Origin of the sequence: Acidovorax sp. CCYZU-2555 (assembly GCF_018413525.1) — a bacterium.
Classification (GTDB): domain Bacteria; phylum Pseudomonadota; class Gammaproteobacteria; order Burkholderiales; family Burkholderiaceae_C; genus Comamonas.
Map to the genome: position 1 here is coordinate 54,820 of NZ_JAHCDD010000002.1, position 89,008 is coordinate 143,827.

General features: G+C 66.6%; 85 protein-coding genes (1 of these 85 cut by a window edge). 60 read left to right on the forward strand and 25 right to left on the reverse strand.

Going from position 1 to position 89,008, the window contains the following annotated elements; all coding sequences use genetic code 11:
* The 6 genes from KHY18_RS00975 to KHY18_RS01000 form a co-directional block, all read right to left on the reverse strand.
* Positions 1-1,765 carry the 5' portion of a B12-binding domain-containing radical SAM protein gene (locus KHY18_RS00975; RefSeq protein ID WP_213293337.1) on the reverse strand. Its footprint begins 167 nt before the window's first position, so only the first 1,765 of its 1,932 coding nucleotides appear in the window; it begins with the start codon at positions 1,763-1,765; the stop codon falls past the left edge of the window.
* A gap of 193 nt (positions 1,766-1,958) precedes the next feature.
* Positions 1,959-2,735, reverse strand: a complete 777-nt coding sequence (locus tag KHY18_RS00980; protein WP_213293338.1) for a GntR family transcriptional regulator — start codon at positions 2,733-2,735, stop codon at positions 1,959-1,961.
* 74 nt (positions 2,736-2,809) lie between these two features.
* Positions 2,810-3,664: an isocitrate lyase/PEP mutase family protein gene (locus KHY18_RS00985; protein ID WP_213293339.1), complete on the reverse strand. Its 855-nt coding sequence runs from the start codon at positions 3,662-3,664 to the stop codon at positions 2,810-2,812.
* Positions 3,661-4,209 carry a LeuD/DmdB family oxidoreductase small subunit gene (locus KHY18_RS00990; RefSeq protein ID WP_213293340.1) on the reverse strand — a complete coding sequence of 183 codons (549 nt, stop codon included), beginning with the start codon at positions 4,207-4,209 and terminating at the stop codon, positions 3,661-3,663. Before KHY18_RS00990 ends, KHY18_RS00985 begins: the two co-directional genes overlap by 4 nt.
* A complete protein-coding gene (locus KHY18_RS00995) occupies positions 4,206-5,483 on the reverse strand; it encodes a 3-isopropylmalate dehydratase large subunit (RefSeq protein WP_213293341.1) in 1,278 nt (425 codons plus the stop codon). The genes KHY18_RS00990 and KHY18_RS00995 overlap by 4 nt, the downstream gene beginning before the upstream one ends.
* On the reverse strand, positions 5,480-6,442 hold the full coding sequence (locus KHY18_RS01000; RefSeq protein WP_213293342.1) for a Bug family tripartite tricarboxylate transporter substrate binding protein: 963 nt from the start codon (positions 6,440-6,442) through the stop codon (positions 5,480-5,482). Before KHY18_RS01000 ends, KHY18_RS00995 begins: the two co-directional genes overlap by 4 nt.
* Positions 6,443-6,639: 197 nt before the next feature.
* On the opposite strand from KHY18_RS01000, the gene KHY18_RS01005 reads away from it, so the two are divergent.
* The 11 genes from KHY18_RS01005 (at position 6,640) to serA (ending at position 17,722) form a co-directional block, all read left to right on the forward strand.
* A complete protein-coding gene (locus KHY18_RS01005) occupies positions 6,640-8,286 on the forward strand; it encodes an acyl-CoA synthetase (RefSeq protein WP_213293343.1) in 1,647 nt (548 codons plus the stop codon).
* A gap of 173 nt (positions 8,287-8,459) precedes the next feature.
* Positions 8,460-9,308: a 3-methyl-2-oxobutanoate hydroxymethyltransferase gene (panB, locus tag KHY18_RS01010; RefSeq protein WP_213293344.1), complete on the forward strand. Its 849-nt coding sequence runs from the start codon at positions 8,460-8,462 to the stop codon at positions 9,306-9,308.
* Between the two features lie 26 nt (positions 9,309-9,334).
* Complete coding sequence (gene panC / locus KHY18_RS01015) at positions 9,335-10,177, forward strand: pantoate--beta-alanine ligase (protein ID WP_213293345.1); 843 nt, start codon at positions 9,335-9,337, stop codon at positions 10,175-10,177.
* Between the two features lie 4 nt (positions 10,178-10,181).
* Positions 10,182-10,565 (forward strand): aspartate 1-decarboxylase, encoded by a 384-nt coding sequence (gene panD, locus KHY18_RS01020; protein ID WP_213293346.1) that lies wholly within the window; start codon positions 10,182-10,184, stop codon positions 10,563-10,565.
* A gap of 407 nt (positions 10,566-10,972) precedes the next feature.
* Positions 10,973-11,746 carry an energy-coupling factor ABC transporter ATP-binding protein gene (locus tag KHY18_RS01025; protein WP_213293347.1) on the forward strand — a complete coding sequence of 258 codons (774 nt, stop codon included), beginning with the start codon at positions 10,973-10,975 and terminating at the stop codon, positions 11,744-11,746.
* 4 nt (positions 11,747-11,750) lie between these two features.
* Positions 11,751-12,344: an energy-coupling factor transporter transmembrane component T family protein gene (locus tag KHY18_RS01030; protein ID WP_213293348.1), complete on the forward strand. Its 594-nt coding sequence runs from the start codon at positions 11,751-11,753 to the stop codon at positions 12,342-12,344.
* 46 nt (positions 12,345-12,390) lie between these two features.
* On the forward strand, positions 12,391-12,975 hold the full coding sequence (locus KHY18_RS01035; protein WP_213293349.1) for a biotin transporter BioY: 585 nt from the start codon (positions 12,391-12,393) through the stop codon (positions 12,973-12,975).
* 11 nt (positions 12,976-12,986) lie between these two features.
* On the forward strand, positions 12,987-14,483 hold the full coding sequence (locus tag KHY18_RS01040; protein WP_213293350.1) for an AMP-binding protein: 1,497 nt from the start codon (positions 12,987-12,989) through the stop codon (positions 14,481-14,483).
* Complete coding sequence (locus KHY18_RS01045) at positions 14,480-15,637, forward strand: thiolase family protein (RefSeq protein WP_213293351.1); 1,158 nt, start codon at positions 14,480-14,482, stop codon at positions 15,635-15,637. Before KHY18_RS01040 ends, KHY18_RS01045 begins: the two co-directional genes overlap by 4 nt.
* 16 nt (positions 15,638-15,653) lie before the next feature.
* Entirely contained in the window at positions 15,654-16,361 is a 708-nt protein-coding gene (locus KHY18_RS01050) for a nitroreductase (RefSeq protein WP_213293352.1), read from the forward strand.
* A 128-nt stretch (positions 16,362-16,489) separates the two neighbouring features.
* Positions 16,490-17,722 carry a phosphoglycerate dehydrogenase gene (gene serA, locus KHY18_RS01055; RefSeq protein WP_213293353.1) on the forward strand — a complete coding sequence of 411 codons (1,233 nt, stop codon included), beginning with the start codon at positions 16,490-16,492 and terminating at the stop codon, positions 17,720-17,722.
* Here serA and KHY18_RS01060 read toward each other — a convergent pair.
* Both KHY18_RS01060 and KHY18_RS01065 read right to left on the reverse strand, forming a co-directional pair.
* Positions 17,719-19,110 (reverse strand): heavy metal sensor histidine kinase, encoded by a 1,392-nt coding sequence (locus KHY18_RS01060; RefSeq protein WP_213293354.1) that lies wholly within the window; start codon positions 19,108-19,110, stop codon positions 17,719-17,721. The two genes, serA and KHY18_RS01060, sit on opposite strands and share 4 nt — an antisense overlap.
* Positions 19,107-19,781, reverse strand: coding sequence for a heavy metal response regulator transcription factor (locus tag KHY18_RS01065; protein WP_213293355.1), 675 nt, complete (start codon positions 19,779-19,781; stop codon positions 19,107-19,109). The genes KHY18_RS01060 and KHY18_RS01065 overlap by 4 nt, the downstream gene beginning before the upstream one ends.
* 189 nt (positions 19,782-19,970) lie before the next feature.
* Here KHY18_RS01065 and KHY18_RS01070 point away from each other — a divergent pair, with 189 nt between their 5' ends.
* Positions 19,971-20,408: a DUF4148 domain-containing protein gene (locus tag KHY18_RS01070; RefSeq protein ID WP_249728825.1), complete on the forward strand. Its 438-nt coding sequence runs from the start codon at positions 19,971-19,973 to the stop codon at positions 20,406-20,408.
* A gap of 64 nt (positions 20,409-20,472) precedes the next feature.
* Here KHY18_RS01070 and KHY18_RS01075 read toward each other — a convergent pair whose 3' ends face one another.
* From KHY18_RS01075 to KHY18_RS01090, 4 genes are all read right to left on the reverse strand, one after another.
* Positions 20,473-21,438, reverse strand: coding sequence for a tripartite tricarboxylate transporter substrate binding protein BugE (locus tag KHY18_RS01075; protein ID WP_213293356.1), 966 nt, complete (start codon positions 21,436-21,438; stop codon positions 20,473-20,475).
* Positions 21,439-21,697: 259 nt separating this feature from the next.
* A complete protein-coding gene (locus tag KHY18_RS01080) occupies positions 21,698-22,939 on the reverse strand; it encodes a CaiB/BaiF CoA transferase family protein (protein WP_213293357.1) in 1,242 nt (413 codons plus the stop codon).
* A gap of 172 nt (positions 22,940-23,111) precedes the next feature.
* Positions 23,112-24,305 carry an acyl-CoA dehydrogenase gene (locus KHY18_RS01085; protein ID WP_213293358.1) on the reverse strand — a complete coding sequence of 398 codons (1,194 nt, stop codon included), beginning with the start codon at positions 24,303-24,305 and terminating at the stop codon, positions 23,112-23,114.
* Between the two features lie 139 nt (positions 24,306-24,444).
* Positions 24,445-25,365: a LysR substrate-binding domain-containing protein gene (locus KHY18_RS01090; RefSeq protein ID WP_213293359.1), complete on the reverse strand. Its 921-nt coding sequence runs from the start codon at positions 25,363-25,365 to the stop codon at positions 24,445-24,447.
* Between the two features lie 139 nt (positions 25,366-25,504).
* On the opposite strand from KHY18_RS01090, the gene KHY18_RS01095 reads away from it, so the two are divergent.
* The 4 genes from KHY18_RS01095 (at position 25,505) to KHY18_RS01110 (ending at position 29,011) form a co-directional block, all read left to right on the forward strand.
* Positions 25,505-26,680, forward strand: a complete 1,176-nt coding sequence (locus KHY18_RS01095) for a muconate cycloisomerase family protein (RefSeq protein ID WP_213293360.1) — start codon at positions 25,505-25,507, stop codon at positions 26,678-26,680.
* Between the two features lie 54 nt (positions 26,681-26,734).
* Positions 26,735-27,013 (forward strand): muconolactone Delta-isomerase, encoded by a 279-nt coding sequence (gene catC, locus KHY18_RS01100; RefSeq protein WP_213293361.1) that lies wholly within the window; start codon positions 26,735-26,737, stop codon positions 27,011-27,013.
* Between the two features lie 184 nt (positions 27,014-27,197).
* The gene (locus KHY18_RS01105; protein WP_213293362.1) at positions 27,198-28,184 is read left to right on the forward strand and encodes a Bug family tripartite tricarboxylate transporter substrate binding protein; all 987 of its coding nucleotides are present in this window, start codon (positions 27,198-27,200) and stop codon (positions 28,182-28,184) included.
* A 65-nt stretch (positions 28,185-28,249) separates the two neighbouring features.
* Positions 28,250-29,011, forward strand: a complete 762-nt coding sequence (locus tag KHY18_RS01110) for an alpha/beta fold hydrolase (protein ID WP_213293363.1) — start codon at positions 28,250-28,252, stop codon at positions 29,009-29,011.
* Positions 29,012-29,019: 8 nt separating this feature from the next.
* Here the strand turns inward: KHY18_RS01110 and KHY18_RS01115 are convergent, their stop codons facing one another.
* Entirely contained in the window at positions 29,020-29,916 is an 897-nt protein-coding gene (locus KHY18_RS01115) for a LysR substrate-binding domain-containing protein (protein WP_213293364.1), read from the reverse strand.
* Positions 29,917-30,017: 101 nt separating this feature from the next.
* Here KHY18_RS01115 and KHY18_RS01120 point away from each other — a divergent pair, with 101 nt between their 5' ends.
* The 5 genes from KHY18_RS01120 to KHY18_RS01140 all read left to right on the forward strand — a co-directional run bounded on the left by KHY18_RS01120 (position 30,018) and on the right by KHY18_RS01140 (position 35,148).
* On the forward strand, positions 30,018-30,929 hold the full coding sequence (locus KHY18_RS01120; RefSeq protein ID WP_213293365.1) for a dihydrodipicolinate synthase family protein: 912 nt from the start codon (positions 30,018-30,020) through the stop codon (positions 30,927-30,929).
* Positions 30,930-31,009: 80 nt separating this feature from the next.
* Positions 31,010-31,963: a Bug family tripartite tricarboxylate transporter substrate binding protein gene (locus KHY18_RS01125; RefSeq protein WP_213293366.1), complete on the forward strand. Its 954-nt coding sequence runs from the start codon at positions 31,010-31,012 to the stop codon at positions 31,961-31,963.
* Positions 31,964-32,024: 61 nt separating this feature from the next.
* The gene (locus KHY18_RS01130; protein WP_213293367.1) at positions 32,025-33,506 is read left to right on the forward strand and encodes an aldehyde dehydrogenase family protein; all 1,482 of its coding nucleotides are present in this window, start codon (positions 32,025-32,027) and stop codon (positions 33,504-33,506) included.
* A 140-nt stretch (positions 33,507-33,646) separates the two neighbouring features.
* Positions 33,647-34,150, forward strand: a complete 504-nt coding sequence (locus KHY18_RS01135) for a sigma-70 family RNA polymerase sigma factor (RefSeq protein ID WP_213293368.1) — start codon at positions 33,647-33,649, stop codon at positions 34,148-34,150.
* Positions 34,151-34,155: 5 nt separating this feature from the next.
* Positions 34,156-35,148 carry a FecR domain-containing protein gene (locus tag KHY18_RS01140; protein ID WP_213293369.1) on the forward strand — a complete coding sequence of 331 codons (993 nt, stop codon included), beginning with the start codon at positions 34,156-34,158 and terminating at the stop codon, positions 35,146-35,148.
* Here the strand turns inward: KHY18_RS01140 and KHY18_RS01145 are convergent.
* Complete coding sequence (locus KHY18_RS01145) at positions 35,145-36,059, reverse strand: LysR family transcriptional regulator (protein WP_213293370.1); 915 nt, start codon at positions 36,057-36,059, stop codon at positions 35,145-35,147. The two genes, KHY18_RS01140 and KHY18_RS01145, sit on opposite strands and share 4 nt — an antisense overlap.
* Positions 36,060-36,171: 112 nt before the next feature.
* On the opposite strand from KHY18_RS01145, the gene KHY18_RS01150 reads away from it, so the two are divergent.
* From KHY18_RS01150 to KHY18_RS01175, 6 genes are all read left to right on the forward strand, one after another.
* Positions 36,172-36,567 carry a DoxX family protein gene (locus KHY18_RS01150; RefSeq protein ID WP_213293371.1) on the forward strand — a complete coding sequence of 132 codons (396 nt, stop codon included), beginning with the start codon at positions 36,172-36,174 and terminating at the stop codon, positions 36,565-36,567.
* A gap of 66 nt (positions 36,568-36,633) precedes the next feature.
* Positions 36,634-37,461 (forward strand): dioxygenase family protein, encoded by an 828-nt coding sequence (locus tag KHY18_RS01155; protein WP_213293372.1) that lies wholly within the window; start codon positions 36,634-36,636, stop codon positions 37,459-37,461.
* A 93-nt stretch (positions 37,462-37,554) separates the two neighbouring features.
* The gene (locus KHY18_RS01160; protein ID WP_213293374.1) at positions 37,555-40,086 is read left to right on the forward strand and encodes a TonB-dependent siderophore receptor; all 2,532 of its coding nucleotides are present in this window, start codon (positions 37,555-37,557) and stop codon (positions 40,084-40,086) included.
* A 220-nt stretch (positions 40,087-40,306) separates the two neighbouring features.
* Positions 40,307-40,597 carry a hypothetical protein gene (locus KHY18_RS01165; RefSeq protein WP_213293375.1) on the forward strand — a complete coding sequence of 97 codons (291 nt, stop codon included), beginning with the start codon at positions 40,307-40,309 and terminating at the stop codon, positions 40,595-40,597.
* A gap of 1 nt (position 40,598) precedes the next feature.
* Positions 40,599-42,266, forward strand: a complete 1,668-nt coding sequence (locus KHY18_RS01170) for a PepSY-associated TM helix domain-containing protein (protein WP_213293376.1) — start codon at positions 40,599-40,601, stop codon at positions 42,264-42,266.
* Positions 42,263-42,610 carry a DUF3325 domain-containing protein gene (locus KHY18_RS01175; RefSeq protein WP_213293377.1) on the forward strand — a complete coding sequence of 116 codons (348 nt, stop codon included), beginning with the start codon at positions 42,263-42,265 and terminating at the stop codon, positions 42,608-42,610. Before KHY18_RS01170 ends, KHY18_RS01175 begins: the two co-directional genes overlap by 4 nt.
* A gap of 9 nt (positions 42,611-42,619) precedes the next feature.
* On the opposite strand, the gene KHY18_RS01180 is transcribed toward KHY18_RS01175, so the two are convergent.
* On the reverse strand, positions 42,620-44,899 hold the full coding sequence (locus KHY18_RS01180) for an ATP-dependent DNA helicase (RefSeq protein ID WP_213293378.1): 2,280 nt from the start codon (positions 44,897-44,899) through the stop codon (positions 42,620-42,622).
* Positions 44,896-46,557: a VRR-NUC domain-containing protein gene (locus KHY18_RS01185; RefSeq protein WP_213293451.1), complete on the reverse strand. Its 1,662-nt coding sequence runs from the start codon at positions 46,555-46,557 to the stop codon at positions 44,896-44,898. The genes KHY18_RS01180 and KHY18_RS01185 overlap by 4 nt, the downstream gene beginning before the upstream one ends.
* 362 nt (positions 46,558-46,919) lie before the next feature.
* Between KHY18_RS01185 and KHY18_RS01190 the strand changes: the two genes are divergently transcribed.
* From KHY18_RS01190 to KHY18_RS01245, 12 genes are all read left to right on the forward strand, one after another.
* Complete coding sequence (locus tag KHY18_RS01190; RefSeq protein WP_213293379.1) at positions 46,920-48,119, forward strand: ABC transporter substrate-binding protein; 1,200 nt, start codon at positions 46,920-46,922, stop codon at positions 48,117-48,119.
* Between the two features lie 97 nt (positions 48,120-48,216).
* Positions 48,217-49,134 carry a branched-chain amino acid ABC transporter permease gene (locus KHY18_RS01195; protein WP_213293380.1) on the forward strand — a complete coding sequence of 306 codons (918 nt, stop codon included), beginning with the start codon at positions 48,217-48,219 and terminating at the stop codon, positions 49,132-49,134.
* A gap of 11 nt (positions 49,135-49,145) precedes the next feature.
* Entirely contained in the window at positions 49,146-50,105 is a 960-nt protein-coding gene (locus tag KHY18_RS01200) for a branched-chain amino acid ABC transporter permease (protein ID WP_213293382.1), read from the forward strand.
* Positions 50,102-50,857: an ABC transporter ATP-binding protein gene (locus tag KHY18_RS01205; RefSeq protein ID WP_213293384.1), complete on the forward strand. Its 756-nt coding sequence runs from the start codon at positions 50,102-50,104 to the stop codon at positions 50,855-50,857. The genes KHY18_RS01200 and KHY18_RS01205 overlap by 4 nt, the downstream gene beginning before the upstream one ends.
* On the forward strand, positions 50,854-51,570 hold the full coding sequence (locus tag KHY18_RS01210) for an ABC transporter ATP-binding protein (protein ID WP_213293386.1): 717 nt from the start codon (positions 50,854-50,856) through the stop codon (positions 51,568-51,570). The genes KHY18_RS01205 and KHY18_RS01210 overlap by 4 nt, the downstream gene beginning before the upstream one ends.
* A 115-nt stretch (positions 51,571-51,685) precedes the next feature.
* Positions 51,686-52,264, forward strand: coding sequence for a GspH/FimT family pseudopilin (locus KHY18_RS01215; protein WP_249728828.1), 579 nt, complete (start codon positions 51,686-51,688; stop codon positions 52,262-52,264).
* Positions 52,261-52,878: a type IV pilus modification protein PilV gene (gene pilV / locus KHY18_RS01220; protein ID WP_249728829.1), complete on the forward strand. Its 618-nt coding sequence runs from the start codon at positions 52,261-52,263 to the stop codon at positions 52,876-52,878. Before KHY18_RS01215 ends, pilV begins: the two co-directional genes overlap by 4 nt.
* Before the next feature lie 7 nt (positions 52,879-52,885).
* Positions 52,886-53,758 (forward strand): PilW family protein, encoded by an 873-nt coding sequence (locus tag KHY18_RS01225; protein WP_213293388.1) that lies wholly within the window; start codon positions 52,886-52,888, stop codon positions 53,756-53,758.
* A gap of 19 nt (positions 53,759-53,777) precedes the next feature.
* On the forward strand, positions 53,778-54,530 hold the full coding sequence (locus tag KHY18_RS01230) for a pilus assembly PilX family protein (protein ID WP_213293390.1): 753 nt from the start codon (positions 53,778-53,780) through the stop codon (positions 54,528-54,530).
* Positions 54,531-54,594: 64 nt separating this feature from the next.
* Positions 54,595-58,119, forward strand: a complete 3,525-nt coding sequence (locus KHY18_RS01235) for a pilus assembly protein (protein ID WP_213293392.1) — start codon at positions 54,595-54,597, stop codon at positions 58,117-58,119.
* 14 nt (positions 58,120-58,133) lie between these two features.
* A complete protein-coding gene (locus KHY18_RS01240; RefSeq protein WP_213293394.1) occupies positions 58,134-58,583 on the forward strand; it encodes a type IV pilin protein in 450 nt (149 codons plus the stop codon).
* Positions 58,584-58,623: 40 nt separating this feature from the next.
* A complete protein-coding gene (locus KHY18_RS01245) occupies positions 58,624-60,687 on the forward strand; it encodes a BCCT family transporter (protein WP_213293396.1) in 2,064 nt (687 codons plus the stop codon).
* Positions 60,688-60,902: 215 nt separating this feature from the next.
* Here KHY18_RS01245 and KHY18_RS01250 read toward each other — a convergent pair whose 3' ends face one another.
* From KHY18_RS01250 to KHY18_RS01260, 3 genes are read right to left on the reverse strand one after another with little or no spacing between them, the layout of a single operon-like run.
* Positions 60,903-61,574: a DUF799 domain-containing protein gene (locus KHY18_RS01250; protein ID WP_213293398.1), complete on the reverse strand. Its 672-nt coding sequence runs from the start codon at positions 61,572-61,574 to the stop codon at positions 60,903-60,905.
* Position 61,575: 1 nt separating this feature from the next.
* Positions 61,576-61,941 (reverse strand): DUF4810 domain-containing protein, encoded by a 366-nt coding sequence (locus tag KHY18_RS01255; RefSeq protein ID WP_213293399.1) that lies wholly within the window; start codon positions 61,939-61,941, stop codon positions 61,576-61,578.
* An 11-nt stretch (positions 61,942-61,952) separates the two neighbouring features.
* Positions 61,953-62,642: a CsgG/HfaB family protein gene (locus KHY18_RS01260; RefSeq protein WP_213293401.1), complete on the reverse strand. Its 690-nt coding sequence runs from the start codon at positions 62,640-62,642 to the stop codon at positions 61,953-61,955.
* A 150-nt stretch (positions 62,643-62,792) separates the two neighbouring features.
* On the opposite strand from KHY18_RS01260, the gene KHY18_RS01265 reads away from it, so the two are divergent.
* Both KHY18_RS01265 and KHY18_RS01270 read left to right on the forward strand, forming a co-directional pair.
* On the forward strand, positions 62,793-64,322 hold the full coding sequence (locus tag KHY18_RS01265) for an FAD-dependent monooxygenase (protein ID WP_213293403.1): 1,530 nt from the start codon (positions 62,793-62,795) through the stop codon (positions 64,320-64,322).
* A 65-nt stretch (positions 64,323-64,387) separates the two neighbouring features.
* A complete protein-coding gene (locus KHY18_RS01270) occupies positions 64,388-65,524 on the forward strand; it encodes an aminotransferase class V-fold PLP-dependent enzyme (RefSeq protein WP_213293405.1) in 1,137 nt (378 codons plus the stop codon).
* 6 nt (positions 65,525-65,530) lie between these two features.
* On the opposite strand, the gene KHY18_RS01275 is transcribed toward KHY18_RS01270, so the two are convergent.
* The gene (locus KHY18_RS01275; protein ID WP_213293407.1) at positions 65,531-66,190 is read right to left on the reverse strand and encodes a TetR/AcrR family transcriptional regulator; all 660 of its coding nucleotides are present in this window, start codon (positions 66,188-66,190) and stop codon (positions 65,531-65,533) included.
* 175 nt (positions 66,191-66,365) lie between these two features.
* Between KHY18_RS01275 and KHY18_RS01280 the strand changes: the two genes are divergently transcribed.
* The 4 genes from KHY18_RS01280 to gcvA all read left to right on the forward strand — a co-directional run bounded on the left by KHY18_RS01280 (position 66,366) and on the right by gcvA (position 70,941).
* Positions 66,366-67,871: an AMP-binding protein gene (locus tag KHY18_RS01280; RefSeq protein ID WP_213293409.1), complete on the forward strand. Its 1,506-nt coding sequence runs from the start codon at positions 66,366-66,368 to the stop codon at positions 67,869-67,871.
* A 24-nt stretch (positions 67,872-67,895) separates the two neighbouring features.
* Positions 67,896-68,867 carry an NAD(P)H-dependent flavin oxidoreductase gene (locus tag KHY18_RS01285; RefSeq protein ID WP_213293410.1) on the forward strand — a complete coding sequence of 324 codons (972 nt, stop codon included), beginning with the start codon at positions 67,896-67,898 and terminating at the stop codon, positions 68,865-68,867.
* 45 nt (positions 68,868-68,912) lie between these two features.
* Entirely contained in the window at positions 68,913-69,884 is a 972-nt protein-coding gene (locus KHY18_RS01290; protein WP_213293411.1) for a Bug family tripartite tricarboxylate transporter substrate binding protein, read from the forward strand.
* A 127-nt stretch (positions 69,885-70,011) separates the two neighbouring features.
* The gene (gene gcvA / locus KHY18_RS01295; protein WP_213293412.1) at positions 70,012-70,941 is read left to right on the forward strand and encodes a transcriptional regulator GcvA; all 930 of its coding nucleotides are present in this window, start codon (positions 70,012-70,014) and stop codon (positions 70,939-70,941) included.
* 12 nt (positions 70,942-70,953) lie between these two features.
* On the opposite strand, the gene KHY18_RS01300 is transcribed toward gcvA, so the two are convergent.
* The 4 genes from KHY18_RS01300 to KHY18_RS01315 are packed head-to-tail and all read right to left on the reverse strand — an operon-like array spanning position 70,954 to position 75,913.
* On the reverse strand, positions 70,954-71,730 hold the full coding sequence (locus KHY18_RS01300) for an enoyl-CoA hydratase/isomerase family protein (protein WP_213293413.1): 777 nt from the start codon (positions 71,728-71,730) through the stop codon (positions 70,954-70,956).
* Positions 71,731-71,744: 14 nt separating this feature from the next.
* The gene (locus tag KHY18_RS01305) at positions 71,745-73,874 is read right to left on the reverse strand and encodes an acetate--CoA ligase family protein (protein ID WP_213293414.1); all 2,130 of its coding nucleotides are present in this window, start codon (positions 73,872-73,874) and stop codon (positions 71,745-71,747) included.
* Positions 73,871-74,857, reverse strand: a complete 987-nt coding sequence (locus tag KHY18_RS01310) for an NAD(P)H-dependent flavin oxidoreductase (protein WP_213293416.1) — start codon at positions 74,855-74,857, stop codon at positions 73,871-73,873. Before KHY18_RS01310 ends, KHY18_RS01305 begins: the two co-directional genes overlap by 4 nt.
* A gap of 57 nt (positions 74,858-74,914) precedes the next feature.
* Positions 74,915-75,913 carry a Bug family tripartite tricarboxylate transporter substrate binding protein gene (locus KHY18_RS01315; protein ID WP_213293418.1) on the reverse strand — a complete coding sequence of 333 codons (999 nt, stop codon included), beginning with the start codon at positions 75,911-75,913 and terminating at the stop codon, positions 74,915-74,917.
* Between the two features lie 285 nt (positions 75,914-76,198).
* On the opposite strand from KHY18_RS01315, the gene KHY18_RS01320 reads away from it, so the two are divergent.
* The 15 genes from KHY18_RS01320 to ccmI all read left to right on the forward strand — a co-directional run bounded on the left by KHY18_RS01320 (position 76,199) and on the right by ccmI (position 88,274).
* Positions 76,199-76,693 carry a hypothetical protein gene (locus KHY18_RS01320; protein ID WP_213293420.1) on the forward strand — a complete coding sequence of 165 codons (495 nt, stop codon included), beginning with the start codon at positions 76,199-76,201 and terminating at the stop codon, positions 76,691-76,693.
* Between the two features lie 412 nt (positions 76,694-77,105).
* On the forward strand, positions 77,106-77,249 hold the full coding sequence (gene napE, locus KHY18_RS01325; protein ID WP_213293422.1) for a periplasmic nitrate reductase, NapE protein: 144 nt from the start codon (positions 77,106-77,108) through the stop codon (positions 77,247-77,249).
* Between the two features lie 197 nt (positions 77,250-77,446).
* Positions 77,447-77,734, forward strand: a complete 288-nt coding sequence (locus tag KHY18_RS01330; RefSeq protein ID WP_213293423.1) for a chaperone NapD — start codon at positions 77,447-77,449, stop codon at positions 77,732-77,734.
* A complete protein-coding gene (gene napA, locus KHY18_RS01335) occupies positions 77,715-80,207 on the forward strand; it encodes a periplasmic nitrate reductase subunit alpha (RefSeq protein WP_213293424.1) in 2,493 nt (830 codons plus the stop codon). Before KHY18_RS01330 ends, napA begins: the two co-directional genes overlap by 20 nt.
* A gap of 17 nt (positions 80,208-80,224) precedes the next feature.
* Entirely contained in the window at positions 80,225-80,719 is a 495-nt protein-coding gene (locus KHY18_RS01340; RefSeq protein WP_213293425.1) for a nitrate reductase cytochrome c-type subunit, read from the forward strand.
* A gap of 30 nt (positions 80,720-80,749) precedes the next feature.
* A complete protein-coding gene (locus KHY18_RS01345) occupies positions 80,750-81,394 on the forward strand; it encodes a cytochrome c3 family protein (RefSeq protein WP_213293426.1) in 645 nt (214 codons plus the stop codon).
* A gap of 4 nt (positions 81,395-81,398) precedes the next feature.
* Positions 81,399-82,079, forward strand: a complete 681-nt coding sequence (gene ccmA / locus KHY18_RS01350) for a cytochrome c biogenesis heme-transporting ATPase CcmA (protein WP_213293427.1) — start codon at positions 81,399-81,401, stop codon at positions 82,077-82,079.
* Positions 82,073-82,729: a heme exporter protein CcmB gene (gene ccmB / locus KHY18_RS01355; RefSeq protein WP_213293429.1), complete on the forward strand. Its 657-nt coding sequence runs from the start codon at positions 82,073-82,075 to the stop codon at positions 82,727-82,729. The genes ccmA and ccmB overlap by 7 nt, the downstream gene beginning before the upstream one ends.
* 1 nt (position 82,730) lies before the next feature.
* Entirely contained in the window at positions 82,731-83,486 is a 756-nt protein-coding gene (ccmC, locus tag KHY18_RS01360; RefSeq protein WP_213293431.1) for a heme ABC transporter permease CcmC, read from the forward strand.
* Positions 83,486-83,617: a heme exporter protein CcmD gene (gene ccmD / locus KHY18_RS01365; protein WP_213293433.1), complete on the forward strand. Its 132-nt coding sequence runs from the start codon at positions 83,486-83,488 to the stop codon at positions 83,615-83,617. Before ccmC ends, ccmD begins: the two co-directional genes overlap by 1 nt.
* Entirely contained in the window at positions 83,617-84,069 is a 453-nt protein-coding gene (gene ccmE / locus KHY18_RS01370) for a cytochrome c maturation protein CcmE (protein WP_213293435.1), read from the forward strand. The genes ccmD and ccmE overlap by 1 nt, the downstream gene beginning before the upstream one ends.
* Positions 84,066-86,069: a heme lyase CcmF/NrfE family subunit gene (locus KHY18_RS01375; RefSeq protein WP_213293437.1), complete on the forward strand. Its 2,004-nt coding sequence runs from the start codon at positions 84,066-84,068 to the stop codon at positions 86,067-86,069. Before ccmE ends, KHY18_RS01375 begins: the two co-directional genes overlap by 4 nt.
* Positions 86,069-86,587, forward strand: coding sequence for a DsbE family thiol:disulfide interchange protein (locus tag KHY18_RS01380; RefSeq protein WP_213293439.1), 519 nt, complete (start codon positions 86,069-86,071; stop codon positions 86,585-86,587). The genes KHY18_RS01375 and KHY18_RS01380 overlap by 1 nt, the downstream gene beginning before the upstream one ends.
* Positions 86,584-87,033: a cytochrome c-type biogenesis protein gene (locus tag KHY18_RS01385; protein WP_213293441.1), complete on the forward strand. Its 450-nt coding sequence runs from the start codon at positions 86,584-86,586 to the stop codon at positions 87,031-87,033. Before KHY18_RS01380 ends, KHY18_RS01385 begins: the two co-directional genes overlap by 4 nt.
* Positions 87,030-88,274, forward strand: coding sequence for a c-type cytochrome biogenesis protein CcmI (gene ccmI, locus KHY18_RS01390; RefSeq protein WP_213293443.1), 1,245 nt, complete (start codon positions 87,030-87,032; stop codon positions 88,272-88,274). The genes KHY18_RS01385 and ccmI overlap by 4 nt, the downstream gene beginning before the upstream one ends.
* A gap of 9 nt (positions 88,275-88,283) precedes the next feature.
* On the opposite strand, the gene KHY18_RS01395 is transcribed toward ccmI, so the two are convergent.
* On the reverse strand, positions 88,284-88,961 hold the full coding sequence (locus KHY18_RS01395; protein WP_249728830.1) for a LysR substrate-binding domain-containing protein: 678 nt from the start codon (positions 88,959-88,961) through the stop codon (positions 88,284-88,286).
* Between the last annotated feature and the right edge of the window lie 47 nt (positions 88,962-89,008).

Below are 89,008 nucleotides of genomic sequence, written 5' to 3' on the forward strand. Positions count from 1 at the left end.
TGGGGTCGTGAAAGCCTATGTCGTTCTTGGCGAACTGCACGTCGGGCATGGGCGTGAGCGTGATGCCGTATTCCTCGGGGTTCAGGCCCACGGGCGAGTGCACGGTGCAGCTGAAGCGGTGAAAGAAGCCGCTCTGTATGCAGCCATGCTCGAACAGCTGGCGCACATATTCGAGCGCGTCTACGGTGTCCTGCACGGTCTGCGTCGGAAAGCCGTACATCAGATAGGCGTGGACCAGGATGCCGGCGTCGGAGAACGCCTTGGTGACGCGCGCCACCTGGTCGACCGACACGCCTTTCTTCATCAGCGCCAGCAGCCGGTCGGACGCGACTTCGAGCCCGCCTGAAACAGCAATGCAGCCGCTGTCGGCCAGCAGATTGCACAGCTCGGGGCTGAACGTCTTCTCGAAGCGGATGTTGCCCCACCAGCTGATGTCGCTGCCGCGATCGAGCAGTTCCTGGGCCAGGGTCTTGAGCGCCTTGGGCGGCGCGGCTTCGTCGACGAAGTGAAAGCCGGTCTGGCCGGTTTCGGCGACGATGGCTTCGATGCGGTCGGCGAGCACGGCGGCGCTCGCGCCTTCATAGCGGCCTATGTAGTCGAGGCTCACGTCACAGAAGCTGCACTTCTTCCAGTAGCAGCCATGGGCCACCGTGAGCTTGTTCCAGCGGCCGTCGCTCCACAGCCGGTGCATGGGGTTGAGCATGTCGAGCAGCGACAGGTAGTGGTGCAGCGGCAGGCCGTCCCAGGTGGGCGTGCCGACTTCGGCAAACGCCACGTCGGCTTCCATCATGTTGGTGTAGCGCACCACGCCTTCGGCATCGCGCTGGTAGGTGCGCACCAGGCGCGAGGCGCCGCGCTGGCCCTGCACATGCTCGAGCAGCGCCAGCAGCGGGCGCTCGCCGGCGTCGAGCGTGACGAAGTCGAAGTAGTCGAACACGCGCGGCTCGGTGAGTTCGCGCAGCTCGGTGTTGACGAAGCCGCCGCCGAGCACCAGCTTGGTTTGCGGCGCGCGCGCCTTGATGGTCTGGGCGATGCGGAAGGCCGCGTAGACCGAACCCGGAAACGGCACCGACAGCAGCACCACGCTGGGCTGGTGGCGTTCGAGCATATCCAGCGTCAGCTGGTGCAGGGCTTCGTCGACCAGCGTCTGCGGCGCGGCCAGTGCCTGGGCCAGCGGCTCGAAGCTCGCCTGGCTGCCGGCCAGCGATTCGGCGTAGCGCACGAATTCGAAGCGCGCGTCGGCGGCGTCGCGCAGCACGTCGGCGACATCGTTGAGGTACAGCGTCGCGATGTGCTTGGCGCGGTCCTGCTGGCCCAGCGCACCGAACGCCCAGCCCAGGGGGTCGCCGCTGCCGTCGTCGATATAGCCTTCGAGCGCGTCGAAGCGCGGGCCTTCGGGCAGGTATTGGCGGCTCACGATGCGGTGCGACAAGGTGCTGTCGCGGCCCTGCAGGAAAGTGATCACGCGCGCTATCGTCGCGAGATAGCGGTCGCGCTGGCCCATGAACGACTGCACGGCCGGGCTGAACTTCCGATTGGGATTTTCCGCGTGCTGGGCTTCGATCAGATCGATGACCTGCTGCAGGCCGGCCGGCGACAGCAGGCGCAGCACCAGCGCCAGCGCCAGGTCTTCCTGCACCGCCGTCATGCCGCGCGAGCGCAGAAAGCCCGTGAGGTAGGCCGTCGACGGGTAAGGCGTGTTGAGCTGCGTCATCGGCGGGATGACGGAGAGGATGCGCAGCGGTGCGGGCGTTTCAGTGGGCATGTGAGGCGGTCGGGCGGGGCGAGGGCGCGGAAGCGGGGGGCGCGAAAGGGGAAGCAAAGGGACGCAAGGTGCGCGGTCCCCGAGCCTGATCGTCCGGCGTCCACGCAACAGGGCCAGTCTCAGGCAAAGCCCCCAAGTATAAAAAGATTGCTTAAGACAGCGCAGGGTGAAGGTCGCTGCGCGCCTGGCGGCTTCAGCCGGCCTGGACGTTTGCGCCTTCGGAAATCCAGACCTTGCTCGCGCTGCCGCTGCGCGAAACATGCATGCGGTACTGGTAGCGCTCGGGCGCGTAATAGCCCAGCAGGTACTGGATGGGGCGCTTGTGCGCGTCGTAGACCACGCGCCTGACCTGCAGCAGCGGCGAGCCCGCGGGGATTTTGAGCGCCAGCGCCACATGCGCGGGCGCTATGGTCGCGCTCAGCTCCTGCTCGCCATGGTCGAACGGGAAGCCAGCCTTTTCCATCAGCGTCAGCAGCGGCACTTCTTCGAGCAGGTGCTGCTCGATCGCCGCGCCGACGAAATCGGGCAGCACCACTTCGGAATACATCACGGGCGCGCCGCCCGACTTGCGCACGCGCCTCAGGCACAGCACGTCGGCCGCGGGCGGCAGCTGCAGCAGCCGCGCGATCTCGGCGTCGCAGGGCTGGCGCTTGCACGACAGCACCTGGATGCGCGAGCGCAGGCCCAGGCTCACGATGTTGTCGAGCAGGCCGTTGTGCAGCTTGGGGTGTTGCGTGGCCATGGCCTCGCCTATGGGCAGCGTGCCCTGGCCGCGCAGCCGCGTGACCAGGCCTTCTTCCTGCAGCCGCGCGAGCGCCGAGCGCACGGTGACGCGCGCCACCCCGAAGGACTCGGCCAGCGCGCGCTCACCGGGCAGCGGAATGCCCACGGGATAAGTGCCGTCCTGCAGCCTTTCCCGGATGGCGTCCGCGACCTGGCGAAAAAGAGGGGGCGTGGGAGTGCGGGGCATGGGCAATCAGTCGTATCGCCAGAAGACTGGCAAGTGACAAATTATGCGCATGCCGCGCGCGGGCGTGGCGCGCCTCAGGCGTATGTCTCGCCCAGGGCCAGCAGTTCGGGCGTGCCGATGACGGCGTTGAGGCCGTCGAAGCCCAGCATCCGGTCTTGCCAGGGCGCGGTCGTGCCGTTGCTGTGCAGGCTCGCGAAGTAGCCCTGCAGCGTGTGCGCCAGCGCGCGCACCGTGCCGCCGGGAAAGATCACCAGGCTGAAGCCCAGGGCTTCGAGTTCGTCGGCGGGCGTGATCGGCGTCATGCCGCCTTCGACCATGTTGGCCATCAGCGGGCACAGGTGGCCCAGCGCGCCGTTGAGCACCGTCATCTGCTCCTTGGTGCGCACGGCTTCGACGAACAGCAGATCGGCGCCGGCCTCGGCGTAGCGCGCGGCGCGCTCCATCGCCGCGTCCAGGCCTTCGCTGGCGATGGCGTCGGTGCGCGCGATGATCACGGTCTCCTCATTGCGCCGCGCGTCGACGGCCGCGCGGATCTTGCCGCACATCTCCTGCGTGCTGATCACCGACTTGCCCTGCAGATGGCCGCAGCGCTTGGGGCTGGCCTGGTCTTCGAGCTGAATCGCCGACGCGCCCGCGCGCTCCAGGTGCTGTACCGTGCGGCGCACATTGAGCGCATTGCCGAACCCGGTGTCGGCGTCGACGATCAGCGGCAGGTTCACGCGTTCGCGGATCTGCGTGGTCACGCTGACCACGTCGTCAAGGCTCAGAAACCCGATGTCGGGGCGGCCGAAGCGCGTATAGGCGATGCTCGCGCCCGACAGATAGCAGGCTTCCATGCCGGCCTGCTCCACGAGCAAGGCGGTGAACGGGTCATAGACGCCCGGGGCGACGACGATCTTGGGTTGTTGCAGGCGTTGCTTGAAATTCATGCGGCGGTCTCCGGGGATGTGGGGGCGGGGCGCTGGGCCAGGCGTTTGCGCAGGTGGGGCACGAGGCCGCCGTCGTTGACCAGCGTCAGCAGATGTTCGGGAATGGGGCTGCAGCGCAGCTCCAGGCCTTGCTGCGGCACATGCAGCGTGGCCTGGGCCAGATCGAGCCGCGCCTGGGCCTGGTCGGCTATGTCCCAGGCGGGGGCGGCGGGCGATTTCGGGCCCAGCAGCAGCGGCAGGCCCAGGTTGAAGCCGTTGCGATAGAACAACCCGGCGAACGACTGCGCAATCACGCAGCGCACGCCCAGATGGCGCAGCACTTCGACGGCCTGCTCGCGCGACGAGCCCGTGCCGAAGTTCTTGCCGCCGATCACGAAGTCGCCGGGCCGCACGCGGCGCGCGAAATCGGGGGCGACATCTTCCAGGCAATGCTCGGCAATGGTTTCAATGCCGAACTTCATGTATTTGCCGGGCGCGAGAAAGTCGGTGTTGATGTCGTCGCCGAAGACCCAGCAGGTGCCCAAGGCGTTGTTCGTAGCGTTCATGCGAGCATCTCCCGTGGGTCGGTGATGCGGCCGGCGACAGCGGAGGCCGCGACCGTGTAGGGGGAGCCGAGGTAGACGCGCGACGAGGCCGCGCCCATGCGGCCCTTGAAGTTGCGCGCCGTGGTGCTGATGGCCGTGGTGTCTTCGGCGAAGGTGTTGGCGCCATAGCCCGCGCAGGCGCCGCAGCTGCTGGGCAGCAGGCGCGCGCCCGCGTCCAGAAGAATCTGCAGCGTGCCTTCGGTCTGCGCGGTCTGCCGGTCCTGGTTGCTCGCGGGCGCGACCATCAGGTCTACGCCTGGCGCGATGCGCCGGCCCTTGAGCACCTGCGCGGCCATGCGCAGGTCTCCGAGCTTGGCGCCCGTGCAGGCGCCTATGTAGGCGATGTCGACTTTCTCGTCGCCGCAGTCCTGCGCGGCTTCGGCCAGCGCGGGCGAGCCCGGTGCCGACACCTGGGGCGCGAGGCTGTCGGCCGACATGCGGTGGTGGGCCAGCAGCGGCGCCTGGGCATCGGTCTGCCAGTGCGTGAAATCTTCCAGCTCCCGGGCGGGCACGCCGCAGGCCAGCAGCCAGTCGCGCGTGGTCGCGTCGGGCGCGATCAGCCCGGCCTGGCCGCCGAGTTCGGCGGTCATGTTGCTGAGCGTCATGCGCTCGTTCATCGACAGCGCGCGCACCGCCTCGCCGCAGTATTCGACGGCCTCGTACTGGCCGCCGTCCATGCCGAAGCGCGTGCACATGTGCAGCATCATGTCCTTGGCGCAGACGCCTGGGCCCAGCCGGCCGCTCCACTCCATGGCGATGGTGTGGGGCACGCGCAGCCAGATTTCGCCCGTGACCACCACGCCCAGCATTTCGGTCGCGCCTATGCCGAACATATAGGCGCCGAACGCACCGCCGGTGGACGAATGGCTGTCGCCGCCGACGGCGAACATGCCGGGGCGGATATGACCGTGCTGGGGCGTGACCACATGGCAGATGCCTTGCTCGTCGTAGAAGTTCTTGATGCCCTGCTCGCGCACCCAGTCGCGCGCGATGCGCACGATCTGCGCGCTGTCGGCGTCGGCCGCGGGCACGTAATGGTCGGTGACGACCACGATCTTCGCCGGGTCCCAGACCTTGACGCCCAGCGCGTCGAGGTGGGGCTTGAGGCGGCGCGGGCCGCCCGAGTCATGCATCATCGCCAGGTCTACGCCGCAGGTCACGAGTTCCTCGGGCGCGACATGCTGCCGGCCGCAGGCGCGGGCCACGAGTTTCTGGGCAAGGGTTTGCGGCGTCATTCGACCGTCGCTCCCGACTTCCTGACGATGTCGCCCCAGAAATCCACGTCCTTCTTGATGAATGCCGCGAACTGCGCGGGCGTCATGGTGGGCACGGTCGCGGCTTCGCTTTCCATGCGCTTGCGGAAATCGGGCGAGGCGATCGCCACCTTCACCGCGCCATAGAGCTTGTCGACCACGTCCTTGGGCATGTGCGCCGGGCCGAACAGGCCGAACCAGGCCTGCGACTGGTAGCCGGGCACGGCCTGGGCGATCGCCGGCAGGCCTTCGAACTGCGCCAGCGGCTTGGGGCTGCTGACGCCCAGGAACTTGAGCGTTGCGCTCTTGTAGTGCGGCAGCACGTTGATGGTGCTGGCGAACATCAGGTCGACGGTGCTGGCCGACAGCAGATCGGTGAGCGCCGGGCCCGTGCCCTTGTAGGGAATGTTGACGATGTCGGTCTGGGTCGCGAGCTTGAACTGTTCGGCCGCGAGGTGCAGCGACGAGCCCTGGCCGCCGATGGCAAACGTCAGCTTGCCCGGGTTCTTCTTGGCGTAGTCGATCAGGCCCGCGATGTCGTTGAACGGCGCGTTCTTGCGCGCCACGAGCACGCTGGGCACCTGGGCGACCATGGTGATGGGCGTGAAGTCGGCGACGGGATCGAACGGCAGCTTCTTGAACAGCGTGGCGTTGATGGTGTGGCTGGTGAAACTCATCAACAGCGTGTTGCCGCTGGGGTCGCTCTTGGCGACCTGCTGGGCGGCGATGTTGCCGCCCGCGCCGGGTTTGTTCTCGACGATCACCGTGCGGCCCAGCGTCGTGCCCATCGACTGGGCGATCACGCGCGCCAGCGTGTCGGTGGAGCCGCCGGGCGTGGCGCCGACGACGATGGTCAGCGGGCGGGTGTTCTGCGCGGCCACGGTCTGCACCAGGGCCAGGGCCGCAAGCGCACCTATCGTCCAGCGTCGGTTGAGTTTCATCTTGTCTCCTGTTGTTATGGGGCTTGCGGCTATGGTCGGCGGCCTGCGCCGCGGTCTCAACAGAACCTGGTGGTCCCATCGGGTTAACACGTGTCCACCCCCTGGTTTCCTATATTTCGCCGCAGTCCCCGGCCGGGTAGAGTGCCAATCAAAGCAGCGCGGGGGTCGCGCTGCGCCGTGACGCAAGGAATTCTGTGGTGACTTCCATTTTCGATAGCGATCTTCCCCGCAATGCCGCGAACACCGCGCCGCTGACGCCGCTGGCCTTCATCGCGCGCACGGCCGAGGTCTATCCCGAACGCCTGGCCATCGTGCATGGCGCGCTGCGCCAGACCTGGGGCCAGACCTATGCGCGCTGCCGCCAGCTGGCCAGCGCCTTGCAGCGCAACGGCATAGGCAAGAACGACACCGTGGCCGTGCTGCTGCCCAATACGCCGCCCATGGTCGAGGCGCATTTCGGCGTGCCCATGTCGGGCGCGGTGCTCAACGCGCTCAATACCCGGCTCGACCCCGAAGCGATCGCTTTCATGCTCGACCATGGCGAAGCGCGCGCGGTGATCGTCGACCCCGAGTTCGCGGGCCTGCTGGCCAAGGCGCTGACGCTGCGCCAATCGACCAAAGACCTGCTGGTCGTCGAAGTGCAGGACGCGCTGTACGGCGCGAGCAGCCAGCCGCTGGGCGGCCTCGACTATGAAGACTTTCTTGCCGGCGGCGACGCGCATTTCGCCTGGGCGCTGCCGGCCGACGAGTGGGACGCGATCGCGCTGAACTACACCAGCGGCACCACGGGCAATCCCAAGGGCGTGGTCTACCACCACCGCGGCGCGGCGACGAACGCGATCAGCAACGTGCTCGAGTGGGACATGCCCAAGCATGCGGTCTATCTCTGGACGCTGCCCATGTTCCATTGCAACGGCTGGTGCTTTCCCTGGACGCTGGCGCTGCGCGCGGCCGTCAACGTGTGCCTGCGGCGCGTCGACGCGCAGGCCATCTTCGATGCGATTCGCGACCATGGCGTGACCCACTACTGCGGCGCGCCCATCGTGCACGGCATGCTGGTCAATGCGCCGGCGGCCATGAAGGAAGGCCTGCCCACGGGCGTCAAGGCCATGGTCGCGGGCGCCGCGCCGCCGGCGTCGATGATCGAAGGCATGGAGCGCATGGGCTTCGATCTGACCCATGTCTACGGCCTGACCGAGACCTATGGCCCGGCTGCGGTCTGCGCCCAGCATGGCGACTGGGGCCAGCTCGACATAGGCGAGCGCGCGCGGCTCAATGCGCGCCAGGGCGTGCGCTTTCACCTGCAGGGCGACGTGCGCGTGCTCGATCCCGAAACCATGCAGCCCGTGGCCCAGGACGGCGAGACCATGGGCGAGATCATGTTCAAGGGCAACATCGCGATGAAGGGCTACCTCAAGAACGCCAAGGCAACGCAGGAGGCGTTCGCGGGCGGCTGGTTCCACAGCGGCGATCTGGCCGTGCAGTACGCCGACGGCTACATCAAGATCAAGGACCGCAGCAAGGACATCATCATTTCGGGCGGCGAGAACATCTCGTCGATCGAAGTCGAGGATGTGCTCTACCGCCACCCCGACGTGCTCGCCGCGGCCGTGGTCGCCAAGCCCGATGCGAAGTGGGGCGAAACGCCTTGCGCCTTCATCGAGCTCAAGGCCGGCGCCACGACCACGCCCGAAGACATCGTCGCGCATTGCCGCAAATACCTCGCAGGCTTCAAGCTGCCGCGCGCCGTGGTGTTCGGCGAACTGCCCAAGACCAGCACGGGCAAGATACAGAAGTTCGAGCTGCGCAAGGTCGCGGGCTCGGCGACATCGATCGACGTCTAGCCTTTCGGCAGGCTCGGGGTGAACGGTGTTTGCGCCGTTCAGCTTGGTTTTGTGAAGGATGTGGTTGCATGCGCTGCGACGTTTTTCAAGCGGCTGTGGTATGGTCGGCGCGCGAAAAACGACAAGAATCCCGGGGACTTGCGCGACAGGCTCCGGAATACCGAGACAGCGCCATGAAATCCACTACCGAGTTCCAGCAGTTCAAGCGCGAGGAGCGCAAGATCGTGATGGTCACCGCCTATGACTATCCGGGCGCCCGCTATGCCGAGGCCGCGGGCGTCGACACCATTCTGGTCGGCGATTCGCTGGGCATGGTGGTGCTGGGCTATGACTCGACGGTGCCGGTCACGGTCGACGACATGGTGCACCACGCCAAGGCCGTGCGCCGCGGCGCGCCCGCCACCTGCATCGTGGTCGACATGCCGTTCGGCAGCTACCACGCGGGGCTCGAAAGCACCACGCGCTGCGCGGTCGACATGATGCAGCGCAGCGGCGCCGACGCACTCAAGGTCGAAGGCGCGGGCGAAGTGATCGAAGTGATACGCCGACTGACCCATGTGGGCATTCCCGTGGTCGGCCATCTGGGCCTGACGCCGCAGTCGGCCGCCGTGATGGGCGGCTACAAGGTGCAGGGCCGCGACACCGCGGCCGCGCAGCAGATCATGAACGATGCGCTGGCCTGCGAGGCCGCGGGCGCCTGCGCGCTGGTGCTCGAATGCGTGCCCCAGCAGCTGGCCAAGCGCATCAGCGCCCAGCTGGCGATTCCCACGATAGGCATTGGCGCGGGACCGGACACCGACGGCCAGGTGCTGGTGTTCCATGACCTGCTGGGCTATGGCAGCCACCGCGTTCCCAAGTTCGTGCAGCAGTTTGCCGACGTGGGCACGCCGCTGCAGGCCGGCCTGGCCGACTATGCGCGCGCGGTGCGCGGCGGCGCGTTTCCCGCCGAAGCCCACACGTACAACATCGACGACTCCGTGCTCGAACGCATCTACGGCGGCATCGTGCCCGCGACCTCCTAAAATTCGTCCCTGGAAGATTGGCTGCCATGCAACGCCTGACCCGAATCGCCGACCTGCGCCAATGGCTTGCCCACGCGCGCAGCCAAGGCAAGACCATCGCCCTGGTGCCCACCATGGGCGCGCTGCACACGGGCCACATGGCCCTGGTCGAGAACGCGCGCCGGCATTGCGACCTGGTGGTGATGAGCGTTTTCGTCAACCCGCGCCAGTTCGGCCCGAACGAGGATTTCGACGCCTATCCGCGCGACCTCGACGCCGACTGCGCGCTGGCCCAGGCGCATGGGGTCGATGCGGTGTTCGCGCCCTCGACCGAAGAGATGTACCCGCATGCCGCGGGCCCGCTGATCATCGCCGGCCGCCAGGCGAACATGTTGTGCGGCGCCTCGCGCCCCGGGCATTTCGACGGCGTGCTGCAGGTGGTCTGCAAGCTGTTCAACCTGGTCCAGCCCGACCGCGCGTTCTTCGGCCAGAAGGATGCGCAACAGGTGGCGATCATCCAGACCTTTGTGCGCGACTACAACCTGCCGCTGGAAATCTGCGTGATTCCCGTGGTGCGCGAAGACGACGGCCTGGCGAAATCGTCGCGCAACGTGTATTTGAATGCCGAGGAGCGCGCGCATGCGCCGGCCATACACGCGGCGCTGCAGCTGTGCCGCGAACGCCTGCAGGCCGGCTTCGGCCCCGACGCCGCGCTGCATGCGGCGCGTGCGCATATCGCCGGCATTCCCGACAGCCGCATCGACTACCTTGAATTGCTCGCCTGGCCCGATCTGCTGGCGCTGGGCGACGACGAGTCCAGCTGCATCGCGCTGGCCGCGGTCTACGTGGGCCGCACCCGACTGATCGACAACATCACTTTCCAGAGGTAAGCCCATGTTCCGCATGCTGATGAACAGCAAGATCCATCGCGCCCAGGTCACCCAGGCCGATCTCAACTATGTAGGCTCGATCACCATCGACCAGGACCTGATGGACGCCGTGGGCATAGTCGCCAACGAGAAGGTGCACGTGGTCAACAACAACAACGGCGCGCGCTTCGAGACCTATGTGATCGCCGGCGAGCGCGCCAGCGGCGTGATCTGCGTCAACGGCGCGGCCGCGCGCCTGGTGCAAAAGGGCGACATCGTGATCATCATCGCCTACGCCTATGTCGACGCCAAGGAACTCGCGGCCCATGTGCCGCGCGTGGCGATCATGGGCGCCGAGAACCGCATCAGCCAGCTGATCTTCGAAGAGCCGGCGCTGACTGTTCTCTGAGTCGCACGCCAGGTTCTGCGTTTTGCGCCCCGGCAGCCTCTGTGCTGCCGGGGCGTTGTCGTTTCTACGGCCTTTGGTTCTGCGGCGCTGCGACGCAGGCGGCGGTTGCTTCGTAACGCCATCCCTTCGTCGCGCATCTCCCGAGCGTTGGCGGCGCAGGGGGTCGTGTTTTACCCGCAGATGCGTGTTCAATGGCGTGCAAAGCGGGAACACACCGCGAACAGCCCGCAACTGACCGCTATGTTCGGTCTTTTTTGCCAGAACATGCGGGGCCTCAAAAGGCCCAGGATATTTGCGAGAAGTTGGTGCAAGAACGCATGTCTTTAGTGGCAAGATGAGCGAAATTTGGTTTTCAGGGCCGGCATGTATGCGGTCACTGACCATGAACTATTTCAATTGATTGCCCTATGTCTGTTTCCTGCGCTGAGACCTCTTGCGGTCTGAGCAAGCTTTCTCCGCCGCGTATCGAACTCGCCAGCGTTCGGCTGGTGCGCGGCCATACCCAGGTGATCGAGAACCTGAGCCTGGTCTGGGACCAGCCGCGCATAGGCCTGATCGGCAACAACGGCGCGGGCAAGACCAGTCTGTTCCGGCTGCTGTGCGGGCTCGAGGCGCCGGCTGCGGGCGAAGTGCTGTTCGACGGCCAGAACCTGCATGCGGCCGGGCGTGAACGCACGCGCTGGGTGGGCATGATGTTCCAGAACCCCGACGACCAGATCATTTTCCCCACGGTGGAAGAGGAGCTGGCGCTGGGACTGCAGTCGCAGGGCTTGTCCAAGCGCGACGCCAAGGCCCAGGCGCGCGAGTTTCTCGCCCGGCGCGGCCTCGGCGCCTGGGCCGAGCGCGCGATCAGCAGCCTGAGCCAGGGGCAGCGCCAGATGGTCTGCTGGCTCGCGCTGCTGATCGCCGCGCCGCGCACCGTGCTGCTCGACGAACCCTATGCGAGCCTGGACCTGCCGGGCCAGGCCCAGCTCGCCGACGACATTGCGGCGGCTTCGCAGCAGGTGATCGTCTCCACCCATGTGCTGGCCCATGTGCGCGACTATGCGCGCGTGGTCTGGCTGGACCAGGGCCGGGTGCGCGGCGACGGCCCGGGCGAAGAGGTCTGTGCGGCCTATGAAGCCGCGGTGGCCGCCGACGTCGCGGCCCGGCGCGCGGCAGCTCCCGCACATACCCTCTGACGCCATGGGCAGCCTTTACAGCGATCTCCCCACCTGGCTGCACCGCCATGGCGCCGGCTTCAAGCTGGCGTGCATGGCGCTGTTCGGCACGCTGCTGTTCCTGATAACCAATCCCTGGGTGCTGGGCGTCTGCGCGGCGGGCGCGGCGCTGCTGTGGTTCAGCCTGGGCGAAGCCACGCGCATCGCGCGCCGGCTGGTTTTCTCGGTGCTGCTGGGCGCGCTGCTGGTCGCGCTGTTCCATCTGTGGATGGGCCGGCCCACGCTGGCCGCCGTGAGCGCCTTGCGGCTGGCGACGGCTTGCGTGCTGGGCGTGGCGCTCGCGGTGACCACGCGCCCCATGGACCTGCTTGAAGTGCTGGACCGCTGGCTTGCGCCGCTGGCGCGCATAGGGCTGCAGCCCGAACGCATTTCCCTGCAGCTGGGATTGATGCTGCGCTTCACCGAGCATTTTTTCGTGCAATGGAAAAAACTCGACGATGCCTACCGCCTGCGCACCGGCCAGGCCGGAGGGCTGCGATTGATCGCGCCGCTCACCGTGCAGATGCTGCAGGCCGCGCGCCGCGTGGCCGATGCCCTGTTCGCCCGCCTCGGCGGCTGAATGACCGATTTCCTGAATTCCGATTGATACAACCCGAGTGCCACCCATGAAAACCGCCATTTCCCGCCGCCAGTCCGAATCCATGGCCCTGGTGGGCCTGTTTGCCGCGTTGATCGCGGTCATGGGCCTGATTCCCAAGATCGACCTGCCCATAGGCGTGCCGATCACGCTGCAGACGCTGGGCGTGATGATGGCCGGCTGCCTGCTGGGCCCATGGCGCGGGCTGCAGGCCATCCTGCTGTTTCTGGTCGCGGTCGCCGCGGGCCTGCCATTGCTGGCCGGCGGACGCGGCGGGCTGGGCGTGTTCGTGTCGCCGACCGCGGGCTATCTCGTGGGCTTTGCGGCCGCGGCATTCGCCACCGGCCTGGTGATGGCCATGCTGCCCAAGACCACGCCGCTGCGCGCGGCCTGGAGCGCGCTGATCGCTTCCGTGGTCGGCGGCGTGCTGGTGCTGCACAGCTTCGGTATCGCGGGCCTGGTGCTGGTCGCCAAGATTCCGCTGGCCCAGGCTTTCTGGGGTGACCTGCTGTTCGTTCCCGGCGATCTGATCAAGTGCGTGCTGTGCGCGCTGATCGTGCACACCGTCGCCAAGGCGCTGCCCGATTGGCGTTTTGGCGGTCGCGCCGCCTGAGCCGGGTGTCGATGCAGATTCCGTCCCCTTTGTCGCTGGCCTTGCCCGACCTGGGCGCGGCCTTGCCTGCGGCGTTCGAACTGGTGCATGGGCCGCTCGCGCATTGGAGCCGGGTGCAGCCCGACGCCGTCGCGCTGTCGAACGGGCTGGAGCAGCTGGGCTTTGCGCAACTGCAGGCGCGCGTCGCGTCGCAGGCCGCGGCGCTGCGTGCGCGCCGGGCGCCGGCCACGGTGCTGCTCGACGGCAGCGGCTCGGGCCTGGAGCGCATCGTCGATTTTCTCGCCGTGGTCGCCAGCGGCCGCTGCGCGGCCGTTGCCGACCCCGAATGGCCTGCGGCCGTGCAGCAGCAAATCGCCGCGCAGTTCGCCGAGCTGGCGTCGGTCGACATGCCCGAACCCGGGCCCGAGACGCCGTTCTATATCGGCTTCACATCGGGCAGCAGCGGCCTGCCCAAGGGCTTTCGCCGCCACCACCGTTCCTGGACCGAAAGCTTTCGCGTGTCGGCCCAGGACCTGGGTGAGGCCGCGACGCAGCGCGTCTACGCGCCCGGGCGGCTGTCGCATTCGCTGTTTCTGTTTGCCGCGCTGTGGGGGCTGTGGAGCGGCGCGGGCGTCGAGATCCAGGAGCGGTTTTCGGCGGGTCGCGCGCTCGCGCGCCTGCAGTCGGGCGCGTTCCCGGTGCTGGTCGCCGTGCCCAGCCAGCTGCAGTTGATGCTCGAATGGGCGCAGCGCCGCCAGGCGCCGCCGGTCGACGGCGTGGCGCTGCTGCTGATCAGCGGCGCGCGCTGGATGCGCGAGCGCACGCCGGCGCTGCAGGCGCTGTTTCCCAAGGCGCGCATCGTCGAGTTCTATGGCGCGTCCGAAGCCAGCTATATCGCCTGGATGGACGCCGATCCCCAGGCCCCAGCCCAGGCCGTGGGCCGGCCGTTCAGCAATGTGAGGCTGCACATCGGCGCCGACCCGCTGACCGACACGGGCGACAACGCGGGCGAGCCGGGGCTCATCTGGGTGCGCAGCCCCATGCTGTTCATCGACTATGTGGGGCATTCCGACGGCTCGGCCGCGCTGCGCCGCGGCGACTGGCTGTCGGTGCGCGACATGGGCCATATCGACGCCCAGGGCTGGCTGCATCTGCGTGGGCGCGAAAGCCGCATGATCGTGACCCAGGGCAAGAACCTGTTTCCTGAAGAAGTCGAAGCGCGGCTGCAAGCCCATCCGCAGCTGGGCCAGGTGTCGCTGCATGGCGTGGCCGACGGTCTGCGCGGCCATGCGGTGCACGCGGTATTGCAGTCGCCGGTCGATGACGTGTGCCCCATGCCCGACGCGCTGGCGCTGGCCCAGTGGTGCCGCGTGACGCTGGAAGCCTTCAAGGCGCCGCGCCACTGGTGGCTGTGGCAGGGCGCATGGCCGCTCACGGCCAGCGGCAAGACCGACCATGCAACGCTTGCGCGCGCGCTGCAGGCCCTGGACACCGACAGCAAGCCGCAATATCTGCGGCCCTGGCCATGAGCGCTGCTGCCATTCCCGTCATCGCCTGGGCGCGCAGCCCGGTCGCCCCCGTGGGCGGTGCATTGGCGCAACTGCAGTCCCATGAACTCGCGGCGCCGCTGGTGCAGGCGCTGCTGGCGCGCGCCGGCCTGCGTGCCGATGCGGTGGACGCCGTGGTGCTGGGCAATGCGCTGGGCGCGGGCGGCAACCCCGCGCGCATGCTCGCGCTGGCTGCCGGACTGCGCGAGACCAGCGCTGCCTATACGGTGGACACCCAGTGCTGCGCGGGCCTGGACGCAATCACGCTGGCCTGCGGCCTGCTCGCATCGGGTCAGGCGCGCATCGTGATCGCGGGCGGCGCCGAGGCCTGGAGCCGCGCGCCGATTCGCCAGCACCGGCCGCTGCAGCCGCAGGACCCCGCGGTCGCCTATGAACGACCCGCGTTCGCGCCCTGGCCCGAGCGCGATCCCGACATGCTGCAGGCCGCGGCAGATTACGCCCAGCGCAGCGCCTGTGCGCGCAGCGCGCAGGACGCGTATGCGATCGCCAGCCATGACCAAGCCGTCGCCGCACGCGCCGATCAGCGCGCGGAAATCATTGCGCTGCAGGGCCTGGACCATGACGCCTATCCGCGCCTGCTGCGCGCCGAGCGCGTGGCGCGCATGCCGGTGGCGGCAATGGCGCCGGGCGGCGCCGCTTGCGCCGTGAGCACCGTGGCGATTTCGCCCAAGGCCGACGGCGCGGCGCTGCTGCTGCTGGCCACGCCCAACGCCTGCCGCGAATGGGGGCTGCAACCCGCGGCGCTGTGGCGCGGCGCGGTGAGCGTGGGCGGCGCGCCCGAAACGCCCATGCTGTGCGCCGCGACCGCGGCGCGCCAGCTGCTGGATCGCCTGGCGCTGGGCGTGCAGGACATCGCGCGCTGGGAACTGCACGACGCGTTCGCGGTGCAAGGCCTGGACTTCCGTTCCGAACTGGGGATGGACCCCGAACGCCTCAACGCCCAGGGCGGCGGGCTGGCGCGCGGCCACCCAATTGGCGCTTCGGGCGCGATCGCGGCGGTGCGCGTGCTGGCGCAACTGCAAAGCCTGGGCGAGGGCGCGCAAAATGGCCTGGCCTGCATCGCCGGTGCGGGCGGCCTGGGCGCGGCGACGATCTTTCAAAGCCTGCGCGCCTGAGCGCGCGGGAATTTCCATGCATTCCTCCTCTTCCGACTCCATGACATTCAACGCGCCCGCGGATTACGCCGAATTGGCGCGCAGCCGCCGTTCGGTGCGCGGCTTCCTGCCCGATCCCGTGCCGCAGGACCTGCTCGAAAGCCTGCTCGAAACCGCGCGCCAGGCGCCCAGCGGTGCCAATCTGCAGCCCGGGCGTTTCTGGGCATTGCAAGGCCAAGCGCGCGCGCGCGTGAGCGCCGCGCTGTGCGAGGCGGTGCGCACGCAGCAGCCCGCGCGCGAGGAGTACGACTACTTTCCCCAGCCCATGCCCATGCAGCTGCGCAAGCGCCAGGTGGCGTCGGCCCAGGCGCTGTACCGCAGCCTGGGCATTGCGCGCGGCGACGCGGCCGCGCGCCAGCAGCAGTTCGAACGCAACTACCGTTTCTTCGACGCGCCCGTGGCCTTGCTGGTGACGCTGGACCGCGACTTCGGCAGCGGCGGCTTCATGGACCTGGGAATGTGCCTGCATGGCCTGCTGATGGCCGCGCATGCCAAGGGGCTGGGTGCCTGCGCCATCGGCGCGCTGGCCTCCTATCCCGAGATCGTGCGCCGCGAGCTGGGCCTGCCCGACAGCGAAGTCGTGGTCTGCGGCGTGGCCCTGGGCTGGGCCGATCCGCTTGCGCCCGACAACCAGACGCAGACCGAGCGCGAGCCTCTGGGACAGTACTTTCAGGTGCTTTCCTAGGATCTTGCGCCGCCGCGTGCGGGCCGAATTGCGCGCAGCGGCAATGCGAGGAGTTCTCAGGAGGACCTATCCGGCGTAGCGGTATCCAGAATCCGCTGTAATGGAGGATTGCGCAATCGGAGCTTTGAATGACCAACAAGACGTCGCTGGACAAGTCGAAAATCAAGTTTTTGCTGCTGGAGGGTATCCATCCCGGCGCTCTGCAGCTTCTGCAGAACGCGGGCTACACCAATGTGGAAGCGATCTCCGGCGCGTTGCCGGCCGAGGAGCTCGAGCGCAAGATCGCCGACGTGCACTTCGTCGGCATCCGTTCGCGCACGCAGCTGACCGAAGCGGTCTTCCAGGCCGCGCACAAGCTCGTCGCCGTGGGCTGCTTCTGCATAGGCACCAACCAGGTCGATCTCAATGCCGCACGCCAGCGCGGCGTGGCGGTGTTCAACGCGCCTTATTCCAATACCCGCTCGGTCGCCGAACTGGTGCTGGGCGAAGCCATCCTGCTGCTGCGGGGCATTCCCGCGAAGAACGCGGCCTCGCACCGCGGCGGCTGGCTCAAGACGGCCGACAACTCGTACGAGATCCGCGGCAAGACGCTGGGCATCGTCGGCTACGGCTCTATCGGCACGCAGCTGTCGGTGCTGGCCGAAGCGCTGGGCATGCAGGTCGTTTTCCACGACATCACCACCAAGCTGCCGCTGGGCAATGCGCGCCAGGCCGCCTCGCTGCAGGAACTGCTGGCCGTCAGCGACATCGTGAGCCTGCATGTGCCCGAGCTGCCTTCGACGCAATGGATGATTGGCGCGGCCGAAATCGCCGCCATGAAGCCCAGCGCCATCCTGATCAATGCCTCGCGCGGCACCGTGGTCGAGATCGATGCGCTGGCCGCCGCCATGCGCTCGGGTCGCCTGCTGGGCGCCGCGCTCGACGTGTTCCCGGTCGAGCCGCGCACCAACAAGGATGAGTTCGAGTCGCCGCTGCGCGGCCTCGACAACGTGATCCTGACGCCGCACATCGGCGGCTCCACCGCTGAAGCGCAGGCCAACATCGGTCTTGAAGTGGCGGAAAAGCTGATCAAGTACAGCGACAACGGCACGACCACCTCGGCAGTGAACTTCCCCGAAGTGGCGCTGCCTTCCCACCCCGGCCACAAGCGCATCCTGCATGTGCACCACAACGTGCCGGGCATCCTGTCGGCCGTGAACCAGGTGTTCGCGCAGCATGGCATCAACATCGCGGGCCAGTATCTGCGCACCGATGAAACGCTGGGCTACATGGTGATGGACATCGTCGCCGACACGGTCGATCTGCCCATGGCGCAGCTCACCGACATCCCCGGCACCATCCGCTGCCGCGTGCTGTACTAAGCAGCAGGAACCTGTGTCACCGACTCCGGCCCGAAACGCAGAATGAAGCGCGTTTCCTTGGGCTGGCTGTCGACCAGCACCTGGCCTTTGTGCATGTGCATGATCGACTGCGCAATCGCCAGCCCCAGACCGCCCGAGTCGCCGGGCTGGGCGCGCGCCGGATCGCAGCGGTAGAACCGGTCGAACAGCCGCGGCAGGTGTTCGGCGGCGATGGGCTCGCCATGGTTGGAGACTTCGATGTCCAGGCCCAGCGCATGCACCTGGCTGCTGACCGTGACCACGCTGCCGGCCGCGCCGTAGCGCAAGGCGTTCGAGACCAGGTTGGCCATGGCGCGCGCCAGCAGCGCCGAATCGGCGATCAGCCCCCCCTGCGCCAGATTGCGCATCTGCATGTCGCGTTCGTCGGCCATGCCTTCGAAATAGTCGCATACGCGGCCTGTCAGATGAGCGAGGTCCAGCGACTTCAGCTGCAGCATGGCCTCGGGCTTTTCGGCGCGCGCGAGAAACAGCATGTTGTCGATCATGCGCGCCAGACGCTCGTATTCCTCCTGCTTGGACACCAGCAGGTTTTCATAGTCTTCCACGCTGCGTGGCTGGTTGAGCGCCTGCTGGTTCTGGCCCATGAGGTTGTTGAGCGGCGTGCGCATCTCGTGCGCCAGGTCTTCGGAAAAGCGCGACAGCCGCGAATAGCCTTCTTCGAGCCGCGCGAGCATCAGGTTGAGCGCGCAGGTCAGGCCTTGCAGCTCCTGGGGCTGGCGCTGGGCGTCCAGCCGCAGGCCCAGCTGCTGCGGGTGGATGGCCGCGGCCTGCAGGCTCAGGCGGCGCAGCGGCAGCAGGCCGCGGCGCACCACTTCCCAGCCCATCGCAAACGCCAGCAGCACGCCCACCAGCCAGGCGAGGGCGAGATTGGTGCGGTAGGCGGCGAGCATCTGGATGCGCGAGTTCAGCAGCGTGCCGGTGATCACGTGCAGGATGCCGGGCGGGCAGACCACATGGGCCCAGGCCAGCCGCGCGGCTTCGGGGCCGGTGTTGTTGAACAGCATGGGCGAGCCGTCGGCGGGAAAGGCCGGCCGCTGCATGTCGGTGGGATTGATTTCGACCAGCAGCTCGCCGCGGTCGTTGATGATCCAGAGAATGTTTTCCTTGTTGCCCAGCGTATGCGCATAGAGGTGCGGGTGCTGGCGCAAGGTTTCGACATATTCGGGATCGCCCGAAAGAATGCGCATGCGTTCGATGCGCGCGATCAGGGCTTCGTCGTCGCGCTGCTTGAGTTCGGTCTTGAGCGCGTCGTAGACATAAAACCCCATCGCGCCAAACAAAATCGCGCTCACGGCGGCAAACATCAGTGCCAGCCGCAGGCGCAGGCTGATCTGCTCGAATTTCTTCATTCTGTCTCGGCCTCGATGCGGTAGCCCATGCCGCGCACGGTCTGTATCAGTTTGGTGTCGTAGCCGTCGTCGATCTTGGCGCGCAGGCGGCGTATGGCGACATCGACGACATTCGTATCGCTGTCGAAGTTCATGTCCCAGACCTGGGACGCAATGCGCGTGCGCGACATCACTTCGCCCTGGTGCTGCAGCAGCAATTGCAGCAGCGCGAACTCCTTGTTGGTCAGTTCTATGCGCTGGCCCTGGCGCGTGACGCGTCGGCGCAGCAAGTCCATTTCGAGGTCGGCGAGGCGAAAGACGTCGGGCTCGCGCAGCGGCGTGCGGCGCAGCAAGGTGCGCACGCGCGCCAGCAGTTCGGCATAGGAAAACGGTTTGACCAGGTAATCGTCGGCGCCGAGTTCCAGCCCTTTTACGCGGTCTTCGATGGCATCGCGTGCGGTCAGAAACAATACCGGCGTCTGGTGGGTTTCACGAAATTTCCGAATGAAACTCCAGCCGTCCATTCCCGGCAACATGACGTCAAGAATCAGCAGATCAAAATCGGAATTGCGGGACAGATGAAAACCGTCCACGCCGTTGTATGCGACTTCGATCTGATAGCCGGACTCGGTCAAACCCTTTTGCAGATAATCCGCGGATTTGACTTCGTCTTCAATGATCAATATGCGCATGGAGTGCTTGTGCCGGTCCGGGGGAAGGCAGTAATGGTAGTGGCTAACGCGATTTCGCACATGACAAAAACGTAATGTCCACGCAATCTTCGCGTCAGTGCTCTGGTCACAGAATTGTCTTCATTCGCTAGGCAGCAGACCCCGGATCACCGAACCGCCGCCTTCCTTGAACCTCTTCTGAAAGATCTCATGAGCTCCATCCGTCACACCGCTTCGATCCTGATTCTGTCCCTCACCGCTGCAGTCGCCGGCCACGCCATGGCCGCCGAACCCACCTCCGGCCTGACCCGCGCCCAGGTGCTCGCCGATCTGGCCGAAGCCCAGCGCACCGGCAGCATCGCCGAAGGCGAAATGGGCCTGGCACCCAAGGTGCTCAACCCGCAGCAATACCCTGCGCAACAGCAGGCCGCGGGCAATACCCGTGCCCAGGTGATCGCCGAGTTCCAGCGTGCGCGTGCCAACGGCGAGCTGCTGGAAACGGTCTCCGGTGCCCGCATGAGCGAGGTGCGTCCCGACCTCTACCCCGCCAAGACCGCGCAAGGCCAGGCCGTGAGCCGCGACCAGGTGGTTGCCGACCTGCAACGTGCACGTGACGCCGGTCAGCTGACCTTCGGCGAAGGCAGCTGATCCAGCCGCCGCTCGGCCCCAAAAAAAACCCCGCGATGCGGGGTTTTTTTTCGTTGCGCGCAGCTCAATCCATCGTGAGCTTCTGCTTGACGACCACGTCCTTGTAGACCGTGAGTTCTTCCTTCATCTGCTGGGCAAACTTCTCGGGCGTGCCGGCCTGGATGATGGAGCCGGTTTCCTCGATGCGCTTGCGGATCGCGGGGTCCTGCAGCACCTTGCGCGTGGCGGCATTGACCTTGTCGACGATGTCCTTGGGCAGGTTCTTGGGGCCGACGATGCCGTAATAGGCCATGCGGTTCACGGGCTCGAGGCCGATTTCCTTGAATGTGGGTACATCGGGCATCGCGGGCACGCGCTCGGGCGCAGCGACCACCAGGGCCACGAGGCGCTTTTCCTTGATGAAGGGCAGGGCCGAAGGCAAGTTGTCGAAAATCAGCGGCACCTGGCCGGCGACGGCGTCATTGAGCGCCGGGCCCGAACCGCGGTAAGGCACGTGCATCATGTCGGTGCCGGTAGACAGCTTGAACATTTCCATCATCAGATGGGTGATCGAGCCCGTGCCCGGCGAGGCGTAGGAGTACTTGGCGGGGTTCTTCTTGATTTCCTCGAGGAACTGCTTGTAGTTCTTGCCCGCGAACTGGGGGTTGGCCGCGATCACATTGGGCGTGGCCGCAATGTTGATGACGGGCGTGAAGTCGGTGGCGACGTTGTAAGGAATCTTGGGGTTGATCGCCGGGTTGGTCGCCGTGGTCGACACCGTGGCAATGCCCAGGTGGTAGCCGTCGGGCGTGGCGCGTGCGGTTTCGGCGGCGCCGATGCTGCCCCCACCGCCGCCGCGGTTTTCCACGATCACGGGCTGGCCGAGTTCACGGCCCAGCGGATCGGCGATCACGCGGGCAATCAGGTCGGTGGTACCGCCCGCGGCGAAAGGCACGAGCAGCTTGATGGGCTTGTTCGGATAGGCCGACTGCGCGAAGGCGCTGCCGAAAAGGGAAAGAATGCCCAAGGCCAAAATGCTTTTGCGAACCATTGAATTGTCTCCAGGGAATATTTTGTTCAACGTGACAATATGCTAATGGCATTGTTGGCAGCGCAATTTCCCGGCGACAGTTAAATGCTTCAGTAGTTTCCCAGGGGGCATTTGAGTTTGCAGGCGTGTCTTGTCCTGCATCAAATCGCCAGGGATTTTCCGCATATTCGATCAGAGGCCCGGGCAGGGATATTGCCCAGAGGCCCCCAGGGCTTGCGCAGATCGCCGCCCTGTCGACCGACTCAGGGGTAACGGGCTGTCAGATCGCGCCGTTGCCGCGCAGCGCCGCGATCTTCTCGGCGTCCAGTCCCAACTGCTGCAGCACCTCATCGGTGTGCTGGCCCAGCGCGGGCGGCGCGCGGTGGTAGACCACGGGCGTGCCCGACAGCCGCATCGGGTTGGCGACGCCGGCCACGGCCGGCATGCCGTCATTTGTGTCGCGCGGCAGTTCTATGCGCAGGCCCCTGGCCTTGACCTGGGGATCGTCGAAAGCCTGGGCCACGGTGTTGATCGGGCCGCAGGGCACGGCCTTGTCTTCGAACAGCGCGATCCAGGCGGCCGTGGTGCGCTGGCGCAGCACGGGCTCCATCAGCGCCAGCAGCGCCGCGCGGTGCTGCACGCGCGCGGTATTGGTCGCGAAGCGCGCGTCCTGGGCCCATTCGGGCGCGGCGATGGCGGCGCAAAAGCGCGCGAACTGGCCGTCGTTGCCGATTGCCAGCATCACGTTGCCGTCCGAAGTCACGAAGTCCTGGTAGGGCGCGAGGCTGGGGTGCACATTGCCCGCGCGGCCCGGCGCCTCGCCCGTGGCGAGATAGCCCGCGGCCTGGTTGGCGAGCACCGCCATGCCCACGTCGAGCAGCGCCATGTCGATGTACTGGCCCTGGCCGCTCGCGTGGCGCGCGTTGATCGCCGCGAGAATCGCATTGCTCGCGTACAGCCCGGTGAACACGTCGATCACCGCCACGCCGGCCTTGAGCGGGCCGCCGCCGGGCGCACCGTCGGCATGGCCCGTGATGCTCATCAGGCCGCACATGGCCTGCACCATCAGGTCGTAGCCCGCGCGCTCGGCGTAGGGCCCGTCCTGGCCGAAACCGGTGATGGAGCAGTAGATCAGGCGCGGATTGCGCGCCTTGAGGCTGTCGTAATCGAGGCCGTACTGGCGCAGGCCGCCGACCTTGAAGTTCTCGACGACCACATCGGCTTCGCCGGCCATGCGCTGCAGCAGCGCCTGGCCTTCGGGGTGGGCCATGTCGATGGTGATCGAGCGCTTGTTGCGGTTGCAGGCCGTGAAGTAGCTGGCTTCGCGCGAGTCCTGGCCGTTCTCGTCGCGCAGGAACGGCGGGCCCCAGTGGCGCGTGTCGTCGCCCGCGACCGGGCGCTCCACCTTGACGACGTCGGCGCCCAGGTCGGCAAGCATCTGCGTGCACCAGGGGCCGGCGAGCACGCGCGACAGGTCGAGGACTTTGATGCCGGCGAGGGCGGTGGGGGGGGATGTGGTCATGGGGGCTTCTACTGGAGGGCAGGCCGTTCATGGTTCGACAAGCTCACCACGAACGGTCATCCGTTCGTCCTGAGCTTGTCGAAGGATGAACGCCCTGTCCTCATGATTAAGGCTCAGGACGTACGGAACTGCCGAGCGGCACGGGCAGGCCCTGCCTCCCCGCTCAGTGCAATCAGTTCGCGAACGCCGCAATGCCCGTCTGCGCGCGGCCGAGAATCAGCGCGTGCACATCGTGCGTGCCTTCGTAGGTGTTGACCACTTCGAGGTTCACCAGATGGCGGGCCACACCGAATTCGTCGCTGATGCCGTTGCCGCCGAGCATGTCGCGCGCCAGGCGGGCGATATCCAGGGCCTTGCCGCAGTTGTTGCGCTTGATCAGCGACGTGATCTCGACCACGTTCTGGTGTTCGTCCTTCATGCGGCCCACGCGCAGCGCGGCCTGCAGGCCCAGCGTGATTTCGGTCTGCATGTCGGCGAGCTTCTTTTGCACCAGCTGGTTGGCGGCCAGGGGGCGGCCGAACTGCTTGCGGTCCAGCGTGTACTGGCGCGCGGTGTGCCAGCAGGCTTCGGCCGCGCCCATCGCGCCCCAGGCAATGCCGAAGCGTGCGCTGTTGAGGCAGGTGAACGGACCCTTGAGGCCGCGCACTTCGGGGAAGGCGTTTTCTTCGGGAACGAACACGTCGTCCATGACGATTTCGCCGGTGATCGAGGCACGCAGGCCGACCTTGCCGTGAATTGCGGGGGCGGTCAGGCCCTTCCAGCCCTTTTCCAGGATGAAGCCGCGGATCTGGCCGACCGCGCCGCCTTCGGAAACTTCCTTGGCCCAGACGACGAACACATCAGCCACGGGGCTGTTGGTGATCCACATCTTGCTGCCCTTGAGCTTGTAGCCGCCGTCCACCTTGTAGGCGCGCGTGGCCATGGAGCCCGGGTCGGAGCCGTGGTCGGGTTCGGTCAGGCCGAAGCAGCCGATGAAGTGGCCGCTGGCCAGCTTGGGCAGGTACTTCTGCTTTTGCTCTTCGCTGCCGAATTCGTTGATGGGCACCATCACCAGCGAGCTTTGCACGCTGGCCATCGAGCGGTAGCCTGAATCGATGCGCTCGATCTCGCGCGCCACCAGGCCGTAGCTCACGTAGTTCAGGCCGGCGCCGCCGTAGTTGGTGCCAATCGTCGGGCCCAGCAGGCCCAGCTCGCCCATCTCGCGGAAGATGGTGATGTCGGACTTTTCATGGCGGAACATTTCCAGCACGCGCGGCGCCAGCTGGCCCTGGCAATAGTCACGCGCGGCGTCGCGCACCATGCGCTCGTCTTCGGTGAGTTGCTGGTCGAGTTGGAAGGGATCGTCCCATTGGAAGTTGCCGGCCATGTTGTGTCTCCTCGGATGCGGTGGATATCGGGGGCTGCGGCCACCTTTGCGCAAAGCGCATGGTGGGCAGGAACTGGAGGTGATCGTAGGCCGTTGCGTCTACCCGGGCAAACGATTTGTTTGCATCCAGATATGAGATTCATGCATGAATGGGCGCGTCGGCTGGCGCGGTCCAATGCTGCTGCTGCACGCTTTCGGTCAGCAGACCCGCAAAGGCCTGGGCGGCCGCGCTGCGCGAAGTGCGCGCGTTCCACAGCAGGCTCGCGGTGCGCAGCAGCGGCGGCTGCAGGCCCAGCGCGCAAAGGCCCTGGCCGTGCAGCGCCGCGGCGCGCTGCGGCACGATGCAGGCCAGCTGCGGCCCCCAGTGGCAGGCGGCGATCAGCGCGTGCACCGACTCCATCTCGACCATGACCTTGGGCTGAACGCCCGCGGCGCGAAAATGCTCTTCGAGCAGGCGCCGCGTGGCAAAGCGCCGCGACAGCAGGGCCAGCGGAACGTCCTGCAGTTGCTGCAACTGCAGCGGCGCCTGGCCCGCGAGCGGGTGCGAGGCATGGGCGACGAACTGCATATGCTCTTCGAACAGCGGTTCGGAGTCGACGCCCGCAACGCCCGCGGGGTGGAAAGCCATGCCCAGGTCGAGATCGCCGCTGAGCAGCAGGGCTTCGATGTCGGGCGCCAGCAGTTCGCGCAGCACCACGTGGATCTTGGGATAGCGCGCATTGAACGCCGCCACGGCCGACGGCACCAGCGTGTGCAGCGAAGTCGGAATCACGCCCACCGTGAGATGGCCGGCCTGCAGGCTCGCCAAATCTGCCAGCGCCATGCGCCCGGCTTCGAGCTCCTGCAGCGCGCGCGCCGCGTAGTCCTTGAACACCAGGCCCGCCTGCGACAGTTTGAGGCCCCGGCCCACGCGCTCGAACAGCGGCACGCCCAGCTCGTCCTCGATCTGGCGCAGGCCGTGCGACAGCGTCGACTGGGTGACGAACAGTTGCTTGGCCGAGGTCGTCAGATGCTCGGTTCGTGCGATGTCGAGAAAGTAGCGCAGCTGGCGGATTTCCATGGAAGCCATCCCTGGCAAAAAATAAACGTTCGAAATTATCGAATGGATCAACAGAAATAAATCATTGGATTGGTTAAATATCCGACATTAAGCTGTGTTCAGCGGCACCTTCCTGCGCTGCCGCCGCAAAGAAATCCGCATGAGCAACGAATTCACCATCGAGCGCATCCAGGTGCGCATCCTGGACATCCCCACCATTCGCCCGCACAAGCTGTCGTTCGGTTCCATCCAGCGCCAGAGCCCGGTCATCGTGCAGCTGTGGCTGCGCAACGGCGCCTGCGGTTTCGGCGAAGCCGCGACCATTGGCGGCCCGTCGTGGAACGAGGAGTCGCCCGAAAGCATCGCGCATGCGATAGAAAACTACCTCGCGCCCGCCGTGATCGGTCAGCAAGCGGGCGGCATCGAACAGGTGCTGGCGCGCATGGACCTGGCCTGCAAGGGCAACGCATTCGCGAAATCGGCCGTCGAAATGGCGCTGATCGATGCGCTGGCGCGCACGCTGAACATTCCCGCCTGGCAGCTGCTGGGCGGCAAGCTGCACCAGAGCCTGCCCCTGGCCTGGACGCTGGCCAGCGGCGACGTGGAGCGCGATCTGCAGGAAGCCCAGCTGCGCCTGGAGCAGGGCCGCCACCGTATTTTCAAGATGAAGATAGGCGCGCGCGCGCCGCAGGACGACGTGGCCCATGTGAGCCGCATCGCGCGCGGCCTGCCCGATAGCGCCACGCTCACCGTGGACGTGAACCAGGCCTGGGACGGCAATACCGCACGCCGCTATCTGCCCCAGCTGATAGAAGCCGGCGTCACGCTGATCGAACAGCCCGTGGCCAAGTGGAACGTTCCCGCGCTGCGCCAGCTGACGCAGGAACTGCGCGGCGCGCTGATCATGGCCGACGAGACCGTCTGCACGCCGCAGGACGCGATGATGCTGGCGCGCGAGCAGGCCTCGCATGTGTTCTCGCTCAAGGTCGCCAAGCACGGCGGACTGCTGCGCACGCGCAAGGTCGCGGCCGTGGCCGAGGCCGCCGACATCGGCTGGTATGGCGGAACGATGCTCGAAACGTCGATAGGCAGCGCGGCTTCGGCCCATGTGTTCTCGACCCTGCCCGGCGCCCACCATGGCTGTGAACTGTTCGGCCCGCAGCTGCTGGTCGACGACATCGTCGAGCAGCAGATGCCGATCAGCAACTTCGAACTGCAACTGCCCGACGGCCCGGGCTACGGCCTCACGGTCTCGCTGAGTCAGCTCGACCGTTTCGACCGCGCGCTGGCAGGCCAGCAGCCGCTGCACGTGGACCTGGGCGCGGCCCGCGCCTGACTTTTTTCAGCCGCGCGCCCGGCGCGCGCGGCCCCACCCTCAGAGGAGACACCGATGCTATTTCTTGTCCGCATGGATGTGCGCATTCCCCATGACCTGCCCCTGGAGCAGGTCAACGAAATCAAGCTGCGCGAGAAAGCCTATTCGCAGGAACTGCAGCGCGACGGCCGCTGGCAATCGATCTGGCGCGTGGTCGGCGAATACGCCAACTACAGCGTCTTCAACGTGGCGTCGAACGACGAACTGCACGACCTGCTGCAAGGCCTGCCCCTTTTCCCCTACATGGACATCGATGTGACGCCGCTGGCGCGCCACCCTTCTGCAATCAGTTAAGCACCCCCTGAGCGCCTGCGGCGCTTCCCCCTCTCAACCTTCGGTGGAGGGGGACGGCAGCCTCGCTGCGCGGCGGCGCTTGCTCGCTGCCCCTGAGTTGGGGCACGCCGGTTTTGTAGGCTGCGCACTGAAAATGCCCTGGGGCTTCGTGCGCGGCGAACGAGTTTTCCATGGAGACAAAAAAATGAAACGTACTTTCCTGCGCCAGGCACTGGCTGGCACCGCACTGCTGGCCTGCGCCATTCCCGCCTTCGCCCAGGGCACCGTCGGCAACTGGCCCGACAAGCCCGTCAAATGGATAGTGCCGTTTCCGCCAGGTGGCGCAATGGATGCGATCGCGCGCACGCTGGGCGAAGTCGCGGGCCGCAAGCTGGGCCAGCCTTTCGTGATCGAAAACAAGGCGGGCGCGGGCGGCAACATCGGCGCGGACGCCGTTGCCAAATCGCCGGCCGACGGCTACACGCTGATGATCACCTCGATAGGCATGGCGACCAACGGCGCGCTCTACAACAAGCTGAGCTACGACCCGATCAAGGACTTCGCGCCCGTGAGCCTGCTGGCCGTGGTGCCCAACATCCTGGTCGCGGGACCCAAGCAGTCTGACGTGAAGAGCGTCAAGGACCTGATCGCCAAGGCCAAGCAGCAGCCCGACAAGCTGACCTATGCGTCGGCCGGCAACGGCACGTCCATTCACCTCGCGGGCGCGAGCTTCACCTCGCTGACCGGCGTGAAGATGCTGCATGTGCCGTACCGCGGCAGCGGCCCGGCAGTCACCGATCTGCTCGGCGGCCAGGTCGATTTCATGTTCGACAGCATCACTTCGGCACGCCCTCATATCGAGGCCGGCAAGCTGCGCGCGATCGCGATCACCACCAAGACGCGTTCGCCTTCGCTGCCCGACGTTCCCACGGTCGCCGAAGCCGGCGTTCCCGGCTATGAAGTCTCGCCCTGGTTCGCGACCTTCATGCCCGCGGGCACGCCTGCGCCCATCGTCGAAAAGCTGGGCAAGACGCTCAACGAAGCGATGAACGACCCCGAAGTCAAGAAGCGCCTGAGCGCCATCGGCGCCGAGCCCATCGGCAGCACGCCCCAGGCACTCGCAGTCCATCTGAAGACCGAGACGGACCGCTGGACCAAGCTGATCAAGGAATCCAACATCAAGGTGGATTGACCTTATCCTTACCGGGCCTGCTTGCAGGCCCTTTTTCATTCGCCCCCATTTCTTCGCTGTTGCCCATGCCCGAATTGCATTCCATCGTCCAGGGACAAGGTCCCGTCATCGTTCTGAGCCACGCCCTGGGCTGCGACCTGCACATGTGGGACGAAGTCACCGCACTGCTGCAGGACCGCTACACCGTCGTGCGCTACGACCACCGCGGCCATGGCCGTTCGCCGGCCAGCGACACCGACTTCAGCATGCAGGACCTGGCCCAGGACGCGGCCCAGCTGATTGCCCAGCTCGGTCGCGGCCCGGTGCATTTCGCCGGCGTGTCCATGGGCGGCATGACAGCCCAGGCGCTCGCGGCGCTGTACCCGAGCGCGGTGCAGAGCATCACCATTGCCAACTCGGCCGCGCACTACGACGCCGCCGCGCGCCAGGGCTGGCAGACACGCATCGACACCGTCGCGGCCCAGGGCGTGGCGGCGATTGCCGACGGCGCGCTGCAGCGCTGGCTGTCGCCCGACTTCCTCGCCAAGAACCCGCAGCGCGTCGCGCAGATGCGCGCAACGCTGGTGGAGATTGCCGCCAAGCCCTATGCCCAGGCCTGCGCCGCGGTCGCGGGCATCGAGTTGCACCTGACCAATCCTTCGATACGCTGCCCGGCGCTGGTGATCGGCGGCACGCTGGACGCGGCCACGCCCATGGCGCTGTCGCAGCAGATCGCCGACGGCATTCCCGGCGCCGAACTCGCACCCATCGAGGCCGCGCACATCAGCTGCGTCGAGCAGCCCGAAGTGTTCGCGCAGTTGCTCGACGGCTTCATCCAGCGCGTCTGAGCGCCGGCTCAGGCCGCCGCGGGAAACTCCGCCTGCAGCAGTTCCCGCAGCGTGTTCGCCACGCCATGGCGGCTTTCGCGCCGCCAGGCGAGGTGCATTTCCACATCGAGTCCGGTCACATGGGCGATGGGCTTGAAGCAGACGTTGGCATAGCGCAGGTTCATGCCCGAACGCGGCACCAGCGCGATGCCCACGTTCGCATCGACCAGCGCCAGGATGGAATGCGTATGGCTCAGGGTCTGCACGGTCTCGGGCGCGACGCCGTTGGCGCGCAGCTGGCCGGCGACGATTTCGTAGAGGTAGCGTGACTCCGACGGGCAGAACTCGATGAAGGCCTGGCCTTGCAGCGCGGCCAGCGGCACTTCGTCCAGCGCCGCGAGCGCGTGGTCCAGCGGCATGGCCAGCATGTAGGGCTCGCGCACCAGCGGCGCCCACGCGCTGAAGCTGCGCGGCGCGAACGGCCGGACAATGCCGATGTCGATGCGGTCCGCGCCCAGGGCCTCGATCTGATCGACCGACTGCATTTCGCGCAGCACCAGGTGCACGTCGGGCAGGCGCGCGCGCACGAAGGCCAGCAGCTGCGGCAGTATCGTGAAGCTGGCCGCGGGAATGAAGCCCAGCGTCACGCTGCCGGCTTCGGCCTGCATTGCGCGACGCGCGGCAATCGTTGCCGCCTGGCTGCGCCGCAGTATGTCTTCGGCTTCGCGCAGAAAGATCTTGCCGGCCACCGTGAGGCGCACGGCGCCGCCCGCGCGTTCGAGCAACTGCACGCCGACTTCATGTTCCAGCAGCTGGATCTGGCGCGTCAGCGGCGGCTGCGTCATGTGCAGCAGCGCCGCCGCGCGGCCGAAATGCAGCTCGGAAGCGACGGCCACGAAGCAGCGAAGTTGGGTCAGTTGGAACATGATTCATTTATTGAATTGCGGCATCCGATGTCTGGATTGGACGCCGCCTTGATGCACTTCTAGAGTCACTGTTTTCGACCAACAGTCTTCTGGGAGCCCACATGACTTCTTTCACCGGCCCGGCCCTGCGCGCAGCGCTCAATGGCATTTCCGGCATTCTTGTCACGCCTTTCGATGCACAGGACGCAGTCTGCAGCGCACCGCTGCAGCCGGTCGTCGACCGTGCTGTCAACGCCGGCGTGCATGTGCTGGTGGCGAATGGCAATACCAGCGAATTCTATGGGCTGCAGGCGCAGGAAGCCGAACGCATGGTGCATGTGGCCGCCGAATGCGTGGCCGGCCGCGTGCCCCTGCTCGGCGGCGTGGGCCGCAGCGTGCATGAAGCGCGCGCGCTGGCCAAGGCCTCGGCGCGCGCCGGCGCCGATGCGCTGATGGTGCACCAGCCGCCAGACCCGTTTGTCGCGCCGCGCGGCGTGGTCACCTATGTGCAGCAGATCGCCGAGGCCGCCGAAGGCCTGCCGCTGGTGCTGTACCTGCGCAATGAAAACATAGGCCTGGCGACCATCGAAGCGCTGTGCCGCATTCCCGAAGTCGTGGGCGTCAAGTGGGCCTCGCCCACGCCGCTGGTGCTGGCCGAGATCATCCGCCGCACGGCCGACCGCAATCTCGCCTGGGTCGGCGGCCTGGCCGAAGTCTGGGCGCCGCCGCTGTACGCCGTGGGCGCGCGCGGCTTCACGTCAGGGCTGATCAATGTGTTCCCCGAGCGTTCGGTGGCGATCTACAACGCCCTCGAACAAGCCGACTACGCGCTGGCGATGCGCCTGATCGGCCAGATGCTGCCGTTCGAGGAACTGCGCGCCCAGGAGAACAACGGCGCCAATGTCACCGTGGTCAAGGCCGCGCTGCAGTGGATGGGGAATGACTGCGGCGCGACGCGCGCGCCGTCGGCCTGGCCGCTGACCGCCACGCAGCAGCAGCAGCTCGACACGCTGCTCAGCGGCTGGAAAGCGTAAGCGCCTTTTGCCGCGGCGGCTTGCGCGCCGCCGCGGCTGTTTCCCCTGTGAGCGACCCATAACTATTAAGGACACAAACCATGCCTGCACGCCGCACCCTCCTTGCCCTCGCACTGCTTTCCTGCTCGGGCGTCTTCGCCCAGAGCTTCCCGACACGGCCCATCACCATCGTGATCGGCTCGACGCCGGGCAGCGCCACCGACGGCCTGGCCCGCGCCGTGGCCGCCGAAGTGGGCAAGGAAACCGGGCAATCGGTGATCGTCGACAACCGCGCGGGCGCCTTCGGCAGCATCGCGGCCCAGCATGTGGCGCGCTCGCAGCCCGACGGCTATACCGTCTTCATGACGACCAACACCACGCAGTCGGCCAACCCCCATCTGCTCAAGAAGCTGTCGTACGACCCGCTCAAGGATTTCGCGCCCGTGGCCCTGCTGGCCAAGGGCCCGCTGCTGCTGGTGGTCAACCCCAAGCTGGGCGTCAACAGCATCGCCGAACTCGTGGCCCTGGCCAAGCGCCAGCCGGGCAAGCTCAACTACGGCTCGGGCAGCTCGTCGGCGCAAGTGGCGACCGAACTGTTCCAGCAGATGACGGGCACCAAGTTCAACTACGTGCCATACAAGGCCAATCCGCCCGCGGTCATGGACCTGATCGCCGGCCAGACCGATCTGATGATCGTCGATCTCGCGACCACCGTGCCCCAGGTCAAGGCCGGCAAGCTCAAGGCGCTGGGCCTGAGCAGTCCGGGCCGGCTGTCGCTGATGCCCGGCGTGCCGGCGATCAGCGAGGCCTTGCCGGGCTATGAGTTCGGCTATTGGAATGCGCTCTATGCGCCTGCCGGCACGCCCGCGCCCGTGGTGCAGAAGCTCAATGCGCTGATGCGCAAGGCCATGCAAACCGCAGCGGTGCGCGGCGTCGCGGAGCAGTCGGGCATGGAGACCGCGCTGTCGTCGCCCGAGGAAATGAACCGCTTCCAGATCGCCGAGTACGAGCGCTGGGGAAAGATCATCAAGACCGCGGGAATTCAGCCGGAGTGAGCGGCGGGTAAGGACTGAATTTGGGCGCCTTCAGCGGCGCCTTTCCATTTGAAGGACCAAGATGCTGCAATCCACCGATGCCCGCACAGGCGCCCTGCAGGGCGCTGCCTGGCATGAATCCACACCGGAACAAATCGACGCCGCCGTAGCCGCGGCGGCTTCGGCCGCCGACGCCTTTGCGGCCACGTCGAACGCGCAGCGCGCAGCATTCTTGCGCGCGCTGGCCCAGGCGCTGGGCGACAACGCCGCGGCCTTGCTGCCGATTGCCGATCGCGAGACGGCGCTGGGCCTGCCCCGGCTTGAAGGCGAGTTGGCGCGCACCGCGTTCCAGCTGCGCGGCTTTGCCGATGCGCTGGAGCAGGGCGGGGCCCAGGCCTTTCTCGATGAGGCGGCCATCGCGGGCGCGCCGCCCGCGGGCCGGCCGCGGCTCACGCGCATCGTGGCGCCGCTGGGCCCGGTCGCGGTGTTCGCCGCGAGCAATTTTCCGTTCGCGTTCTCGGTGCTGGGCGGCGACAGCGCCAGCGCCCTGGCCGCGGGCTGTCCCGTGGTGCTCAAGGCCCATCCCGGCCACGCGCAGCTGTCGCGCGACGTGGCGGCGATCGCCGCGGCGGTCATCGCGCAATGCGGCCTGCCCGCGGGCGTGTTCCAACTGGTCGAAGGCGCTTCGGTCGCGGTGGGCGTGCAGCTGGTGCAGTCGCCAGCGATCGCCGCCGTGGCGTTCACGGGCTCGTTCAAGGGCGGCACGGCGCTGGCGCGCCTGGCGGCCGAGCGCGCGCGGCCCATCCCGTTCTATGGCGAGCTGGGCTCGGTCAATCCGCTGGTGGTATTGCCCGCGGCGCTGGGCAACGGCCCGCAAGCCCTGGCGCAGACGCTCGCCGATTCGATCTGCCTGGGCGCGGGCCAGTTCTGCACCAGCCCCGGCGTGATCGTGGTGTTCAAGGATGGGCCGGGCGAAGCCTTCGTGCAGCAGCTGCGTGCGCGCCTGGCCGCGCTCTCGCCGCATGCCATGCTCAACGCCGGCATACGCGCGGCGTTCGAGCGCGGCGTGGGCCAATGGCGTGCTCATGGCAAGTTGCAGGTGCTGGTCGACGGCCCACCGTCGCAGGCCACGCCCCAGCCTTTCCTGGCCCAGGTCGATGCCGCGGACTTCATCGCCGATCACGCGCTGCAAGAAGAAGTGTTCGGTGCGGCCGCGCTGGTGGTGCGTGTCGATGACGGCGCGCAGGCGAGCGCGGTGCTGAACGCCATCGGCGGCACGCTCACCAGCACGCTATGGGGCGTGCCGACAGGCGAGACGCTGCCCGATGAAGCGGTGCTCGCGCTGGTGCGCACGGCCGTGCAGGTGTCGGGCCGCGTGCTGTTCTCGGGCGTGCCCACGGGCGTGGCCGTCACGGCCGCCCAGCACCATGGCGGGCCGTTTCCCGCATCGACCGCGCCGTTCACCACGTCGGTGGGCTATGCGGCGATAGAGCGTTTTCTGCGGCCGCTGGCGCTGCAGGATGCGCCGCAATGGCTGCTGGCGAAAGAGGGCGCGTTCTTCTGATCGACGGCGGAGCCGGGCGGCAAGGGCTGCCCGGTTTCTCCCGCTGGCGGCCGGCACATCGGCATTTGGCTACAATTTAATAGGAATGATTCTTGTTTATTGTGGGCCTTTCGTCCCGCAGGAGAATCGGGACCCCGCCCATGCCTGTCGTTCAATCCTCTGCCCACAGCGAAATCGCCGCGCTCTATGCCGACCACCATGGCTGGTTGCAGGGCTGGCTGCGCAAGAAAGTCGGCAATGCGTTCGACGCCGCCGACCTCGCGCAAAGCACTTTCCTCAAGCTGCTGTGCAGCCAGGGCGTGGACCAGCTGCAGGAGCCGCGCGCCTATCTGGTGACCGTGGCGCGCAATCTGCTGCTCAACCAGGTGCGCCGGCGCGCGATCGAACAGGCCTACCTGGATGCGTTGGCGGCCTTGCCCGAACCCGTTGCGCCACCGCCCGAAGCGCGGCTGATGGTGCTCGAGACGCTGGTCGAAATCGATCGCCGCCTGGGCCATCTGCCCGCGCTGGCCAAGCAGGCGTTTTTGCTCGCGCAGATCGAAGGCCTGGGCCATGGCGAAATCGCGGCCGAGCTGGGCATTTCCGTTTCCACGGTCAAGCGCCACCTGGCCAAGGCGGCGCTGCGCTGCTTTTTCCCGGAGTAGGCGCTATGCAGGCATTGCACGAACCCGCAGGCGAGGGCGCCGAAACCATTTCCACCGAAGTCGCCCAGCAGGCCGTGCAGTGGTGGATGACGCTGCGCGGCGCGCCGGCCTCTGCGTCCGCGTCTGCGCGCCAGCGCGCGGCCTGGCAGCAATGGCGCGCGCAAAGCCCGGTGCATGAAGCCGCGTGGCAGCGCATCGAATCCGTGGGCCAGCAGATGGCCGGCATTTCGCTGCCGCTGGCGCGCGCCACGCTCGCCGGGCCGCATGCGCAGCGCCGGCGGCGCAGCGTGCAACTGCTCGTGGGCCTGGTCGTCGCCGGCGGCAGCTTTGCGCTGCTGCGGCAAACGCCCACCTGGCGTGCCTGGGCCGCCGATGAAGTCGCGGCGCTGGGCGAGCAGCGCCGGCTCGCGCTGCCCGATGGCGGCGCCATTGTGCTCAACACCGGCAGCGCCATCAATATCCGTTACGACAGCGCGCAGCGCGTGGTGCAGCTGGTGCGCGGCGAAATTCTGGTACAGACCGCGGCCGATGCGCAGCGCCGGCCGTTCATCGTCGAGACCGCTTTAGGCAGCGTGCGCGCGCTGGGCACGCGTTTCACGGTGCGCGAACGCGATGCCGGCGTCAGCGTTGAAGTGCTGCAAGGTGCGGTCATGCTGACGCCCGCGCAGGCACCGCAGGCCGCGCAACGGCTGCAGGCGGGCGAGCAGGGCATGTTCACCTCGCTGCGGGCGCAGAGCACGGGTGCGCTCGATGAGGCTGCAGGCGCCTGGGCCGATGGCATGCTGGTCGCGTCGCGCATGCGGCTGGACGACTTTCTCGCCGAGCTGGGCCGTTACCGGCGCGGCCGGCTGGGCTGTGACCCGGCCGTGGCCCATCTGCTGGTGTCGGGTGCCTACCCGCTGGCCGACACCGACCGCGTGCTCGCGGCGCTGACCAGCGCGCTGGCCGTCGAAGTGCATTTCTTCTCGCGCTACTGGGTGATGGTGCGGCCGGCTTAGGCGTCTTGCCTGGGCTGTTCCCAGGGCGGGGTGCGCAGCGCGTCGACGAGAAAATCCACCAGCCGGCGCACCTTGAGCGGCAGCTGCTTGCGCGTGGGATAGACCGCGAAAACGCCCAGTTCCGCGGCGCGGAAGCCGGGCATGAGTTCGACCAGCGCGCCGCTGCGCAAGTCTTCATGCACCAGGAAATCGGGCTGCAAAATGATGCCCTGGTGGGCCAGCGCCGCGGCCCGGCAGGTGTCGCCGTTGTTGGCGTGGATGCGCGAGTGCGTACGCACGGTCACTTCGCCGCCAGGGCCCTCGAAGCTCCAGTTGTCGCCCGAAGACCAGTAGGTGTAGGAAATCACGGCATGCCGCACCAGCTCCTGCGGATGCTGGGGCCTGCCTTGCAGCGCGAGGTAATCGGGCGAGGCGCACAACACCATGCGCGTGCGCGCCAACTGGCGACTCACCAGGCTGGAATCGGACAGCCGGGCGATGCGTATCACCAGGTCATAGCCTTCCTCGACCAGATCGACGACGCGATCCGACAACACGATATCGAGCGTGACCTGCGGGTTCTGCGCTGCAAAGCGCCCCCACAGCGCCGCCAGATGCAGCGCGCCGAAAGTCTGCGGCGCACCGATGCGCAGCCGCCCCTGGGCCTGCAGCGCGCTGGAGCCGACTTCGCCCTCGGCCTCCTGCACGGCGGCGAGGATTTCCTTGCAGCGCTGGTAATAGGCCTGGCCTTCGCTGGTCAGCGACAGGCGGCGTGTGGTGCGCTGCAGCAGGCGCGTTCCCAGATGCGCTTCCAGCTCGTTCACATGGCGCGAGACCGCGGGCTTGGACAGCCCCGCGGCGTCCATCGCGCCCACAAAGCTGCCGGCCTCGACCACGGCCGTGAACGTCTTCATGGCTTGAAAAAGATCCATAGTCTCGAATTTCGGAACAATTTATACATCATAAGAGTGTTTATCTTGTTTGTTCAAAACAATAAAGTTCATTGACGCCAGCAAACCGTGCAGGCACCACAAGGACAACACCATGAACGCCACCCTTTCACTGCTGGGCCGCATAGGCCTCTCGCTGCTTTTCATCATTTCGGGCTGGGGCAAGATCAGCGGCTATGCGGGCACCCAGCAATACATGGAGACCATGGGCGTGCCCGGTGCGCTGCTGCCGCTGGTCATCCTGCTCGAACTCGGCGGCGGCCTGGCCATCGCGGCCGGCCTGTTCTCGCGCTGGGTCGCGCTGGCCCTGGCGGGCTTCTCGGTCGCGACGGCGCTGGTCTTCCATGCGAACTTCGGCGATGCGATGCAGGCCATCAACTTCTGGAAGAACGTGGGCATGGCGGGCGGCTTTCTGCTGCTGGCAGCCCAGGGCGCCGGTGCATTCAGCCTGGATGCCTTGATCAGCCGCCGCAAGGGCCAGTCGGCGTAAGACCCGCTGCCCGTATCACCCCCAAGAAGCCGGCGCGTTGCGCCCGCTGACCCTGGAGAATTTTCCATGTATCGCGCACCTTCTCTCTTCATCTCCCATGGCTCGCCGATGTTCGCGCTCGAACCCGGCGAACTCGGCCCCCATCTCGCGCAACTGGGCGCGGCGCTGCAGGATCTGTCGGCCATCGTCGTGGTGTCGCCGCACTGGCAGACGCGGGAGATCCGGGTCGCGGCCACGGCCAGGCCCGAAACCATTCACGATTTCGGCGGCTTTCCGGCGCCGTTGTATGCGCTGCACTATGAGCCGCCGGGCGCGCCTGATCTTGCCGCCGACATTGTGCAAATGCTCGCCGACGCCGGCCTGCCCGCGACGCTGGACGCGCAGCGCGGCCTCGATCACGGCGCCTGGGTGCCGCTGCGCTATCTCAAGCCCGCGGCCGACATTCCGGTGCTGCAGGTGTCGCTGCCCGCAAGAATGGATGCCAGCGGCGCGCTCGAACTGGGCCGGGCGCTGGCGCCGCTGCGCGCGCGCGGCGTGCTGATCGTCGGCTCGGGCAGCCTCACGCACAATCTCTACGAGTTCCGCGCGCACATCAGCGACCCGGAGTACGCACAGGCGTTTGCCGACTGGGCGGCCGATGCCGTCGCGCGTCGGGATGAAGAGGCGCTGGTCGATTACCGCCGCCGCGCGCCGCACGCCGAACGCGCCCATCCCACCGAGGAACATTACCTGCCGCTGCTGGTGGCGCTGGGCGCGAGCGCGCCGCACGAAATCAGCAGCTTGATTCCCGGCGGCATGACCTATGGCGTGCTGTCTATGGACTCTTTCGGCTTCGGCCTGCAGTCCGTGGCTGCAGGCTTTCAAGCGCCCGGACAGGGACACGAAAATAAATGAGCTGATTGCACTGGGTTGGGTGTCATCAGGGCAAGGAGCGCATCGGTATGCGCTCACGGCTCTATTCATCCTCTTCTTTTCACAAGGCTTTCCATGCGCCCCCAGACTGTGCAGCAGCTTTCCTTTGCCGATTCCCTTGACTGCGTGCCTTTGCGTCCCGGCCCGGTCGCGCTGGCGCTGCGCGTGCTGTGCGTGGGCACGCTGGCGAGCCTGGCCGTCGCGGCCACGCTGGCGCCGCAGTCGGCCCGGGCCCAGGCGGGAACGCAGCAGGGCGCGGCGCAGCGCCAATACGCGATTCCTGCAGGCCCGCTGGAAACCGTGCTCAACCGCCTGGGGCGCGAGGCCGGCGCGCTGCTGACCTTCGATTCGACGATCACCGACGGACTGCGCAGCGGCGGCGTCAACGGCCAGTTCGCGGTGCAGCAGGCGCTGGAGCAGGCGCTCAAGGGCACCGACCTGATGGTCGTGCGCTCGGCCGGCGGCGGCTATACGCTGCGCGCCATGCCCACGGCGTCGCAAGGCGCGGGCGGCGCCACTCTGGCGGCCGTGACCGTGACGGCCGCGGCACGTGGCGATGGCCGCACCGACGGTTCGGGCAGCTATGCAGCCGGGCCTTCGGCCGGGGCCACGGGCCTGAGCCTGACGCTGCGCGAGACGCCGCAGTCGGTCACCGTGGTCACGCGCCAGCAGATGGACGACCAGGGCAGCACCAGCGTATCGGATGTCATGCGCCAGGCCGCGGGCATCACGGTGCAGAGCTACGACAGCGAGCGTTCGAACTTCAACGCGCGCGGCTTTTCCATCACCCAGTTCCAGTACGACGGCGTGACCAAGGACTACGACGGTGTCTACGATTGGGGCGCGACCAACAGCGACATGACCATCTTCGACCGCGTCGAAATCGTCAAGGGCGCGACCGGGCTGATGGGCGGAACGGGCGATCCGTCGGCGGCCGTCAATTTCATTCGCAAGCGCCCCAGCGAGCAGTTCGCGGGCTCGGTCACGGCGAGCCTGGGCTCGTGGAACAACGCACGCACCGAACTCGATCTGTCGAGCCCGCTCAACGCCAGCGGCAGCGTGCGCGGCCGCGTGGTCGCGGCCTATCAGGACCGCGAATCGCATCTGGACCACTACCAGCAGAAGAAAAGCGTGTTCTACGGCGTGGTCGAGGCCGATCTCACGCGCGACACGCGCCTCACGGTGGGTGCCGACTACCAGAACACCGATCCGCGCGGCTCGACCTGGACGGGTTTCCCGCTGTTCTTCAGCGACGGCAGCCGCACCGATTGGGACCGTTCATTCAACCCGGCCACCAGCTGGAGCGAACGCAAGCTCACGTCGCGCAATGTGTTCGCGACGCTGGAGCAGCGGCTGGCGAACGACTGGAAATTCAAGCTCACGGCGAACAACGAAAGCAGCAAGCACCGCTCGCTGCTGGGCTCGGCCAGCGGCGGTTATCCCGACCCGGTGACCGGCGAAGGCATGTACTTCTTCATGGGCGATTTCCGCGGCAACCGCACGCAGAACACGCTCAGCGCAAGCCTGTCGGGCCCGTACGAACTGTGGGGCCGCACGCACGAAGCGATGTTCGGCGCGACCTGGTCCGACACGAATACCGATGGCCCCTGGTCCGAGTCGCTGTACCCGTCGCTGCCGGGCAGCATCTTCGGCTGGAGCGGCAACTATGCGCAGCCGGCCTTCCCGCCGATCGCGGCCCATGACGAGAAGCGCCGCCAGTCGTCGTTCTATGGCGCCACACGGCTGCGGCCCACGGACGCGCTGTCGGTGATCGTCGGCGCGCGCGTGAGCCGGGTCGACGCCAGCGACAGCCGCGTGTACAGCGACGGCGTGACGCCGGCGCTCGAAAGCAGCATGCGCACGCGCGGCCAGGTCACGCCCTATGCGGGCCTGGTCTATGACCTCAACGACCGCTATTCGGTCTATGGCAGCTACACCAGCATCTTCTCGCCGCAGACTTCGCGCGATGCCAACCGCCAGTTCCTGCCCGAAGTGCAGGGCAAGAGCTTCGAAGCCGGCGTCAAGGGCGAGTTCCTCGACGGCCGCGTCAACGCGAGCCTGGCCGCGTTCCGCATCGAGCAGGACAACATCGCCGAATACGTCGATTTCGTCGATGGCGAGTCGGTGTACAAGCCCATCAAGGGCGTGACCAGCAAGGGCATAGAGGCCGAAGTCAGCGGCGAGATCGCGCCCGGCTGGAACCTGCAGGCCGGCTATGCCTATGCCCATGTGCGCAACGCCCAGGGCGAACGCGTCTACGGCTCCACGCAGATGCTGAGCCAGCCCGCGCAGACGCTGCGGCTGTCGACCAGCTATAGGTTGCGCGGCGACTGGAACGCGCTCACGGTGGGCGGCAACGTGACCTGGCAGAGCGCGACCGACGGCCGTGTCTGGCACCCGGTGGCGAGCGACTACGCGAGCATTCGCCAGAAGGGCTATACGCTCGTGGGCCTCATGGCGCGCTACCAGTTCAGCGCGCAGCTGTCGGCGGCGCTGCACATCAAGAACCTGTTCGACACCAAGTACTACTCGGGTCTGGGACTGTTCGAAACCGGCTTCTACGGCGAGCCGCGCAGTGCGTCGGTGACGGTGCGTTACCAGTTCTGACCGGACTGGGGCGGCGTTGGCCGTGCCGCCCTGTGTTGTTTTTTGCGACGCCTGACGCAGGCGCATCGCGGCGCATCTAGAATCGCCGCCAGGCATGAGAGTGAGATTCATTCTCATGCCTCTCCCTCCACCGACGACCGCCGCCGCTGCCAGGGCCGGCGTTGAGGCCTGTCATGGAGCTTCGCGCCCATCCCTGCGTGTTTTTTCCTCTGGCCTCTGCATGAACCGTTCACCCACTCATCACCCCGGTCTGTGCCTGCTGTCCCGTGTGGCCGCCGCCGTGTTCGGCGGCTATCTGCTGGCCAGCGCCTGGAGCGTGTTCAGTGGCGCGGTGTTTCCTGGCGGCGCCGAGGCCGTGCTCGCGGGCGTGCAGCTGAGTTTCGTGGTGTATGTGGCCGCGGCGATCTGGGCGTTTTCGCCCGTGCCGCCGCGCCGCGTCTGGGCCGGGCTGCTGCTGCCGGCCGCCTTGCTGGTCGTGCTGGCGGCGCTGCTGCCGCGTTTTGGAGTTTGAGATGGCCAAGGCGCAAGCAACGACCGGTGCCGGGCAGGGCGGCTTTCGCCAGGCCCAGGCCTGGCTGCACACCTGGTGCGGACTGTGGTTTTCCTGGCTGCTGTTCGCGGTGTTTCTTACCGGCACGCTGGCAGTGTTCGAGGAGCCCATCACCCACTGGATGACGCCCGAACACCATGCCGAAGAGGCCGCGGTGCTCGCGGCGCCGGCCAAGCCAACGGTTTCGCTGGGCCAGCGGCTGGACTGGGGCGTGGCCTATATGCAAAAGCACCACCCCGGCGCGGGCATGTGGGAGCTGTGGCCGGCCGACGCACAGGGTGCGGGCGATCTGCGTGTGTTCTGGTTCGACAGCCAGCGGCAATACGCTTCGGCCGAACTCGATACGGCCAGCGGCGAACCGCTGGCCGCGGCCGAACATGCGCCCGCGCGCCAGACGCAGGGCGGCCACCATTTCGTCGACTTCCATTACGAGCTGCATGCGGGCCAGGTGGGGCTGTGGATCGTGGGCATTGCCGCGATGGCGATGCTGGTGGCGCTGGTCAGCGGCGTGATCACGCACAAGCGCATCTTCAAGGACTTCTTCACGTTTCGCACGCGCAAGGGCCAGCGCAGCTGGCTCGATGCGCACAACGCGGTCGCGGTATTGACGCTGCCGTTCCAGTTCATGATCGCCTATACCGGCATCGTGATTTCGGGCCTGACGTTCATGCCCGCGGGCGTGGTCGCGCAGTACGGCGTGGGCGGCGCAGCGGCTTTCCAGGCCGCGCTCAACGAGCCCGGCAAACCGCAGCTTTCGGGCCTGGCCATGGCCGTGCCGCCCCTCGAATCGTTCGCCTTGCGCGGCCAGCAGCTGATGGGCCAGCCGGTGCGCGCCGTGGTGATCGATCATCCAGGCGACGCGGCGGCGCGCATAGGCGTCTACGGCTGGAACGAAGACGCGGGAGCGCAGCAGCGCCTGAGCCCCAGCAGCGGCCTGGCGATGTTCTCCGCGGCCACGGGCGAAGTGCTGCAGGTGCGCCTGCCCGGCGGCGTCGATGGCGGCAAGGCCTCGCTCACGCAGTCGGTGCTGGCCGGGCTGCACATGGTCGCGTTCGGCGGCTTTGCGCTCAAGTGGCTTTATTTTCTCTGCGGCCTCGCGGGCAGCGCGATGATGGCCACGGGCGCCATCCTGTTCATCGTCAAGCGCCGCACGCGGCATCTGGGCGAGTTCGGCGGCGCGACGGCGCGGGTCTACCAGCTGATCGAAGCCGCGAACGTCGCGGCCATTGCCGGCCTGGCCACGGCCTGCATAGGCTATCTGTGGGCCAATCGGCTGGTGCCTCTGGGCCTGGCCCACCGCGACGATTGGGAGCTGGCGGTGTTCTTCGGCATCTGGGCGCTGGCGCTGGTGCATGCGCTCGCGCGCCCGGCCGCGGCCGCATGGAAAGAGCAACTGGGCCTGCTGGCCGCGCTGTGCGTACTGCTGCCGGTGATCAACGCGCTCACGGTGGGCGACCATCTGCCCGCGCAGCTGCTGCGCGGCGATTGGGAAAGCGCTGGCGTTGAATTGTTTGCGCTCGCCACCGGCCTGGCCGCGCTCTGGGGTCTGCGCTGGATGGCGCGGCGCAAAGCCGCAGCCGGCAGCGCGCGCCGCTCGGGCGCTGGCATTGAATCGCAGGTGAAAGCATGAGTGATCTGGTCGCTGGGATGTTGTCGCTGGCGTTGGCGTTTGCGGGCATGGCCGCGTTGGCCTTTGCCATGGAGCGCCACTATGAGCAGCTCACGGGAGCGCGTGCCTTGCCGCCTGCGCGGCGGCTGCGCTGTCTGGGCGCGGCGCTGTTGCTGGTGTCGGCGCTGCCCTGTGTCCGGGTCTGGGGCGTTACAGTGGGCAGCGTCGCCTGGCTGGGCTTTCTGTCGGCCGGCGCCATCGTCTGCGTGGCGTTGATCAGCGCCGCGCCGCGCTGGGCCGCGCGCGCGGCCGCAGTAGTCGGCGCGGCAGCGGTGCTGGCGCTGGGCCAGGCTTTTGCGCGCTGACCCTGGCGCTCAGCCCCACCAAACGGGCATCAGCCGCCGCACTTCATCGCGCGCAAAACGGTCGTCCATCAGAAACAGCTCGCCGGTATCTTTTTCGGACCGGATCACGCGGCCCGCGGCCTGCACCACCTTGCGCAGGCCGGGAAACAGATAGGTGTAGTCGTAGCCGGTGCGCATGCCGAAGCGCTGCTGCATACAGCGCTTCATGCTTTCGTTGACCGGGTTGAGTTGCGGCAGGCCCAGCGTGGCGATGAACGCGCCTATCAGCCGATCGCCGGGAAGGTCTATGCCTTCGCCGAACGCTCCGCCCAGCACCGCAAAGCCCAGGCCCTGGCCGCCGGCCTGGAAGCGGTCTATGAAAGCCTGGCGGCTGTCGGTGCCCATGGCGCGCACCTGGCGCCAGACCGGCGGCGCATCGGGGCGCGCGCACAGCGCGTCGGCGACACGCTCCAGATAGTCGAAGCTGCTGAAAAAGCACAGGTAGTTGCCGGGGCGCTTGTGGAACTGGTCGCAGATCAGCGCGACGATGCGGTCGATCGAAGCTTCGCGGTCCTGGTAGCGCGTGGACACATCGCGCACGATGTGCACGGCCAGCTGCGCGGCCTTGAACGGCGCGGGAACGTCGATCCACGGCGTGTCTGCGGGCAGGCCCAGCGTGTCGCGGTAGAACGCGGCCGGGCTCAGCGTGCCCGAGAACAGCACCGTCGCATGCGCGGCCGCATGGCGCGCGAGCAGGTGGGGCGCGGGAATCACATTGCGCACGCACAGCGTGGCCGCGCGCTTGCGCCCGCGCTGCGGCGCGAGCAGGGTGATGTCGAACAGCGCGTTGTCGTCGAGCTTTTCTTCAAGCACGGCGAACTGCAGCGCCTCGAGATAAAAGCCCAGCACCGGGTCGCCGGGCAGCATGGGGTGATCGGCGTTGGCTTCGGCGATCAGCGAGACGGCTTTTTGCAGTGCGGCCATGAAGTCGAGCGGCACCTGCGCATGGCATTCATAGGTCTGCTGCTGGCTTTCATGCAGCGTGTTCCACGCGCGCTGCAGTGCGTTCAGCGACGTGCGAATGCGGCCCTTGGCGTGTTTGCGCGCCGCCGCGAGCGCGAGCGGCGACAGCTCGGCGGTGTACATGCTGCGCGCGCGGTCCAGCAGGTTGTGCGCCTCGTCGACCAGCACGCCGACTTTCCAGTGATTGGCCTGGGTCAACGCATGCAGCATCGCCGAGCCGTCGTAGAAGTAGTTGTAGTCGCCGATGACCACATCGCTCCAGCGGGCCACTTCCTGCGTGAGGTAGTAGGGGCAGATGTCGTGGGCCAGCGCCGCTTCGCGCAGGCGCGCGCTGTCCCAGACGGCGTGCACGTTCAGCACCGCGGCGCGCGCTTCGGGAAGGCGGTCGTAGAAGCCCTTGGCCAGCGGGCAGGAGTCGCCGTGGCAGGCCTTGTCGGGGTGCTCGCAGCTTTTCTCGCGCGACTGCAGCGTGAGCGCGCGCAGCGGCGCAGCGCCTGTGCTTTGCAGCTGGTGGTTGACCTGGGTCAGCGCCTGCGTGGCCAGGCCATGGCCCGTGCCCTTGGCGGTCAGGAAGAAGATCTTGTCCAGGCCTTGATCGGGGCAGGCCTTGAGCATGGGAAACAACGTGCCTATGGTCTTGCCAATGCCTGTAGGCGCCTGGGCCATCAGGCAGTTGCCGCCTTCGGGCGCGCGCGCGCAGCGGTAGACGGCGACTGACAGCGTGCGCTGGCCGGCGCGAAAAGTGCCCAAGGGAAAGGCCAGCGCCGTGAGCGCCGCATCGCGCGCGCGGCGGTGGGCGTCTTCGCTTTGCGCCCAGCGCAGAAAGCGCGCGCATTGCGTCTCGAAGAACGCCTGCAGTTCGGCGGCCTCGAAGACTTCGGTGATGGCGTGCTCTTTCTGGTTGCCGATGTTGAAGTAGATCAGCGCCACCTTGAGCCGCGCCAGCGCGCGTTCGCGGCACAGCAGATGGCCGTAGATCTTCGCCTGCGCCCAATGCAGAGCGCGGTGGTTGGCGCGGATCGCGTCGAGGTTGCCGCGGTAGGTCTTGATTTCTTCGAGCTGCCCGGCCGCGGCGTCGTAGCCGTCGGCGCGGCCGCGCACGCGCAGCGTTTCGTAGTCGCCCTGCAGCGCCACTTCGGCTTCGTAATCGGCGCCGCGCCGTGACTGCACCAGCTGATGGCCTTCTATGCCCTGCAGCGCCGTGGGCGCGGGCGTGAAGCGCAGATCGAGGTCGCCCTGCTTGGCGGTGAACTCGCACAGCGTGCGCACGGAGACGGTGTAGCTCACGGCGCGTCCCCGGCCACGCGCCATTGCACATGGCATACGCTCACGGGAATGCCGTGCTCACTGCAGTATTGCAGCCAGCGGATCTGGTTGTCCTGCAGTTTGTCGCCAGGGCCTTTGACTTCGACGAGTTCGTAGCGCTGTTCGGCGGGCCAGAAACGCACCAGGTCGGGAAAGCCGCTGCGATTGGTCTTGACGTCGGCCATCAGCCGCGTGAACAGCAGCTTCAGATGCGCAGCGCTGATGCAGTCGAGCGCCAGGCGCAGCAGCGGCTCGGTCAGCAGGCCCCAGAACACAAACGGCGACTGCACGCCTTGCTTTTCGGCGTAGCGCGCCAGAATGGTGTGTGTGTAGTCGGCGGTGTCGAGCTCGGCGAGGCAGCGCGCGAACTCGGTCGCGCGGCGCGCGCTGAAGTCGGGCGCGCTCAGATCGGCCGGGCCGCTTTGGAACGGATGGAAGAAAGCACCCTGCACGGGTGCGAAGATCGCGGGCCAGCACAGCAGGCCGAACAGCGAGTTGATCAGCGCGTTCTCGACATAGAACACCGGGCTGGTGTCGGTGTGCCAATGCGCACGCAGCGCGAATTCCACGGACAGCGGCGCCGCGGGCGGATCGAGCACGATGTCCGCGCGCATCTGCACCAGCACCTGATTGGCCGCCGGGCGCGGGCGCGCTTTTGCCAGGCCCGTGTTGCGCAGCAGGCGCGGCAGCATGCGCCGCAATTTCTGCAGTTCTTCGTCGCCTTCGGGCGCCTGTTGCGCCAGCAGCGCCTGCTGCAAGGCTTCTTCATGGCGCTCCAGGCGTTCGAGCACGCGAATGCGCCGGTGGCGCGCGCCGGGGTAGCTGCACTGCGCATAGGTTTGCAGCGCTTCGTCCCAGAGCGCGGCGCGCTCGCAGGCATTGCCCAGGCGCAGCAGCAGCTTGGCGCGGCGTTTTTCCAGCCAGGGGTTGGGGCTTTCGCAGGCGGTCAGCGACTGCAGCACGGCAGCGCTGTCGGCGCCGTCTTCCAGTGCCTGCCTGCAGGCCTGCAGCGCAAGATAAGCGTCGATGTCGGCACGCGTCTGAAAGGCGCGCGAAGCGGCGTCGAAGGCCACGCTTTCGTACTTGAACACGCCCAGGTCGGCGAGCACGAACTCGGTCCAGTTCTGGTGCAGGTTGCCGAAGAACATCAGCCGCAGGCGCTCGCTGAGTTCGCCCAGCATCACGCGCCATACGGGCTCGCTGGCCTGCGGATGCCATTCGGCGTAGCGCCGCGGCGCGACATGCACGCTGGCCAATGCTTGCAGCCAGTCGGATTTGCGCGTGCCGCTGCCGCGCGCTTCGCCTGCGAACACGCTGGTGAGTTCGGCGCGCGTGTGCAGATCGAACAGCTCGTCGAGCTGCATGGGGGTCTCGGTATCGAGCCAGCCCAGAGCGAGCAAGGGTTGGGCCGCGGCTTCTATCCCCGGAATCTCGTCATAGACCAGCTTGGACGCGCGAAACCACGGCCCGCGGCGCATCAGCATGCGCACCAGCAAGGCCTGGGACAGCGGCGCCAGCGCGCCGAACTGCGCGAGAAAGTCGCGTTCGCGCGCATCGAGCAGGTCGCTGTAGCGCTGCTCTATCCAGGCCAGCGCGCGCTCGAAGTTGTGCAGATAGTAATAGCGGTGCGGGGGCACCAGACCGACGGTCACCATGTTTCAATCCGCAGTCTTGGCCTGCAGGGGCCGCGCGCCGGCAGGTGGGCGCGCAACGCGCAAATCAGGGCCATCGACAGGTGTGAGCATGTGCATACTGTACATAAGTACATGTTTTTGGACTGAAAAAGAACCCATGGAACGCACTTTGCTACTTTGTCTGTAGCGAGGCGTGCTGCCGGCGCGCGCGCCTTGGCGTTTTGTGGCATTCGCGCCAGCGCCAGGCGCGGCGCCGCATTTGTCGTTCATCCTGCGGGCATCCGCAGGCACAATCGCTGCTTGCAAAAGATGGGGGGATGCGTGCCGCATCCGTGGGGTCGATCGCAATTTCAAATCCAGAGGTCACAATGTTTGCTCTTTTCGCTTCCCGGTTAGTCAAGGGTGTTGCCACGGTTGCCGTGGGTTCGGTGGCCGTGCTGGCCCAGGCGCAGACGCCGGCTCCGATCAAGGTGGGTGTGGCGCTGGACATTTCGGGCCCGTTCGCGGCGCCCGGCGCTGAAATTCGCGACGGCCTGAATCTGGCCATCAAGCTGCTGGGCAGCAAGCTCGGCGGCGTGCCCGCCGAATTCATCCAGGCCGACATGGCCGGCAACCCCGAGCAGGCGCGCCAGTTGGTCGACCGCTTCATCCAGCGCGAAAAGATCGATCTGTTCACCGGCCCCGTGGCTTCGAACGTGGCGCTGGCCGTGGGCCCCACGCTGTTCGCGGCCAAGGTGCCTTACCTGTCGGCCAATGCAGGCCCCAGCCAGCTCGCGGGCGCGCAGTGCAATGCCTACTTCTTCGGCACCAGCTACCAGAACGATTCCATGCACGAGGCCGCGGGCCAGTACGCCGCCAACAAGGGCTACAACAAGGTCGTGATCATGGCGCCCAACTACCCCGCGGGCAAGGATGCGCTCAACGGTTTCAAGCGCCTGTACAAGAAGCCGCTGGCCGACGAGATCTACACCAAGGTCGGTCAGCTCGACTTCGCCGCCGAGCTGGCCCAGCTGCGCGCGGCCAAGCCCGAAGCGGTCTACATCTTCCAGGCCGGCGGCATGGGCATCAACTTCATCAAGCAGTTCATGGCCGCGGGCCTGAACAAGGACATCACGCTGATCTCCTCGCCGTTCACTGCCGACGAGGACATCATCCCGGCCGTGGGCAACTCGATGGTCGGCCTGTTCAACGCCTCGTCGTATGCGCATGACCTGCCGGTGGCCGCCAACCAGAAATTCGTCGCCGAGTTCCGCAAGGCCTACAACGGCCGCTACCCGTCGCTGTACGCGGCGTTCGCGTACGACGTGGTGATGAACATGGACGCGGCGGTCAAGCAATTGGGCGGCAAGGTCAGCGACAAGCCGGCGCTGGCCAAGGCGCTCAAGACCGCGTCATTCGACTCGGTGCGCGGCCCGGTCAAGTACGGCAACAACCAGTTCCTGATCCAGGACTATTACCTGCGCAAGGTGGTGCAGGGCGCCGACGGCCGCGTGACCAATCAGCTGCAGCCGGGCAAGGTGCTGACTGCGCATCAGGATGCGTTTGCCAGCCAATGCGCCTTGAAGTAATTGGGCTGGGAGTTCGAGGGCGGGCCGTTCATCCTTCGATCGTTCGACAGGCTCAGGACTCAGGACGAACGGATAACCCGATGGCGCGGAGCGGCGAATGGATGTGACTTTTTTTCTCGAACAGATCTTCAACGGTCTGGGCTATGGCTTCATGCTGTTCCTGCTCGCGGCCGGGCTGACGCTGGTGTTCGGCATCATGGATACGCTGAACCTGGCCCACGGCTCGCTGTTCATGGTCGGCGGCTATGTGTCGGCGAGCGTGCATGCGCAATCGGGGTCGTTCATCGCCGCGGTGCTGGTCGCCGTGGTGGTGACGGTGCTGCTGGCCGTGCTGCTGGAAGCCTTGCTGGTGCGCAAGCTCTACGGCCGCGACCATCTGTCCCAGGTGCTGGCGACGTTCGGCATCGTGCTGGTCGCCGATGACGTGGTGAAGTTCATCTGGGGGCCGTCGCCCATCATGGCGCCCACGCCCGCGCTGCTGTCGGGGCCCATCGAGCTGCTGGGCCTGCCGTATCCGTCGTACCGTCTGCTGATCCTCACGGCAGGCCTGGCCGTGGCCGCGGGGCTTTATCTGCTGGTCAATCACAGCAAGCTGGGCATGCTGGTGCGCGCGGGCGCGTCGAACCGGGCCATGGCCGAGTTCATGGGCGTGCGCGTGTCGCGGGTCTTCACCATCGTGTTCGCGCTGGGCGCGGCGCTCGCGGCGCTGGCGGGCGCGCTGATGGGGCCGATCAGCGCCGTACAGATAGGCATGGGGGAGTCGATCCTGATTCCCGCGCTGGTGGTGATCGTGATCGGCGGCATTGGCTCGGTGCGCGGCGCGTTCGTCGCGAGCCTGCTGGTTGGCCTGGTCGATACCGCCGGCCGCGCTTTTTTGCCGCCGCTGCTGCGCGAAGTGCTGTCGCCCGCGCTGGCCGCCGATGTCGGCCCCGCGATCTCGAGCATCGCCATGTACATGCTGATGGCCGGCGTGCTGGTCTTCAAGCCTTCGGGACTGTTCCCGGCCCGTGTATGAGTGAGTCTTCCATGAATTCCAAGGCTTCGCCCTGGGGCGCGCGCGCCGGCATCGCCGTGCTGGTGCTGGCCCTGGCGCTGGTTCCGCTGCTCGCGCCGCTGTTCGATCTCGATTACTACACCGGCTTCGTGCGCCGGCTGATGATCGTCGCGCTGGCCGCGGCGAGCCTGAATTTCCTGATGGGCCGCGTGGGCCTGGTGGCGCTGGGCCATGCGGGCTTTGTCGGCGTGGGCGCATACGCGGTCGCGGCGCTGGCCGAGGCCGGCTTTTCTTCGGCCTGGCTGATCTGGGGCGTGGCGAGCGTGGCGGGCGTGGTCGTTGCCGGCCTCATAGGCGCGGTCGCGCTGCGCACCAAGGGCGTGTACTTCATCATGATCACGCTGGCGTTCGCGCAGATGCTGTTCTATCTCGCGGTGTCGCTGCGCAAGTACGGCGGCGACGACGGCTATACGCTCTACGCGCCGCTGAATCTGATCGGCGGCGAGAACGCGATCGCTGCCAGCGGCGCGCCGCTGTATTGGGTGGTGCTGGCCATCGTGGCGCTGGTGCTGCTGGCGCTGTGGCGTGTCGAAGCCTCGCATTTCGGCCGCGCGCTCGAAGGCATTCGCGACAACGAGACGCGCATGCAGGCCATGGGCTATCCCACCTACCTTCTGAAGCTGTGCGCATTCGCCGCGGCCGGCGGTGTCGCCAGTCTGTCGGGCGCGCTGATCGCGACGCAAAACGGCTTCATCAGCCCCTCGCTGATGCACTGGACGCAATCGGCGCTGTTCATCGTGATGGTGGTCATAGGCGGCGTGGGCCGGCGCTGGGGCGCGCCGCTGGGCGTGGCCGTGTGGCTGGTGTTCGAGGAAGTGCTCAAGCAATTCACCGAGTACTGGCATGCGCCCATGGGTCTGCTGCTGATTGCCGTGGTGTTTCTCGCGCCCAAGGGCTTGTCCGCACTCGCATCGAGAAAGGCCGCGCCATGACGCTGCTGGTCGCGCATCAACTCGTCAAGCGCTTCGGCGCGCTGCTGGCCACGGACCATGTGAGCTTTGCGGTGAACGCCGGCGAAATCCACGCCTTGATAGGCCCCAACGGCGCGGGCAAGTCGACGCTGGTCAATCTGATTTCGGGGCTGCTGCCCGCCGATGGCGGCACGCTGTCGCTCGATGGCGTGGATCTCACGCACCTCGCGCCGCACCGGCGCGTGGCCGCGGGGCTGTCGCGCTGTTTCCAGGTGACCAGCATCTTCCCGCAGCAGACCGTGGGCGAGAACCTGCTGCTCGCGGTGCAGGCGCATGCGGGCTCGAGCTTTCGCTTCGCCAGGCGCCGTGAAACCGACCATGATCTGCTCGCGGCCGCGCAGGCGCTCGCCGAGCGCGTGACGCTGGCCGGTGAGTGGAGCCGCGTCGCCGGCACCTTGCCGCATGGCGCGCAGCGCAAGCTCGATGTGGCGCTGGCGATCGCCGCGGCACCGAAGCTGCTGCTGCTCGACGAGCCCATGGCGGGCATGGGCCCGGTCGAGTCGGCCGAAATGGTCGAGCTGATTCAACGCCTGCGCCAGGACATGGCCATTTTGCTGATTGAACATGACATGGACGCGGTATTCCAGCTCGCCGACCGCATTTCGGTGCTGGTCTACGGCAAGGTGCTGACCAGCGGCACGGCGGCCGAGATCCAGGCCGATGCGCAGGTGCAGGCGGTGTATCTGGGCACCGAAGAAGAGGTGGGCGCATGAGCACGACTCCCTTGCTGGCCTGCGAAGGCCTCGAAGCCGGCTATGGCGCGAGCCAGGTGCTGTTCGGCATCGATTTCCACATCATGCAGGGCGAAGTGGTGACGCTGCTGGGCCGCAATGGCATGGGCAAGAGCACCACCATCAAGACCATCATCGGTGCGCTCAGGCCCAGCAAGGGCGAAGTGCGCTTCGCGGGTGAGTCGGTGAAAGCCAGGTCGCCCGACGCGATCGCGCGCCTGGGCGTGGCCATCGTGCCCGAAGGGCGCCACTGCTTTCCGAATCTCTCGGTGCGCGAGCACCTGGTGGCGTTCGCCGCGCAGCGCAACGGCCAGCGCGACGCCTGGACCCTGGAGCGCATCTACGGTGTGTTCCCGCGCCTCAAGGAGCGCGAGCACCACATGGGCAACCAGCTGTCGGGCGGCGAGCAGCAGATGCTCGCCATAGGCCGCGCGCTGTCGACCAATCCGCGGCTGCTGATTCTCGACGAGGCCACGGAAGGCCTGGCGCCCGTGATCCGCGAGGAAATCTGGCGCTGCCTGGCGACGCTCAGGGACGCGGGCCAGACGATTCTCGTGGTCGACAAATACGTGCACCGGCTCGTGGCCCTGGCCGACCGCCATGTGATTCTCGAGCGCGGCAATGCGGTCTGGCAGGGCACGTCCGCCGAGCTCAATGCCGATCGCGGGCTGTGGCACCAGCATTTGGGTGTGTGAGCGCCGCTATTGCATCGAAAGCCGATGCACGCCCGAATAGCGCGCATTTTCCGTCCGACGAACGGTGGTGCGAAGACGACAGGGTGTAATTCAATTTGTGTCTTTTGTTGCTAACATGCATCCGACCTTGGCCTTTTCCTTCCCGGTAGATATGCATTCAACAACAAGCGGTAAGCGCGATCATGGCTTTACCCTGATAGAGCTTTTGGTGGTGGTGTCAATGCTGTCGATCCTCACGGCCATGGCGCTGCCCAGCTTCAAACTCCTGATCGATCGCTGGCGCGTGCAGCAGACGGTCGACAATCTTCGCTCCACCATGTTCTATGCGCGCTCCGAGGCCATTCGCCGTGGCGGCGATGTCTATGTCGAAAAACTGCCCAAGACCACGCCGGGCTGCACGCTCGCCATAGATGCCACGGATTGGGATTGCGGCTGGGTGGTGTTCATTGACGCCAATAAAGATCAGAAGTGGGATGCGGGCGAAGAGATCCAGCGCTTTTCCGCGTCGTCCAGCTTGACGGTGACCCGTTCCGCCGCTTCCGCTACGATCGCCATCGACCGCTGGGGCATGATCGACGGCGGCGATGTGGGCTTCAAGATCGCGCCTTATCCGTCGTCCGGCACCTCGCCGCTGACCAAGGATGTATGCATCGAGGCCAGCGGACGCATTGCCTCCCGCACCTGTTCCACATGATGGCCCGCAAGCGCCGCGGCATGCGCCGCCAGCGAGGCATCTCGCTGATCGAGTCCTTGATCGCCATGGTGGTCATGGCCCTGGGCATTCTGGGCATCGTGGGCGTGCAGATGCGCACGCTCACCGATACGCAGTCCGGCGTGCGCCGCGCCCAGGCAATCCGGCTGATCGACGATCTGGGCGAACGCCTGCAGAACAACCCGGATGCCCTCAACAATCTGACAACCTACACGACCAGCCCGGGCGCAAGCACCGACTGTGCGGCCGGGGCCTGCACGCCCGCCCAGCTGGCGGCTTTCGATATCCGCCAATGGCGCCTCAATGTGACCGCGGCACTGCCCGGAGGCAGCGCCACGGTGTTTGTTCCCCAGGGCGGAGCGCGGCAATTGGGCGTGATGATCGGCTGGAGCGAAAACCGCTTCAATGCCGGCGGAACCACGGGGACAACGGCGCAGACGACGGCGCTCAACGCGCCGCTCAAGGTCAGCGGCACGAATGCGGCCGGTGAACTGAACTGTCCCGACGGCCAGAGCTGCCATATCCAGTACCTGCAGCCGACCCAGCGCTGCGCGCCCTGGACCATTGGCGGTACCAGCCTTTACTGCGCCAACTGAAATCACCATGTCCACTTCGCGTCATACGCGCCCCTCAGCGGCGCTGCGTTCGCCCGTACACAGCCGCGGCGTCTCATTGGTCGAGCTGCTGGTCGGCATTGCCCTGGGCCTGGTCGTGGTGGCGGTGGCGATGGCTTCGCTCATGACCTCGCGCGGCATCACCGGCACCGTCACCGAATCCACGGCAATGCAGCAGCAGGCCTCCTATGCGTTTCGCGTCATAGGCCAGCAACTGCGCCAGGCCGGCAGCCTGGAGCTCAGCCTCACCCCTTCCATCGTGCCCGGCGCAGACCCCAACTCGGTGATGACGCCGGTCGCGTTCGATCCGCCCGATCCCGCAGGCACGCGGGCGCAGTTCGATCGCGGCGTCAGCACCATCGCGGGTACGGGCACGACCACACCGACGTTCACCGTCGGCTATCAGAACTACGTGGAATCGGTGACGGCCGCGGATGATCCGGTCACCGCCTCGCTGCTGCGCGACTGCATAGGCAAGAACGAGGTGACGTCGGGCGTTCCCGATGCCGCCGTGCTGGTCAGCACGTTTGCGCGCGATGCAAACTCCAATGCACTTGTTTGCGCGGGTACGGGCAGTGAAACGCGCCGGGCCATCATTTCCAATGTGACGGACATGCGCGTGCGCTATGTCGTGCAAAGCCCTCTGACCACGAACCTGCAGTACTTCGCCAACCCGGCCAGTGTGGGCAACTGGCGCAATGTGTATGCGCTTGAGGTCTGCCTCGAACTCAGCGGCACCGAAACGGTGTCCACGCCGGGCGCGCAGTACACCAATTGCAGCGGCACCAAGACTTCCTACGGGGACCGCCTGCGCATGGTGTTCCGCAACGTCTACCAGATTCGCAGCCAGGGTCAGCTCTAGCCGCCAGCCCCACACACCCATGCCACGCTCGCTTTCCTCCTTCTCCTTGCGCCGCAGCCGCCGCTCCCAGCGCGGCGTGGCGCTGTATGTCGTGATCGTGTTCGTCATGCTGTCGATGCTGCTGGCCTCGTGGGCTGCGCGTGGCAGCCTGTTCAACGAGATCGTGGTCGGCAACGATGCCGACTATCGCCGCGCATTCGAGGCCGCGCAGGCCATGCTGCAAGACGCGGAATTCGATATCCGCGGCGTCCAGCCCAGCGGCGAAGCCTGCCTGCCTGTCCCGACAAAGACCGATGTATGCCGCACCGCTGCCACCGCGGTGTATTTCGATATCGAAACCAAGGATCTCGAGAGCAATCTGGCCGTCGTCAAGACCAACAGCCCGACCACCGGTTGCTACAAGGGAATCTGCGAAAAGCGCATAGGCGCGCAGGATTTCTGGAACAACAAGACGCTGCTCACGGCAATGATGGCCCAGAACGTCGGTGCACGCTATGGACAGTTCACCGGTGCGGACGCAGCCGGCACGGCGAATCCGTTGCTATCGGTGCAAACGGCCGGCAGCGGCGCCTGGTACTGGGTTGAAATCCTGCCCTATATCGACCCGAATGTTTCGTTGCTGTCGAGCGTGCCTGCGGGCTCCAATGTCGACCGTTTTTCGCCGTCGCGCAAGAGATTGATGGTCTACCGCATCACGGCGATCGCACGCGGCAACAAGCCGAGCACCGAAGTCGTGTTGCAGTCTGTGCTGTCCGTCCAGGCCTTCGAGTAACGGCGGCCCCCTTGTTTTTCCTTTATCTGCCAGCAGCCGTGCCCAGTGCACTGGAAGTCTGATCATGCGAGCCCCTTCCCATCTGCCCCGTGTCACTCTTGCTCTTCTGATTGCCGCGATCGGCGCTCCGGCCTCGGCCGCACAGATGAACTTCGTGCAATATCCGGCCGGAACAGCCTACAAGGCGCCGATTCCGAATGTGATCCTGTCGGTGGATACTTCCGGGAGTATGGCCTTTTGCGATGTCAGTGGAACATGCACCACGTCAAAGCAGCGCCTTACCTATGTGAAGCAAGGCTTGCAAGCCACGCTGATCGACAGCACCAAGTATGACGAGCAGTTCCGGCTGTCCTGGCAGTCGTTTGCTTGCGACAGCATTCCATCGAGCCGAGGGAATTGCAGCAGTGACAATTCCATCGCCAAGTTTTCCGGCGCGCACAAGACCAATTTCAAGTCCTGGGTGTCGAATCTGACCGCAACGGGATCCACCCCATCTCATAACCTGGTGTATAGCGCGGGCGAATACCTCAAGACCACGGGCAAAGACAGCCCTTGGAATGCCGTTCCGGGCACGGCGGACAGCGCTCCGCTTGCCTGCCGGCGTGCCTACCATATCTTCCTGACAGATGGCGGCTGGAACTTTTCCTATGGCAGCATTACAAGTGCGTTCAAGAACGCAATGAAATTGCCAAATGCCAGTGCCACCATTCCGGTGCAGAACATCGATTCAAGAGCGGCCACGTTTCCCGATGGAAAGAGTTATTCGGACTCCAGCGCGCAGACAAGAATCTACCGCGACGATCATAAGAATCAAACCCGCATCACAACATCGAATAGGGTCAATACCTATTACGCCTATCCCACGCTCGCGGAGCTGGCGTTCAATTACTGGTCGACGGATCTGCAGCCTGGCATCAACAACGAATTGAAAGCCAAGATTCGCAAGACCGGGCAGGAGACATTCACCTCCGGGTCCAGATCGGTCATGTTCGATGAGTACTGGAACCCCAGAAACGATCCCGCCAGCTGGCAGCATCTGGTGCAATACACAATTGGCTACGGCGCTTCGGCCGGCACGCTGAAAAAGAACAATCCGACGTCTCCGCAGTTCACTGGCGGAGTGTTTGGTATGTATGACATCGGCTTTGCTTCGCTCGCGACGGGTGCGACCACTTGGGATAATGTGGCCTCCGAAGATGCGGACGGCGATTATGACGACTACCGCCCACAGGAAATGTGGCACATGGCGGTCAATAGTCGCGGCAAGTTCTACCCGGTCGCTGGCGGTGATCTGTCCGGGGTGTTTGCCGATATCTTTGATGACATCATTGTCGACACAACGGCACCCGTGAGCGGCACCACGTCGGAGTCGCGCTCGGTCAGCCGGGTCGGAACGCAGTCTTACCAGACCAATTACATCGCCGCCGATGACGCAAATTCGCTCGACAACCGCTGGTATGGATATGTCACTTCCAGCGCCATCGCCACCGATGGCACGACCAAGCCGAATCTGGACTGGGGCGTGGTCGACACCCGCAGCGTCACCAGCGCCGATAAGCTCGATGCGCGCACCGACATCGCGCAACGCCTGATCGTTTCCTACGATATACAGAAGACCGCCAACAAGGGAATTTCGTTCAAGTGGGCCAATCTGAGCACGGCGGCCACCAACCCGACGCCCACGGCGGCGTCGGTGAAAATGTGGCTGCAAAAAGGCACGATAGGCAGCACCACCACCTTCAATGGCGACGGCCGCGGCGAAGACCGGCTCAATTTCATTCGCGGGGATCGCACCAAGGAGCAGAAAACCGGCAACACCGGCGCGACTTTCCGCAACCGCAAGAGCCGCCAGGGCGATATCGTCAATTCGGCGATCTGGTACACGGGCACGCCGACCAATGGTCATGCGGCCACCAGCTATCGTACTTTCGCTGCCGACCATCGCGCGCGCCTGCCCATGTTGTACGTCGGTGGCAACGATGGCATGCTGCATGGCTTCTCGGCCGAAGACGGCAGCGAGAAGCTGGCCTACATTCCCCATGGCGTGTTGCAGAATCTGGCCAAGCTGACGGACCGTGTCGACCCGGTGTATACCCACCAGTACTACGTTGACGGCTCGCCGTTTACCGGCGATGTGGATATCGGCACGACCAGTCCGCAGTGGCGCACGTATCTCGCGGGAACGCTGGGTGCGGGTGGGCGCGGCTATTTCGTGCTCGATGTCACCAAGCCCGGGTCCGCCAAGGAAAAATCGGGGGTCAGCAACGAGTTCACCGAAGCCAATGCGGCCAATCTGGTCGTGCTCGACAAGACCGCGGCCGCGGTCGGCGATGCCTTGCCGTCGGGCGGCAAGCCCGTGGACCCCAATGCGCACGCGGATATCGGCCACATCATGGGCACGCCGGTGGTGTCCGAAAGCAACCAGCAGCGCGCCTTGCAGATCACGCGCACCAACAACAATCGCTGGGCGCTGATTTTGGGTAACGGCTACAACAGCCTCAACGAGCGTCCTGTGCTGCTGATCCAGTATCTGGACGGAACCAAGGAACTCAAGACCATTCCCGCGGTCGCCACCACGTCGGCCGAGGCCGTGGCCAATGGCTTGTCGACGCCCCAGTTTCTCGATGTCAACAGCGACGGCGCGCCTGATTATGTCTATGCAGGCGATCTGCGCGGCAACCTGTGGAAGTTCGATATTTCGAGTGCCGATGCAACACGTTGGGGCGTGGCATTCGATGGCAATCCGCTGTTTACGGCCAACTATTCGGCCTCCGCGGGCAACTCGAGCCGCCAGCCGATCACGGTTCCGCCCGTGGTGCGTCCCAACCGCATAGTGGGCGGTCTGATGGTCGCGTTCGGTACCGGCCAAAGCCTGACAGAGGAAGACCGCGCCGACCGTGCCGTGCAGACGATCTACTCGGTTCTCGACAACACGCGTTACGCGATCGTGGCGACGGGTACGGACAAAGGCAAGGTCACGATAGACGCCAGCAATCCTGTGCCTGCCACTGTCTCGGGGCGTTCGTCGCTGGTCTCCCTGGGAGTGAGTGCATCCAGCCTGACCCCGGGAACGGACGAAGCTTCTAGCCGTTCGTTCTGGCAATTCACCGGCGCGGTGGCCGGGACCGAAAGGGCCAGCACCGAAGTGAACTACAAGTGTGAAGCGACGGCCACGAACTGCACCGTCAAGAAGGGCTGGTACATGGATCTGCCCGTCACCGGCGAGCGCGTGACGACCAACCTGGATTACTACGATGGCAGCGGCCTGTTGGAGATCATCAGCGAAGTGCCGGCTTCGGGCAGCGCGACCGCCGCGGGCGAGGAAATCTGCGCGCCCACGCCGCAATCCGCCAAGCCGTTTCGCACGCTGATCAACATCGCCACGGGCAGAGCGCCTTCGGTTGGGGTGATGTACATGGGCAAGGACATGGGCTACGGCCTGCACTTTAGCCGCATGACGGCCTCTAGCAAGGAACTGCGCGTCTCCACCAAGGGCGAGCAGATTCGTATCGGCAACGACGGCAAGAGGGACAGGCTTGCGCGCCTGCCCGAAGTGCTGATCCGCCCCAACTGGCGCCAACTCAAATAATGAAGATTCCCGCAATGCAAGCCGTTTCCCGCAGCCGATACAAGAACCCGCAGCAGGGCTTCACGTTGATCGAAATGTTGATTGCCGTGGCCCTGGTCGGCATCCTCGCTGCCGTGGCCATTCCCAGCTACAGCGAATATGTGCGCCGCGGCCACCGCGCCGAGGCGCGCGCAGGCCTGCTGCAGGCGGCCCAGTGGATGGAGCGCGCATCGACGGCGACCGGCGCCTATCCAACGATCAATGCGTTCAACGCCACCACGCTGACCACGGTGCCTTCGAGCAGATATACCATTGCCATCGATGCGGGCCGCACGGATTCCACCTACTCCTTGACCGCGACGCCGCAAAATGCCCAGACGGGTGACCGATGCGGTGCGTTCACGCTGCGCCAGGACGGCCTGCGCGGCGCGAACGGCAAGAAAGCCAATGAAGCCGGCTATGAAAGCAACTGCTGGTCCCAATGACGGTGTTTGAATCCGGCCCAGGCCATCTCAGGAGGTATGTATGGATCAACCTGCAAACCGGGAGGCGGATGCCCCTCCCCGGATGACCTTCTCGGCCCCGGTGGTCGTGCCCTCGCTGCTCGTGCTGGGCGCACTGCTGGTGCTGTGCGGCGTTTTTCCGCAACTGGCCGACCGCGTTTTTTCCGGCGCCCAGGCCTGGGTGATCAGACACTTCGACTGGTTCTACACCATCGTCGTGTCGATGTTCCCGGTGTTTCTGGTGCTGCTGGCGTTCAGCCGCTACGGCGATATCCGCCTCGGGCCCGACGACGCCAAGCCGGAGTTCAATTTCATTTCGTGGAGCGCCATGCTGTTTGCCGCAGGCATGGGCATAGGGCTGATGTACTTCGGCGTGGGCGAGCCGCTGCAGCATTACCTGAACCCGCCTACGCAAGTCGCGGGCACGCCCGCGGCGGCGCGCGAAGCGCTGACTTCGACTTTCTTTCACTGGGGCATACACGCCTGGTCTGTCTATGGCGTGATGGGCCTGGTGCTCGCGTACTTCGGTTTTCGCTACAACCTGCCGCTGACCATGCGCTCGGGCCTGTACCCGCTGCTGCAGCAGCGCATCAACGGGCCCATAGGCCATGGCGTCGATGCGTTCGCGCTCGTGGGCACGATTGCCGGCCTGGCGACGACGCTGGGCTATGGCGCGCTGCAGCTGGCCGCGGGCCTGCACATCGTGACCGGCTGGGACACCGGCACCACGGCGTTTCGCGTCGGCCTGATAGTGGTGGTCGTGGGCCTGGCCGGGCTGTCGGCCGCCTCGGGCCTCGACAAGGGCGTGCGCCGGCTGTCGGAAATCAATCTGATGCTGACTTTCATCCTGTTGGGCTTTGTGCTGATCTTCGGGCCCACGGTCTACCTGTTCCAGGCGTTCAGCGAGAACATCGGCAACTACCTGTCCAACCTCGTGAGCCTGTCGCTGCGCACGTTCGCCTACGAGCCCGCGCAGGACCCGGCCTGGTTCGGCGGCTGGACGATTCTCTACTGGGCCTGGTGGATTTCCTGGTCGCCTTTCGTGGGCATGTTCATCGCGCGCATTTCGCGCGGCCGCACGGTGCGTGAGTTCATCGTCGGGGTGCTGCTGATTCCCACGGCGTTCAACCTGCTGTGGATGACGGCCTTCGGCAACGGCGCGATCTGGATCGACACCCATGTGGCCCAGGGCGCGCTGGCGCAGACCGCGGGCAATGTCGATGCGCTGCTGTTCCGTTTCTTCGAGTACCTGCCGCTGGCCAAGACCGTGTCGTGGCTGGCGATCGTGCTGATCGCGCTGTTCTTCGTGACGTCGGCCGACTCGGGCGCCTATGTGGTCGATGCGATTGCGTCGCGCGGCCATCCGCGCTCGCCGGTGTGGCAGCGGCTGTTCTGGGCGGGCGTGCTGGGCGTCACCGCGATCGCGCTGCTGCTCGCCGGCGGCCTCAAGGCGCTGCAGGCGCTGACGCTGATCGCGGCCTTGCCCGTGGCGGCGATCATGGCGGTGCTGTGCGTGGGCCTGTGGCGCGGCATGAAAGCCGACCTGCGCAATGCCTCACAGGACTGGGCGCCAGCGACGAGTTTCTGGAACGGCGAGCACTGGCGCAAGCGCCTGGAGCTGATCGTGCGCCAGCCGACTTCCGTCGATGTGCAGCGCTTTCTGCAAAAAACCGTGCTGCCCGCGATGCGCGAAGTGGCCGCGGAAATGGAGCGCCAGGGTGTGCATGCGGTCGTGCACGACAACAGCGCGGCCACGCAGGGCGACGATGCGGGCGCGGTGCGCCTGGTCATTCCTATCGCCGAGCTGCGTGACTTTGTCTATGGCGTGCGCCCGGTCAAGCGCAAGCTGCCCGGTTTCATCCTGACCGAAGTCACCGATGAAGACGCCAATGTGCGCCGCCATGTGGTCGAGCCCATGACCTTCTTTGCCGATGGGCGCGAAGGTTACGACATCCAGTATTTGCGCCGGGAAGAACTGATTGCCGATATCTTGCGCAACTACGAGCGCTACCTGTCGCTGAGCGCCGACCAGCGCAATCTGCTGCTCAACCGCGCGCCAGGGCATGCGAGCGAAGGTGCGGCCTGAGCGGCTTGCCGGTTTCAGGCGTTGGCGGCCTTCTTGGGGGCGGCGCGGCTCTTGCTCGGAGTCGCAGGGTTGAGACATACGTATCTCAAGGGCCACAGACTCACAATCAGCAGACCTTCCGGCGGCGCTGCCTTGCGTCGTCTGGAGACTTTGGGCATGGGCTGCGGCTTGCTCGGGGTCACGGGGGTGGAGTGCGTCCATTGCATGGTCACACCTCACTTGTTGCCGCGCATGGGCGAGCGCGGCCCATACAGCAGTCCGTTCGGGCCGCCCGCGGACAGCAGCCGCTGCGTGGCGATGCCGGCGACGTTGTGCGAGGCGTCGGTGGCCGTGCTCAGGATCTGATTGACCAGCGCGCTGATCAATATGCCGGCCGGGCCGCTGGCAGCGTTCTGCTTGTTTTCCTTGTTGGAGGCCGACGCTTCGCCGGACCACAGCAGCGCACCGGTGCGCAGATCCACCAACTGCGCTTGCGCGGTGACCACGGTGGCGCTGTCGATCACCAGATAGGTGCTGCCGTAGCGCGTGATCTTGATGCGCAGCGCGGCGTCGGCGCCGAAGATTTCCCTGAGCTTGGGGGCGGGAATCTCATGGATGTCTTCAGCGATATGCATGCCGTTTTCGCGCAATGTTTCGGTCACCAGCGTCACGGGCATCACGTAGTAGCCGGCCTCGGCCAGTGGATACGTGGCATGGGACAGCACGCTCGCCGTGGCCTGCACTTCGGGCGCTTCGTTGATGGGCGGAAGTACCAGGATAGATGCGGGGTTTGCGGCAAGGAAGGCGCTGTAATCGCGCGTGTGCGTGCTCGCGCATCCCGTGATCCAGACGCAGGCGAGAAGCCAGGCGCACCGCTGCAGCGCCTTGGGAATCGAAAGTGTTTGCATGTCAGGTCCCGTTCTTCTTCAGGTTGCCGATGAGGTAGTCGATGAACTGGGTCGACTCTGGAAACGCGGCCTTTTCGCGCTCCCAGGCATGCAGGACATCGTTGGTGCGGCCGGCTTTCAGATACAGCAGCCCGAGGTGGGCCTGATAGCCCGGCGGCAGCGCGGCATGCGTGCCGACGTTCTGCGCAATGCCTTTTTCCAGGGCCTGTATCTGTTGCTCGGGCGAGGCGTCGGCGTTCTTGAGGTAGCTGTACACCTGGGCCGGGTAGCCATTCCACTGGTAGAGCGGCTGTGGCGCGGCGCAGCCCAGCAGCAGCCCGGTTAGGCCCAGCGCCGCGGCCCGCAAAATGAGAGCGTTGGTTTTCATGCGCCGGCCTTTCAGCGTGGGGCCGCGGACAGTGCGGGCAGCAGGCCCGCGTCCACGGCTTCGCCCAGGCGATCGGTGGCTTCGCGTATCGCCAGGTCGAGGACCTTGCCGTTGAGCGTGGCGTCGTAGCTGGCGCTGCCGCCAAAGCCGATGATTTCGCGGTTCGACAGCTGGTATTCACCCGAGCCCTGGACCGAGCGCACGACTTCCGCGGTGCGGATGTCGACGATGCTCAGCGTGACCTTGGCGTAGGCGATCTGGGTCTTGCCGCGGCCCAGCACGCCGAAGAACTGCTTGTCGCCGACTTCCTTGCGGCCGAACTCGGAGACAGCGCCCGTCACGACGTAATCGGCGCTCTTGAGTTGCTGGGCGCTGCCGCGCAGATTGGCTTCGAACTGGGTCTCGGCCATGTTGTCGCGGTCCAGCACATTGAAGCGCTGGGTCTGCTGCAGATGGCTGATGAGAATGGTCTTTGCCTGGCTGCCGAGGCTATCGACGCCGGAGGAAAAAGCGCCGCGCATGAAGCTCGAGCGGTTGTCGAACTTGCCCACGGCAATCGGGCGGCGCGGGCCCTGGTAGCTGCGCGTGGCCGCCTTGGTCTGGGAGACGGTCAGGGCCTGGGAAGTCTCCGTCGCGCAGCCTGCCAGAATCAAGGGAGCGCAGAGGGCGGCACAGGCAGTGAGCAAGAGAAGTGGACGCATGATGGTGATGTCGGTTGATTGATAAATAAATGATAATTAGATATTTGATAGTTTTCAACTATTAAAATCAAAACCTCGTCATCGCCTACAAAACGGCTGATGCGTGAGGAACACACTGGGCTGTCGCCACTGCTTTTGGGGGCTGCGGCCATGAACCTCCATGACAATGTCCTGATCGTCGGCGCCGGCCCGACCGGCCTGGTGCTTGCGCTGTGGCTCACCGCGCAAGGCGTCAAGGTGCGCATCGTCGACAAGACCCGCGCGCCCGCAACCACTTCGCGCGCGCTGGCCGTGCAGGCGCGCACGCTCGAGCTGTACCGTCAGCTCGACCTGACCGATGCCGTGCTGGCCGCGGGCCACCGCAATCCGGCAATCAACCTCTGGACCAGCGGCGCCAAGCGCGCGACGCTGCGCTTTGGCACGGCCGGCCAGTCACTCACGCGCTATCCCTTTGTGCTGATCTATCCGCAGGACCGCCATGAGCGCCTGCTGATCGCGCGCCTGCAAGCGCTGGGCATCGCCGTGGAGCGCCAGACCGAGTGCCTGGGCTTCGAAGCGCATGACGACCATGTGGTGGTGCAGCTGCGCACGGCCGACGGCCGCGAGCAGTGCTGCACGGCGGCCTATGTCGCGGGCTGCGACGGCGCGCGTTCCATCGTTCGCCACCAGATGGGCACGGCATTTCCCGGCGGCACCTATGGCAAGTTTTTCTACGTGGCCGATGTGCAGGCCCGCGGGCCGGCCGCCAACGGCGACATCAATATCGCGCTCGACAACGCCGATTTCGTCGCCTGGCTGGCGTACAACGACCAGGGGCAGGGCCGGCTGATCGGTGTGCTCGACGACGACGACGGAGCCGACCGCGCCGAGACGCTGACTTTCGACGATGTAGCCCACCGCGCCATCGCGCGCATCGGGCTCGAGGTGGTCAAGGTCCACTGGTTCTCGACCTATCGCGTACACCACCGCGTCACCGATCATTACCGCCAGGGGCGGGCCTTCCTGGTCGGCGATGCCGCGCATATCCACAGCCCTGCCGGCGGCCAGGGAATGAACACCGGCATAGGCGACGCGATCAACCTCGCCTGGAAAATCGCCGCCGTGCTGCGCCACGGCGCGCCCGACACGCTGCTCGACAGCTATGAAGCCGAGCGCCGCGCGTTCGCGCTGCGCCTGGTCGAAACCACCGACCGCGTGTTCCAGTTCATCACCGCCGAGGGCGCGTTCGCCGACTTCGTGCGCACGCGCATCGCGCCCATCGTCGCGCCGCTGGCCTATGGCATCGATGACGTGCGCGAGTACCTGTTTCGCCTGCTGTCCCAGACGCTGATCAGCTACCACGACAGCCCGATCAGCGAAGGCCAGGCCGGCGAAGTGCGCGGCGGCGATCGTCTGCCCTGGGTGCGCGAAGACGACAACTACGGCCCGCTGTCCGCAATGGCGTGGCAGGTGCATGTCTACGGCGCGGCGCGCGAAGAGCTCGCCGCCTGGTGCGCCGTGCAGGGCATCGCCTTGCAGCCCTTCGAATTCGGGCCGCCGCATGCGGCCGTGGGACTGCAGCGCGACGCCGCCTACCTGCTGCGGCCCGACGGCCATGTCGGCTGTGCCGATCCCTATGGCGGCCCGGCCCGGCTCGAAAGCTATCTGCGGCGCTGCCTGCGCCAGGCTGGCGCGGCGTAACGGCAGCGCTCGCCTGGCCGTTCCTCTGCGCTATGCTGGGCGGCCTCTGCGTACCTGCTTTCGTGATGCACTATCTCAACCATGCCGCCTGCGGCCCGCTGGCCGACGCCGCACTCCATGCCATGCACGGCCACGCGCTGTGCGAACAGCAACTCGGCGGCTACGGCGCCGCCCGGGCCGCGCAGGCCGGGCTGGCCCAGGTCTACCAGGGCATTGCGGCAGCGATCCATGCGTCGCCGCAGGACATCGCGCTGACCCAGGGCAACAGCGACGGCTGGAGCCGCGTGGTCGAGGCGATGGACTGGCGCGGCGGCGGGCGCATTCTGGTGCCGCGCAGCGAATGGGGCGGCAATCTGGGCCTGCTGATGGCGCTGGCGCAACGCCACGGCGTGCAGGTCGAGGAAATTCCCAGCGACGCGCACGGCGCGGTCGATCTGGACGCGCTCGAAGCGCTGCTGCGCACACCCGCGAGCCTGGTGGTGCTGACCTGGATGCCGGCCAACGGCCCGCTGGTCCAGCCCGCGCAGGCCGTGGGCAGCCTGTGCGCGCGCTTTGGCGTGCCCTTGCTGATCGACGCCGCACAGGCCGTGGGCCAATGGCCGGTCGATGTGCGCAGCCTGCAATGCGCGGCGCTCACGGCGCCGGGGCGCAAGTGGCTGCGCGGCCCGCGCGGCACGGGTTTTGTCTACGTTCGCCCCGACTTCCTGGCGCGCCTGCGGCCGCTGGGCGCCGATCATTTCGCGCGCCCCTGGCAAGGCGAAAACACCTGGGCCTACCGCGACGATGCGCGCCGATTGGAGCCGTCAGAAGCGTCGGTTGCGCTGCGGCTGGGTCTGGGCGCGGCGGTTGCCGAGTGGGCGGCCGTGGGCATGGATCACATCCAGGTGCAGATTCAGCAGCGCGCCGACTGGCTGCGCGACCGGCTCGATACCTTGCCCGGCGTTCAGGCGCTGCGCGCCGGGCCGCATGCCTCGTCGGGCATCGTGACGCTGAGCTGTGCCGGCCATGGCGCGGCGGCCCTGCACCAGGCGCTGCAGCAGCGCGGCGTCAAAGCCGCGATCAGTCCGCTGGCGTTCACGCCCTGGGAAATGCAGGCGCGCGGCTTCGATGCCTTGCTGCGGCTTTCGCCAGGCCACGACACGCCGTGGGACAGCCTGCAGTACGCCTGCGATGCGCTGGAGGAGTTTCTGCGCGCGCGGTGAGGGGCTTCAGGGAATCCTGAGGCCCGCGATCGCCGCCAGGCAGAACTGGGTCATGGTCTCGACCTGATGGTCCAGCGTGCGCGAACGGCTGGCTTTCATGGGCGCGGGTCGGCGGTGCACGCGCAGGATGGCCAGGCCGTGTATCGATGACCACAGCATCTGCAGCGCGTCCGCATGCGGCATCGCGCATTGCGCGGGCGGCGGCAGCAGGGGCTGGGCGATTTCACAGAACAGCAGATACGAAGCCCGGCCTTGTTCGGCGAGTTCGGGGTATTGCAGCCGGTTGCCCAGGCCAGGGCCCAGCATCAGTTCGAACAGCGAGCCGTTGGCCTGGGCGAACTCCACATAGCCGCGCACCAGCGCATGCATGCGGCCCTGTTCGTCGTCGGCGGGCAGCTTGGCGAGGTAGCTGCGGCGCAGCGCGATCAGTTCACGAAAGCCTTGCGCCGCCATGGCCGCGAGCAGGCCGTCCTTGTCGCCGAAGTGGTGCGCCGGCGCGCCCACCGAGACGCCCGCGGACTTGGCGATCTGGCGCAGGCTCAGCTGGTCCAGGCTGACTTCGCGCAGCAGCGCGACGCCCCATTGCACCAGGGATTCGCGCAGATTGCCGTGGTGCCACTGTCCCTGCGGCTTGACGGCGGGAGCGTTGGGTTTGTCAGGCGTCATTCCATCCTCTTCGCACTCGCGTGTCCGCCGAGTCTAGTCATGTCGGAGACATTTGCTATCTTCTTCGTAGCAAAACCAAGGGAAGTCCCTAGGGCCCGGGCCCTGGGCGCAGCGGATTCTATCGGTTAAATTGAACACTGTTCAGTTTGCGCGGCATGGCGAGTTCGGAGAGAAAATGATTCCTTCCCTGGTCTTTGGAAATCAGCACTGGAGCAAAGCGGCGCTCGCGCTTTTGGCCGACCGTGTGTCGCGCAGCCTGCAGGCGCTGGGCGTGAAGGAAGGCGGCACGGTCGCCGTCATGCTCAAGAACAGCCCCAGCTATGTGGCCACCGTCATCGCCTGCAAGCGCGCGGGCGTCTACCTGGTTTCGCTCAACTGGCACTTCAAGGCCGGCGAAGTCGAGTTCCTGCTCAAGGACAGCGGCGCCCAGGCGCTGGTGGTGCACGAAGACCTGGTCGATGCGATTCGCGCCGGCGTTCCCGATGGCGTGGCGCTGCTCGTCGCGCCGCTGCAGGAAGATGCCGACAACGTCGCCAGCCAGGTCTGGCCCGCGCTGGGCCAGCAGGGCGAGATGCTGCCCGAGAGCCAGCGCTTTCCATTCAACGCCGTGGTCTACACCTCGGGCACCACGGGCAAGCCCAAGGGCGTGCGCCGCCTGCCGGTCGCGCCCGAGATGCGCTCCCAGGTCGATGCCGAAGCCGCCAAGGTGCCGGGCGCGGTCTACGGCACCACGCCCGCATCGGTGGCGCTGCTGAGCGCGCCCATGTACCACAGCGCCACCATGTCGTTTGTGTCGCACGCCTGCGCGGTGGGCGCGACGCTGGTGCTCGAGCCCAGCTTCAAGCCCGAGCGCACGCTGCAGCTGATCGCCGATCACCGGGTCACCCATGCCTACCTCGTGCCCACCATGTACCAGCGGCTGCTGGCGCTGCCCGACGAAGTGCGCGCGGCCTACGATCTGTCTTCGCTGCAGCAGGTGTCTTCCACTGGCTCGCCCTGCGCGCGCGAACTCAAGCTGCGCATGATCGACTGGTTCGGCCCGACCATCACCGAAGCCTATGGTTCGAGCGAGGCCGGCTACACCACCTTCATCACCGCCAGCGAATGGCTGGCCAAGCCCGGCTCCGCGGGCAAGGCGCTGGGCAGCGCCCAACTGTCCATCGTCGGCGACGACGGCCGGGAGCTGCCGCGCGGCGAGATCGGCCTGATCTACGTGCGCCAGCCGGCCATGCCCGATTTCACTTACATCGGCCGCGAAGACGATCGCCAGTCGATCAGCCGCGACGGCCTGGTGACGCTGGGCGACATGGGTTTCATCGATGACGACGGCTATCTGTTCATCTGCGACCGCAAGTCGGACATGGTGATTTCGGGCGGCGTGAACATCTACCCCGCCGAAGTCGAGGCCAGCATTCTGACCATGGCCGAAGTCAGCGATGTCGCGGTGTTCGGCATTCCCGACGCCGAGTTCGGCGAGTCCATGGCCGCCGCGGTGCAGCTCAAGGAAGGCTGCACGCTGGAGCCGGCCACCATACAGCAGCGCCTGCGCGAGAAGATCGCCAACTACAAGATTCCGCAGACCATCACTTTCCACGACAGCCTGCCGCGCGAAGACACCGGCAAGATTTTCAAGCGCCTGCTGCGCGCGCCCTATTGGGCCGGCGTCGACCGCCGCATCTGAACCCCGACATCACCAGGACACCCCATGGCCTTGCCTTCCACGCTCAAAGACAAGCTGCGCCTTCCCTTGATCGCCGCGCCGCTGTTCATCATTTCCACGCCCGATCTGGTCATTGCCCAGTGCAAGGCCGGCATCGTGGGCTCGTTTCCCGCGCTCAATGCCCGGCCGGCCGACCAGCTCGAAGTCTGGCTGGAACGCATCACGTCGGAACTCGCCGAATACGACCGCCAGAACCCCGACCAGCCTTCGGCGCCGTTCGCCGTCAACCAGATCGTGCACAAGAGCAATGACAGGCTGGACCACGACATGGAAGTCTGCGCGCGCTTCAAGGTGCCCATCGTCATTTCGTCTCTGGGCGCGCGCAAGGAAATCAACGATGCCGTGCACGCCTGGGGCGGCATCGTGCTGCACGACGTGATCGACAACAAGTTCGCGAAGAAAGCCATAGAGAAGGGCGCCGACGGCCTGATCGCCGTCGCTGCTGGCGCGGGCGGCCACGCGGGTGCGCAGTCGCCGTTTGCGCTGCTGCAGGAAATCCGCCAATGGTTCGACGGCCCGCTGGCGCTGTCGGGCTCGATCTCCAGCGGCCGGGCGATTCTCACGGCCCAGGTCATGGGCGCCGACCTGGCCTATATGGGCTCGGCCTTCATCGCCACGCAGGAAGCCAATGCCGTCGACGGCCACAAGCAGATGATCGTCGACAGCGCGGCCAATGACGTGGTCTACACCAACCTGATCACGGGCGTGCACGGCAACTACCTCAAGCCATCGATGGCGCGCGCCGGCCTGGACCCCGACAACCTGCCCGTGGGCGACGTGAGCCAGATGAACTGGGCCGCGGGCAAGCCCAAGGCCTGGAAAGACATCTGGGGCTGCGGCCATGGCATTGGCGTGCTCACCGAAATCCAGCCCGCGGGCGTTTTCATCGCCGGGCTCGCGCAGCAGTATCGCGAAGCCTGCCTGTCCACACAGCAACTGATTGCCGCGCGCGCCTGAGGCGCCGGCATTCGGCAATTACCAATTACAAGCAGGAGACAAGACATGAATTCCAAGCGCAACATTCTGAAGATGGCCGTGGTCGCGGGCATGGTGGCCGTATCCGGCCTGTCGCTGGCCCAATCGGGCAAGCCGGTGCGCATGCTGCTGCCGCTGGCTCCGGGCGGCGGCTCCGACACCATAGGCCGCGCCGTGGCCAACGAGATGAGCAAGACGCTGGGCGTAACCATCGTCGCCGAGAACAAGCCCGGTGCCTCGGGCACGCTGGCGCTCAACGACGTGATTCGTGCGCCCGCCAGCAGCCCGACGTTCGGCCTGGTGCTGGGCTCGACGCTGGCCGTGGTGCCGCATTTGATGAAGGTGCCCTACGACAGCGTCAACGGCATCAAGCCCGTGGTGCAGCTGGGCGTCACGCCTTTCGTGCTGCTGGTCAACAAGAACCATCCGGCCAAGACGCTGGCTGAATTCGTCGCGCTGTCCAAGCGCAATCCGCAGAGCTTCGGCTCGTACGGCGCGGGCACGTCGAGCCACGTTGCCGGCGAAGCCTTCAACAACGCCGCCGGTCTCAAGCAGGTGCATGTGCCTTACAAGGGAACAGCGCCCGCGATCAACGACCTGCTGGGCAGCCAGGTCGACTCCGTGGTCGCCGACTTCGGCGTCGCCGGCCAGCATCTGGGCAAGGACGGCAAGCTGCGCGCGCTGGCCGTGACCGGCCCGACGCGCTCGGAAGGCTTCCCCGATGTGCCCACGTTCGGCGAGCAGGGCTTCCCGGCGATGAACGAGCTGGTCGGCTGGATCGCTTTCGTCACGTCGGCCAACACGTCCGACGAACAGGTCGCGACCTGGGCCAAGGCCGCGTCGAATGCGCTGCGCGTGCCCGAAGTGCGCCAGCGCCTGATCAGCCTGGGCTATGTGCCCGCAGGCACGCATGGCAAGGAATTCGACAAGATCGTCGCCGACGAACCCGTGCGCTGGGGCTCGCTGATCAAGGCATTCAAGATCACGCTCGAGAACTGATGCGGGCGCTGCCCACCGGGGCCGTGGTCCCGGTGGCGCATGCATACAAGGGTTCGACCCAGGCCCGGGCAATGGTCGTCCAAAAGACAATGGGAAGTCACTTCTGCAGGCCTTGCGGCCTTTGCGTATGACCCGTCGTATTCCCCCATTGAACCCTCTGCGCATGTTCGAGGTCGTTGCCCGCACCGGCAACCTGACCAACGCTGCCAAGCTGCTGCATGTGTCGCAGTCCGCCGTCAGCCGGCAGATCACGGCGCTCGAGGAATATCTGGGCGTGCAACTGCTGCGGCGCGAGCGGCATGGCGTATCGCTGACTTTGGCCGGCCAGCGCTATGCGGCCAAGGTGCTGCCGGCCTTCGAAGCCATCGCCGAAGCCACTTACGAGCTGACCGGGCCGGAGCGCGACACTGTGATCCGCGTGGGCACCTACAATGCCTTCGCCAGCAAGTGGCTCATTCCGCGGCTGCCCGATTTCCAGCGCCAGTATCCCGAGATCGACGTGCGCATTTTGCACACCATTCCCGAGATCGATTTCGAGCGCGATGCGGTCGATGTCGCCATCCAGTTCGGCATCGGCGACTGGCCCGAGGCCAAGGCCGATCTGCTGTTTCGCGACCAGATCGAGCCCGTGTGCTCGCCCGCCTTTCTGGCGCGCCATGCACCCGATGCCAAGTACCCGCAATCGCTGCTGCGCCAGACGCTGCTGGTATCGCGCTACCGGCGCACCGATTGGGAAATCTGGCTGCAGTCAGCGCAACTCGAAGCGCAGGCCAGCGACAGCCCGCGCATGACGTTCAGCAGCACCTTGCTGTGCTGGCAGGCAGCGGTCGACGGCGTGGGCATTGCCGTGGGCCAGACGGCCATGGTGCGCCAGGAACTCGACAACGGCCGCCTGGTCGCACCGTTTGCCAGGCCGCTGGCGCGCGAGCAGGGCTATTACCTGCTGCGGCCGCGCCACCAGCGCGAGTTCCGCACCATCTCCGTGTTCCGCGACTGGATGCTCGCGGCGGCCCAGGCCTGCGCGCCCGCGCCCCAGGCCGCATGCATGCTGGCTTGATCGCCCGCGCCTTCAACGGCCGACGAACTTCGCGTCGCGCTTTTCCTTGAAGGCCGCTATGCCTTCGCGGTAGTCCTGGGTCTGGTGAATCTGCGGCTGCATCAGCGCCTCGTATTCGAGAAAGTGCTCCAGCGTGGGTGCCAGCGAGAACTGGAACATCTTCTTGGCCATGGCCAGCGCATAGGTCGGCTGGGTCGCGAGGTTTTCGGCCAGCGCCAGAGTTGCCTGTTCCAGCTCGGCGTCGGGCACGACTTTCGTCACCAGGTCCATGGCCGCGGCTTCCTGCGCATCGATGAAGCGCGTGCTGTAGACCAGCTCGCGCGCGCGCGCCTGGCCTATGAGCCGCGACAGAAAGAACACCGCACCCGAATCGGGCGCCAGGCCGCGGCGCATGAAGATGCAGGAAAACCGCGCGGTCTGCGAAGCGATCGCCAGGTCGCAGGCCAGCATCATGCTCAGCCCTATGCCCAGCGTATTGCCGCGCACTGAAGCGATCACGGGTTTTTCGATGTTGTAGAGCGTCTTGATGAGCGTGTGCGCATTGCGCTGCAGGCGGTTGCGCGAGCCCTTGACGTCGAGCGCTGTCATCCTGCCCGCGTCGGCGCCGGTGCAGAAGCTGTCGCCCGTGCCGGTCAGGATCACGGCGCGCACCGCGTCGTCTTCATCGGCCTGGCGAAAGGCCTCGGTGAGTTGCTGGCGCATGTCGTTGGCCAGCGCGTTCTTGCGCTCGGGACGGTTGAGGACGATGCGGGCGATGCCGCCCTGTTGTTCGTATTCGATTTCTGCCATGTTCCGGTGCTCCTTCAGTTGTCGCGCACGATCAGTGCGTCCACGGCGAAAGCGCCTTGTCCCTGAGGGTAGACGATGACCGGGTTCAGCTCCATTTCGCGCAGCGTGCTGCCGGGCTCGCCGGCCATGCGCGACACCGCGACCAGCAGTTCGGCCAGCGCGCCGGTATCGGCCGCGCTCTCGCCGCGCACGCCGTCGAGCAGGGCGCGCCCGCGCAGCCGGCCTATCATCGCGTGCGCCTGTTCCAGCGTCAGCGGTGCGAGTTCGAACGTCACGTCGCGCAGCACTTCGACATAAATGCCGCCAAAGCCCAGCATGACCATGGGCCCGAAGTCGGGGTCGCGCACCGTGCCGACCACCATTTCGCGCCCCGGTGCCAGCATCTGCTGCACCTGAATGCCGTCGATGCGCGCCTGCGGCAGATGCGCCTGCACCGACTGCATGATGCGCGCGAAGCCGCCGCGCACGGCGTCGGCGCCGCTCAGGCCCAGCAGCACGCCGCCGGCGTCGGTCTTGTGCGCGATATCGGGCGAGACGATCTTGAGCGCCACTGCCCCCGGCATTGCGGCCGCGGCTTGCACCGCCTGCTCGGCGTCGCGCGCCAGCGCCTGCGCGGGCTGGCGCACATGCCAGTGGTCCAGCAGTTCGCGCGTGCCCATGTCTGCGCTCGCCGCCAGCGCCGGTTCAGGGGCGGTGTCCGGCTGGCGCGCCTGCCAGCGGTCGAGAAACTCCTGGTGCTGCGTCAGCAGCACCATGGCGCGTGCGAAGTCGGCGAGTTCCAGGTGCACGCCGCCCACGCGCGTGAGCACTTCGAGCGCGGCCTCGCCCGGCGTTCCCGGCGAGTGAAAGACCAGCGGATGGCCGCCCGCCGCATATAGCGCCTTGAGCTGCCGCTCTATGCGCACCAGCCGTTCGGTCGCCACCAGTGAGACGATGACCAGGCCCAGGTCTATGCCCGGCGCGTGGGTCATGGCGTCGAGAATCGCCAGCAGTGTCTTGCCGCCGTCTTCGGCCACGCGCGCGGTGACATCGACGGGATTCTCGGCCGAGCCGTAGTCGGGCACGATGGCCGCGAGCTGCGCCTTGAAGGCCGGATCGAGTTCGGGCACTTCGAGGCCGGCCTGCTCGCAGATGTCCGCGGCCCAGCCGCCCGCGCCGCCCGAGGTGGAGACGATGGCCACGCGCCGCCCGCGCGGCAGGGCGTTGGCGCTCAGCGCCGCGGCCACGGCCAGCATTTCGCCCGGCGTCTGCACGCGCATCGCGCCCCAGCGGCGAAACGCGGCTTCGTAGGCGGTGTCGGCGCCCGTGAGATGCGCGGTATGCGACACCGCCGCGCGCTGGCCCGCGCCGGACTGGCCGATCTTCGCGACCACCAGCGCGATGCCCGCGTCGGCGGCCATCTGCGCCACATGCGCAAAGCGCCTGGCATCGCGAAAGCCTTCGACGAACAGCAGCAGCGCGCGCGTCTCGCCTGCGCGGATCAGGTGTTCGGCCACTTCGAGCAGGTCCACGTCGGCTTCGTTGCCCGTGGACACCAGATGCCGTATGGGAATGTGCAGCTGGCGTGCGCGGCTGAACAGCGCAAACGCCATCGCCCCCGATTGCGACACGATGCTCACGCGTGCGCGGCCGTCGAGCAGCGCGGGAATGCGCGGCGCGACGAATTCCAGCGTCGGGCTGAACGTGGCGATCAGGCCGGTCTGGGCGTCAAGAAAACCTTCGCAGTTGGGCCCCAGGATGCGCATGCCGCTGCGCTGGGCAAAGGCCTGCACATGGTCCTGCAGCCGCTCGCCCGGCGCCAGGCCGTTGGCGCCGGCCGAAAAGATCGCCGCGCTGCGGCAGCCGCGCGCCTGGCACTGCTCGAGCACGGCCATCACCTGATCGGCGGCGACGGCGATCAGCACCAGGTCCACGGCCTCGGGCAGCGCGCTCACGTCGGCATAGGCGGTGAGGCCCTGAATGCGCGCGCTGCTCGGATTGACCGGGTAGATGGGACCGGCAAAGCCGCCGTCGACCAGCGTCTTGAGCAGCCGGCCGCGGATCTTGGTGGTGTCCTGCGACGCCCCGACCACGGCCACGCTGCGCGGCGCGAACAGCGAGTCGAGTCCGGCCTGGGCTGGCGTGGTGTCGATGCGCGCGTTCATGCGGTGACTCCCTGGACAGCCGCTGCGGCGTCGAGCTGCTCGCGCAGCGCCTGCTGCGCGGCGCGGTACTCGGCTTCCAGTCTGTCGACCAGTTCCGCAATGGCGGGCACATCGTCTATGCCGCCCACGCCCTGGCCCGCGCCCCAGATGTCCTTCCAGCGCTTTTGCCGGTCGCCCGCGGCGCGCACTTCGGCCGGGTCGACCGTGGGCAGGTTGTCGGGGTCCAGGCCCGCGGCAACGATGCTGGGCTTGAGATAGTTGGCCGAAATGCCCGAGAAATGCGGCGTGTAGACGATGTCGCTGGCGCTGGCGCTGACCAGCATGTTCTTGTAGCCGTCGACGGCGCTCGACTCCTGCGTGGCGATGAAGCGCGTGCCCATATAGGCCATGTCGGCGCCCAGGGCCTGGGCGGCGAGCACCGCGCGGCCGTCGGTGATCGCGCCGCCCAGCACGATCAGGCCGTCAAAGAAGCGGCGCACTTCGTTGACCAGTGCGAACGGGCTCAGCGCGCCCGCATGGCCGCCCGCGCCCGCGCAGACCAGGATCAGGCCGTCGGCGCCGCCCGCGAGCGCCCGCCTGGCATGGCGCGCCGAGGTCACGTCGTGCAGCACCAGCCCGCCATATGCATGCACGCGCTGCGCCACGCGGCTGGGGTCGCCCAGGCTGGTGATGATGATGGGCACGCGGTGCTGCACGCAGGTTTCGAGGTCGGCCTCGAAGCGTTCGGCCTGGGGCCGTATCACGAGGTTGACCGCATAGGGGGCGGGCTGGCCGCCGGCGTCGCGATCGGCCTGCAGCGCGGCCTGGATCTGGTCCAGCCAGACGGCCAGCGCTTGCTGCGGCCTGGCGTTGAGCGCCGGAAAGCTGCCGACGATGCCGCTGCGGCACTGGGCGATCACCATCTCCGGGTTCGAAACCAGAAACATGGGCGAGGCAAGAATGGGCAGGCGCAGCCCCTGGGTCAAGGCATGGGAGTGTGTCATGGGCAAGGGCGGGTGGGGACTATGGGCGGGAGGGCAAAGGCGCAGCGCATGGGCCGCTCAGGGGGTCTTCATGATCTTGGCGAGCAGCGGCGTGACGGTCTTGAGTTCGGTCGCGATGCGCTCTTCCATCTGCTGCGGCGTGCCGCCGATCAGCACATAGCCCGAGGATTCGAGATAGGGCCGGTTCTGTTCCAGCGCGAAGGCCGCCGCCTTGTTGAGCCGGTTGACGATGGCCGCGGGCGTCTTGGCGGGCACGACCAGGCCGGTCCAGGTGTCGGAGTCGTAGCCGGGCTTGTTCAGCGCTTCGGCGATGGTCGGAACATCGGCGATCACCGCCAGCCGCTTGGGGCTGCCCACGGCCAGCATGCGCAGCCGGCCGGACTTCACGCCCGGCAGGATGGAGCCGACATAGGAGAACATCATGTCGACCTGGCCGCCGAGGAAGTCGTTCATCGCCGGGCCCGCGCCCTTGTAGGGCACATGCAGGATGTTGACGCCGGCCGCGTCCTTGAACATTTCGCCCGACTGGTGCAGCGAACTGCCATTGCCCGCCGTGCCGTAGGTCAGCTTGCCGGGGTGGGCCTTGGCATAGGCGACCAACTCCTGCACGGTCTTGAACGGCGAGTTCGCGAGCACCGCCAGCGTCAGCGGCGCGGCGACGAATTGGCTCACGGGCGTGAAGCTTTTCTGCGGATCGTAGGGCAGCTTGGCATAGATCGCGGGGTTGACGATATGCACGCCCGCGGTGCTCGACAGCAGGGTATAGCCGTCGGGTTCGGCCTTGGCCACAGCCTCGCTGCCTATCACCGCGCCCGCGCCCGCGCGGTTGTCGATCACGATGGGCTGACCCAGTTGCTCCGACATCGACTTGGCCAGCAGCCGCGACACCACATCCGTGGCGCCGCCGGGCGGGAAGGGCACGATCATCTTGATCGGGTGGTCCGGATATTCGCTGGCGCTGGCGGCCGCGCCGGCGACCAGCAGCAGGGCGCCGGCGAGCGCTGCGCGCAGTACGCCCAGGGCGTTGTTGCGCAGGAAGTGGCTATCGAATTGCATGTTTGTCTCCTTGTTTTGTACGTTCCCCCGGCGGCGAGGCGCGGGGTCGTGCTGGCAAGAAAATCATAGGACGCGCGGTCTGCGGCGGCGCATTCCAATTTGGCGCGCAGGCATGCGCTTAGATCATTGCTGGAGTGCTGCATCGACTGCGGCTGTCGAATGCAAGGGGACATCTGCGATGACGTGACACGCACCACGGGCTGCGCGAACGCGAGTGGTGATGCCGTTAGCAAGGGGAGGGGGAATTGAAAAGCACGCGGTCGGCAATGCACCGACGCGATGTCCATGATCGCCGAACGCGGCGACAACGCCATGGGCCGGCGTTCAGGGCGCGCATGCGCGCGCCCAGGAATACTTCGGTCTGCAACCGCCGCCAAAGTGCGGGTCACATCACCGGCATCAGCGCAAACTGCGCTGGCGTTCATCAACGCCGCATTGCGCCAGGCTGGCGCTGCGCGGCGGACTCAATTCAAGGTGCTGGCGCAAGATGGTTCCGCGCCAGGCAAAAGGGTTTCAGGTGACCAGCACCAGAGTACAGAACCAATGCAGGTGTTTCTTCATTGCAGTCCTTCCAGCAAGACAAGGGTTTCGGGACACTGGGGCTGTGAGGGCGCTGATATCCGCAGGAGCCTGTGGCTTGCTGCGTTTTCTCTGCACGTCACGCTGGAAGAATGTCTTGGCGAAGGCGCCGTTGAAAGCCCTGTCGAAAGGCATTCTTCATTGGGTCCAATGGTAGCCTTTTCCACGGCCCAACCCAAAGAACAAGATCGAATTTGGTAGCTCCGAATCGGCATATGCGGCCTCTTCCTACAAGCGCGGTGCCTAGGGAAAACACCGAGATTGGTCCTGCGGGCCGGGATCGAGATGCCAGGGGAGGCCTCTTCAAATAATCGCGAACAAGAATTATTCATAAATAACATTTACGGTGCGATTATCTTTTTGCGCTTGCAAATCCATGGAGTCGCAGGTTTAAATGCGCGTGAATGCATATTTCAATCGCATTCAGAAAATGCCTCGCGTGGAGTTGATCTAGATCAACTATTGATTTAGGCCCTGGCATTAACATTTCCGTATCTCGCAATATCCGCTGCGAAATGGTGAATGAAGCGTCGAGGTGGCATGGCCATTCGGCGGTGTTGGCCGCCAATGCAGCGTTACAGGGACCCGCCGAGGTCCCGGAAACGGTGAACCCATGACTGATAGAGCCAAAGAGGAGTTGCGCAGCTTTGCGTTTCTCACCATCGTGGTGGCACCGGTGCTGGCGGGGGCGATCATCGCCGCCTACGGCTTTCTGGTCTGGTTCTACCAAATGTTCGCCGGTCCCCCGCATGTGTAAGCACCCCCTGAGCCGCTTCCGCCGGATGGCCGGCCCCGGCTTCCCCCTCTCAACCTTCGGTGGAGGGGGGCGCCCGGCTAAGGGACGGCACCATCGCTGCGGGGCGGCCCTTGCTCGGTGCCCCCACGCTGGGACGTGCCGGTTTCAGAAGCGGCGGGCAGCCGCAAACACCACGAATTACCAACTTGGGGCCCGCCATGGCCGATGAACTCCATATCGCGAGTCTCGTGGTGCATGTCCATCCCCAGGCGCTGAACCAGGTCGCGCAAGGTCTCTTGCAGGTCGACGACGCGCAGGTGCACGGCACCCACCCCGACGGCAAGCTGGTGGTGACGCTCGAAGGCCCCAATGCGGGCGCCATCATGGACAAGGTGGCGCAGATACAGCAGATCGAAGGCGTGCTCAACGTCTCTCTCGTCTATCAACACGCCGAGTCCCGGCATTTTCTGAACCAGGAGGTCGGCCATGACCAGCACCCGGCGTGATTTCGTTCGTCAATCAGCGGCAGCCGCCGCGGGGGCCGTGGCGGGAATTCCCATCCAGGCGGTTTCCCAGGACGCCACGGGCGGCGCGAGCCCGCAGCTGACCTGGTCCAAGGCGCCTTGCCGCTTCTGCGGCACGGGCTGCGGCGTGATGGTGGCCGTCAAGGACAACCGCGTGGTCGCCACGCAGGGCGATCCGCAGGCCGAAGTCAACCGCGGGCTCAATTGCGTCAAGGGCTACTTCCTGTCGAAGATCATGTACGGCGCCGACCGCCTGACCCAGCCCATGCTGCGCATGAAGAACGGCCGGTACGCCAAGGACGGCGAATTCCAGCATGTGTCCTGGGGTACCGCGTTCGACGTGATGGCCGAGAAGTTCAAGAAAGCGCTCAAGGACAAGGGCCCTACGTCCGTGGGCATGTTCGGCTCGGGCCAGTGGACGGTCTGGGAAGGCTATGCGGCGTCCAAGCTGTTCAAGGCCGGCTTCCGTTCGAACAACATCGACCCGAACGCGCGCCACTGCATGGCTTCGGCGGTCGCGGGCTTCATGCGCACTTTCGGCATGGACGAACCCATGGGCTGCTACGACGACATAGAAGCCACCGACACTTTCGTGCTGTGGGGCTCCAACATGGCCGAGATGCACCCCGTGCTCTGGACGCGCGTGACCGACCGCCGCCTGAGCGCGCAAGGCGTCAAGGTCGCCGTGCTGTCGACGTTCGAGCACCGCTCGTACGAGCTGGCCGACATCGAGCTGACGTTCAAGCCGCAGACCGACCTGGCCATCCTCAACTACATCGCCAACCACATCATCCGCACCAACCGCGTGAACCAGGAGTTCGTCTCCAAGCACGTCAATTTCAAGCTGGGCAACCCCGACATAGGCTACGGCCTGCGCCCCGAGCATCCGCTGCAGAAGGCCGCCAAGAACGCGGGCGACGCGAATGGCTCCAAGCCCTATACGTTCGATGAATTCGCCAAGTTCGTGTCCACGTATACGCTTGAATACACGGCCGATCTCACGGGCGTTCCCGCCAACCGCCTCGAAGCCCTGGCCGAGCTGTATGCCGACCCGCAGCGCAAGGTGGTGTCGTTCTGGACCATGGGTTTCAACCAGCACACGCGCGGCGTCTGGGCGAACAACATGATCTACAACATCCACCTGCTGGTGGGCAAGATCGCCACGCCGGGCAACAGCCCGTTCTCGCTGACCGGCCAGCCTTCGGCCTGCGGCACGGCGCGCGAAGTCGGCACCTTCTCGCACCGCCTGCCCGCCGACATGGTGGTCACCAACCCCGCCCACCGCAAGACCGCCGAGAAGCTCTGGAAGCTGCCCGAAGGCACGATTCCCGGCAAGCCCGGCTACCATGCGGTCGAGCAGAACCGCATGCTCAAGGACGGCAAGCTCAATGCCTATTGGGTGATGGTCAACAACAACATCCAGGCCGGCGCCAACCTCGCGCAGGAAGGCTATCCGGGCTACCGCAACCCCGACAACTTCATCGTCGTGTCCGATGCCTACCCCACGGTCACGGCCGTGGCCGCCGATCTGATACTGCCCACGGCGATGTGGGTCGAGAAAGAGGGCGCCTACGGCAATGCCGAGCGGCGCACGCATTTCTGGCACCAGCTGGTCAAGGCGCCGGGCGAGGCGCGCTCCGACCTGTGGCAGCTGATGGAGTTCTCCAAGCGCTTCAAGATCGAGGAAGTGTGGCCCGAGGAACTGCTGGCCAAGAGCCCCGAGTTCCGCGGCAAGACGCTGTACGACGTGCTGTACCGCAACGGTCAGGTCGACAAGTTCCCCGCGGCGCAAATGGAAGCCGGCTACGAGAACGACGAAGCCAGGCACTTCGGCTTCTATGTGCAAAAGGGCTTGTTCGAGGAATACGCGGCGTTCGGCCGCGGCCATGGCCACGATCTCGCGCCGTTTGACGAGTACCACAAGGTGCGCGGACTGCGCTGGCCCGTGGTCAACGGCAAGGAAACGCGCTGGCGCTACCGCGAAGGCTCGGACCCCTATGTGAAGGCCGGCAGCGGCTACCAGTTCTACGGCAACAGCGACGGCAAGGCCATCATCTATGCGCTGCCTTACGAGCCCGCGGCCGAGTCGCCCGACAAGGAGTTTCCGTTCTGGCTGTCCACGGGCCGCGTGCTCGAACACTGGCACTCGGGCTCGATGACGCGCCGCGTTCCCGAGCTGCACCGCGCCGTGCCCAATGCGCTGTGCTACATGCACCCCGAGGACGCCAAGGCCCTGGGCCTGCGCCGCGGCAGCGAAGTCGAAATCGCCTCGCGGCGCGGCGCCATGCGTTCGCGCGTCGAGACCCGCGGGCGCAACAAGCCGCCGCGCGGCCTGGTCTATGTGCCCTGGTTCGATGCGAGCCAGTTGATCAACAAGGTCACGCTGGACGCCACCGACCCTATCTCTTTCCAGACGGACTTCAAGAAGTGCGCAGTGAAACTGACCAAGGTCTAGCCATAGGAGTGTGGATCATGCAATTCATTCGTACTTTGGGCCTGCTGCTGATGCTCTGCATGGGCGCGGCTTCGGCCCAGCCTCTGGGCCAGCAGTTTTACGACAGGGCGCGCGGCCCGACGCCGATCATGGAAGCGACCAAGCCGCCGGTGCTGGGCAATGCCGTGAACGACGACGTGCGGCGCACGCGCAACTATGCGATGCAGCCGCCCATCATTCCGCACCGCGTCGATGGCTACCAGATCGACAAGAACTTCAACAAATGCCTCGACTGCCATTCGCGCACCAAGGCCGAGATGTTCCAGGCCGTGCCGGTGTCGGTCACGCACTACATGGACCGTGACGGCAACATGCTGGGCCAGGTGTCGACGCGGCGCTATTTCTGCATGCAGTGCCACGTGGCCCAGGACCCGGTGCGGCCGCTGGTCGACAACCGGTTCGTCGACGTCGACACCTTGCTGCTGCAGTCGCTGCGCAACCAGGCGCAGGACAAGAACCAGAAGAAAAACTGACGCGGCCCACGGCAGCAAAAGGTTACCACCATGTTGAATTTCATCAAGCGCTACTGGGCGGTGATGCGCCGCCCCAGCGTGCACTTCAGTCTCGGTTTTCTGACCATCGGTGGCTTCATCGGCGGCATTCTGTTCTGGGGTGCGTTCAACACCGCGATGGAGCTGACCAACACCGAGAAGTTCTGCACGGGCTGCCACGAAATGCGCGACAACGTGTTCGCCGAACTCAAGAGCACCATCCACTACACCAACCGTTCGGGCGTGCGCGCGATCTGCTCCGACTGCCATGTGCCGCACAACTGGACCGACAAGATGGCGCGCAAGATGCAGGCGTCCAAGGAAGTCTGGGGCAAGATTTTCGGCACCGTCGACACGCCGGAGAAGTTCCAGGCCAAGCGCCTCGAACTCGCCCAGCATGAATGGGCGCGGTTCAAGGCCAACGATTCGCTCGAATGCCGCAACTGCCACAACTACGACTCGATGGACATGACGCGCCAGAGCCTGCGCGCGCAGAACATGCATTCGACCTATCTCGCGAACAAGGAAAAGACCTGCATCGACTGCCACAAGGGCATTGCCCACAAGCTGCCGCATATTCCGCCGGGCCAGGCGCCGACCGACAGCCCGGGCCAGGCCGTGCCCACGCCCGTGGCGGCCGTGGCCGTCAAGCCGTAACTGCATGGAGCGTACGGCCTGGACTGACTCGTCTCTTGCGGTCTCCGGTTGGGGCTGCATTCGCAATGGCCGCGTGCTGTTTCGCGATGTTTCGTTCGACTTGGGCGCGGGCCAGTTGCTGGTGCTCAAGGGGCGCAACGGCGCGGGCAAGAGCACGCTGCTGCGCAGCCTCGCGGGGTTGATGCCGTGGCGCGCGGGCGCGCTGTCCTGGGCCGGGCAGGCCGTGCAGCCCGGCGACGCGCGATACCAGCAGCAGCTCGCCTATCTGAGCCACCAGTCGGGAATGAACGATGCGCTGACGGGACTCGAAAATCTGCATTTCGCCCTGGCCTTGCAAGGCCTGCGCTGGGACGCCGAACGCGTTGCCCGGATCTTGCGCACGCTGGCCTTGCAGGACATCGCTTCGCGCCCGTTCGGGCGGCTGTCGCAAGGCCAGCGCCGGCGCCTGGGCCTGGCGCGCGTGGCGCTCGGCGACCGACCGCTGTGGCTGCTCGATGAACCCGACAATGCGCTGGACGACGAGGGCTGCCTGTGCCTTGCCGGCCTTCTCGCCGCACATCTTGCCGCCGGCGGCTTGGCGGTGGTCGCCACCCATCGCGGTCTGGCGCTGCCCGCAAGCCAGACGCGCACGCTCGATCTGTCGGGCTTGCAGCCCGCGGCCGCGCGCCAGGAGGCCGCATGCTGAAGGCTGTCTTCGTGCGCGAAATGCGCCTGGCCGCGCGCCGGCCGACGGAAGCGCTCAGCGGTCTGCTGTTCTTCGTGCTGGTCGGAAGCCTTTTTCCTTTGGCGCTCGGGCCCGACGCCGCCTTGCTGCGGCAGATCGCGCCGGGCGTGGTATGGGTCGCGGCGCTGCTGGCGCTGCTGCTGGGCCAGCACCGGCTGTTCGAGGGCGATCTGGCCGATGGCTCGCTGGAGCAATGGGCGCTGGCGCGCACGCCGCTGTGGCTGCTGGTCGGCATGAAAGTCGCGGCCCAGTGGCTGATTGCTGCCGTGCCCTTGCTGCTGGCCGCGCCGCTGCTGGGTTGGCAGTACGGCATGGGCACCGAGGCCATCGTGGTGCTGCTCGCCGCGCTGGCCCTGGGCACGCCCACGCTGAGCCTGCTCGCGGCGCTGGGCGCGGCCTTGACGCTGGGCCTGCGCGGCCAACTCCTGCTCGCGCTGGTGGTGTTGCCGCTGAGCATTCCCATCCTGATTTTTGGCAGCCATGCGGTGACGCAGGCCAGCCTGGGCCTGCCGGCCGCGCCCGCGCTCAACCTGCTGGGCGCCTGCCTGTGCCTGGCGCTGCTGGCCGCGCCCTGGGCGATTGCACAGGCGCTGCGCCTGGCGCTGGAGTGATATGAAGAAGTCCTTGAACGCGCTTTCGCCCCTGCCGCACGCGGCCGGGTTTCGCTGGCGCCAGCTCGCCTCGCCGCCGGTGTTCTTCGTCTGGGCGGGCCGCGCCTGGCCCTGGTTCGCGGGTCTGGCGCTGCTGCTCGCGGCGGCGGGGCTGTGGGTGGGCTTTGTGCTGGCCCCGACCGACCACCAGCAGGGCGAGGTCTATCGCATCATCTTCCTGCATGTGCCGGCCGCGTGGATGTCGATGTTCATCTACCTGATCGCCGCCGCGCATGCGGGCCTGGGTCTGGTCTATCGCACGCGGCTGTCGCCGCTGCTGGCGCGCGCACTTGCGCCCACGGGCGCGGTGTTCACGGTGATCGCGCTGTGGACCGGCGCGGCCTGGGGCAAGCCGACCTGGGGCGCGTGGTGGGTCTGGGATGCGCGGCTCACGTCCGAGCTGATCCTGCTGTTCCTGTACCTCGGCTATCTGGGCGTGGTCTCGGCGATCGAGGACACGCAGCGCGCCGACAGCGCGGGCGCGATCGTGCTGCTCGCCGGCGTGGTGAACATTCCCATCATCTATTTCTCGGTGCAGTGGTGGAGCACGTTGCACCAGGGCGCGACCATTCGTTGGAACGCCGCGCCCAGCATGAACCAGACCATGCTCGCGGGCATGCTGTTGATGGCCCTGGCCTGCTGGGCCTATGCGCTGGCCGTGGCGCTGGTGCGCACGCGCTGCCTGATTCTCGAACGCGCGCAGGAGGAGCAACTGTGATGCACAACCATTCTTTCTATCTTGCCCTGGCCTATGGCGTGGGCGCCGTCGCGCTGGCCCTGGAAATGCTGCTGCTGTGGCGGCGCAGCCGGCGCGCGCGCCAGGCCGCAGGCGAAGAGGAGATGCCGTGATGAAACCGCGCCAACGGCGTCTGCTCTGGGTGCTCGCGGGCGTGGTGCTGGTCGCCACGGCCGTGACGCTGGTGCTGCGCGCGCTCGATGCCAACGTGATGTTCTTCTACAGCCCCAGCCAGGTGCGTGCGGGCGAGGCACCCCAGGGCGCGGCGTTCCGGCTGGGCGGGCTGGTCGAGGCCGGCTCGGTGCAGCGTGCCGCAGGTGGGGTGCAGGTGCAGTTCGTGGTGACCGACCAGGTGCAGCGCGTGGCCGTGCAGTACCAGGGCCTGCTGCCCGATCTGTTTCGCGAAGGCAAGGGCGTGGTCGTCGCGGGCTTGCTGCTGCCCACGGGCATCTTCCGCGCCACCGAAGTGCTGGCCAAGCACGATGAGAACTACATGCCGCCCGAAGCTGCCAAAGCGCTCAAGGACGCGCTCGAAGATGCGAAAAAAGACAAGGCCAAGCCATGATCGCGGAACTGGGCGTTTTCTCCATGGTGCTGTCGCTGATCGTCGCGGTGGTGCTGGCCTGCCTGCCGCTCGCGGGCGCGCAGCTGGGCATTCGCAGCTGGGTGGCGCTGGCGCGGCCGGCCGCGGTGCTGCACTGCCTGCTGTCGCTGCTGTCGATCGCCATCCTGACCTGGTGTTTCTGGGCCGGTGATTTCTCGGTGCTCTATGTGGCGGCGAACTCGCACAGCGAGCTGCCCATGATGTACAAGCTCACGGCCGTGTGGGGCGGGCATGAAGGTTCGATGCTGCTGTGGCAGGTGATGCTCGCCTGCTGGACGCTCGCGGTCGCCTGGCGCAGCCGCGCGCTGCCGCCGGCGTTTGTCGCGCGCGTGCTCGCGGTGCTGGGCTGGATCAGCGTGGGCCTGTTGCTGTTCCTGCTGTTCCTGTCGAACCCGTTCACGCGCCTGGTGCCCGCGCCGCTCGAAGGCAAGGACCTGAACCCGCTGCTGCAGGACCCGGGCATGGTGTTTCACCCGCCGCTGCTCTACATGGGTTACGTGGGCTTTGCCGTGCCGTTCGCGTTCGCGCTCGCGGCGCTGATTTCGGGCGAACTGGGCGCGGCCTGGGCGCGCTGGTCGCGCTCCTGGACGCTGGCCGCCTGGGGCTTTCTGACGCTGGGCATTCTGCTGGGCAGCGCCTGGGCCTATTACGTGCTGGGCTGGGGCGGCTGGTGGTTCTGGGACCCGGTCGAGAACGCGTCGTTCATGCCCTGGCTGCTGGGCACGGCGCTGCTGCATTCGCTGATCGTGACCGACCAGCGCGGCGCGTTCCGCAGCTGGTCGGCGCTGCTCGCGATCTGCGCGTTCTCGCTGTGCCTGCTGGGCACCTTCCTCGTGCGTTCGGGCGTGCTGACCTCGGTGCATGCGTTCGCGGTCGACCCGGGGCGCGGGCTGTTCATCCTGTGCTTCATCGTCGCCGTGGTCGGCACTTCGCTGTGGCTGTTCGCCTGGCGCGCATCGGCGCTGGGGCAGGGCGGCGGCCAGTTCGCCGCGCTGTCGCGCGAAACGCTGCTGCTGGCCAACAACGTGCTGTTCAGCGCGGCCGCGCTCGCGGTGCTGATAGGCACGCTCTACCCGCTGGCGCTCGATGTGCTGCGCGACGAGAAGATCTCCGTGGGCCCGCCGTACTTCCAGGCCGTGTTCCTGCCGCTGGTGCTGCCCGCCGTGGCCCTGATGGGCGTGGGCGCGGTCGCGCGCTGGAAGCTCAGCACCTGGAGCGAAATCTGGCGCCGCCTGCGCGCGCCGCTGGCGTGCACGGTGGTCTGCGCCGTGCTGCTGGTGCTGTCCAACGGCCGGTTGGGCCCACGCATTTCGCCCGCTACTTTGCTGGGCGTGGCGCTGGGCCTGTGGTGCGTGCTGAGCACGCTGGCCCATGCCTGGCAGCGCCTGGCGCCGGGCTGGCGCCAGGGCGAAGGCTGGCAGCGGCTCGCGCGCCAGCCCTGGGGCTGGTGGGGCATGCTGATGGCGCATGCGGGCGTGGGCGTTTTCGTGCTCGCCGTGAGCCTGGCCGACGGGCTCGAAAGCAAGCTCGAGACCAGCGTGACCCAGGGCGAGACGCTGGAGTTCGCGGGCTATGCGTTCCGCTTCGACAGCCTGGCGCCGGTCGCGGGCCCGAACTACGACGCGCAGCGCGCGCAGTTCAGCGTGCGCCAGGGCGAACAGCAGTGGCTGATGTTTCCCGAGAAGCGCACGTTCCGCGCGCAGAGCATGGGGCTGAGCCAGGCGGCGATCGACAGCGGCTGGACGCGCGATGTGTTCGTCGCGCTGGGCGAGCCGCTTGATGAGGCCGGCCGCAGCTGGACCGTGCGCCTGCAGATCAAGCCGTTCATGGACTGGATCTGGCTGGGCACCCTGATGATGGCGCTGGGCGCGGGCCTGAGCCTGATGGACGCGCGCTTTCGCGTGGCGCGCGCGCGCCAGCCGCGGCCCGTCAAGCCGTCGCTGCAGCAAGGGGTGTCGTGATGCGCTTTGCCTTGCCTCTGGCGATTTTTCTCGCGCTGGCCGTGATGCTGGGCCTGGGCCTGCAGCGCGATCCGCGCGCGCTGCAGACCGCCTTGCTCGATCAGCCCGCGCCGGCCATCGCCCGCCCCTTGCTCGAAGATCCGCAGCAGCCGTTCGATCAGGCCGCGTTGCGCGGCAAAGTGTGGCTGCTCAATGTCTGGGCCTCGTGGTGCGCGCCCTGCCGCCAGGAGCTGCCGCTGCTCGTCGAGTTCTCGCGCCGCGACCAGGTGCCGGTCTATGGTCTGAACTACAAGGACCAGCCCGAAAAGGCCAAGGCCTTGCTGCGCGTCGCGGGCAATCCGTATGTCGCATCGGCCGTCGATGCCGATGGCCGCACGGGAATGGATTTCGGCATCCAGGGCGTGCCCGAAACTTTTGTGATCGACGGCCAGGGCCGCGTGCGCTATCGCCATCTGGGGCCGGTGACGGCCGAAGTCTGGCAGCAGAAACTGCTGCCTGTCGTGAAGGCCGTGCAATGAAGATACGCCAGACCATGGTGCTGATCGCCTGGGTCGCCATCGCGCTGCAGGCCCGGGCCGACGACAGCCTCGCGCAGCGCGAAGGCGCGCTGGCCGCGAAGCTGCGCTGCGTCGTGTGCCAGAACCAGACCGTCGCCGAGTCGCAGGCGCCCATCGCCAAGGACATGCGCCAGGAAATCAAGGCCCAGCTGGCCCAAGGCCGCAGCGATGCCGAAGTGGTCGCATTCTTCGAGCAGCGCTACGGCAGCTTCGTGCGCTATGCGCCGCCCTGGCGGCCTTCGACCTGGCTGCTGTGGTGCGGGCCTTTTCTGGCGGTGTTCGCCGGCTTTGCGCTGCTGCGCCGGACCTTGAAGAAGCGCACGACCATCGCCGCGCCGCTGACCCCGGCCGAGCGCGCGCGCGCCAACGACTGGCTGCAGTCGCCCGATGAGGAGAACCGCCCATGACCCCCATGCATTGGCTCTGGCTGGGCGCGCTGGCGCTGATCGTGCTGAGCCTGGCTGTGTTGGTTCCGCCGCTGCTCGCCGAGCATGCGTCGGCCGACGAAAACCGCAATGACGCCGTGCTGCGCCGCCTGTACCAGGCGCAGTGGGAGGAGCTGGAGCGCGAGCAGCGCGCCGGCCATCTGAGCGCAGCGGACCATGCCCAGGCCAGAGACGAACTGCAGCGCCGCCTGCTCGCCGAACTTGAGCACCGGCCGGCCGCGCCGCGCTGGCGCCACTGGCCGTGGCTGCCGCGCGCCAGCGGCCTGGGGCTGGCGCTGCTGCTGCCCGTGGCCGCGTTCGCGCTCTACCTGCAAGTCGGCGACCCGCAGGCCGCGGCGCGGCTGGTGCAGGCCGATGAAGTGGGCCACGGCGGCGCCGATGCGCAGGTCGAGGCCATGGTCGAAGGCCTGGCCCAGCGCCTGCGCGCCGAGCCGGGAAATGTGCCCGGCTGGGTGATGCTGGCACGTTCCTATGAAACGCTGGAGCGCTACGACGCCGCGGCCCAGGCCTATTCGCAGGCGCTGGCCGCGGCGCGCCTGGGCGCGCCCGACAAGGAACTCGAGGCGCGCCTGCTCGCCGACATGGCCGACGCATTGGGATCGGCCCAGGGCGGCGATCTGCAGGGCCAGGCCGGCGCGGCGATCGAAGAGGCCTTGCGCCTCGATCCGCGCCAGCACAAGGCGCTGGCGCTGGCCGGCAGCGCGGCCGTGCGCCAGGGCGATTTCGCGCTGGCCGCGACCCATTGGCGCGCGCTGCTGGCGCTGATCGAGCCCGGGTCTGACATCGCGCTGCGCGTGCAGGACGACTTGCTGCAGCTCGAGACGCTGGGCGCATCGGCGCCGCCGCCCGCGCCACGCGCCAACGCTGACGGCCTGTCGGGCGAAATCCACTGGCCCGCGTCGATAGCGGCCATGGCCTTGCCGCCCGAAGCCAAGGTGTTCGTGATCGTGCGCGCCGACGCCCAGTCCCAGCCCGTCGCGGTGCTGCGCCTGCCGGCCAGTCCGCTGCCCACGCGCTTTGCGCTGGGCAGCGCGCAGTTGCTGAACCCGGCCGTGGCCATGGCGGATTTCAGTGCGCTGCAGGTTTCGGCGCGGCTGTCGCCCAGCGGCGCAGCCTTGCCGTCGCCCGACGATGTGCGCAGCAACGCGCTGACCGTGAAGCCCGGCGAGGGAGCGCTGCGGCTCGAGATGGGGCCGCGCTGAGTTGTCGCGCTAGGGCGTTGTCGAAGCCCAGCCCGCATGGGCCTGCTCGGCGAGCCAGTCGGCGAACTTGTCGCGCGCGGTGAACGCCGGCGTGTCGCGCTTGCTGCAGACGAAATAGCCGCGGCCGCACGACACATCGATGTCGAACGGCATCACCAGCTCGCCCTGCAGCAGCTCGCGCTCCACCAGGCAGCCGGGCACCACGGCCACGCCCATGCCGGCCTTGGCGGCGACGATCAGGTGCATGGTGAGATCGAAGCCCGGGCCCAGCACGGGCTGGCTGGGCGCGCCGGCCTTGTCGAACCAGCGCTCCCAGTTGTCGGGGAAGTTGGTGTGGTGCAGCAGCGTGGCGCCATGCAGGTCCTGCGGCGCGCGAAACTGCTTGCTCCAGCGCGGCGTGCACACGGGAATGAGTTCGCGGCCCAGCAGATAGCGTGTCTGGATATGGTCGGGCCAGCGCCGGCGCGGGCGCTTGACTTCTATCCACAGGTCGACGTCGTCGCGCGTGAAGTCTTCGTCGTGCTTGAACTGGCGCAGCTCCACGTTCACATCGGGGTGGCGTTCGTTGAACAGCGGCAGGCGCGGCATCAGCCACTGGATGGCCAGCGTGGGAATCACGCTCAGGCGCACGCGCTGGGGCTGGGCCAGGCGCCCCATGGTCTCGGCCGCCGATTCGAGCGCCAGCAAATGGCGCTCGGTCAGCTAGCGCAGCTGCACGCCGCGCGGCGTGAGCG

Coding starts and splice junctions, on each gene's coding strand:
- KHY18_RS01110 (WP_213293363.1), top strand. CDS start 28,250: ATGCCCGAATTGCATTCCATCGTCCAGGGACAAGGTCCCGTCATCGTT.
- KHY18_RS01290 (WP_213293411.1), top strand. CDS start 68,913: ATGAATTCCAAGCGCAACATTCTGAAGATGGCCGTGGTCGCGGGCATG.
- KHY18_RS01375 (WP_213293437.1), top strand. CDS start 84,066: ATGATCGCGGAACTGGGCGTTTTCTCCATGGTGCTGTCGCTGATCGTC.
- KHY18_RS01190 (WP_213293379.1), top strand. CDS start 46,920: ATGTTTGCTCTTTTCGCTTCCCGGTTAGTCAAGGGTGTTGCCACGGTT.
- KHY18_RS01160 (WP_213293374.1), top strand. CDS start 37,555: ATGCGCCCCCAGACTGTGCAGCAGCTTTCCTTTGCCGATTCCCTTGAC.
- panD (WP_213293346.1), top strand. CDS start 10,182: ATGTTCCGCATGCTGATGAACAGCAAGATCCATCGCGCCCAGGTCACC.
- KHY18_RS01245 (WP_213293396.1), top strand. CDS start 58,624: ATGGATCAACCTGCAAACCGGGAGGCGGATGCCCCTCCCCGGATGACC.
- KHY18_RS00995 (WP_213293341.1), bottom strand. CDS start 5,483: ATGACGCCGCAAACCCTTGCCCAGAAACTCGTGGCCCGCGCCTGCGGC.
- KHY18_RS01260 (WP_213293401.1), bottom strand. CDS start 62,642: ATGCGTCCACTTCTCTTGCTCACTGCCTGTGCCGCCCTCTGCGCTCCC.
- KHY18_RS01115 (WP_213293364.1), bottom strand. CDS start 29,916: ATGTTCCAACTGACCCAACTTCGCTGCTTCGTGGCCGTCGCTTCCGAG.
- KHY18_RS01130 (WP_213293367.1), top strand. CDS start 32,025: ATGCTGCAATCCACCGATGCCCGCACAGGCGCCCTGCAGGGCGCTGCC.
- KHY18_RS01210 (WP_213293386.1), top strand. CDS start 50,854: ATGAGCACGACTCCCTTGCTGGCCTGCGAAGGCCTCGAAGCCGGCTAT.
- KHY18_RS01250 (WP_213293398.1), bottom strand. CDS start 61,574: ATGCAAACACTTTCGATTCCCAAGGCGCTGCAGCGGTGCGCCTGGCTT.
- KHY18_RS01330 (WP_213293423.1), top strand. CDS start 77,447: ATGGCCGATGAACTCCATATCGCGAGTCTCGTGGTGCATGTCCATCCC.
- KHY18_RS01120 (WP_213293365.1), top strand. CDS start 30,018: ATGACTTCTTTCACCGGCCCGGCCCTGCGCGCAGCGCTCAATGGCATT.
- KHY18_RS01175 (WP_213293377.1), top strand. CDS start 42,263: ATGAGTGATCTGGTCGCTGGGATGTTGTCGCTGGCGTTGGCGTTTGCG.
- KHY18_RS01385 (WP_213293441.1), top strand. CDS start 86,584: ATGAAGATACGCCAGACCATGGTGCTGATCGCCTGGGTCGCCATCGCG.
- KHY18_RS00985 (WP_213293339.1), bottom strand. CDS start 3,664: ATGAATTTCAAGCAACGCCTGCAACAACCCAAGATCGTCGTCGCCCCG.
- KHY18_RS01045 (WP_213293351.1), top strand. CDS start 14,480: ATGAGCGCTGCTGCCATTCCCGTCATCGCCTGGGCGCGCAGCCCGGTC.
- napA (WP_213293424.1), top strand. CDS start 77,715: ATGACCAGCACCCGGCGTGATTTCGTTCGTCAATCAGCGGCAGCCGCC.
- KHY18_RS01080 (WP_213293357.1), bottom strand. CDS start 22,939: ATGACCACATCCCCCCCCACCGCCCTCGCCGGCATCAAAGTCCTCGAC.
- ccmI (WP_213293443.1), top strand. CDS start 87,030: ATGACCCCCATGCATTGGCTCTGGCTGGGCGCGCTGGCGCTGATCGTG.
- KHY18_RS01320 (WP_213293420.1), top strand. CDS start 76,199: ATGATCGCCGAACGCGGCGACAACGCCATGGGCCGGCGTTCAGGGCGC.
- catC (WP_213293361.1), top strand. CDS start 26,735: ATGCTATTTCTTGTCCGCATGGATGTGCGCATTCCCCATGACCTGCCC.
- napE (WP_213293422.1), top strand. CDS start 77,106: ATGACTGATAGAGCCAAAGAGGAGTTGCGCAGCTTTGCGTTTCTCACC.
- KHY18_RS01060 (WP_213293354.1), bottom strand. CDS start 19,110: ATGAAGAAATTCGAGCAGATCAGCCTGCGCCTGCGGCTGGCACTGATG.
- KHY18_RS01170 (WP_213293376.1), top strand. CDS start 40,599: ATGGCCAAGGCGCAAGCAACGACCGGTGCCGGGCAGGGCGGCTTTCGC.
- KHY18_RS01150 (WP_213293371.1), top strand. CDS start 36,172: ATGAACGCCACCCTTTCACTGCTGGGCCGCATAGGCCTCTCGCTGCTT.
- KHY18_RS01255 (WP_213293399.1), bottom strand. CDS start 61,941: ATGAAAACCAACGCTCTCATTTTGCGGGCCGCGGCGCTGGGCCTAACC.
- KHY18_RS01340 (WP_213293425.1), top strand. CDS start 80,225: ATGCAATTCATTCGTACTTTGGGCCTGCTGCTGATGCTCTGCATGGGC.
- KHY18_RS01145 (WP_213293370.1), bottom strand. CDS start 36,059: ATGGATCTTTTTCAAGCCATGAAGACGTTCACGGCCGTGGTCGAGGCC.
- KHY18_RS01305 (WP_213293414.1), bottom strand. CDS start 73,874: ATGAACGCGCGCATCGACACCACGCCAGCCCAGGCCGGACTCGACTCG.
- KHY18_RS01380 (WP_213293439.1), top strand. CDS start 86,069: ATGCGCTTTGCCTTGCCTCTGGCGATTTTTCTCGCGCTGGCCGTGATG.
- KHY18_RS01070 (WP_249728825.1), top strand. CDS start 19,971: ATGAGCTCCATCCGTCACACCGCTTCGATCCTGATTCTGTCCCTCACC.
- KHY18_RS01140 (WP_213293369.1), top strand. CDS start 34,156: ATGCAGGCATTGCACGAACCCGCAGGCGAGGGCGCCGAAACCATTTCC.
- KHY18_RS01240 (WP_213293394.1), top strand. CDS start 58,134: ATGCAAGCCGTTTCCCGCAGCCGATACAAGAACCCGCAGCAGGGCTTC.
- ccmB (WP_213293429.1), top strand. CDS start 82,073: ATGCTGAAGGCTGTCTTCGTGCGCGAAATGCGCCTGGCCGCGCGCCGG.
- panB (WP_213293344.1), top strand. CDS start 8,460: ATGAAATCCACTACCGAGTTCCAGCAGTTCAAGCGCGAGGAGCGCAAG.
- KHY18_RS00980 (WP_213293338.1), bottom strand. CDS start 2,735: ATGCCCCGCACTCCCACGCCCCCTCTTTTTCGCCAGGTCGCGGACGCC.
- KHY18_RS01095 (WP_213293360.1), top strand. CDS start 25,505: ATGAGCAACGAATTCACCATCGAGCGCATCCAGGTGCGCATCCTGGAC.
- KHY18_RS01205 (WP_213293384.1), top strand. CDS start 50,102: ATGACGCTGCTGGTCGCGCATCAACTCGTCAAGCGCTTCGGCGCGCTG.
- KHY18_RS01135 (WP_213293368.1), top strand. CDS start 33,647: ATGCCTGTCGTTCAATCCTCTGCCCACAGCGAAATCGCCGCGCTCTAT.
- KHY18_RS01065 (WP_213293355.1), bottom strand. CDS start 19,781: ATGCGCATATTGATCATTGAAGACGAAGTCAAATCCGCGGATTATCTG.
- ccmD (WP_213293433.1), top strand. CDS start 83,486: ATGCACAACCATTCTTTCTATCTTGCCCTGGCCTATGGCGTGGGCGCC.
- KHY18_RS00990 (WP_213293340.1), bottom strand. CDS start 4,209: ATGAACGCTACGAACAACGCCTTGGGCACCTGCTGGGTCTTCGGCGAC.
- KHY18_RS01275 (WP_213293407.1), bottom strand. CDS start 66,190: ATGACGCCTGACAAACCCAACGCTCCCGCCGTCAAGCCGCAGGGACAG.
- KHY18_RS01315 (WP_213293418.1), bottom strand. CDS start 75,913: ATGCAATTCGATAGCCACTTCCTGCGCAACAACGCCCTGGGCGTACTG.
- KHY18_RS01345 (WP_213293426.1), top strand. CDS start 80,750: ATGTTGAATTTCATCAAGCGCTACTGGGCGGTGATGCGCCGCCCCAGC.
- KHY18_RS01000 (WP_213293342.1), bottom strand. CDS start 6,442: ATGAAACTCAACCGACGCTGGACGATAGGTGCGCTTGCGGCCCTGGCC.
- KHY18_RS01035 (WP_213293349.1), top strand. CDS start 12,391: ATGAAAACCGCCATTTCCCGCCGCCAGTCCGAATCCATGGCCCTGGTG.
- ccmE (WP_213293435.1), top strand. CDS start 83,617: ATGAAACCGCGCCAACGGCGTCTGCTCTGGGTGCTCGCGGGCGTGGTG.
- KHY18_RS01235 (WP_213293392.1), top strand. CDS start 54,595: ATGCGAGCCCCTTCCCATCTGCCCCGTGTCACTCTTGCTCTTCTGATT.
- KHY18_RS01050 (WP_213293352.1), top strand. CDS start 15,654: ATGCATTCCTCCTCTTCCGACTCCATGACATTCAACGCGCCCGCGGAT.
- gcvA (WP_213293412.1), top strand. CDS start 70,012: ATGACCCGTCGTATTCCCCCATTGAACCCTCTGCGCATGTTCGAGGTC.
- KHY18_RS01075 (WP_213293356.1), bottom strand. CDS start 21,438: ATGGTTCGCAAAAGCATTTTGGCCTTGGGCATTCTTTCCCTTTTCGGC.
- KHY18_RS01310 (WP_213293416.1), bottom strand. CDS start 74,857: ATGACACACTCCCATGCCTTGACCCAGGGGCTGCGCCTGCCCATTCTT.
- KHY18_RS01195 (WP_213293380.1), top strand. CDS start 48,217: ATGGATGTGACTTTTTTTCTCGAACAGATCTTCAACGGTCTGGGCTAT.
- KHY18_RS01025 (WP_213293347.1), top strand. CDS start 10,973: ATGTCTGTTTCCTGCGCTGAGACCTCTTGCGGTCTGAGCAAGCTTTCT.
- KHY18_RS01155 (WP_213293372.1), top strand. CDS start 36,634: ATGTATCGCGCACCTTCTCTCTTCATCTCCCATGGCTCGCCGATGTTC.
- KHY18_RS01230 (WP_213293390.1), top strand. CDS start 53,778: ATGCCACGCTCGCTTTCCTCCTTCTCCTTGCGCCGCAGCCGCCGCTCC.
- KHY18_RS01125 (WP_213293366.1), top strand. CDS start 31,010: ATGCCTGCACGCCGCACCCTCCTTGCCCTCGCACTGCTTTCCTGCTCG.
- panC (WP_213293345.1), top strand. CDS start 9,335: ATGCAACGCCTGACCCGAATCGCCGACCTGCGCCAATGGCTTGCCCAC.
- KHY18_RS01285 (WP_213293410.1), top strand. CDS start 67,896: ATGGCCTTGCCTTCCACGCTCAAAGACAAGCTGCGCCTTCCCTTGATC.
- KHY18_RS01030 (WP_213293348.1), top strand. CDS start 11,751: ATGGGCAGCCTTTACAGCGATCTCCCCACCTGGCTGCACCGCCATGGC.
- KHY18_RS01090 (WP_213293359.1), bottom strand. CDS start 25,365: ATGGAAATCCGCCAGCTGCGCTACTTTCTCGACATCGCACGAACCGAG.
- KHY18_RS01040 (WP_213293350.1), top strand. CDS start 12,987: ATGCAGATTCCGTCCCCTTTGTCGCTGGCCTTGCCCGACCTGGGCGCG.
- pilV (WP_249728829.1), top strand. CDS start 52,261: ATGATGGCCCGCAAGCGCCGCGGCATGCGCCGCCAGCGAGGCATCTCG.
- KHY18_RS01105 (WP_213293362.1), top strand. CDS start 27,198: ATGAAACGTACTTTCCTGCGCCAGGCACTGGCTGGCACCGCACTGCTG.
- KHY18_RS01215 (WP_249728828.1), top strand. CDS start 51,686: ATGCATCCGACCTTGGCCTTTTCCTTCCCGGTAGATATGCATTCAACA.
- KHY18_RS01225 (WP_213293388.1), top strand. CDS start 52,886: ATGTCCACTTCGCGTCATACGCGCCCCTCAGCGGCGCTGCGTTCGCCC.
- serA (WP_213293353.1), top strand. CDS start 16,490: ATGACCAACAAGACGTCGCTGGACAAGTCGAAAATCAAGTTTTTGCTG.
- KHY18_RS01265 (WP_213293403.1), top strand. CDS start 62,793: ATGAACCTCCATGACAATGTCCTGATCGTCGGCGCCGGCCCGACCGGC.
- KHY18_RS01085 (WP_213293358.1), bottom strand. CDS start 24,305: ATGGCCGGCAACTTCCAATGGGACGATCCCTTCCAACTCGACCAGCAA.
- KHY18_RS01165 (WP_213293375.1), top strand. CDS start 40,307: ATGAACCGTTCACCCACTCATCACCCCGGTCTGTGCCTGCTGTCCCGT.
- KHY18_RS01270 (WP_213293405.1), top strand. CDS start 64,388: ATGCACTATCTCAACCATGCCGCCTGCGGCCCGCTGGCCGACGCCGCA.
- KHY18_RS01300 (WP_213293413.1), bottom strand. CDS start 71,730: ATGGCAGAAATCGAATACGAACAACAGGGCGGCATCGCCCGCATCGTC.
- ccmA (WP_213293427.1), top strand. CDS start 81,399: ATGGAGCGTACGGCCTGGACTGACTCGTCTCTTGCGGTCTCCGGTTGG.
- KHY18_RS01280 (WP_213293409.1), top strand. CDS start 66,366: ATGATTCCTTCCCTGGTCTTTGGAAATCAGCACTGGAGCAAAGCGGCG.
- KHY18_RS01200 (WP_213293382.1), top strand. CDS start 49,146: ATGAATTCCAAGGCTTCGCCCTGGGGCGCGCGCGCCGGCATCGCCGTG.
- ccmC (WP_213293431.1), top strand. CDS start 82,731: ATGAAGAAGTCCTTGAACGCGCTTTCGCCCCTGCCGCACGCGGCCGGG.